92 protein-coding genes and 1 pseudogene (2 of these 93 running past the window's edge) are annotated in these 114,542 nt (G+C 71.9%); 42 read left to right on the top strand and 51 right to left on the bottom strand.

The features are described from left to right. The 3 genes and pseudogenes from AC07DF_RS19855 to AC07DF_RS19845 form a co-directional block, all read right to left on the bottom strand. Positions 1-198, bottom strand: the 5' portion of a protein-coding gene (locus AC07DF_RS19855; RefSeq protein WP_184595591.1) for an SseB family protein. It extends 204 nt beyond the left edge of the window; only the first 198 of its 402 coding nucleotides appear in the window; it begins with the start codon at positions 196-198; its stop codon lies beyond the left edge, outside the window. Positions 199-346: 148 nt separating this feature from the next. Then, positions 347-1,086: pseudogene (locus AC07DF_RS19850) on the bottom strand (Type 1 glutamine amidotransferase-like domain-containing protein). 34 nt (positions 1,087-1,120) lie between these two features. Continuing rightward, the gene (locus AC07DF_RS19845) at positions 1,121-1,780 is read right to left on the bottom strand and encodes a maltokinase N-terminal cap-like domain-containing protein (RefSeq protein ID WP_478972524.1); all 660 of its coding nucleotides are present in this window, start codon (positions 1,778-1,780) and stop codon (positions 1,121-1,123) included. Between the two features lie 108 nt (positions 1,781-1,888). Here AC07DF_RS19845 and AC07DF_RS19840 point away from each other — a divergent pair, with 108 nt between their 5' ends. The 4 genes from AC07DF_RS19840 (at position 1,889) to AC07DF_RS19825 (ending at position 8,426) form a co-directional block, all read left to right on the top strand. Continuing rightward, complete coding sequence (locus AC07DF_RS19840; protein ID WP_478972521.1) at positions 1,889-3,082, top strand: MFS transporter; 1,194 nt, start codon at positions 1,889-1,891, stop codon at positions 3,080-3,082. 38 nt (positions 3,083-3,120) lie between these two features. Beyond that, on the top strand, positions 3,121-4,887 hold the full coding sequence (locus AC07DF_RS19835; protein ID WP_478972518.1) for a glycoside hydrolase family 35 protein: 1,767 nt from the start codon (positions 3,121-3,123) through the stop codon (positions 4,885-4,887). Then, positions 4,884-7,271 carry a beta-galactosidase gene (locus AC07DF_RS19830; protein WP_478972515.1) on the top strand — a complete coding sequence of 796 codons (2,388 nt, stop codon included), beginning with the start codon at positions 4,884-4,886 and terminating at the stop codon, positions 7,269-7,271. The genes AC07DF_RS19835 and AC07DF_RS19830 overlap by 4 nt, the downstream gene beginning before the upstream one ends. Positions 7,272-7,358: 87 nt before the next feature. Then, entirely contained in the window at positions 7,359-8,426 is a 1,068-nt protein-coding gene (locus AC07DF_RS19825; RefSeq protein WP_478972512.1) for a LacI family DNA-binding transcriptional regulator, read from the top strand. A 5-nt stretch (positions 8,427-8,431) separates the two neighbouring features. On the opposite strand, the gene AC07DF_RS19820 is transcribed toward AC07DF_RS19825, so the two are convergent. From AC07DF_RS19820 to AC07DF_RS19805, 4 genes are all read right to left on the bottom strand, one after another. After that, a complete protein-coding gene (locus tag AC07DF_RS19820) occupies positions 8,432-10,399 on the bottom strand; it encodes a heavy metal translocating P-type ATPase (protein WP_478972509.1) in 1,968 nt (655 codons plus the stop codon). A 98-nt stretch (positions 10,400-10,497) separates the two neighbouring features. After that, positions 10,498-11,937: an NAD-dependent succinate-semialdehyde dehydrogenase gene (locus tag AC07DF_RS19815; protein WP_478972506.1), complete on the bottom strand. Its 1,440-nt coding sequence runs from the start codon at positions 11,935-11,937 to the stop codon at positions 10,498-10,500. After that, positions 11,934-14,801: an FAD-binding and (Fe-S)-binding domain-containing protein gene (locus tag AC07DF_RS19810; RefSeq protein WP_478972503.1), complete on the bottom strand. Its 2,868-nt coding sequence runs from the start codon at positions 14,799-14,801 to the stop codon at positions 11,934-11,936. Before AC07DF_RS19810 ends, AC07DF_RS19815 begins: the two co-directional genes overlap by 4 nt. After that, positions 14,798-16,066, bottom strand: a complete 1,269-nt coding sequence (locus AC07DF_RS19805) for an aspartate aminotransferase family protein (protein WP_478972500.1) — start codon at positions 16,064-16,066, stop codon at positions 14,798-14,800. The genes AC07DF_RS19810 and AC07DF_RS19805 overlap by 4 nt, the downstream gene beginning before the upstream one ends. A gap of 222 nt (positions 16,067-16,288) precedes the next feature. Here AC07DF_RS19805 and AC07DF_RS19800 point away from each other — a divergent pair, with 222 nt between their 5' ends. Both AC07DF_RS19800 and AC07DF_RS19795 read left to right on the top strand, forming a co-directional pair. Next, complete coding sequence (locus tag AC07DF_RS19800; protein WP_478972498.1) at positions 16,289-17,902, top strand: PucR family transcriptional regulator; 1,614 nt, start codon at positions 16,289-16,291, stop codon at positions 17,900-17,902. An 80-nt stretch (positions 17,903-17,982) separates the two neighbouring features. Next, positions 17,983-18,279, top strand: coding sequence for a hypothetical protein (locus AC07DF_RS19795; protein ID WP_478972496.1), 297 nt, complete (start codon positions 17,983-17,985; stop codon positions 18,277-18,279). A 33-nt stretch (positions 18,280-18,312) separates the two neighbouring features. Here the strand turns inward: AC07DF_RS19795 and paaE are convergent, their stop codons facing one another. The 5 genes from paaE to paaA are packed head-to-tail and all read right to left on the bottom strand — an operon-like array spanning position 18,313 to position 22,048. Further along, positions 18,313-19,428, bottom strand: coding sequence for a 1,2-phenylacetyl-CoA epoxidase subunit PaaE (paaE, locus tag AC07DF_RS19790; protein ID WP_478972493.1), 1,116 nt, complete (start codon positions 19,426-19,428; stop codon positions 18,313-18,315). Beyond that, a complete protein-coding gene (paaD, locus tag AC07DF_RS19785) occupies positions 19,428-19,943 on the bottom strand; it encodes a 1,2-phenylacetyl-CoA epoxidase subunit PaaD (RefSeq protein WP_478972490.1) in 516 nt (171 codons plus the stop codon). Before paaD ends, paaE begins: the two co-directional genes overlap by 1 nt. Further along, positions 19,937-20,764 carry a 1,2-phenylacetyl-CoA epoxidase subunit PaaC gene (paaC, locus tag AC07DF_RS19780; RefSeq protein ID WP_478972487.1) on the bottom strand — a complete coding sequence of 276 codons (828 nt, stop codon included), beginning with the start codon at positions 20,762-20,764 and terminating at the stop codon, positions 19,937-19,939. Before paaC ends, paaD begins: the two co-directional genes overlap by 7 nt. 10 nt (positions 20,765-20,774) lie before the next feature. Further along, positions 20,775-21,068, bottom strand: a complete 294-nt coding sequence (gene paaB / locus AC07DF_RS19775) for a 1,2-phenylacetyl-CoA epoxidase subunit PaaB (protein WP_147996091.1) — start codon at positions 21,066-21,068, stop codon at positions 20,775-20,777. After that, on the bottom strand, positions 21,065-22,048 hold the full coding sequence (gene paaA, locus AC07DF_RS19770; protein WP_478972483.1) for a 1,2-phenylacetyl-CoA epoxidase subunit PaaA: 984 nt from the start codon (positions 22,046-22,048) through the stop codon (positions 21,065-21,067). The genes paaB and paaA overlap by 4 nt, the downstream gene beginning before the upstream one ends. A gap of 198 nt (positions 22,049-22,246) precedes the next feature. Between paaA and paaI the strand changes: the two genes are divergently transcribed. Together paaI and paaK are read left to right on the top strand one after the other, a co-directional pair. Continuing rightward, complete coding sequence (gene paaI / locus AC07DF_RS19765; RefSeq protein WP_478972757.1) at positions 22,247-22,648, top strand: hydroxyphenylacetyl-CoA thioesterase PaaI; 402 nt, start codon at positions 22,247-22,249, stop codon at positions 22,646-22,648. Continuing rightward, the gene (gene paaK, locus AC07DF_RS19760; protein ID WP_478972480.1) at positions 22,645-23,946 is read left to right on the top strand and encodes a phenylacetate--CoA ligase PaaK; all 1,302 of its coding nucleotides are present in this window, start codon (positions 22,645-22,647) and stop codon (positions 23,944-23,946) included. The genes paaI and paaK overlap by 4 nt, the downstream gene beginning before the upstream one ends. Before the next feature lie 4 nt (positions 23,947-23,950). Here the strand turns inward: paaK and AC07DF_RS19755 are convergent, their stop codons facing one another. Next, complete coding sequence (locus AC07DF_RS19755) at positions 23,951-27,670, bottom strand: nSTAND1 domain-containing NTPase (protein ID WP_478972477.1); 3,720 nt, start codon at positions 27,668-27,670, stop codon at positions 23,951-23,953. Positions 27,671-27,753: 83 nt separating this feature from the next. Here AC07DF_RS19755 and AC07DF_RS19750 point away from each other — a divergent pair, with 83 nt between their 5' ends. Further along, complete coding sequence (locus AC07DF_RS19750) at positions 27,754-29,016, top strand: acyltransferase family protein (protein WP_478972474.1); 1,263 nt, start codon at positions 27,754-27,756, stop codon at positions 29,014-29,016. Here the strand turns inward: AC07DF_RS19750 and AC07DF_RS19745 are convergent. Both AC07DF_RS19745 and AC07DF_RS19740 read right to left on the bottom strand, forming a co-directional pair. Further along, positions 28,983-30,197 (bottom strand): PP2C family protein-serine/threonine phosphatase, encoded by a 1,215-nt coding sequence (locus AC07DF_RS19745; RefSeq protein ID WP_478972471.1) that lies wholly within the window; start codon positions 30,195-30,197, stop codon positions 28,983-28,985. The genes AC07DF_RS19750 and AC07DF_RS19745 overlap by 34 nt on opposite strands. Positions 30,198-30,312: 115 nt before the next feature. Beyond that, the gene (locus AC07DF_RS19740) at positions 30,313-31,071 is read right to left on the bottom strand and encodes an IclR family transcriptional regulator (RefSeq protein WP_478972468.1); all 759 of its coding nucleotides are present in this window, start codon (positions 31,069-31,071) and stop codon (positions 30,313-30,315) included. 204 nt (positions 31,072-31,275) lie between these two features. Between AC07DF_RS19740 and AC07DF_RS19735 the strand changes: the two genes are divergently transcribed. From AC07DF_RS19735 to AC07DF_RS19710, 6 genes are read left to right on the top strand one after another with little or no spacing between them, the layout of a single operon-like run. Then, a complete protein-coding gene (locus AC07DF_RS19735) occupies positions 31,276-32,859 on the top strand; it encodes an ABC transporter substrate-binding protein (protein ID WP_478972465.1) in 1,584 nt (527 codons plus the stop codon). 2 nt (positions 32,860-32,861) lie between these two features. After that, positions 32,862-33,818, top strand: a complete 957-nt coding sequence (locus AC07DF_RS19730; RefSeq protein WP_478972462.1) for an ABC transporter permease — start codon at positions 32,862-32,864, stop codon at positions 33,816-33,818. Further along, positions 33,815-34,699, top strand: a complete 885-nt coding sequence (locus AC07DF_RS19725) for an ABC transporter permease (RefSeq protein ID WP_478972459.1) — start codon at positions 33,815-33,817, stop codon at positions 34,697-34,699. The genes AC07DF_RS19730 and AC07DF_RS19725 overlap by 4 nt, the downstream gene beginning before the upstream one ends. Then, complete coding sequence (locus tag AC07DF_RS19720) at positions 34,699-36,447, top strand: dipeptide ABC transporter ATP-binding protein (RefSeq protein ID WP_478972456.1); 1,749 nt, start codon at positions 34,699-34,701, stop codon at positions 36,445-36,447. Before AC07DF_RS19725 ends, AC07DF_RS19720 begins: the two co-directional genes overlap by 1 nt. Further along, positions 36,444-38,450 carry a CocE/NonD family hydrolase gene (locus tag AC07DF_RS19715; protein ID WP_478972453.1) on the top strand — a complete coding sequence of 669 codons (2,007 nt, stop codon included), beginning with the start codon at positions 36,444-36,446 and terminating at the stop codon, positions 38,448-38,450. The genes AC07DF_RS19720 and AC07DF_RS19715 overlap by 4 nt, the downstream gene beginning before the upstream one ends. Continuing rightward, on the top strand, positions 38,417-39,115 hold the full coding sequence (locus tag AC07DF_RS19710; protein ID WP_478972450.1) for a TetR/AcrR family transcriptional regulator: 699 nt from the start codon (positions 38,417-38,419) through the stop codon (positions 39,113-39,115). The genes AC07DF_RS19715 and AC07DF_RS19710 overlap by 34 nt, the downstream gene beginning before the upstream one ends. Here AC07DF_RS19710 and AC07DF_RS19705 read toward each other — a convergent pair. Then, positions 39,078-40,703 (bottom strand): glycoside hydrolase family 43 protein, encoded by a 1,626-nt coding sequence (locus AC07DF_RS19705; RefSeq protein WP_478972447.1) that lies wholly within the window; start codon positions 40,701-40,703, stop codon positions 39,078-39,080. The genes AC07DF_RS19710 and AC07DF_RS19705 overlap by 38 nt on opposite strands. Before the next feature lie 209 nt (positions 40,704-40,912). Between AC07DF_RS19705 and AC07DF_RS19700 the strand changes: the two genes are divergently transcribed. From AC07DF_RS19700 to hypE, 9 genes are all read left to right on the top strand, one after another. Continuing rightward, on the top strand, positions 40,913-44,173 hold the full coding sequence (locus AC07DF_RS19700; protein WP_478972444.1) for an MGH1-like glycoside hydrolase domain-containing protein: 3,261 nt from the start codon (positions 40,913-40,915) through the stop codon (positions 44,171-44,173). Beyond that, positions 44,170-45,660, top strand: coding sequence for a family 43 glycosylhydrolase (locus AC07DF_RS19695; RefSeq protein WP_478972442.1), 1,491 nt, complete (start codon positions 44,170-44,172; stop codon positions 45,658-45,660). Before AC07DF_RS19700 ends, AC07DF_RS19695 begins: the two co-directional genes overlap by 4 nt. 77 nt (positions 45,661-45,737) lie before the next feature. After that, a complete protein-coding gene (locus AC07DF_RS19690) occupies positions 45,738-47,480 on the top strand; it encodes a hydrogenase maturation protein (RefSeq protein WP_478972439.1) in 1,743 nt (580 codons plus the stop codon). Then, positions 47,477-48,064, top strand: a complete 588-nt coding sequence (locus tag AC07DF_RS19685) for a hydrogenase maturation protease (protein WP_478972436.1) — start codon at positions 47,477-47,479, stop codon at positions 48,062-48,064. The genes AC07DF_RS19690 and AC07DF_RS19685 overlap by 4 nt, the downstream gene beginning before the upstream one ends. Positions 48,065-48,113: 49 nt before the next feature. Beyond that, the gene (hypB, locus tag AC07DF_RS19680; protein WP_478972433.1) at positions 48,114-48,857 is read left to right on the top strand and encodes a hydrogenase nickel incorporation protein HypB; all 744 of its coding nucleotides are present in this window, start codon (positions 48,114-48,116) and stop codon (positions 48,855-48,857) included. Beyond that, complete coding sequence (hypF, locus tag AC07DF_RS19675) at positions 48,854-51,178, top strand: carbamoyltransferase HypF (protein WP_478972430.1); 2,325 nt, start codon at positions 48,854-48,856, stop codon at positions 51,176-51,178. Before hypB ends, hypF begins: the two co-directional genes overlap by 4 nt. Before the next feature lie 3 nt (positions 51,179-51,181). Beyond that, a complete protein-coding gene (locus AC07DF_RS19670; protein WP_454361614.1) occupies positions 51,182-51,463 on the top strand; it encodes a HypC/HybG/HupF family hydrogenase formation chaperone in 282 nt (93 codons plus the stop codon). Beyond that, on the top strand, positions 51,460-52,602 hold the full coding sequence (hypD, locus tag AC07DF_RS19665) for a hydrogenase formation protein HypD (protein ID WP_478972426.1): 1,143 nt from the start codon (positions 51,460-51,462) through the stop codon (positions 52,600-52,602). The genes AC07DF_RS19670 and hypD overlap by 4 nt, the downstream gene beginning before the upstream one ends. After that, positions 52,595-53,665, top strand: coding sequence for a hydrogenase expression/formation protein HypE (hypE, locus tag AC07DF_RS19660; RefSeq protein ID WP_478972423.1), 1,071 nt, complete (start codon positions 52,595-52,597; stop codon positions 53,663-53,665). Before hypD ends, hypE begins: the two co-directional genes overlap by 8 nt. A 50-nt stretch (positions 53,666-53,715) precedes the next feature. Here hypE and hypA read toward each other — a convergent pair whose 3' ends face one another. The 9 genes from hypA to AC07DF_RS19615 all read right to left on the bottom strand — a co-directional run bounded on the left by hypA (position 53,716) and on the right by AC07DF_RS19615 (position 60,872). Further along, entirely contained in the window at positions 53,716-54,072 is a 357-nt protein-coding gene (gene hypA, locus AC07DF_RS19655; protein WP_478972420.1) for a hydrogenase maturation nickel metallochaperone HypA, read from the bottom strand. 7 nt (positions 54,073-54,079) lie between these two features. Next, positions 54,080-54,277 (bottom strand): hypothetical protein, encoded by a 198-nt coding sequence (locus tag AC07DF_RS19650; RefSeq protein WP_478972417.1) that lies wholly within the window; start codon positions 54,275-54,277, stop codon positions 54,080-54,082. A gap of 34 nt (positions 54,278-54,311) precedes the next feature. Next, positions 54,312-54,518 (bottom strand): hypothetical protein, encoded by a 207-nt coding sequence (locus AC07DF_RS19645; RefSeq protein ID WP_478972414.1) that lies wholly within the window; start codon positions 54,516-54,518, stop codon positions 54,312-54,314. A gap of 42 nt (positions 54,519-54,560) precedes the next feature. Further along, positions 54,561-55,157: a DUF5947 family protein gene (locus AC07DF_RS19640; RefSeq protein ID WP_478972411.1), complete on the bottom strand. Its 597-nt coding sequence runs from the start codon at positions 55,155-55,157 to the stop codon at positions 54,561-54,563. Then, positions 55,154-55,705, bottom strand: a complete 552-nt coding sequence (locus AC07DF_RS19635) for a NifU family protein (RefSeq protein WP_478972408.1) — start codon at positions 55,703-55,705, stop codon at positions 55,154-55,156. The genes AC07DF_RS19640 and AC07DF_RS19635 overlap by 4 nt, the downstream gene beginning before the upstream one ends. Further along, positions 55,698-57,491 (bottom strand): nickel-dependent hydrogenase large subunit, encoded by a 1,794-nt coding sequence (locus AC07DF_RS19630; protein WP_478972405.1) that lies wholly within the window; start codon positions 57,489-57,491, stop codon positions 55,698-55,700. Before AC07DF_RS19630 ends, AC07DF_RS19635 begins: the two co-directional genes overlap by 8 nt. Positions 57,492-57,561: 70 nt before the next feature. Next, on the bottom strand, positions 57,562-58,653 hold the full coding sequence (locus AC07DF_RS19625) for an NADH-quinone oxidoreductase subunit B family protein (protein WP_478972402.1): 1,092 nt from the start codon (positions 58,651-58,653) through the stop codon (positions 57,562-57,564). Between the two features lies 1 nt (position 58,654). Continuing rightward, on the bottom strand, positions 58,655-60,220 hold the full coding sequence (locus AC07DF_RS19620; protein WP_478972399.1) for a hypothetical protein: 1,566 nt from the start codon (positions 60,218-60,220) through the stop codon (positions 58,655-58,657). 181 nt (positions 60,221-60,401) lie between these two features. Next, positions 60,402-60,872 carry a DUF6069 family protein gene (locus AC07DF_RS19615; RefSeq protein ID WP_478972396.1) on the bottom strand — a complete coding sequence of 157 codons (471 nt, stop codon included), beginning with the start codon at positions 60,870-60,872 and terminating at the stop codon, positions 60,402-60,404. Positions 60,873-61,019: 147 nt separating this feature from the next. Between AC07DF_RS19615 and AC07DF_RS19610 the strand changes: the two genes are divergently transcribed. Together AC07DF_RS19610 and AC07DF_RS19605 are read left to right on the top strand one after the other, a co-directional pair. Continuing rightward, positions 61,020-62,699 (top strand): NAD-dependent malic enzyme, encoded by a 1,680-nt coding sequence (locus tag AC07DF_RS19610; RefSeq protein ID WP_478972393.1) that lies wholly within the window; start codon positions 61,020-61,022, stop codon positions 62,697-62,699. A 70-nt stretch (positions 62,700-62,769) separates the two neighbouring features. Then, positions 62,770-63,684, top strand: coding sequence for an RNA polymerase sigma-70 factor (locus AC07DF_RS19605; protein WP_478972390.1), 915 nt, complete (start codon positions 62,770-62,772; stop codon positions 63,682-63,684). 10 nt (positions 63,685-63,694) lie between these two features. Here the strand turns inward: AC07DF_RS19605 and AC07DF_RS19600 are convergent, their stop codons facing one another. The 12 genes from AC07DF_RS19600 to AC07DF_RS19545 all read right to left on the bottom strand — a co-directional run bounded on the left by AC07DF_RS19600 (position 63,695) and on the right by AC07DF_RS19545 (position 77,088). Continuing rightward, on the bottom strand, positions 63,695-64,432 hold the full coding sequence (locus AC07DF_RS19600; protein ID WP_478972386.1) for an SDR family oxidoreductase: 738 nt from the start codon (positions 64,430-64,432) through the stop codon (positions 63,695-63,697). A 77-nt stretch (positions 64,433-64,509) separates the two neighbouring features. Continuing rightward, on the bottom strand, positions 64,510-65,121 hold the full coding sequence (locus AC07DF_RS19595) for a TetR/AcrR family transcriptional regulator (protein WP_478972383.1): 612 nt from the start codon (positions 65,119-65,121) through the stop codon (positions 64,510-64,512). 303 nt (positions 65,122-65,424) lie between these two features. Then, on the bottom strand, positions 65,425-66,660 hold the full coding sequence (locus tag AC07DF_RS19590) for a glycoside hydrolase family 88 protein (protein WP_478972381.1): 1,236 nt from the start codon (positions 66,658-66,660) through the stop codon (positions 65,425-65,427). A 19-nt stretch (positions 66,661-66,679) separates the two neighbouring features. Then, on the bottom strand, positions 66,680-68,569 hold the full coding sequence (locus AC07DF_RS19585; protein WP_478972378.1) for a glycoside hydrolase family 97 protein: 1,890 nt from the start codon (positions 68,567-68,569) through the stop codon (positions 66,680-66,682). Positions 68,570-68,593: 24 nt separating this feature from the next. Next, positions 68,594-70,915 carry a glycosyl hydrolase family 95 catalytic domain-containing protein gene (locus AC07DF_RS19580; protein WP_478972375.1) on the bottom strand — a complete coding sequence of 774 codons (2,322 nt, stop codon included), beginning with the start codon at positions 70,913-70,915 and terminating at the stop codon, positions 68,594-68,596. A 146-nt stretch (positions 70,916-71,061) separates the two neighbouring features. Further along, complete coding sequence (locus AC07DF_RS19575; protein WP_478972754.1) at positions 71,062-71,775, bottom strand: SDR family NAD(P)-dependent oxidoreductase; 714 nt, start codon at positions 71,773-71,775, stop codon at positions 71,062-71,064. 44 nt (positions 71,776-71,819) lie between these two features. After that, complete coding sequence (locus AC07DF_RS19570; protein ID WP_478972372.1) at positions 71,820-72,518, bottom strand: TetR/AcrR family transcriptional regulator; 699 nt, start codon at positions 72,516-72,518, stop codon at positions 71,820-71,822. Between the two features lie 226 nt (positions 72,519-72,744). Then, a complete protein-coding gene (locus AC07DF_RS19565; RefSeq protein WP_478972751.1) occupies positions 72,745-73,665 on the bottom strand; it encodes a sugar kinase in 921 nt (306 codons plus the stop codon). Positions 73,666-73,706: 41 nt separating this feature from the next. Continuing rightward, a complete protein-coding gene (locus tag AC07DF_RS19560) occupies positions 73,707-74,327 on the bottom strand; it encodes a bifunctional 4-hydroxy-2-oxoglutarate aldolase/2-dehydro-3-deoxy-phosphogluconate aldolase (protein ID WP_478972369.1) in 621 nt (206 codons plus the stop codon). A gap of 55 nt (positions 74,328-74,382) precedes the next feature. Continuing rightward, a complete protein-coding gene (gene dgoD / locus AC07DF_RS19555) occupies positions 74,383-75,528 on the bottom strand; it encodes a galactonate dehydratase (RefSeq protein ID WP_478972366.1) in 1,146 nt (381 codons plus the stop codon). Next, positions 75,525-76,271 carry a FadR/GntR family transcriptional regulator gene (locus tag AC07DF_RS19550; protein WP_478972363.1) on the bottom strand — a complete coding sequence of 249 codons (747 nt, stop codon included), beginning with the start codon at positions 76,269-76,271 and terminating at the stop codon, positions 75,525-75,527. Before AC07DF_RS19550 ends, dgoD begins: the two co-directional genes overlap by 4 nt. A 55-nt stretch (positions 76,272-76,326) precedes the next feature. Then, positions 76,327-77,088 (bottom strand): SDR family NAD(P)-dependent oxidoreductase, encoded by a 762-nt coding sequence (locus AC07DF_RS19545; RefSeq protein ID WP_478972360.1) that lies wholly within the window; start codon positions 77,086-77,088, stop codon positions 76,327-76,329. 116 nt (positions 77,089-77,204) lie between these two features. Between AC07DF_RS19545 and AC07DF_RS19540 the strand changes: the two genes are divergently transcribed. From AC07DF_RS19540 to AC07DF_RS19525, 4 genes are read left to right on the top strand one after another with little or no spacing between them, the layout of a single operon-like run. After that, entirely contained in the window at positions 77,205-79,244 is a 2,040-nt protein-coding gene (locus tag AC07DF_RS19540; RefSeq protein ID WP_478972357.1) for a beta-galactosidase, read from the top strand. A gap of 28 nt (positions 79,245-79,272) precedes the next feature. Beyond that, entirely contained in the window at positions 79,273-80,613 is a 1,341-nt protein-coding gene (locus AC07DF_RS19535) for an ABC transporter substrate-binding protein (RefSeq protein ID WP_478972354.1), read from the top strand. Further along, positions 80,613-81,584 (top strand): carbohydrate ABC transporter permease, encoded by a 972-nt coding sequence (locus AC07DF_RS19530; RefSeq protein ID WP_478972351.1) that lies wholly within the window; start codon positions 80,613-80,615, stop codon positions 81,582-81,584. Before AC07DF_RS19535 ends, AC07DF_RS19530 begins: the two co-directional genes overlap by 1 nt. Before the next feature lie 2 nt (positions 81,585-81,586). After that, entirely contained in the window at positions 81,587-82,444 is an 858-nt protein-coding gene (locus AC07DF_RS19525) for a carbohydrate ABC transporter permease (protein ID WP_478972348.1), read from the top strand. 2 nt (positions 82,445-82,446) lie between these two features. On the opposite strand, the gene AC07DF_RS19520 is transcribed toward AC07DF_RS19525, so the two are convergent. Further along, positions 82,447-84,480, bottom strand: a complete 2,034-nt coding sequence (locus tag AC07DF_RS19520) for a glycoside hydrolase family 2 protein (RefSeq protein WP_478972345.1) — start codon at positions 84,478-84,480, stop codon at positions 82,447-82,449. A gap of 98 nt (positions 84,481-84,578) precedes the next feature. Between AC07DF_RS19520 and AC07DF_RS19515 the strand changes: the two genes are divergently transcribed. Next, entirely contained in the window at positions 84,579-84,782 is a 204-nt protein-coding gene (locus AC07DF_RS19515) for an endonuclease (RefSeq protein ID WP_478972342.1), read from the top strand. Positions 84,783-84,818: 36 nt separating this feature from the next. On the opposite strand, the gene AC07DF_RS19510 is transcribed toward AC07DF_RS19515, so the two are convergent. Together AC07DF_RS19510 and AC07DF_RS19505 are read right to left on the bottom strand one after the other, a co-directional pair. Next, on the bottom strand, positions 84,819-85,232 hold the full coding sequence (locus AC07DF_RS19510) for a cytidine deaminase family protein (protein WP_478972339.1): 414 nt from the start codon (positions 85,230-85,232) through the stop codon (positions 84,819-84,821). Between the two features lie 28 nt (positions 85,233-85,260). After that, positions 85,261-86,418: a nuclear transport factor 2 family protein gene (locus tag AC07DF_RS19505; protein ID WP_478972336.1), complete on the bottom strand. Its 1,158-nt coding sequence runs from the start codon at positions 86,416-86,418 to the stop codon at positions 85,261-85,263. A gap of 96 nt (positions 86,419-86,514) precedes the next feature. On the opposite strand from AC07DF_RS19505, the gene AC07DF_RS19500 reads away from it, so the two are divergent. Then, positions 86,515-87,474, top strand: a complete 960-nt coding sequence (locus tag AC07DF_RS19500; RefSeq protein WP_478972333.1) for a LysR family transcriptional regulator — start codon at positions 86,515-86,517, stop codon at positions 87,472-87,474. On the opposite strand, the gene AC07DF_RS19495 is transcribed toward AC07DF_RS19500, so the two are convergent. Continuing rightward, positions 87,428-87,961, bottom strand: a complete 534-nt coding sequence (locus AC07DF_RS19495) for an AAA family ATPase (RefSeq protein ID WP_478972748.1) — start codon at positions 87,959-87,961, stop codon at positions 87,428-87,430. The genes AC07DF_RS19500 and AC07DF_RS19495 overlap by 47 nt on opposite strands. Before the next feature lie 42 nt (positions 87,962-88,003). Next, positions 88,004-88,603, bottom strand: a complete 600-nt coding sequence (locus AC07DF_RS19490) for a TetR/AcrR family transcriptional regulator (protein WP_478972330.1) — start codon at positions 88,601-88,603, stop codon at positions 88,004-88,006. A 335-nt stretch (positions 88,604-88,938) separates the two neighbouring features. Here AC07DF_RS19490 and AC07DF_RS19485 point away from each other — a divergent pair, with 335 nt between their 5' ends. Further along, positions 88,939-90,447, top strand: coding sequence for an MFS transporter (locus AC07DF_RS19485; RefSeq protein ID WP_478972327.1), 1,509 nt, complete (start codon positions 88,939-88,941; stop codon positions 90,445-90,447). Between the two features lie 88 nt (positions 90,448-90,535). On the opposite strand, the gene AC07DF_RS19480 is transcribed toward AC07DF_RS19485, so the two are convergent. The 3 genes from AC07DF_RS19480 to AC07DF_RS19470 form a co-directional block, all read right to left on the bottom strand. Next, on the bottom strand, positions 90,536-90,961 hold the full coding sequence (locus AC07DF_RS19480; RefSeq protein WP_478972325.1) for a hypothetical protein: 426 nt from the start codon (positions 90,959-90,961) through the stop codon (positions 90,536-90,538). Between the two features lie 196 nt (positions 90,962-91,157). Continuing rightward, a complete protein-coding gene (locus tag AC07DF_RS19475; protein WP_478972322.1) occupies positions 91,158-92,051 on the bottom strand; it encodes a glutathione S-transferase C-terminal domain-containing protein in 894 nt (297 codons plus the stop codon). Between the two features lie 380 nt (positions 92,052-92,431). Beyond that, positions 92,432-93,349, bottom strand: a complete 918-nt coding sequence (locus tag AC07DF_RS19470) for an LLM class F420-dependent oxidoreductase (protein WP_478972319.1) — start codon at positions 93,347-93,349, stop codon at positions 92,432-92,434. A 105-nt stretch (positions 93,350-93,454) separates the two neighbouring features. Here AC07DF_RS19470 and AC07DF_RS19465 point away from each other — a divergent pair, with 105 nt between their 5' ends. The 5 genes from AC07DF_RS19465 to AC07DF_RS19445 all read left to right on the top strand — a co-directional run bounded on the left by AC07DF_RS19465 (position 93,455) and on the right by AC07DF_RS19445 (position 105,353). After that, positions 93,455-94,063 (top strand): DJ-1/PfpI family protein, encoded by a 609-nt coding sequence (locus AC07DF_RS19465; RefSeq protein WP_478972316.1) that lies wholly within the window; start codon positions 93,455-93,457, stop codon positions 94,061-94,063. A gap of 49 nt (positions 94,064-94,112) precedes the next feature. Then, complete coding sequence (locus AC07DF_RS19460) at positions 94,113-94,634, top strand: DinB family protein (RefSeq protein ID WP_478972313.1); 522 nt, start codon at positions 94,113-94,115, stop codon at positions 94,632-94,634. 82 nt (positions 94,635-94,716) lie between these two features. Then, positions 94,717-102,717, top strand: coding sequence for an SDR family NAD(P)-dependent oxidoreductase (locus AC07DF_RS19455; RefSeq protein WP_478972310.1), 8,001 nt, complete (start codon positions 94,717-94,719; stop codon positions 102,715-102,717). Further along, positions 102,714-104,207: a tryptophan 7-halogenase gene (locus AC07DF_RS19450; protein ID WP_478972307.1), complete on the top strand. Its 1,494-nt coding sequence runs from the start codon at positions 102,714-102,716 to the stop codon at positions 104,205-104,207. The genes AC07DF_RS19455 and AC07DF_RS19450 overlap by 4 nt, the downstream gene beginning before the upstream one ends. A 33-nt stretch (positions 104,208-104,240) precedes the next feature. Beyond that, positions 104,241-105,353 (top strand): ABC transporter substrate-binding protein, encoded by a 1,113-nt coding sequence (locus tag AC07DF_RS19445; protein WP_478972304.1) that lies wholly within the window; start codon positions 104,241-104,243, stop codon positions 105,351-105,353. Positions 105,354-105,361: 8 nt separating this feature from the next. Here AC07DF_RS19445 and AC07DF_RS19440 read toward each other — a convergent pair whose 3' ends face one another. Next, positions 105,362-106,216, bottom strand: a complete 855-nt coding sequence (locus AC07DF_RS19440) for an endonuclease/exonuclease/phosphatase family protein (protein ID WP_478972301.1) — start codon at positions 106,214-106,216, stop codon at positions 105,362-105,364. A gap of 390 nt (positions 106,217-106,606) precedes the next feature. On the opposite strand from AC07DF_RS19440, the gene AC07DF_RS19435 reads away from it, so the two are divergent. The 3 genes from AC07DF_RS19435 (at position 106,607) to AC07DF_RS19425 (ending at position 109,247) form a co-directional block, all read left to right on the top strand. Continuing rightward, on the top strand, positions 106,607-106,750 hold the full coding sequence (locus AC07DF_RS19435; RefSeq protein WP_478972298.1) for a hypothetical protein: 144 nt from the start codon (positions 106,607-106,609) through the stop codon (positions 106,748-106,750). Then, positions 106,750-107,703 carry a phosphoglycerate dehydrogenase gene (locus AC07DF_RS19430; RefSeq protein ID WP_478972295.1) on the top strand — a complete coding sequence of 318 codons (954 nt, stop codon included), beginning with the start codon at positions 106,750-106,752 and terminating at the stop codon, positions 107,701-107,703. Before AC07DF_RS19435 ends, AC07DF_RS19430 begins: the two co-directional genes overlap by 1 nt. A gap of 113 nt (positions 107,704-107,816) precedes the next feature. Beyond that, positions 107,817-109,247, top strand: a complete 1,431-nt coding sequence (locus AC07DF_RS19425; RefSeq protein ID WP_478972292.1) for an Nramp family divalent metal transporter — start codon at positions 107,817-107,819, stop codon at positions 109,245-109,247. 61 nt (positions 109,248-109,308) lie between these two features. Here AC07DF_RS19425 and AC07DF_RS19420 read toward each other — a convergent pair whose 3' ends face one another. From AC07DF_RS19420 to AC07DF_RS19410, 3 genes are all read right to left on the bottom strand, one after another. Continuing rightward, positions 109,309-110,652 (bottom strand): MFS transporter, encoded by a 1,344-nt coding sequence (locus tag AC07DF_RS19420; RefSeq protein WP_478972289.1) that lies wholly within the window; start codon positions 110,650-110,652, stop codon positions 109,309-109,311. A 352-nt stretch (positions 110,653-111,004) separates the two neighbouring features. Beyond that, positions 111,005-111,694, bottom strand: a complete 690-nt coding sequence (locus AC07DF_RS19415; RefSeq protein WP_478972286.1) for a maleylpyruvate isomerase family mycothiol-dependent enzyme — start codon at positions 111,692-111,694, stop codon at positions 111,005-111,007. Between the two features lie 30 nt (positions 111,695-111,724). Next, complete coding sequence (locus AC07DF_RS19410) at positions 111,725-112,234, bottom strand: N-acetyltransferase family protein (protein ID WP_478972283.1); 510 nt, start codon at positions 112,232-112,234, stop codon at positions 111,725-111,727. A gap of 115 nt (positions 112,235-112,349) precedes the next feature. On the opposite strand from AC07DF_RS19410, the gene AC07DF_RS19405 reads away from it, so the two are divergent. Then, the gene (locus tag AC07DF_RS19405) at positions 112,350-113,009 is read left to right on the top strand and encodes a class I SAM-dependent methyltransferase (protein ID WP_478972280.1); all 660 of its coding nucleotides are present in this window, start codon (positions 112,350-112,352) and stop codon (positions 113,007-113,009) included. 101 nt (positions 113,010-113,110) lie between these two features. Here the strand turns inward: AC07DF_RS19405 and AC07DF_RS19400 are convergent, their stop codons facing one another. Both AC07DF_RS19400 and AC07DF_RS19395 read right to left on the bottom strand, forming a co-directional pair. Next, positions 113,111-113,818, bottom strand: a complete 708-nt coding sequence (locus AC07DF_RS19400; protein WP_478972277.1) for a GNAT family N-acetyltransferase — start codon at positions 113,816-113,818, stop codon at positions 113,111-113,113. A gap of 128 nt (positions 113,819-113,946) precedes the next feature. After that, positions 113,947-114,542: the 3' end of an alpha-L-rhamnosidase gene (locus AC07DF_RS19395; RefSeq protein ID WP_478972274.1), read on the bottom strand. The gene runs 2,548 nt beyond the window's last position; the window shows 596 of its 3,144 coding nt (coding positions 2,549-3,144); its start codon lies beyond the right edge, outside the window; it ends in the stop codon at positions 113,947-113,949.

The following is a 114,542-nucleotide window of genomic DNA, read 5'->3' as shown; positions in this document are numbered from 1 at the left end:
GCCCGGCTGCTCCAGCACCGGCAGCGCCACCGCCGAGGGGTTGGCGGCGTCGGCGTCGTTCGCGTCGTCGGGCACGGGGATGAGCACGTCGCTGTCGGCGAGCGCGTTCAGAGCCGCCGCGTCCTCGGTGTTCTCGGCGAGGACGTCCAGAGCCCGCTGGGCGGGCGTGGGCGTGGGGTTGTTTGCGGGTGTCTCCATGGCAGATTCCCTGGTAGCGGCGGTCTTGCGGCCCACCCGGGACATGATCCGCCCCGGGCACGGTCCTGCTCGCGTACCCGATCGGGCCCGCGGCAATCCTGCTGGATCACTGATGTTCAGGGGACCAGTGGGATGCGGCGGGTGCCGATCACTGCCGAGGCAGGGAGCTGGAAGGCGTGAGGGCCCGGCAGGGCAGCCCCTGCTCGCGCACGCCGCCGCTCCCGTCCGGCTCCACCCGGTACACCCCTGCTCCGGGCGCCCGGGTGACGGCTTCCGTGAGCACACCGTCCGTGAAGAGCGCTCCGGCCCCGTCCTCCACCGCCCAGCCCGCGGGCAGGTTCCCCGCCGCCACGGCCGCACGGTACGAGGGCCGCCGGCCCGGTTCACTGTCGTAGTGCGGGCAGACGGAACCGGGCAGCAGTCCCAGACCGTCGGGGAGGTACGTCAGCGGCCCGAAGGAGTCGGTGTGCGAGCCCTCGGCCCAGCAGTTGGCACCGGCGCTGATGCCGCACAGCAGCGTGCCGAGGTCGTAGGCCTCCCGGAGCAGCCGGTCCACGCCGTGGGTGCGCCAACCGCGAGGAGGTTGGCGGTGTTGCCGCCGCCCACGTACACGACGTCCTGGGCGAGCAGGAAGGAGCGCAGGGCGTCGTCGTCCAGCTCCCGGCGGAACAGGTGCAGGACGGAGGGTTCGCAGTCGGGGCGTGACCCGAACGCCATGCGGAACTGTTCGACGTATGCCGGTGCGTCTCCACTGGCCGTGGGCACGAAGCACACCTTGGGGCGGGACACGCGTGCCTGGGCCAGCAGCCAGTCGTCCAGCAGACCGTCGTCGTCGGTGGAGAAGCCGCCGCCGAGGAGGGCGAGACGCTGCGGAGGTTCTCCGGCCACGGCGGTGCCTTTCCGGATGGGGATGGCGCGCACGTCAGGACGTGGGACCGCTGTGCAGGACGGCCAGCACCCCCCGGGCGCGGGTGCCGTCCGGCAGTTGCCAGGAGCCGGTGACGCGGCCGGTCACTCCCTGTGCGGGAGTCAACGGGCCGTCCGGGGCGGGCTGGAGGACCCGGTGCAGGTGGAGGGCCGGGCCGTGGCGCGTGGCCAGTCGGGTGCCGTCCCGGTCGTCGGTGGCGGTGAAGTCCGTGGGCAGGGGCCCTTCGCCCGTGCGGGAGGCGGTGACCTCACGGTCGGGGACGTCGCTGGTGTTCTGGTCCTGGGCCTGCGCCCGGCCCTCGATCAGGGCCGCCAACTGGGCGGGCATCACGGGGTCGTGGCAGCCGTCGTAGGCCCAGCGCCGCCCGAGCACGCCGTGCTCCATCGTGCCGACCAGGGCGTGCTCCGCACCGTCGAGCGGGGCGCCGCGGTAGGTGAGCGGCACCAGGTAGACCGCCGGGCGGGGGCCGGAGGTGTCGGTGACGACGAGGAACTCGATCCCGACCTCGCCGCGCGGATCGTCCAGCCGGAACCCGCCGGCTTTGACCAGCTTCGGCTCGTCCGCGCCACCGCGGTACCAGGGGCGGGTGGGCAGCCAGGAGGTGAGGAGCTCCAGCTTGGTCGGTGTCAGCGTGGTGTGGTGGATGACGGCCATGCCGGTCCCCTCCCCCTCGGGTCGATGCGAGCCGTGAGGACACGCAGCATACGTTCGTGGAGATCCAGGGATGTTGACGCCCGGCATGTTACCGGTAACATCAGCGGGGTGACCGACCAGCCGACCGCGCAGCTCGCCCCTCATCGCTCCGGCACCTCGCCCGCCCCGGTCTTCAGCAGGGCGGCCGTCGTGGCGTCATGCGCCGGATTCGTTCTCATCGGTGCGTTGCAGGCGCTGTACGGGCCCGCGATCCCGGCCTTCCGTGAGGAGTTCGGGCTGTCGCCCTCCGCCGCGGGGCTGGGGCTGAGCGCCCACTTCGTCGGCGGTGTGGCCGGTGTGCTGCTGTTCGACCGGCTCTACGGCCGGGTCGGCAACCGGCAGATCCTCGGCAGTTCCTATCTGCTGATGGCCGTCGGCGCGGCGGGCTTCGCGCTGGCGCCCGGCTGGCCCACCGCCCTCGCGGCGGCCCTGCTCGCGGGGCTCGGTTTCGGTGGCATCGACTACGGCCTCAACCAGCTGTTCGCCGTGGGCTTCGGCCACCGTTCGACCGCGATGCTGAACATCCTCAACGCCCACTTCGGCATCGGCGCCATCCTCGGTCCCGCCCTGATCGGCGTGGTCGGCTCGGAGCACTACCCGGCCGTCTTCCTCTGCTTCGCCCTCGTCAATCTGCCCTTGCTGCTGTGCCTGAGGGGCGTTCGGAACGACGTGCCCCTGCCGGGCGGGGCCGAGGACGGCCGTGGGCGGGTTCTGGGCCGCAGCCTCGGCTCCGTGCTCGCCGTCTTCGTCGCGCTCTACGTCCTGCACGTCGCCGTCGAGGCCGGTGTCGGCGGCTGGGAGCCCACCCATCTGGAGACCGTCGGCTACGGCGCGGGCGTCGCGGCCACCGCCACCTCGGTGTACTGGCTGATGATGACCGTCGGGCGCTTCCTGGTCGCCCCGCTCGCGCTGCGGTTCTCCGCCCAGACCATCATCACCGTTTCGTGCGCGGGCATGACGGTGTGTCTGCTGGCCGCGTCCGTGCCCGCGCTGGCCCCGTACGCGTACGCCGGTGTCGGTCTGTTCATCGCGCCGATCTTCCCCACCGGCCTGCCCTGGCTGAACCGGGCCGCGCCCCAGGCCCGGCGGGCCGGTGCCGTGGTCATCGCGGCTTCCATGGTCGGCGGTGTCGCCGCCGGGCCGGCGCTGGGCAAGGCCATCGAGTGGTCCGGGATTCGCGCGGTGCCGCTTCTGCTGTGCGGGGTCTCCGCGCTGTGCCTGACCGCCACGCTCTGGCTCATCCGCGCCACCCGATCCCGATGACTGCTCCTGCCTCGAACACCTCGAAGGGAAGCCTCCGCATGCCCGCTCTGACGACGACGTCCGACGGATTCCTGCTGCACGGCGAGCCGTTCCGGATCATCTCCGGCGCGCTGCACTACTTCCGCGTCCACCCCGACCTGTGGGCCGACCGGTTGCGCAAGGCCCGGCTGATGGGCCTCAACACGGTGGAGACGTACCTTCCGTGGAACCACCACCAGCCGGATCCCGAGGGGCCCCTCGTGCTCGACGGGTTCCTCGACCTGCCCCGGTTTCTCCGGCTCGCCCAGGACGAGGGGCTGTGCGTGCTCCTGCGTCCCGGTCCGTTCATCTGCGCCGAGTGGGACGGAGGCGGTCTGCCCGACTGGCTCACCTCGGACACCGACATCCGGCTGAGGACCAGCGACCCGCGGTTCACGGGGGCCGTCGACCGCTATCTCGACCTGCTGCTGCCCGCGCTCCTCCCGTACATGGCCGCGGCGGGCGGTCCCGTCATAGCGGTGCAGGTGGAGAACGAGTACGGGGCCTACGGCGACGACAGCGCGTATCTGAAGCACCTGGCCGACGCGTTCCGTTCCCGGGGCGTCGAGGAGCTGCTGTTCACCTGTGACCAGGCCGACCCGGAACATCTGGCCGCCGGAAGCGTGCCGGGCCTCCTGGCGGCGAGCACCTTCGGCAGCCGCGTCGAGCAGTGTCTCGGGCGGCTGCGCGAGCACCGGAGCGAAGGGCCCCTGTTCTGCGCGGAGTTCTGGATCGGCTGGTTCGACCACTGGGGCGGTCCGCACCATGTGCGGGACGCGGCCGACGCCGCAGCGGACCTGGACCGGCTGCTGTCCGCGGGGGCGTCCGTCAACATCTACATGTTCCACGGCGGCACCAACTTCGGCTTCGCCAACGGCGCCAACCACAAGCACGCCTACACCCCGACCATCACCTCGTACGACTACGACGCCGCCCTCACCGAGCACGGCGACCCGGGCCCGAAGTACCACGCCTTCCGCGAGGTCATCGCCCGCCATGCCGGCGTTCCCGACGAGCCCGTTCCGGCGCCGGGGCCCAAACTCCCGCCCACCGATGTCGAGCTGGACGGCCGGGCACCTCTGCTTCCGCTCGCCGGCACGCTCGCCGCCCCCGTGCGCGCCGACGACCCGGTGACCATGGACGAGCTCGGGCAGCGCACCGGCTACGCGCTCTACCGCACCACCCTTCCCGTTGCCGGTGACGGCCTGCTGCACTTCTCCGGCGGTGTCGGCGACCGCGCCCAGGTCTTCGTCGACGGCGCCCCGGTCGGTGTACTGGAGCGCGAACGCCACGACGAGACACTGCCCGTGCGCGTGCCACGCTCCGGCGCGGCGCTGGAGGTCCTCGTCGAGAACATGGGCGGCGTCAACTACGGGCCTCGTATCGGCGCGGCCAAGGGTCTGCTCGGGCCCGTCTCCTTCAACGGCACCGTCCTGCGGGGCTGGGACTGCCGCCCGCTGCCGCTGGACGGCGTGGACGGGCTGCCGTTCGTACCGGCCGACGGGGCGGCGGTCACCGTGCCGGCCTTCCACCGCGGCACCTTCGAGGTGGACACGCCCGCCGACGCCTTCCTCTCCCTGCCCGGCTGGACGAAGGGCCAGGCGTGGGTCAACGGCTTCCACCTGGGCCGCTACTGGAACCGGGGCCCGCAGCACACCCTGTACCTCCCCGCCCCGGTGCTGCGGCCGGGCACCAACGAGCTGGTCCTGCTGGAGCTGCACGGCACCACCGCAACCCGCGCCCAGCTCACCGACACCCCCGACCTCGGCCCGGAGAACACCTGGTGACCCCGTACCGACTGCGCGTTCCCGCGCCCTCCGCTCCCCCGCTCACCGGACACCTGCCCTTCGCCGACGCGCCGGGCGTGCCCGACCCGGTAGAAGTGACCAGCCGCTGGCTCACCAGGGGCGGCCGCCCCTGGTTCCCGGTCTCCGGTGAGTTCCACTACTCCCGCTACCCGAATGAGGAGTGGGAGGAGGAACTGCTGAAGATGAAGGCGGGCGGTGTGACCGCCGTCGCCTCCTACGTCATCTGGATCCACCACGAGGAGAGCGAGGGCCGGGTCCGCTTCGACGGCGACCGCGACCTCCGGCGCTTCGCGGGGCTGTGCGCCCGCCACGGCCTGGACTTCGTACCGCGCATCGGCCCCTGGTCGCACGCGGAGGTGCGGGGCGGCGGCCTGCCCGACTGGCTGCTCGCCCGCGCCTGCACGCCGCGTACCGACGACCCGGCCTATCTGGAGCTGGTAGGCACCTGGTTCTCGGCCGTGGCGGAGCAACTGCGCGGCCTGGACCGGGCGCACGGCGGTCCGATCGTCGCCATCCAGATCGAGAACGAGCTCTACGACCAGCCCGGCCACCTGCGCACGCTCAAGCGCCTCGCCCGGGAGGCCGGGCTGAGCGCGCCGCTGTGGACGTCGACCGCCTGGGGCGGGGTGCGGCTTCCGGGCGAGGAGCTGCTTCCGCTGTACGGCGGCTATCCCGACGCGTTCTGGACGGAGGCCGACGGCGGCTGGCCCGACACCTGCCGCAAGCACTTCTTCTTCACGCACGAGCGCGACGACGAGGGCATCGGCGCCGACCTGCGCCCCACGACCGTGCGCGGCGCCGACCCGGCTCCGACGGACCGGTTCCCCTGGGCGACCTGCGAGTTGGGAGGAGGCATGGCGGTGGCCTATCACCGGCGGCCGCGTGTGGACGCCGCCGACGTGGGCGCGCTCGGCCTGACCAAGATCGGCTGCGGTTCGGTGTGGCAGGGCTACTACATGTTCCACGGCGGCACGAACCCGCCGGGAGAACTGACCACCCTTCAGGAGTCGCACGCCACCGGCTACCCCAACGACCTGCCGGTCCTGAGCTACGACTTCCAGGCCCCGCTCGGCGAGTACGGCCAGGTCCGGCCCTCGTACCACGAACTGCGGCTCCAGCACCTGCTGCTGGCCGCTTTCGGGCACCGCATCGCGCCCATGGAGTCCGTCCTGCCCGAGCGGCTGCCGGCCGGCCAGCACGACCGTGAGACCCTGCGCTGGGCCGTCCGCTCCGACGGCACCTCGGGCTTCCTGTTCGTGACCAACCACCAGCCGCACGAGCCGCTGCCGGACCACCGGGGGACGACGTTCAGGGTCGACTTCCCGAACGCGCCATCGCTGACACTGCCGAGCACTCCCGTCACGGTGCCCTCCGGCGTGTTCTTCTGCTGGCCGTTGCGGCTGGACCTGGCCGGGCTGCGGCTGGAGTGGGCCTCGGCGCAGCCGGTGTGCACGGTCGAGGCGGCGGGACGCACGGTCCTGGTGCTGGCCGCGACCGACGGCATCGCGCCCGAACTCGCCCTGGACGCGGACACGGTGGCATCCGTCGCCGTGCCGGCCGGGGGCGGGGAGGTCACGCCCGTCGACGGCCGGGTCCTGGTCACCGGTCTGCGGCCGGGCACCGACGCCCTGGTCGAGGTGGACGCGGCCGACGGCTCCCGCGTCGGTCTGCTGGTCCTGGACGCGGCGACGGCCCGTACCGCCTACCGGGGTGTCGCCTGGGGCGCCGAGCGGCTGGTGCTCTGCGGGGACGGGATCGTCTTCGACGGTGACGAGGTACGGCTGCACAGCCCGGCCGCCGAGCCGTCGTTCGCGGTGCTGCCCGCGCCCGATGCCGCCCTGGTGGTGGAGGGGGAACGGGTGCGGGAGGAGGCGGACGGCGTGTGCACGCGCTACACGGTCGAGGCCGGGGCCCCAGGTCACACCGACGCGCACGTCACCCTGGTCAGGCCCGCCGGTCCGGCCCCCGAGCCCGTGACCGGCGTGCAGGGCCGGGCGAGCATGCCCGCCGACAAGAACATGGACACCGTGGCCGCCGAGTACCGGGTCGACGTACCGGAGGAACTGCTGCGGGAGCCCGCCGGTGTGCTGCTGCGGCTGCACTGGACCGGTGATCTGGCACGGGCCTACGTGGGGGACGTCCTGGTCGCCGACCAGTTCTACTCGGGGCGGGTCTGGGACATCGGCCTGGACCGGCTGCCCGCGGAGGAGTTACGTGCTCGGGGGCTGCGGCTGCAGGTGCTGCCGCTGGCCGCGGACGCACCGGTGCATGTGGCGGGGCAGGTGGGCGATGCCTGGCGGGCGGCCGGGGTGGGGCAGGCCGAGTGGGTGGTCGGGCGCGTGTGGGCGGTCCGGACGGGCTGAGGCCCTCACGGGCACCGCGCGGCCTATGCTGTGCTCCTGCCGGGCGGGTTCAGGACCGCCGTATCCGACGTCGAGGAATCACCCGCCATGACACCGAGCGCCACCGACGGCCCGGTTCCCAAGGGCCGCAGCAGGCGCAACTTCGCCGGGACACGGCCGGTGATGGCCGACGTGGCCCGGCTGGCCGGCGTCTCCAAGCAGACCGTGTCCCGCGTGCTCAACGACCATCCGGCCGTCCGCCCCGAGACGCGCGAGGCGGTCCTGGAGGCCATGCGCACGCTCGGCTACCGGCCCAGCCGCAGCGCGCGGTCCCTGGCCAGCGGCAGGACCCGGATGCTCGGGGTGATCTCCTTCGACGCCGCGCGGTACGGGCCCGCCTCCATCCTGACCGCGATCAACACCGCCGCCCAGGAAGCCGGTTACCTCGTCAGCTCCATCGCTCTGGACACGGCCGACCACGGGACCGTCGTCGAGGCCGTGAACCGGCTGTCGGCCGAGGGCGCGGACGGTGTGATCGCGATCGCCCCGCAGCAGTGGGTGGGCCGGGCACTGGCGGAGACCGACCTCGGTACTCCGCTGGTGGTGCTGGAGAGTCCCCTCGACGACGACACCCCCCTGGTCACCGGCGATTCCCGCACCGGCGCCCGCAAGGCCACGGAGCATCTCCTCGGCCTGGGGCATGCCACGGTCTGGCACATCGCGGGTCCGACCGGCTGGACCTCCGCCGATCACCGGCTGGCGAGCTGGCAGGCGACGCTCCAGGCCGCCGGCGCCGACGTCCCGGCTCCTCTGGTCGGGGACTGGGGCGCCGGCTCCGGGTACGAACTGGGCCGCCGGCTGGCCCGGCGCCCGGAGGTGACGGCGGTGTTCGCCTCCAACGACCAGATGGCGCTGGGCCTGCTGCACGCCCTGCACGAGTCCGGGCGGTCCGTCCCCGGGGAGGTCAGTGTCGTCGGCTACGACGACATCCCCGAGGCCGCGCATCTGCTGCCCCCGCTGACCACCGTCCGCACCGACTTCGCCGAGATCGGCACCCGGTCCCTGCGTCTGCTCCTGGACCGCATCGACGGCCCGGGCGGGCGGCCCCGCGTGGACAGCCTCGTCCCCGTCGACCTCGTGGTGCGCGCGAGCAGCGGTCCGCCGCCGGTGCGCTGACGGGCTCAGGCACTCCCCTCGGCGGCGGCCTTCTGCCAGGCCGACTCCCTGAGCAGCCGCAGGCCGTTCAGTCCGACGAGGACCGTGGAGCCCTCGTGGCCCGCGACACCCAGGGGCAGCGGCAGGTCGCCCGCCAGGTCCCAGACGACGAGGCCGGCGATGAACACCCCGGCGATGACGAGGTTCTGGGCGACCAGCCGGCGGGCGCGGCGGGAGAGGGCGACGGTGGCGGGGACGGCGGCGAGTTCGTCGCGGACGATCACGGCATCAGCGGTCTCCAGGGCGAGGTCGGAGCCCGCCCGGCCCATGGCGACCCCGGTGTGGGCGGCGGCCAGGGCGGGTGCGTCGTTGACGCCGTCCCCGACGACCAGCACCTTGCGGCCCGCGCCCTCCATCTCCTGGACGGCGGCCAGCTTGTCCTGCGGCAGCAGCCCGGCGCGCACGTCGTCGATGCCGGTCTCGGCGGCGAGGTGCGCGGCGGCCCGGGGGTTGTCGCCGGTGAGGAGTGTGGGGGCGGTGCCGGTGAGCGTGGTGAGGGCGGTGACCGTGGCGGCGGCGTCCGGGCGCGGCCGGTCGGCGACGCCGAGCAGTCCGGCGGGAGCGCCGTCGACGACGACCAGGACGGCGGTACGGCCGGACTCCTCCAGTTCCGCGACACCTTCGAGGGCGTCGTCCGTCAGCCGGGCCGGGGCGCCCACCGCGACCGCACGGCCGTCGACGACGGCGGTCACGCCCACTCCGGGCGCGGAGGCGAAGTCCTCCGCTTCGGGCAGATCGAGGCCGCGCTCACGGGCCGCGTCGACGACCGCCCGGGCCAGCGGATGCTCACTGGGCCGCTCGGCGGCCGCCGCGAGGGTCAGCAACCGGTCCTCGTCCAAGCCGGCTCCCGGCAGCGGCCGGACGTCGGTGACGCGCGGGCTGCCTTCGGTCAGGGTGCCGGTCTTGTCCAGTGCGACCGCGTCCACCTGGCCGATCCGCTCCATCACCACGGCCGACTTCACCAGCACACCGTGCCGCCCGGCGTTGGCGATGGCCGAGAGCAGGGGCGGCATGGTGGCCAGCACGACCGCGCAGGGCGAGGCCACGATCATGAAGGTCATGGCGCGCAGGAGCGAGTCGGTGAGCCGCTCGCCGAAGGCGAGCGGCACCAGGAAGACGGCGAGGGTCGCGGCCACCATGCCGAGCGAATAGCGCTGTTCGACCTTCTCGATGAACAGTTGCGTGGGCGCCTTGGTCTCGGACGCCTCCTGCACCATCCGGACGATACGGGCGATCACCGAGTCGGAGGCGTCGCGCTCGACCCGGACCCGCAGGGCGCCGGTGCCGTTGAGGGTGCCCGCGAAGACCTCGTCGCCCGGCTCCTTCGGCACGGGGAGCGGCTCGCCGGTGATGGTCGCCTGGTCGACCTCGCTCGCCCCGTCCAGCACCCGGCCGTCGGCGCCGACGCGCTCTCCGGGGCGTACGAGGACGGTGTCGCCGACCGCCAACTCCTCCACGGGTACGGCCTGTTCGTTGCCACCGGGTGACAGCCGGGTCGCCGTGGCGGGGGCCAGGTCGAGCAGGCCGCGGACGGAGTCGGCGGTGCGGGCCGTGGCCAGTGCCTCCAGGGCGCCGGAGGTGGCGAAGATGACGATGAGCAGGGCGCCGTCCATGACCTGCCCGATCGCGGCCGCGCCCAGTGCGGCGACCACCATCAGCAGGTCGACGTCGAGGGTGCGGTCCTTGAGCGCCTTCAGCCCCTCCCATCCCGGCTCCCAGCCGCCCGTGGCGTATGCCGCCGCGTACAGCGGGCCCCAGGTCCAGGTGGGGGCGCCGGTCAGCTGGAGCGGCAGCGCGAGCAGGAAGAGGGCGGTGGCCGCCGCGGCCCAGCGAGCCTCGGGGAGCGCGAGGACACGGGTGCGTCGCCGCGGCACGGTCCCGGGGCGTGCGGGCTTCGCCCGTTCGACCGACGGGGGCGTCAGCGTGGAGGTCATCAAGGGTCCTTGGAGCGGGAGCGTGAGGCCCCCACCCTACAGGAACACATGAAGACTGATTCATATCTTCATGGACGACCGGGTATCAGAGCAGCCCGTCACCGGACGGGCACCGCGATGTACTGGTACTCCAGGAACTCGTCGATACCGACCCGGCCGCCCTCGCGGCCGAGACCGGACTGTTTGACCCCGCCGAAGGGCGCGGCGGGGTTGGAGACCAGGCCGGTGTTCAGGCCCACCATGCCCACCTCCAGGCCCTCGCTGACGCGCAGGCCCCGGTCCAGCCCCTGAGTGAAGACGTAGCCGACGAGCCCCCAGGGCGTGTCGTTGGCCCGGCGCAGGACCTCGTCCTCGTCGTCGAAGGTGAGGATCGCGGCGACCGGGCCGAAGATCTCCGTGTCCATGAGACGGCTCTCGGGGGACACGTCCGCGAGCACGGTCGGCGGGTAGAAACAGCCGGGCCCTTCGGGCGTACGGCCGCCGACCAGCACTTGGGCGCCACGCTCCACGGCGTCGGCCACCAGCTCCTCCACCTTGGCGCGTCCGGTGGCGTCGATCAGCGGACCCACGTCGACGCCGTCCCGGGTGCCGGGGCCCACCTCGAGCGCGCCCATCCGCTCGGCGAGCCGCCGCCCGAACTCCTCGGCGACCGGCCGGTGGACGAAGAAGCGGTTCGCGGCGGTGCAGGCCTCACCCATGTTGCGCATCTTGGCGACCATCGCGCCGTCCACGGCCACGTCCAGGTCGGCGTCGTCGAAGACGATGAACGGTGCGTTGCCGCCCAGCTCCATCGACGTCCGTACGACGGTGTCGGCGCACTGCGCGAGCAGCAGCCTGCCGACGGCCGTGGAGCCGGTGAAGGACAGTTTGCGGATCCGGCCGCCGCGCAGCAGCGGTTCGCAGACCTCTCCGGCGCGGGAGGTGGTGACCACGTTCAGCACACCGTCCGGCAGCCCGGCCTCCTTCAGGATCTGGGCGAGGGCGAGGCTGGACAGCGGGGTCTGCGGGGCCGGCTTGAGGATCATCGTGCAGCCCGCCGCGATCGCCGGGCCGATCTTGCGAGTGCCCATGGCCAGCGGGAAGTTCCACGGCGTGATCAGCAGGCAGGGGCCCACCGGGCGGCGGGAGAGCAGCATGCGGTTGCGGCCGTCGGGCAGCGTGCCGCACCCCCCGTCGATCCGCACGGCCTCCTCCGAGAACCAGCGGAAGAACTCGGCGGCGTAGGCCACCTCTCCCCTGGCCTCGGCGAGCGGCTTGCCCATTTCGGACGTCATCAGGCGGGCGAGTTCGTCGGTGCGTTCGAGGATGAGCTCGTGCGCGCGGCGCAGAATCTCGCTGCGCGCGCGGGGTGCCGTACGGGCCCATTCGGCCTGGGCCTGGACGGCCGCCTCCTCCGCGAGCCTGGCGTCCTTGGCACCCGCGTCGGCGACATGGCCGATGATCTCGCCGGTGGCGGGGTCGTCGACGGGCATGATGGCACCGTCCGCGGCGTCCACCCAGGCACCGCCGATGAACAACTGGTTCAGTACCTCGGTCATGATGTCTCTCCTGGTCGGTCGGCGCAGGGGTCGAGGAGTTCCGCGAGGTGCAGGGCGCGGATGCCCCGGTCACCGGCGAGGTGGTCGATCTGGGTGGCGCAGCTGAAGCCGTCGGCGACGACGGGGCGTCCGTCGAGTTCGTCGAGCCGGGGTTTGAGGGCGAGGTCCGCGACGGCGATGGAGGTGTCGTAGTGCTCCGCCTCGAAACCGAAGTTGCCGGCGAGGCCGCAGCAGCCCTCGGCCTCGTCGACCGTGCGGACGCCGAGGCGGCGCAGCAGGTCGGCGGGGCGGCGGCCCGTGAAGGTGGCGTACTCGTGGCAGTGGGTCTGCAGGACGACGTCGCCGGGCAGCGGCGGCGGGCTCCAGTCCTGGTCGGCGAGGTCGGTGAGGGCTCCGGTGAAGGTGCGGACCCGGTCGGCGACGCGCTCTGCGGCCTCGGTGCCGAGCAGTTCGGGCACGTCGCGTTTGAGGGCGGCGGCGCAGCTGGGCTCGGCGACGATGATCGGCCGGTCGTCGCCGTCGTCGAGGGCGACGACCGTACGGGCCATGACCCTGCGGGCCACGGACAGCTGGCCGGTGCTGACCCAGGTGAGTCCGCAGCACAGGCCCTCGCGAGGGGTGCAGGGAACGCCGGCGTCGGCGAGCACGCGGCTCACAGCGCCGGCGACCCGGGGGCGGAAGGCCCGGGTGAAGCTGTCGACGAAGAGCAGGGCTTTCGCCGGCCCCGAGGTCCGCGCCGCACGCAGGGTCTTGCGCAGGGCGCGCCGGGAGGCGAAGGCGGGGATCGCGCGCTTCGTGGTCACCCCGCCGAGACGGGCGAGGAGCCTGCCGAGCGGTCCGCGCAGCAGGAGGTTGACGGGGCGGGCCGCGTATCCGGCGAGGGCGGAGGTCCTGGGCAGCCAGCCGAGCGAGTAGTGGGAACGGGGGCGGAGGCGGTTCTTGTAATGCTGGTGCAGGAACTCCGCCTTGTAGGTCGCCATGTCGACGCCCACCGGACAGTCGATGGAGCAGGCCTTGCAGGACAGGCACAGATCGAGGGCGTCCCTGACCTCGGCCGAGCGCCAGCCGTCCTGGACCGCCTCGCCGCTCACCATCTCCTGGAGCATGCGGGCCCGGCCGCGGGTGGAGTCGTTCTCCTCCCCCGTGGCCCGATAGCTCGGGCACATCACCCCGCCGGAGTCGCTGCGGCAGCGGCCGATGCCGACACAGCGGCGCACCGCGCCCGTGAAGCCGTCCGTGTCGTGCGGGAAGGTGAACGACGTGTCCAGGAGCGGGAGTTCACGTATCGCGAGGTCGGCGTCCAGGGGGGCCGGGGCGACGATCACCCCGGGGTTGAGCAGCCCGTCCGGGTCGAAGATCCGCTTGAACGCGGCAAAGGCGCTGATCATGCGGTGGCTGTACATGACCTCCAGCAGTTCGCTGCGAGCCCGTCCGTCACCGTGCTCGCCCGACAGGGTCCCGCCGTGCGAGACGACCAGCGTGGCCGCCTCGGAGAGGAACCGCCGCATGACGGCCCGGCCGGCGTCCGTGGCCGGGTCGAAGTCGACCCGTACGTGGACACAGCCGGCGCCGAAGTGCCCGTACAGCACGCCCGTCAGCCCGTGCGCGGCCAGCAGCTCGCGGAAGTCGCGCAGATAGGCGGCGAGGTTCTCGGGAGCGACGGCCGCGTCCTCCCAGCCGGGCCAGGACTCCCCGCCGTCCACCAACCGGGCGGCGAGCCCGGCTCCGTCCTCGCGGACCCGCCACAGCGAGCGGCGCTCGGCCGGGCTCTCGACCACCCGTCCGCCGGTCAGCCGGCCCTGTGACTTCAGCACGTCGAGCAGTTCGGCGGCGCGGCCGTCGACCGCGGCCTGGTCCTCGCCTTCGAGTTCGACGTAGAGCCAGGCGCGGCCCTCGGGCAGGCCGGTGACGGAGTCCGGGCCGCGGCGGACGCGCATGGTGGCGACGATCGCCTCGTCCATGCCCTCCACCGCGCTGGGCGAGAAGCGCAGGATCTCCGGCACGTCCTCGGCCGCGTCGACGACGTCGTCGTAGCCGAGCGTCAGCAGCGCGGAGGCCTGTGCGGTCGTCACCAGGCGGACCGTCGCGGCGGTGACGACCGCACAGGTGCCTTCGGTGCCCACGAGCGCGCGGGCCATGTCGAAGCCGTTCTCCGGCAGCAGGCGGTGCAGCTGGTAGCCGGAGACCTGGCGCGGGATCCGGCCCAGTTCGGTACGGATGGGCTCCAGGTTGCCGGCGATCAGCTTCCGGAGGTCGGATTCGAGCCGCGCGATGACTTCGGCGTCGCTCGGCTCGACCGGGTGCAGTCCGCAGCGGTCGGCGACTGCCCGCACTCCGTCGGCCGTGACGATCTCCAGGGCCTCGACATGGCCGCTGGTCCGGCCGTCGCGCACCGACCGGTTGCCGCACGCGTCGTTGCCGATCATGCCGCCGAGGGTGCAGCGGCTGTGCGAGGACGGGTCGGGGCCGAAGTCGAGCCCGTGCGGGGCGGTCGCGGCGCGCAGCGCGTCGAGGACGGCACCGGCCTCGACGCGCGCGGTGCGGGCCTCGGGGTCGATGTCCAGGATCCGGTTCATACAGCGGGAGAAGTCCAGGACGACACCGAGTCCGACGGCGTTGCCCGCCATGCTGGTGCCGCCGCCCCGGGCCGTGACCGGGACGCCCGCCTCCCGGCAGGCCGCCAGCACCGCGACCACGTCGTCGGCGGTGCGCGGGAAGGCCACGGCCCGGGGCAGCACCCGGTAGTTGGAGGCGTCGTAGGCGTAGGGGCCCGTCGCTCCAGGCCCGGTCTCCACCCGCAGGCCGGGCGCGCTCTCGGCGATACGGGCCGTCAGACCCGCCAGGTCGCGGGTGGTGGTGGTCATCGGTCGCCGGCTCCCGACGTGCCGGCCTCGACCGCCTTCGCCCAGGCCCGCAGGCCCTCGTCCACTGCGGCCTCGTCGATGACGAGCGCCGGGATCATGCGGACCACCTGGTTCCAGGCGCCGCACAGCAGCAGGAGCAGCCCCTCGTCGACGGCGGCGCGCTGGACGCGGGCGGCGGTCTCGGGGTCGGGGCTGCCGTCCTCGGTGACGAACTCGCTGGCGAGCATGAGGCCGAGGCCGCGCACGTCGCCGATGCCCGGGGTGCGGTCGGCGACAGCCTCCAGGCCCTGGCGCAGCCGCCGGCCCATCGCCTCGGCGTTCTCGACGAGCTTCTCGTCACGTACGACGTCGAGGGTGGCGCAGGCCGCGGCGCAGGCGACGGCGTTGGCGCCGTAGGTGCCGCCCTGGGAGCCGGGCCACGCCTTGGCCATCAGCTCCTCGGAGGCGGCGATGCCGGAGATCGGGAAGCCGCTGGCCAGGCCCTTGGCGGTGATGAGGATGTCGGGGGTGACGCCGAAGTGGTCGTGGCCCCAGAAGCGTCCGGTGCGGCCGACGCCGGTCTGCACCTCGTCGAGGATCAGCAGGAAGCCGTGCCGGTCCGCCCGCTCCCGCAGCCCTTCGAGGAAGGCGGTGTTGGCGGGCACGTAGCCGCCCTCGCCGAGCACCGGCTCGACGATGATCGCGGCCGTGTCTGCGGGCGAGGAGATCGTCTGGAGGGTGTAGTCGAGCTCCTGGAGGGCGAAACGGGTGGCGGCCTCCTCGTCCCAGCCGTACCGGTAGGCCGTCGGGAACGGCGTGACGACGACTCCGCTCATCAGCGGGGAGAAACCGGACCGGAAGCGGATCCCGGAGGTCGTCATGGAGGCGGCGGCGACGGTGCGGCCGTGGAAACCGCCGTGGCAGACCAGGACGTTGGGCCGGCCGGTGGCCTGGCGGGCCAGCCGCAGCGCCGACTCGACGGCCTCGCTGCCGGAGTTGGTGAAGAACAGGCTGTCCAGGCCGGCCGGCAGCACCTCCCCGAGCTTGTCGACGAGGCGGCGCAGCGGCTGGTGCATGACGGTCGTGTACTGGCCGTGCACCAGTGTGCCCACCTGCTCCTGCGCCGCCGCCACGACCTTGGGGTGGCAGTGCCCGGTGCTGGTGACGCCGATGCCGGCGGTGAAGTCGAGGTAGCGGCGGCCGTCCTCACCGTAGAGATGGACGCCCTCGCCCCGGGCGGCCACCACGGGCGTGGCCTGGCGAAGGTGCGGCGACAGTGCGGTCATGTTCGTCTCCCGGCCGTACGTCGAGGTCTGCTCGCGGTGATCCGCGGTACTGGTCCGACACCCCGAGCATCCGGGCCGCCTCGCGACGCGACAACGCGTGATCTGTCCGGCCGGAACGCGTTGTTCGGACGTTGTGTCAACCACCGGACCCCCCTGGCACCGCCTGCCCCTCCCGTGGACAGCTCTTGCGCAGGTCAGTGCCGCTTGTCAGAGTGACCAGGCATGCAGGGAGCCACTGTGAACCCACATCCGCCGAGCGTCGCCGACGTGCTGGCCCTGCCCGTCCTGGCCGCCGGGCAGCCCCAGGTCGTCACCGGGCCGGCCGGGCTGGACCGGCCGGTGCGCTGGGTGCACATCACCGAGCTGACGGACCCGGCCTCCTTCCTCAAGGGCGGCGAGCTGGTCCTGACCACGGGCATGCCCCTGCCCGACGACGCGGCGGGGGTCCGCCGGTACGTCGACGAACTCACGGAGGTGGGAGCGGCCGCCCTGGTCATCGAGCTGGTACGGCGTTACCACCGGCCGCCCGACGCCCTCGTCCAGGCCTGCCGGGCGCGGGGGCTGCCCCTGGTCACCCTCGCGCGGGACGTCAACTTCCTGGAGGTCACACAGGTCGTCCACGCGCTCATCCTCGGCAGCCAGGCCGACGCGATGCGCCGGACGCAGCGGATCCACGAGGCGTTCACCGCCCTCACGCTGCGCGGCGCGGGACCGGAGGAGGTGGTGCGGGCGGCGGCGGAGATGAGCGGCCGCACGGTCGTCCTGGAGAACCTGGTGCACCAGGCCCTGATCTGCGAGCCGTCGGGGAGCACGGTGGAGGAGGCGCTCGGCGACTGGGAACAGCGCTCCCGGGCCACCGAGCCCGGCGATCACACCGAGGCGGGCGGCCCGGAGGGCTGGCTCACCGCGCCCGTCTCCTACCAGGGCGAACGCTGGGGCCGGCTGGCCATGCTCCGGGCCACCGTCGACGGCCCGCCCTTCGGACCGGAGCACATCACCGTCCTGGAGCGGACGGCGATGGCCCTGACCGTCGCCCGGCTCATCCACTCGACGCCCTGGGAGCACACGGCCCACCGCACCGCCCTGCGGGAGCTGGCGGAGCAGCGCCACCACTCCCCCGAGGACGCCCGCGCCCGCTGTGCCGCGCTGGGCCTGCCCACGGAGGGGGTCCGGTACCTGGCGATCCTCATCGACCCCGGGCCGGGTGCCGAGGGAGGCGAGCTGGAGGCCCGGCTGCACAGCGAGCTACGGTCGGCGGGGGTCCCGGCCCTCGTCGGCGAGCTCGCCCCCGGCCGTCTCGGCATCCTGCCGGCCCTGCGCGCCGACCAGCCCTGGCGCCCCATGGCGGAACGGCTGTGCCGCACCGCGCTGGCTCTGGTCCCGGGGACGATCGTCGGCGTCGGCTCGGAGGTGGCGGACCTCGCCGAAGCGGCACGCTCCTTCCGGGAGGCCGCCCGTGTCATAGAGGCCACCCCGCCCGGCCAGCCCCTCCCCCCGGACCGTTCCTTCCATGAGCTGCCGGACATCGACCTGCGCCGCCTGCTGTACGCCCTGCGCGAGGACACGCGCGTCCAGGACTACACGGAACGCCGCCTCGGCCGGCTCATCGACCACGACACCCGGCACGGCACCGACCTGCTCACCACGCTGGGGCACTACCTCGACGCGGCCGGCAACAAGACCACCGCGGCCCGTCGCGGCGGGCTGTCCAGGGAGACCGTGTACCAGCGCCTGCGCACCATCGAACGCCTCCTCGACTCCGACCTGGAATCCGGGGAGCGGCGCACCGAACTCCACGTGGCGCTCACGGCGTTGCGTGTTCTGCGCGCCGGGTGAAGGATGCCTCGGTGCCGAGGCGTCGGCACCATCTCTCTAGGGGGTTCGATGAAGGTCGAGCACGGTGGAAGGGCCGGCAGTTGAGTACCCGTCGGTGGATCGTCGTCGTCTGGGCGGGGGCGTGCCTGGCCGGGCTCGCCGCCACCTCCATGCTCAACTCCGTTTCGTACACAGCCGATTCTCCACGCCGGGAGGCCACCCCGACGGGCAGGTACGACTGCCAGGAGATTTACGACTCCATCGAGCAGGCCCGGGCCGAGGCGAGGCGCGAGCAGCAGGACATGATCGACGCCTCGCCGGACGCCTCGTACCAGTCGGTCGTCGTCGGGGGCGTGAGTGTGCCGGAGGAGTGTCTGGGCGAAGTGAAGTCCCCCTGAGGGACACCTACTTGCGAAAGGCCGACCGGCGACTCAGGTGTCGAAGTCCACCGTCAGCGCGTCGGAGACCGGGAACGACTGGCAGGTGAGGACGTAGCCCGCGTCGACCTCGGCCGGTTCGAGGGCGAAGTTGCGCCGCATGTCGGCCTTGCCGTCGGTGACCAGGGCGCGGCAGGTGCCGCAGACGCCGCCCTTGCAGGCGAACGGCAGGTCCGGCCGGGTCTGCTGGGCGCCTTCGAGGATGCTCCGCTCCCGGGGCAGCGCGGAGGTGGTGGAGCGGCCGTCCAGGGTGACGGTGACCTGGCTGACCGGGCCGGCCGGGCCGGTCTCGGCGTGATGGACCTCGCGCACGGGCTCGTCGTCGGCGTAGAACAGCTCCTGGTGGACGCGGTCGGCGGGCACGTCGAGGCCGGCCAGGACCTGCTGGGCGGCGCGGACCATGCCGTGTGGGCCGCACAGCCACCAGTGGTCGGCGGAGTCCACGTCCACCAGCGCGTCGACGAGGGCCGACAGCCGGTCGGCGTCGAGGCGCCCGGAGAGCACCTCGGCCTCGCGGGGCTCGCGGGAGAGGACGTGGGCGAGCTGGAACCGCGTCGGGTAGAGGTCCTTCAGGTCGGCCAGTTCGTCGGCGAACATCACGGTGCCGGTGCGGCGGTTGCCGTAGAGGAGGGTGACCGTCGAGCGGGAGTCGGCTGCCAGGACGGACTCGGCGATGGAGACCATGGGCGTGATGCCGGAACCGGCCGCGATCAGGACGTGGTGGCCGGGGGCGGTGAGGTCGGGTGTGAAGGCACCGGTGGGGGCCATCACCTCGACGATGTCGCCGGGGCGTACGTCGCTCACCAGCCAGGAGGAGAACAGGCCGCCCGGTACGACACGTACGCCGATGCGCGGCGCGGTGCCGGCGGGTGAGCAGATCGAGTACGAGCGGCGCTCGTCCCGGCCCTCGATCTCGCGCCGCAGGGTGAGCGACTGGCCCGGCGCGAAGGCGAACTCCTCGGCCAGCTCGGCCGGGACGTCGAAGCTGACGGCCGCCGCGTCCTCGCACAGCGGCTGCACGGCGGCGACCCGCAGGCGGTGGAAGACCGGACGTCGGCGGGCCCGCGCGCGTGCCGCCGGGACGGGGGCCGGCTCCATCAGGTCGTCCATCAGATCTCCTTGACGTACTCGAACGGCTCGCGGCAGGCGAGGCAGCGCCACAGGGACTTGCAGGACGTGGCGGCGAAGCGGGAGGTCTCCTCGGTGTCGTGGAAACCGCAGCGCGGGCAGGGCACCGAGCGGCGGGTCGGCGACAGCACGAGCGGGACCGGGCCGGTGGTGCGCGCGGGCGCGGCCCCGGGCGGGGCGATGCCGTGCTCGGCGAGCTTGCGCCGTCCGTCCGGGGTGATCCAGTCGCTGGTCCACGGCGGGTCGAGGACGGTGCGGATCTCCACGCGCGCGTAGCCCGCGTCCCGGAGCCGGGCGGCCACTCCGGCGCGCATCTCCGCCATCGCCGGACAACCCGAGTAGGTCGGGGTCAGGCTCGCGACCACCGTCCCGTCCGGGGTCAGCGACACCTCGCGCAGCACTCCGAGGTCGGCCAGGGTGAGCATGGGCAGCTCGGGGTCGGGCACCTGCTCGGCGATGCGCCGGGCCCGGCGTGCGTCCAGAAGCGTCGTCACCATGTCGCCTCCGGGTGGGCGCGGGCGATGCCCTGCAACTCGGCCAGCAGCGGGGCGAGATGCTCGGTGTGCTCCCCGGTGCGGCCCGAGCCGGGCAGCGGCCGGTAGACGGGCATGGGCAGTCCGGCCGCCTCGGTGACCTGGCGCAGGACGGCGACGACCTCGTCCCGTACGTCGTACGCCGTGAACAGCTCGCCCAGGTAGGGGGCCACCTGTTCCAGCGCCCTGCGCGTCCGGCGGTGCGACTCCTCGGTGCCGTCGCCGAGGCGCACCACCCACTCGGCCGCGTACTGCCGGTGGTAGGCCAGCTCCTTCACGCCCTTGGCGGCGATCGCCGCGAGCACCGGGTCCGGGTGGGCGGTGAGCCGCTCGAAGTACGCGAGGCGCCAACTGGAGAACACCAGCAGCCGCATGGTCGAGAACGCGAAGTCGCCGTTGGGCAGTTCGGCCAGGCGTACGTTGCGGAAGTCGCCGGCGTCCCGGAAGTAGGCGTAGGCGTCCTCGCCGCGGCCGGTGCCGTCGACCTGGCCGGCGCGGGCGTAGAGCAGACGGGCCTGGCCGAGCAGATCGAGTCCGATGTTGGCCAGGGCCACCTCCTCCTCCAGCTCGGGGGCCCGGGTGGTCCACTCGGCGAGCCGCTGGGCCGAGACCAGGGCGTCGTCGGCCAGGGTGACGCAGAGGGCGGCCAGTTCACCGGCGTCGAGGCCGTCGGGCACGGCCGTGTCCACGCCGTGCAGGGGGTCCTCGAAGCCGGTGCCGTAGGCCCAGCGGGTGTCGTCCTCGTGTCCCTCGGCGAGGGTCATGTAGACGTGGTCGTCGCTCATGCCCTCTCCTTCAGATGTGCGGGACGTCGTCGGGGATGTCGTAGAAGGTCGGGTGTCGGTAGACCTTGTCGGCGCTGGGCGCGAAGAAGGGGTCCTTCTCGTCGCGGGTGGAGGCGGCGATGTGCTCCGAGCGCACCACCCAGATGCTCACGCCCTCGTTGCGCCGGGTGTACAGATCGCGGGCGTGGGTGAGGGCCATGCGGTCGTCGGCGGCGTGCAGCGAGCCCACGTGGACGTGGTTCAGGCCGCGCTTGCCGCGCACGAACACCTCGTACAGCGGCCAGTCCTGCTTCTCGGCGCTCATGCCACCGCTCCCTTCTCCGCACGGGCGGCCTGCTTGGCCGCGTGGGCGGTGGCCGCCTCGCGGACCCAGGCGCCCTCGTCGTGGGCGCTTCTGCGCCGCTCCATCCGCTGGGCGTTGCACGGGCCGTCGCCCTTGATGACCCGCATCAGCTCGTCCCAGTCGGGGGTGCCGAAGTCGTGGCGTCCCCGCTCGTCGTTCCAGCGCAGCTCCGGGTCCGGGAGCGTCACGCCGAGCTTCTCGGCCTGCGGGACGGTCATGTCGACGAAACGCTGTCGCAGTTCGTCGTTGCTGTGCCGCTTGATCTTCCAGGCCATCGACTGCGCGGAGTTGGGCGAGGCGTCGTCGGGCGGGCCGAACATCATCAGGGACGGCCACCACCAGCGGTCCACGGCGTCCTGCACCATCTCCCGCTGCGCCGTGGTGCCGCGCATCATCGTCATCAGCAGTTCGTAGCCCTGGCGCTGGTGGAACGACTCCTCCTTGCAGATCCGCACCATCGCGCGCGCGTACGGCCCGTACGAGGACCTGCACAGCGGCACCTGGTTGCAGATCGCGGCACCGTCCACGAACCAGCCGATCACGCCCACGTCCGCGAAGGACAGCGTCGGGTAGTTGAAGATCGACGAGTACTTCTGGCGGCCCTCGATCAGCCGGTCCGTGAGATCCGCGCGGTCCGCTCCCAGCGTCTCCGCCGCCGAGTACAGATACAGCCCGTGCCCGGCCTCGTCCTGGACCTTCGCGAACAGAATGGCCTTGCGACGCAGCGACGGCGCGCGTGTGATCCACTCGCCCTCCGGCTGCATGCCGATGATCTCCGAGTGCGCGTGCTGTGCGATCTGCCGGATCAGTGTCTTCCGGTAGGCCTCCGGCATCCAGTCGCGCGGCTCGATCCGCTGGTCCCGCGCGATCGTCGCGTCGAAGTGCTGCTGGAGAGGCTCGGCGCCGTCCGCCTCCGCGGGGCTGGAGCGTGTCGTATCCATCCGTCCCACTTCCCAACCGACCATTCGTTCGGTCCATCATAGGACAGGCCCGGGCGCCTTGGTAAGCCCCCGGCTCTTGACATGCGCGGAGCCGATGGGATTACTTGACAACGCCGAAGCTAACCGAATGTTCGGTCGGTAGACAAGGTGGTGCGAGAGGTGACCCATACCGCTGACGCGACGCCGGCCGCGGAGGCGATGTTCGCCGCGGACCAGGCCTCACGCGGGCTCGGTGTCGAGCTGCTCGAGCAGGGCGAGGGAACCGCCGTGCTCCGGATGACCGTGACCCCGGGGATGGTGAACGGGCATGGCATCGCCCACGGGGGCTATGTCTTCCTGCTCGCCGACAGCGCCTTCGCCTGCGCCTGCAACAGCCACGGCCCGGTGACCGTCGCGGCCGGGGCCGACGTCACGTTCGTCGCCCCGGCGTACGAGGGCGACGTGCTCGTGGCGCGGGCCGGGGAACGCACCCGGTTCGGCCGCAGCGGCCTCTACGACGTGAGCGTCCTGCGGGGCGACGAGGTGATCGCGGAGTTCCGGGGCCGCAGCCGCACCATCGGGAGCACGAGCGCGCGGACGACGTCGAAGGAGTCACGATGACCGGCGAGCCCCTCCCCCACGATCTGCTGGACGACGCCGAGCGCCTCACCCGCGAGGAGCTGCGCGAGCTCCAGCTCGGCCGGCTGCGCCGGAGCCTGCGGCACGCCTACGACAACGTGGAGGCGTACCGGAAGAAGTTCGACGCCGCCGGGGTCACACCCGGGGACTGCCGGTCGCTGGAGGACCTGTCCCGGTTCCCCTTCACGACCAAGGCCGATCTGCGCGACACCTACCCGTTCGGCATGTTCGCCGTCCCCATGGACCAGGTCCGCCGTGTCCACGCCTCCAGCGGCACCACGGGCCGCCCCACGGTCGTCGGCTACACGGAGAACGACGTCTCGATGTGGGCGGATCTCGTAGCCCGCTCGATCCGCGCCGCCGGCGGACGCCCCGGCCACAAGGTACACATCTCCTACGGCTACGGCCTGTTCACCGGAGGCCTCGGCGCGCACTACGGCGCGGAGCGCGCCGGCTGTCTGGTGATCCCTGCCTCCGGTGGCATGACCGCCCGCCAGGTGCAGATCATCCAGGACTTCGAGCCCGAGATCATCATGGTCACGCCGTCCTACATGCTGACCCTCCTCGACGAGTTCGAGCGACAGGGCGTCGACCCGCGCTCCACCTCCCTGCGGGTGGGCATCTTCGGCGCCGAGCCCTGGACGGAGGAGATGCGCCGCGAGATCGAGAACCGCATGGACATCCACGCGGTCGACATATACGGCCTGTCCGAGGTGATCGGCCCGGGGGTCGCGCAGGAGTGCGTGGAGACCAAGGACGGGCTGCACGTGTGGGAGGACCATTTCCTTCCCGAGGTCGTCGACCCGATCACGGGTGAGGTGCTGCCCGAGGGCGAGGAGGGCGAGCTGGTCCTCACGTCCCTGACCAAGGAGGCGTTGCCGGTCGTCCGCTACCGCACCCGCGACCTGACCCGGCTGCTGCCCGGCACGGCCCGGCCCGCCTTCCGCCGCATCCAGAAGATCACCGGCCGCTGCGACGACATGATCATCCTGCGCGGGGTGAACGTCTTCCCCAGCCAGATCGAGGAAGTCGTCCTGCGCACACCCGGCGTCGCCCCGCACTTCCAGATCCAGCTGACCCGGCGCGGGCGCATGGACCACATGACCGTCCACGTCGAAAGCCGCCCGGGCACACCCGCCGACTTGCGCGAGACCGCGGCCCGCGCGATCGCGGGCGGCGTCAAGGACGGCATCGGCGTCACGGTCGACGTGGAGATCGTGGAACCGGAGACGCTGGAGCGGTCGGTCGGCAAGCTGCGGCGGGTGAAGGACCTGCGGTGACGTCCTAGCGCTTGGCCGCCGGGCAGCCGGTTTCAGTGGACTGGTCGGGCAGATAGCGGGACTGTTCCAGCGGGGTGAGCGTGGTGTCTATGGCCGCGCAGATGTCGCGGATCGCGCGGGCCGGGTCGGGCAGATCGACGTTCCACAGCTCGACGGAGGGGCCCACGCTGATGGCCAGGGTGTGGCCGTCCGGGCTGAACGCCACCGCCGCCGCCCGCGAGCGGGTCAGCAGGGTTCTTCTGATCTGGCTGGTGGTGAGGTCCCACAGGCGGACTCCTCGTTCGTTGCTCGCGGCCAGGGTGCGTCCATCTGAGCTGAAGGCCATCGACCGCACCTCACCGCTCACGCTGAAGCTGTCCCGGAGCTGACCGGTGCGCACGTTCCACGTCTTCACGGCTCCCTTGGCACTGCTTGCGGTGGCCAGGGTGTGTCCGTCCGGGCCGAAGGCGAGAGACCCCAGGACACCGGCGCCCGGCTTGATGGTGCGCTGGGTACGGCCGCTGGCGGCATTGAGCAGCTTGACCTGTTCGTGGCCCGCCCTGATGTGCGCTACGGCGAGTGTGCGACCGTCCGGGGCGAACGCCAGCGACCTGACGGGTTCGCCGTGGCCTGAGTAGACGGTGCGTAGTGCGTCAGTCGAAACGTGCCAGATCCGAACGGATCCGTCATGGCTTACGAGGGCGAGCCGTGTCCCGTCGGAACTGTAGACCGCCGTGTCGATGTTGCGCAGGGCGCGGCTTTGAAGAAGGCGGCCCGTGGTGACCTCTCGGACTTCGATCACCTCGTTCTTGGTGGCCCGGGCGGCTAGGGCACGTCCGGCCCGGCTGAACCCCACAGCTCCGAAACGGTGAACCATGTCCGGCAGCTGCTCTCCCCGGGGAGCCGGTTCGGTGTCGAGCGTCAGTGTGCCGTCGCGATCTCCGCTCTTGGTATCCCACAGCTCTACCGCCCCACGGCCGGGCGGTGCTTGGCGAACCGTGGCCACCGTATGTCCGTCCGGACTGAATGCGAGGTCGGAGATGAACGCGGCGGCATGGCCTGGCAGCGTGCTTTGCGGGTGATCGGCAGACAGACGGTGGATACGAATGGCGGGGTCCCGGCTGCTACTGGTCACCAGGGTCCTGCCGTCCACACTGAGGGCCACGTTCGTCAGGCCCCGTCCACGATGACCTGCGGTCACGGTGCCCAGCGTCGCGCCGGACGCGATATCCCACAGTCGCACCGTGTCTTCACCGCCCCTGATGGCGACCGTGCGCCCGTCCGGAGCGAAGGCCACCTCGTTCACCCCGATGGGACCGTCATCGATGGTGCGCCGGACTCTGCCGGTGGCTACGTCCCGCAGCTGCACCGACCTGTCGCTGCGGACTACAGCGTAGGTCCGGCCGTCAGGGCTGATAGCCACGGCATATCCATCGATTGGGCTCTCGTGGGCGGTCCGGGTGCGACCGGTGGCCACGTCCCACACCCGCACCTGTCCGCCGTAGCTTGCCGCGGCAACAGTGTGTTCGTCGGGGCCGAACGCGACTGCCCGTGGGGCGTCGCTGGTGAAGCTGTGCCGCGTGCGGCCGGTGGCCACGTCCCACACCTGTACGGCCGACGCTGATGCGGCTGCCACGGTACGCCCGTCAGGGCTGAACGCCGTTGCCCCTACCGCACCGTCGGGGACGGTGAAGGTACGGATTCTCCTGCCGGTGGCCGGATCCCACAGTCCGATCACCGCGCCGGCGTCACCGGAGGTCGCGACTGCGAGGGTGCGTCCCTCGGCGCTGAGCGCCGCGACTTCACCGGAGCCAGGGACGTTGAACGTGTGCCGGAGCTGTCCCCCGGGCAGTTCCCAGATCCGCACCTTGCCGTCTTTGCTGTGGGTGGCGACGGTACGTCCGTCCGTGCTGACAGTAACGGAACGCACGGGTTCCTTCCCACTGACCAGACGCTCGCTCAGCGGCAACGCCGCAGCGTCATACAGCGCGGCGGCGGCCTCCCGCGTCGGACTGGTCCGGTACGCATGCACAGCGAGCAACGACGCCAGATCGGGTTCGCTGTCCAACAGCGCCCCGGACTGCGCGGCCAACTGCCGTGACTGGGCCACGCGCTGGGCACTCACCGCGCTCTGCCACTGCCCCACGGCGAGACCGGCGGCGACGAGCGCGAGGCACAGCGCGGTGGTGACCGCCGTGAGCACCAGCCGGTACCGGCGACGGCCCTTCCGCTCGTGGACACCGCTCGCGTCGAGGAACGCGCGCTCCAGGTCGGTCAGCTCCTCGTGCGGTGCGCCGCCGAAGTGTTCCCGCGCGGCGGCGAGCCGACTTCCCTGGTACAACGCACCCTGTTCACGGCCCAGTTCCTGCCAGGTGTGGGCCGCTTCGGTCAGGGCCCGGTGCACACGCAGGCGTTCACGGTCTTCCTCGATCCATCCGCGCAGCCGGGGCCAGGCCGTGATCAGGGCCTCGTGAGCCATTTCGACCGTGTCACCGTCCAGGGTGAGCAGCCGGGCCCCGGCGAGCGCGTCGACCACCCGGGCGGAGTCGTTGCCGCCGGTGCCGGACAGTTCCGCGCGGTCGACGGGACGGCGGGTGTCAGGGGTGCCGTCACCGGGGGCGACCAGACGCAGCAACACCCGGCGGGCGGCAGCCGCCTGGTCGTCGGTGAATTGGCCGTGGACCTCCTCGGCGGTCCTGGCGATCGCGCCGTGCAGGCATCCGGCCGCCTCGTACCCCGCCAGGGTCAGTGTCTTGCCACGGCGGCGGCGCCAGGTCTCCAGCAACGCGTGGGACAGCAGCGGCAGTCCACCCGGCGCGTCGGCGACCTCCTCGACCAGCCGGGCGGTGAGGGCGCGTTCCACGGTCAGTCCGGCGGCCTTGGCCGGCTTGACGACGGCGGCCCGCAGTTCGGTCGGGCTCATCGCTCCTGCCAGGAGGTTGGCATCGCGCAGTGCGTCGGCCAGCTCGCGGTGCTCGGCGCAGCGGCCGTAGAAGTCGCCGCGTACCGCCAGCAGCACCCGCAGGCGGCTCTCCGGCTGCCGGGCTCTCAGCAACAGGTCGATGAAGCGGGCGCGTTCGGCCGCGTCGTGGCAGAGCGTGAAGACCTCCTCGAACTGGTCGACGATCACGAGCGTGTCCGCTCTGGCGTCGCCGTCGCGAGGAATCGCCGGCGTGAGGAGAGCTGCGTGGCTGCGCGCGGGGCGCTCGCCCGGTGTCAGGATCCGGATCGCGGCCGGACGCAGGTCCGGGTCCTGAGCGTGCCGGAGCACGGGTATGAGTCCGGCCCGTAACAGGGAGGACTTGCCGCTGCCGGAGGGGCCGAAGACGGCGACGAACCGCCGTCGGCGCAACAACTCGACCAGGTCGGTGGTGAGCTGTTCCCGGCCGAAGAACAGACCGCTGTCGCCTGTCTCGAACCGCGCCAGTCCCCGGTACGGCGGGAGGGACACGTCATCGTCCCGGGATCCGTCACCGGCGGACTCCTCCACCGCTTCCTTCCACCGGGCCTCCCATTCGGCCGAGTCCCCGCCGCACGCCTCCGCGTAGGCGAGGGTCACCGGCAGCGTCGGCAGCCGCTCGCCTCCTGCAGCTTGCGCGAGCGTGGTCACCGAGTAGCCCGCCCGCCGGGCCAGCGCCCGGTAGGTGATGCCGTCCGCCTCCGCCCGAAGCTTGCGTAACTCGAACGCGAACCGCTGCACCGGACCCGCCGCCGGATCCACCGGCACCTCATGCCGCCCCGCCACGCCCGCACCCCCTCCGGCCCGCCCATTGTCAGGCTGCCAGAACCGTACTGCCGAACAATGATCAAGCCGCTGAACTCGGCCGCATGGAATCCCCACCCCTCGTCCCCGCCTCCCCGACGCATCTCTCGCGCTTGGGCTGGCTGGACGCGTTGCGCGGCATCGCCGCTCTCGTCGTGGTGTTCGACCACTCGTCGTACACCTTCATGCCGCAGTTACGGCGGGAGCTGATGCCGGAGTTCAACACCAGCCGCTACGGCATCATGGTGTTCTTCCTGGTGAGCGGCTACATCATCCCCGCTTCACTGGAGCGCCGGGGCTGCGTCCGGACCTTCTGGATCGGAAGGGTCCTCCGTGTGTATCCGTTGTGGGCGGCCGTCGTCACCGTGCTTCTCACTCTCAACCTCGTGGGCATCGCGGAGTCGCGTGACTTCGGTGGGCAGAGCGCCGTCACCGTGGCCGTCGCCCACGCCACGATGCTCCAGGAGTTACTGGGGACGCCCAATCTCCTGCTCGTCCTGTGGACGCTCTCGTATGAAATGTCCTTCTACCTGCTGGTCGTCGCTCTGTTCACGGTCCGGTTGCACCAGCGGTCGGCGGCGGTGTCCGTCGTCCTGGCCGGGCTCGCCGCCATCAGCGTGGCGGCAGGAGCCGTACTGCCGGTCTCCGCTCTGTCCGGCCTGGTGGGCACCGGCCCGCTGATCGCGTTCGCCTCGATCGCCATGGTCGTCGCCATCGGCTGCGCGAGTTCCGGCTCACCCGCGCTGCGGGTGTTCGGGGGTGTACTGGGCGGGGTCCTGGCCCTCGTCCTGGTTCCGGTCAACGGCACGGTCCCGCTGTGGGAGGGCCTGGTGATCCTCGCTGTGATGTTTCTCGGCACCGCCGTCTACCGGGCCGAACACGGTCAGATCACCTGGCGCGACACGGCCGGAACTGCTCTCCTGGTCATCGCCTGTGCCGTGGCGAGTGCCTCCTGGTACGGCGACGGTGACCGCTTCACGCAACGCGGCTGGATCGTCGCGTTCCTGCTGGCCGTGCTCACCTTCGGCGCCGGGTTGTGGTGGCGCCGAAGGCCCGTTCCCCGGTTGCTGGCCGGATTGGGAACGATCAGCTATTCGGTCTATCTGGTGCACCCCGTGCTGCTGGCGGTGATCGACAGCACGATCGGCCGACGGCGGCAGGACAGTCTCGCGCTGGAAGTGGCGTTCTTCGGCGTGCTACTGCCGCTGTGCTTGCTGACCTACCGTTGTGTCGAATTGCCCGGCCAGGCCTGGGGCCGCGAGCTCGTCCGCCGCCTGCGGTCACGCGACGAGCGTCAGCGGCACCCCGCCTCGCACACCGGAACGTGAGCCGTGCTGCCCGGATCGACAGCCGCCGCGACGCCTGCTTCGGATGCCGCCGGCTTGCGGATCAGGAGCAGGGCCGCGTCGTCGTGGAGGCGGCCGCCGACGTGGGCCAGTAGTTCGTCGTGGAGCGCGCCGAGGGTGCGGGCCGGCTCGTGGGAGACGTGGCGCTCCAGCCCTTCGGCGAGCGGATAGAAGGTCCGGCCGTGGTCGCGGGCCTCGGTGACGCCGTCGGTGTACAGCAGCAGCTGGTCGCCGTCGGCGAACGGGAGCGACTGGAGGCCGGGCGCGTGGCCGGCCAGGGCGCGCAGTCCGAGGGGCGGGGACGGCAGGTCGGGCTCGACCGGTGTGACACTCCCCGAGGCACTCACCAGCAGCGGGGGCGTGTGCCCGCAGTTCACCACCTCCAGCTGTCCGGACTCCGGGTATCCGGCGACGATGGCGGTGACGAAGTCGTCGTGGCCGAGATTGCGCGCCAGACTGCGCTCGATCCTCTCGACCACGGCGAGCAGGTCGGCCTCGTCATGGGCGGCCTCGCGGAAGACACCCAGCACCAGCGCGGCCGTCCCCACGGCGGGCAGCCCCTTGCCGCGCACATCGCCGACGATCAGCCGCACGCCGTGCCGGGTGGGTATCAGGGCGTAGAGGTCCCCGCCGATGCGGGCCTCGGCCGCCGCGGCGCTGTAGCGGACGGCCACCTGGAAGGGGCCGACGTTCGCCGGTACGGGCCTGAGCAGCGCGTGCTGGGCGGTCTCCGCGACCGAGCGGACGGCCGCGAGCACCCGTTCGCGGCGCCCGCGCAGGACACTGGCCAGGCCGCTCGCGAGCGTGACGGCCATCAGGGCCGACAGCACCGCGGCCAGTTCACGGCTCGGAACGCCGTCCCGGATCCCGAGCAGCGCACCGAGCACCGCGGCGAGCAGACCCACGCAGACGACACCTCGCGGCCCGTTGGTCGTGGCCGCGAGAGCGGGGCCGGCGGCGAGCAGGGGAAGCCAGATCATCCCGGCGCCGTCGGCGAGGTCGGCGAGCAGGACGGCTGTGACGACCAGTACGGGCAGGACGGGCACACCGGCGGCCAGCTGCGCGACGGCGCGCCTGCGGGCCGAATCCCCGGCACCGGCCACTCGGCTTCTGGACGGCCCCGCGGGCCGGTGGTCGGCACCAAGGTCACGCGCATGGCTCATGTTTGTATCCGGGTCCCTCACCTGTGCGCGGGGCGCGGGTCTGGAAGCGCACCCCTGAAATGTCTGTTTCATCCAGAAAAAGGGGTGACCTGGGGCACCGGCAAGAAGCGGGATTTCAGATAGTGAGCGAGAGGCTCCGGGTCACTCGGCTCGCGGTCGGCAGCAGCCGCTCCCGGGCCTCCGACAGCCTGGAGAGCCGGTTCACCGGGAGTGAGACGCCGAGGGAACCGATGGTTTCCCCGCTGTAGACCGGGACGGCGACGCAGACCGTACCGAGGGAGTACTCCTCCAGGTCCGTGACGGCCGGGGCCATGGGAGCGGTTTCCAGCCGCCGGAGCAGCTCCGGCAGGCTGGTGATCGTCCGCGGGGTGAGGTCGGCGAGCTGGTGGCGGGAGAGGTAGTCCTTGCGGGCCTCGACGTCCAGTTCCCGCAGCACGGACTTGCCGAGCGCGGTCGCGTGTCCCGCGTCCTCGAAGCCCACCCAGAGATCGACGCGGGGCGTCCCGGGGCCGTCGACGATCTCGGCGACCCGGATCTCGCCGTCCTCGTAGAAGGTGAGGTAGGCGGCGGACGTGAGCTCGTCCCGCAGCGCGGCGAGTGTGGGCCGGACACGGCTGAGCAGCGCCTGCGCCCGTCCCGTGGTCTGCAGCGACTGCAGCTTGTCGCCGAGGACGAACCCGCCGTCGTCCAGTTTCCGCACGTACCCGTCGTGGACCAGTGTCCGCAGCAGGTGATAGGCGGTGGCCAGGGGCAGGCCCGTCTCCCGCGCCAGTTGCTTCGCCGGCGCGCCGTTCTCGTGCGCGCTGACCGCCTCCAGCAGGCGCATGGCCCGCTGTACGGACGTGATCAGCGTAGGGCCGGCTTGCTCAGCCATAGGACCAGCCTGCGCCAGGCGCACGGAGGGGGCAAGGGAAGCAGCCGGCCGTCCGGCCCGGATCACCCCGGCCGCGGAGCCGCCGTTGCGTTTGTGACGACTTCTTCACAGCCCGAAGGGTTGGCTTGAAACCGCCTGCTCGCTATCGTTCACGGACTTCACTCAATCGTTCAGTGTACGAATAGCGACAGGGAAGGTCCGTTCATGTCCGGCACGCATCACCCAGGGCGCCGCTCGGTGCTCGCCGCGGGCACCGCCTGTGCGGCCTCGCTCGGCGCGTCCTGGCTGCTGACCGGCTGCTCGGGCGCCACCGCCGCACCCGTCCTGCCGGCCGCCGCCCAGCGCGGCGCGCCCGACCGCGGCGGGACCCTGCGGATCGCCCGTCCGCCCGCCTCCGACGCCGAGACCCTCGACCCGGCGAGCTCCCTGTCCGCCTACGAATACCTGGGAGCCCTCTACAACCGGCTGGTCCGCGTCGGCGCGGACGGCGAGGTGGCCCCCGACCTGGCCGAGTCCTGGGAGCCGGACGGCGCGGCGCGCACCTGGACCTTCCGGCTCCGCAAGGGCGTCACCTTCCACGACGGCCGCGCTTTCACCTCCGCCGACGCCGCCTACACGCTGCGGCACATCCTGGACAAGGCGACGGCGTCCCCGCAGGCCGGTGTCCTCGCCCCGCTCGTCGACCCCGGGCGGCTGCGCACACCCGACGCCCACACCCTCGTCGTGCCGCTGAAGGCCCCGAACGCCGAGTTCCCGAGCCTGCTCACGCACTACAACTGCTACGTCGTCCCCGAGGGCAGCGGTAAATCCATCGCCCGCACCGGCATCGGCACCGGCCCCTTCAAGCTGGAGTCCTTCGCACCGGCAGGCCCCGGCCGCGTCACCGCGTACCTGGACCACTGGGCGGGCCGCCCGGTGCTCGACGCGATCGCCTTCTACTCGGTCGCGGACATGTCCGCCCGCTCCAACGCCCTGCTCGCCGGGCAGGTCGACCTGCTGTCCCAGACCAACCTGGACTTCGCGACGGCCCGGGTCGTGGCCGCCTCCGACCGGGCCACCATCGCCCGGGTGAAGAACGCCCAGTGGTACGTGCTGCCGATGCTCACCACCGACAAGCCCTTCACCGACGTCCGGGTCCGCCGGGCCATGAAGCTCGCCTACGACCCCGAGCACATCGTGAAGGCCGCGCTGCAGGGCGCGGGCAGGCCCGGCTGGGACAACCCGGTGCCCCCGGACGACCCGGCGCACATCTCCGCGCACCCCGAGCACGATCCGGAGCGGGCGCGGCACCTGCTGAGGAAGGCGGGCCACGAGGACCTGGCCGTCGACCTGTACACCTCCGCGTACGACCCCCTCTTCACGCCCATGGCGCTGGCCTACCAGGAGTCGGCGAAGCGGGCCGGCATCCGCATCCGCGTCAAGACGGCGTCGGCGGACTCGTACTACACGCAGATCTGGATGAAGCAGCCGCTGATGGCCACCTACTGGTACACCGGCCGGCCCGTCGACCAGCTCTTCAACCAGGTCTTCCGCAGTGGCTCCTCGTACAACGAGACCGCCTGGTCCGACAAGGGCTTCGACGCGCTGCTCGACCGGGCGCGGGCCGAGACCGACGACGCCAGGCGCCGTGACCTCTACGGCGAGGCGCAGTCCTGGGTGATCGACAAGGGCGGCGCGATGACCCCGATGTTCGCCGACCGGCTCGTGGGCGTCTCGCGCAAGGTGCGCGGTTACGCCGAGCACGGCTTCGAGTTCGACTACCTCGGCATCGGCCTGAAGGGGGCCTGACCATGCTCTCCTTCATAGTCCGCCGGATCGCGGCAGCGCTCGGCACGCTCCTGCTCTCCTCGCTGCTGGTCTTCCTCGCCGTCCAGGCCCTGCCCGGGGACGTCGCCACCCAGGTCCTCGGCAAGGACGCGACCCCGCAGGCGGTGGCCGAGCTGCGCGGCAGCCTCGGCCTCGACCGGCCCGCCTTCGAACGCTACGGCGACTGGATGTGGGGCGCCCTGCACGGCGACTTCGGCATGTCCCTGGTCTCCGCGCAGGCGGTCGGCGGCGAGGTCGCCCAGTACCTGGGCAACTCCGCGCTGATCGCCGCCATCACGATCCTGTTCGCGGTGACCGGCTCGCTGCTGCTCGGCATCGTCGCCGGGCTCTACCGCGACCGCTGGCCCGACCACCTCATCTCGACGGTCAGTCTCGTCGGCATGAGCGTCCCCGAGTTCGTCGTGGCCACCGTCCTGGTGCTGTGCTTCTCGGTCGCGCTGCCGTGGTTCCCCGCGGTCGTGCTCTACGGCCCCGACGCCACGGTCGGCCAGCTGCTGCCCGCCGTGTGGCTGCCGGCGCTCGCGCTCGCCGTGGTGATGGCCGCCTATATCGTCCGTATGGCCCGCACCTCGGTGATCGACGTGATGGCGAGCGAGTACGTCACCACCGCACGTCTCAAGGGCCTGTCCACCTTCCGGGTCGTCGCCCGGCACGCCCTGCCCAGCGCTCTGCTGCCCGTCCTGCACGTGATCGCGCTCAACGTGGCCTGGCTGCTGGGCGGCGTCGCCGTCGTCGAGAACGTCTTCAACTACCCGGGCATCGGCAAGCTGATGCTCTCCTCGGTGCAGAACCGGGACCTGCCCGTCATCCAGGCCATCGCCCTGATCAGCGCCGTCGTCTACGTCGTGTGCAACCTCGCCGCCGACCTCGGCGCCATGGCCCTCAATCCCAGGCTCCGCACCCGAGGGAGGACCCGATGACCACGGTCGACACCGTCCGGGCCGACGCCCCGGCCCCGCGCGCCGTCCGTGCGTGGCGCACCCTGCGCTCCTCGCGCGCGGCCGTCGTCGGGCTCACGATCGTCGCCGTCCACGTCGTGATCGCGCTGCTGGCCCCGCTGCTCACCTCCTACGACCCGATCGCGGGCGACGCCTCGCAGGCCCTGCTCGGTCCGGGCGGGGAACACTGGGCGGGCACCGACCAGTACGGCCGCGATGTCCTCGCGCGGGTCCTGTACGGCGGCCGGTACGCGCTCGGCGTGTCCCTCGCCGCCACCGTCGTGAGCGTCGCCCTCGGCACGGTCATCGGCTGCGCCACGGCGCTGCGCGGCGGCTGGTTCGACGACCTGATCGGGCGGGTGCTGGACGCCGTGCTGGCCGTTCCGGCGGTCCTGGCGCTGCTCGTCGTCGTGACCGCGCTCGGCACCGGGCCGGCGGTCATCGTCCTCGCCGTCGCCGTCGTGTTCGTCCCGCAGGTGGTGCGGGTGGTGCGCGGGGCCGCCCTGGCCGTCGTGCCCGCCGACTACGTCACCGCCGCGCGGGCCCGGGGGGAGGGCACCTGGTCGATCCTGCGCCGTGAGGTCCTGCCGAACATCGTGGACGTGGTGTGCGTGGAGTTCGCGATGCGTGCCTCCTGGGTCGTGCTGCTGATCTCCTCGCTGTCCTTCCTGGGCTTCGGCGCCGACCCTCCGACGCCGGACTGGGGCCTGATGGTCGCCGAGAACCGCACCGCCATCACCGTCGTGCCGATGGCGAGCGTCGCGCCGATCATCGCCCTGGCCACGCTGGTGATCGGACTCAACCTCGCAGCCGACGGCCTCTCCAAGGCCTGGGGCGTCGACCGGATCAGGGAGGGCTCCTGATGACCCCACTCGTCTCCGTGAACTCCCTGTCCGTGGCCTACCGCTCCGGGGGCCGTCAGATACCCGTGGTCCACGAGGTGTCCCTGGAGGCCGCCGCCGGGCGGACGCTCGCGCTGGTCGGCGAGTCCGGCAGCGGCAAGTCGACCCTCGCCGCGACCCTGCTCGGGCATCTGCGGCACGGCTCCCACATCACTGGCGGCTCGGTGACGGTGGACGGCCGGGACGTCTTCGCCCTGTCCGCGCCCGAGCTGCGGCGGCTGCGCGGCCGGACGGTCGCCATGGTCGCCCAGAACGCGGGCCAGGCGCTCACCCCGTCCATGCGCGTCGGCCGGCAGATCGCGGAGGCGGGCGGCGACATCCCCGTCACCGACCTGCTCGACCAGGTCCGGCTGCCGCGCCCCGCCGAGCTGGCCCGCCGCTATCCGCACGAGCTGTCCGGCGGCCAGCAGCAGCGCGTCGCCCTCGCCATGGCCATCGCCGCCCGCCCCAAGGTGCTGGTCCTCGACGAGCCGACGACCGGCCTGGACGTCGTCACCCAGCGGGGCGTGCTGGACCTGATCGCCGCCCTGCGCGACGAACTGGGCCTGGCGGCCGTGCTGGTGAGTCACGACCTGGGCGTCGTCGCGCACTTGGCGGACGAGGTGTGTGTGCTGAAGTCGGGCCGGACGGTGGAGTCGGCGCCCACGCGGCAGCTGTTCGCGCTGCCCCGGGAGCCGTACACGAAGCGGCTGCTGGCGAGCGTGCCGCGAGTGGACGACGCCGGTCTCGCGCTCGTACGGGAGACGGGCGAGCGGGAGATCCGCCCCAGGGCCGTCGTGCCCGAGGACTCCCCGGTGGCCGTCTCCGCCCGTGACGTCACCGTCGACTACGGCAGCTCCCGTGCCGTGGACGGCGTCTCCTTCGAGGTCCGGCGCGGTGAGGTCCTGGCCCTCGTCGGCGAGTCGGGCAGCGGCAAGTCCACGCTGGCCTGGACCCTGGCGGGGCTGCGCACACCGTCCGGTGGCGCCATGACCCACGAGTCGGGCGATCTGGCCCGGCCCGCACGGCGGCGGCCGATGTCCCTGCGGCGGCGGGTGCAGCTGGTCTTCCAGAACGCGGACACCTCGCTCAACCCCCGGCGCTCGGTGGGCGACGCCATCCGGCGTCCGCTGCGGTTCTTCGGCACGGCCCGCGGCCGGGGCGAGTCGGCCGAGCGTGCCCGGCGGCTCATCGCCGACGTACGCCTGGACCCGGCCTTCGCCGACCGGCTGCCCGCCCAGCTCTCCGGCGGCCAGCGGCAGCGCATCGGCATCGCACGGGCGCTGGCGGGCGAGCCGGACGTCCTCATCGCCGACGAGATCACCACCGCGCTGGACGTCTCCGTCCAGGCCGAGGTGCTTCACCTGGTGGACGACCTGCGCCGGGAACGCGACCTGGCCTGTCTGTTCATCAGCCATGACCTGGCCGTCGTCCGCGGCATCGCGGACCGCGTGGTCGTCCTGCGCGGCGGGGTCGTGGTCGAGGAGGGCCCGACGGAAGCCGTCTTCTCCGATCCCCGGCACCCGTACACACGGCAGCTGATGGCGGCCGCCCTCGAACCCGACCCCGACGCCCGGCCGCCTGTCGAAACGGCCCCCGACTGGACCGACGCCGCCCGGGAGGGCGAGATGTGGGCCGACCTCGGCGACGGCCACCGCGTGCGCCGCTGGCGGCCCGCCGGCACCCCCGACGACAACCCGACCGCTCCCGTCGCAGAAGGAGTTTCGTGAAGTACCGCGACCGGTTCGAACGCCAGGTCGTCCACGAGGACGTGTGGATCCCCACCCGGGACAGCACGACCCGTCTGCACGCCCGGATCTGGCGCCCGGCCGACGCCGGGTCGGACCCCGTCCCCGCGCTGCTCGAGTACCTGCCGTACCGCAAGAGCGACTGGACCGCCCCGCGCGACGCCCAGCGCCACCCCTGGTACGCCGGTCACGGCTACGCCTCCGTCCGGGTCGACGTCCGCGGCCACGGCGACAGCGAGGGCACGCCCGGCGACGAGTACGACGCCCAGGAACTCGCGGACGGCGTGGACGTCGTCAACTGGCTCGCCGCACAGCCCTGGTGCACCGGCAAGGTCGGCATGTTCGGCATCTCCTGGGGCGGCTTCAACTCCCTCCAGATCGCCGCCCTCGCCCCCGAACCGCTCAAGGCGATCGTGACGGTCTGCTCCACCGACGACCGCTACGACAACGACGTGCACTACACGGGCGGCGCCGTCCTCGGCATCGACATGCTCGCCTGGGCCGGCACCATGCTCGCCTTCACCGCACGCCCGCCGGACCCCGCGAACGTCGGCGCGGACCGCTGGCTGCCGATGTGGCGCGAGCGCCTCGACGCGCTCGAACCCTTCCTGCACACCTGGCTGGAGCACCAGCAGCGGGACGACTACTGGCGGCACGGCAGCGTCTGCGAGGACTACACGGCGATCGACGCGGCCGTCCTCGCGGTCGGCGGCTGGAACGACCCGTACCGGGACACCGTGCTGCGGCTCGTGGAGCACCTTCCCGGCGAACAGGTGCGGGGGATCATCGGCCCCTGGTCGCACCAGTACCCCGACCGCGGGCTGCCGCCCGGCCCGGCCATCGGGTTCCTCCAGGAGACGCTGCGCTGGTGGGACCAGCACCTCAAGGGCGTCGACACGGGCGTCATGGCGGAGCCGCTGCTGCGCGCCTGGCTGAACGACCCCGTACCGCCCGCCCCCTCGCACGAGGAGATGCCCGGCCGCTGGGTGAGCGACGCCGAGTGGCCCAGCCCGGACGTCACCTGGGACGCCCGGCAGCTCGGTGAGAGCCGTGACCCGGTCCTCGTGCGCTCTCCGCAGCACACCGGCCTCGACGCCGGCCGCTTCTTCCCGTTCGGCAACGCCGCCGACCTGCCGCCCGACCAGCGCGAGGAGGACGGGCGGTCCGTCTGCTTCGACTCCGCGCCCCTGGACCGGCGCGTGGAGATCCTCGGCCGCCCGCGGGTCCGGCTCCGCCTCGACAGCGACACCCCGCGGGCCCATGTCATCGCCCGCGTGTGCGACGTCGCTCCTGACGGCTCGTCCACGCTCGTCACCCGGGGCGTGCTCAACCTGCTCAGCAGGAAGGGCCGCGAGCACGCCGTCGAGTGGACCCCGGGGACGTACGAGGACGTCGAGTTCGAACTGGGCGGCATCGGCTACGCCTTCCCGCCCGGCCACCGCGTCCGGGTCGCCGTCTCCGACGCGTACTGGCCGTGGGTGTGGCCGCACGGCGAACGCGGGGCGCTGCACGTCGTCCCGGCCGGCAGCGCGGTCCTGCTGCCCGTGCGCGAGGCCGCCGACGAGGCCGCAGTCCGCTTCGAGGAGCCGGAGCAGGCGGTACCGATGGCGGTCACATACGACACTCCCCCGGACCCCCGCCCCGAGCGGCTGGTCACGCACGACGTGGCCAAGGGCGAGTGGAGCCTGGAGGTCGACCCCGGCTACGGGGGTTCCCGGACGTACCCGGACGGGCTGCGCTACGAGGAGAGCGCCCGCGAGACGTACACCATCCGGACCGACGATCCGCTGTCGGCGCGAGCCGTCTCCGAGTGGCGCGTCCGGCTGCGGCGCGGGGACGACTGGGACGCTGAGATCATGGCCAGGACCGAGCTGCGCGCCACGGCCGCGGAGTTCATCATGGACAGCCGTATCGAGGCACGGGGGAACGGAGAGACAGTGGCCGAGCGCGCATGGCACCGCACCACCCCGAGGACGTCGGGATGACGGGCGCCGAGCAGCCGCGGCAGGGCGCGAAGAGCCCGCGCCGTGCCGTCGCCGCCCGCGACCGGACCCGGCAGCCCACCGAGGTTCGGCGGCGCCTCATCGTCGACGCGGCCGTCCCGCTGATCGCGGAGCGCGGCTACAAGTCGGTCGGCGTGCGCGACGTGGCGGCCGCGGCCGGGGTGTCCGTCGGCACGGTCACCTACCACTTCGACAGTGTGCAGGAGGTCCTCTCCGAGGCCATGGTGCTGCACATCGAGCAGTACTACGCGGCGCTCAGCGAGGCCGCCGAGCACGCGACCAGCGGGGCCGAGGCGCTCAGGCTGCTCGTCGACGCGCTGTTCACCGAGGACACCGACCGGCACTGGCGGATGTGGTTCGACTTCTGGCACGTGGGCGAGCAGAGCACGGACGAGGCCTTCGCGCGCGGGCAGGCCGACCGGTACGCGGCCTGGCACCGGCAGATCCGTGCCCTGGCAGAACGGGGCGTCGCCGACGGCGAGTTCAGCGGTGACGACCTCGACGGATTCACGGCCCGCTTCGCCGCACTGGCCGACGGGCTGGCCCTGCAGCGCCTGCGCCAGGCACCTCCTCTGACCACGCAGGAGGCACGGCATCACCTCAACCGGTTCATCGAACGGGAGCTGGTTCCCCGGCCCGGTACATGACTTCGTCGAAGTCGGCGGGGTGCCCGCCCCCGGTGAGATCCCAGGCCCACAGGCCGGCGAACGCGCCGGTGAAGCCGAGGGCGCGGATCTGGCCGTCCTCGATGTGCTCGGCGTGCTCGTCGGACAGGACCGTCGCGTCCAGGACGGGACCGAAGGGCTCCCAGCCCCGGCCGGTGTCGTACCGGAAGCGCAGATCGGCCCCGTCGAAGTCCAGGCCGAGCCGTAGTCGCGTGGTGTCGCCGAGCGGCGCCTCACCCGCTTCGTCGACGCTGAGCACTCCTCGGTCGCTGCTCGCGACGCGCAGGACGGGCTGCCCCTCGTCGTCCACGGTGACGTGCAGATAGTGCCAGTTGCGGGTGTTGTAGTACGCGGTGATCCCGGCCAGGTGCTGGAACGCGTGGGGCCGGTACTCCATCGTCGCCTCGAACGAGCAGCGCGCCGATGTGACACGTCGGGCGACCAGGCTGGGTTCGACCAGGCTCTGCGGTGACCGGCCGCCGCGAAGCCGCAGGTGGGACGGGCGTTCGGTGAGCGAGACCCAGTCGGGGGTCGCGGGGCGGCGCAGTGTCGACCACTGGGGGCCCAGGGCCGGGCCGTCGAATCCGTCGGTGTCGTCCTCGTCCGCGTGGTCCCTGCCCGCCGTGGAAGTACCGGTCGGCACCTCCAGGGCGGGCAGGCCGGTCTCGACGCGCGGCCAGCCGTCGGAGGTCCAGGTCACGGGCGCCAGTGCCGTCTCCCGGCCCAGGACGCACGGCCCGCGCCGCCCGAGGGGCCGGGCCACGAGGTAGGCCAGGTACCAGTCGCCGTCCCCGGTCTCCACCAGGCTGCCGTGCCCGGCCTTCTGCAGGGGCAGGTCGGGGTGGTAGCGGGCGGTGAGCAGTGGGCCGTCGGGGTCGCGTGCGTAGGGGCCCGTCAGGGTGCGCGAGCGGGAGACGGTGACCTGGTGGTCGTAGCCCGTGCCGCCGTCCGCGGTCAGCAGGTAGTACCAGTCGCCACGGTGGTAGAGGTTCGGGCCCTCGATCCAGCCGGCCTGCGGCGGCAGCTCGATCCGCACGGGGTCGCCGGTCAGTCGGCGCCCGGCACGGTCGTAGCGCCGGGCCTCCAGACCCGCCGAACCGCCGTGGCCGGGGCGCCAGTCATGGACCAGGTTCAGCAGCCGGCTGTCGGGGCCGTCGTGGAAGAGGGAGGCGTCGAAGCCCCGGGCGTGCAGCGGTACCGGATCCGACCAGGGACCCTCAATGGAGGGAGCGGTGATCAGGTGGTTGGGGCAGTCGGTGAAGCCGCCGGCGTAGGTGGACACGTTGCTGTAGACGAGGTGGAACAGGCCGTCGGCGTGGGTGAGGCTGGGTGCCCACACACCGCCCGAGTCCGGGCAGCCGGTCAGGTCGAGGAGACGGGTGTCGTCGAGGGCGCCGCCGAGGGGCCGCCAGTGCACCAAGTCCGTGGAGTGGTGCAGGCGCACGCCCGGGTACCACTCGAACGTCGATGTCGCCACGTAGAAGTCCGGCCCCACGCGGAGGATCGACGGGTCCGGGTGGGATCCCGGCAGCACCGGGTTGCGGATGACGTCTGCCGGCCGGTTTCGCATGCGATGTCCCCTCGTGACGCCCCCTCCGGCGTGCGCCGGGTGATCACCGCAGGACCGTAATGTCGAATACGTTCGCGAGCAACGTCCACCTGAAAGGTTTTCCAACTCAGGGCGCTCACAACACTATTGACACTTCATCAGCTCCCTCCTACGTTGCGAAAACCTTTTAGGTCGTTTCCGTGCTCTGCAGGTCCGGACAGGGAGCTCCGATGAGAAGACCGCAGATCCTCCTGGCCGCACTGGTACTCGCCGTCTGTTGCGTCGTCCCCGCCACCCCGGCCGCGGCGGCGCAGACCATAGGGTTTCCGAGCTTCAGCGGCCCCACGATCCCCGCCCCGCCCGTCGCCCACACCCCGGGCGACATGATGCGGGCGATCTACGACGCGGAGAGTTCGGGGACCGACTTCTGGATGGACCGCCTGCTCGCCCGCTCGGGCAACGACCCGGCCGGACCCTGGCTGATGAGCAGGGGGCGCGCGCTGTTCATGAAGGAGCACGACCCGGCCCGGTTCGGCTTCGGCGGCAAGGTGGCCTACTGGGAGAACATCAACGGCAACAGCGCCTACACCGTCGCTCTCACCCCGGGGACCTTCACCGAACAGGTCGCGCAGCGCCGGCAGACGCCCAGTCACTGGAAGAGCGTGCACACCAGCGGCTCGGTCACGGTCGACCAGACGAAGTTCATCACGGACAACAACGTGGCCGTGACCAACCTGTCGATCAAGAACAACGGCTCATCCTCCACCACGCTCCAGTTGCGGGCGACGTCGCCCTACGCCACGTCGGGCAGCGGCAGCGAGCTGACCGGGCAGGTAAACGCCTACAACAACCTCACGACCCTCCGCCCCCGGCTGACCGGTGACGGGTTCGCCGTCTCCGGCGGCGGTCTCAACCGGTCCGTGACGGTCGCGGCCGGTGCCACGGTGACCGCCAAGGTCGTGATGGGCTTCGTCACCGACGAGATCCCCGAGTCCCGCACGGAGTACGACGCCTACGCGGGCTACTCCCCCGCCACCGCGTTCGCCACCCACGTCAGGGCCTACAACCGGTGGTGGGCGCAGAACGTGCCCTACATCGACGTGCCCGAGCCCGCGATCAAGAAGAACGTCTACTACCGCTGGTGGCTGATGCGCTTCAACCACCTCGACGCCGACATCCCCGGGCAGACCTTCCAGTTCCCGACCTCGACCGAGGGCGTCCTCGGCTACAACAACGCCATCGCCCTCACCCAGCCGATGCACATCGACGACCTGAAATATCTGCGCGACCCGTCCTACGCCTACGGGGACTGGCTGAGCGTCGGCCAGACCTCCAAGGGCGGCCGCTTCCTGGACAACCCGGGGGACCCGGAGAACTGGTCCAACAGCTACACCCAGTACATCGCCGAGGCGGCGTGGAAGAGCTACCAGATCCACGGCGGCCAGCCCGCGATCGCCGCGAGCCTCGCCCGCTACGCGGAGGGCGACGTCAAGGGCCAGCTCGCGCACTACGACCGCGACAACAACAAGCTCATCGAGTACGACTGGGGCGCCCTGACCGGCAACGACGCCGACGCGGTCTCCTTCCACTGGAAGCCCGGGAACATGGACCGCGCCGAGTCCGCCTACCAGTACAGCGGCGCCCTCGCCGCCGCACAGGCCTACGAGGCGACCGGCAACACGGCCAAGGCGAGCGAGATGCGCACCCTCGCCAACCAGATCAAGGACGCCATCGTCAACGTCCTGTGGAACCCAAACCGGCAGCTGTTCGAGCACCGGCTGAAGTCGACCAACGAGTGGGTGCCCTGGAAGGAGATCAACAACTACTACCCGTTCTCGGTCGGCGCCGTCCCCGACACGGCGACGTACAAGCAGGCCCTGCGGTTGTTCGACGACCCGGCGCAGTATCCGGTCTTCCCCTTCTACACGGCCAACCAGGTCGACAAGAAGGCGGCGGCCGAGGCGGGGGAGCCGGGCTCCAACAACTTCTCCACCATCAACTCCACCGTCCAGTTCCGGCTGTACTCCTCGGTGCTGCGCAACTACCCCAACTCCTGGATGAACGCCACCGACTACAAGAAGCTCCTCTACTGGAACACCTGGGCGCAGTACGTCGGCGGCAACACCCAGTGGCCCGACGCGAACGAGTTCTGGGCCGACTGGAACGGCAGCTCCGTCAACTACCGCTCCTGGATCCACCACAACATCCTGGGCAGCAGCAACTGGACGGTGATCGAGGACGTGGCGGGGCTGCGGCCGCGCAGCGACGCGAAGGTGGAGCTCTCCCCCATCGACATCGGCTGGTCCCACTTCACGGTCAACAACCTGCGCTACCGGGGCGCCGACCTGTCCGTCGTCTGGGACGACCCGGCCGACGGTGTGGTGCGCTACCCCGGCATCCCGGAGGGCTACTCGATCTACGTCAACGGCACCCGGGCCGCCACGATCAGCACCCTGGTGCCCTTCACCTGGGACCCGGCCACCGGCGAGGTCACCACGAAGGGCACCGTCACCCACCGCACGGCCGTCTCCGGGCTGAAGTCCCCCAACCAGGTCGTGCAGGACAGTCCCCGCATGGTCGACATGCTAGCCAAGGCCGGTGTCGACCTGACCGGCGACCCGGCCGACCTCGCCTCCGGGGCGGCCGCGTCCGCCTCCCACACCGGGTCGGGCAGCGCCGTCTCGGGCGCGGTCGACGGGCTTCCCACCAACGAGCCGTTCTGGGGAGCCGGCGGCTCCTCGAACAGCCAGGACTGGTACGAGCTCAACTTCGGCACCGCCCGGACGCTCAACGAGGTGCGCCTGTACTTCAAGGACAGCCGCCCCGCCAGTACGACCTACCGGGCGCCGTCCTCGTACTCGATCCAGTACCACAACGGAACTTCCTGGGTGAACGCCGACGGCCAGACCAAGAGCCCGGCCGCGCCCCGTGCCAACTACAACCTGGTGCGGTTCCCGGCGATCAGCGCCCAGCGCATCCGGGCGCTGGCGACCCACGCCTCCGGGGCGAAGACGGGCCTCACCGAGATCAAGGTCCATCACCGGGGCGGCGCCCAGCCACCCGCCAACCTGGCGACGTCGGCCACCGCGTCCGCCTCGTACACCTCCTCCTGGGAGAGCGTCACCGCGATCAATGACGGGGTCGACCCGCCCTCGTCCAACGACACCGTCAACACCCGCTGGGGCACCTGGCCGGAGAGCGGGCAGCAGTGGGCCGAGCTGACCTGGCCGTCGGCGAAGACGGTGAACAAGGCGGAGGTGTACTTCTTCGACGACGACCAGGGCATCGACATGCCCGCCTCGTGGAAGCTCCAGTACTGGAACGGCGGCGCCTACGCCGACGTGCCCGGCGCGAGCGGCTACCCGGTGGCGAAGAACCAGTACAACGCGGTCACGTTCACCGCGACGAACACCACGCGGCTGCGTGTGCAGCTCACCAGCAACGGCGGCAACTCCGTCGGCCTCCTCGAAGCGAAGGTGTACGGCCCGTGACTCGTTTCAGATGTCTGTCCGCGCTCCTCGGCGTCCTCACCATGGTGGTCGCCTTCCTGGCGGCGCCGCAGCCCGCTGCCGCCGCCGTCGCGTTCACGTCGACGGGGGTGAACCAGAACGGCGGCAACTGCCTTGATCTGCCGGGAGGTTCGTCGACGAACGGGACGCAGTTGCGTGCCTTCTCGTGCGGTTCGGGCGCGAACCAGAGTTTCCGCTTCGCGCCGGTCTCCGGTTCGGGTGACACGTACACGATCACCACGCAGTCCGGCCAGTGCGTCGACGTCGCCGGCGCGTCCTCCGCTGACAACGCCACGGTCATCCAGTGGCCCTGCCACGGCGGCACCAACCAGCAGTGGCGGCTGGTGCCGGTGAGCGGCGCCGACAAGGCCTTCAACCTGGTCTCCACGGCCTCGGGCAAATGCGTGACGCCGAGCGGGGGTTCGCCGGCGTCGAACACGGGCCTGGTGCAGCTGCCGTGCTCCGCGGCGAACGGCAGGGTGTGGCGCCTGTCCGGCTTCACCGGCGGCGGCACGAGCCCGAACACCTTCACCAACCCCATCGCCCAGCGCGGCCCCGACCCCTGGCTGACCTACCACGACGGCTACTACTACCTGGCCACCACGACCTGGAACTCGACGGTCACCATGCGCAAGTCCCGCACGCTGGGAGGCCTCGCCACGGCCGCCGAACAGGTGATCTTCAATCTGACCAGGCCCAACGGGGCGGGCACGATGTGGGCCCCGGAGTTCCATCTGCTCGACGGCCCGAACGGCAAGCGGTGGTACTTCTACTACACCGCGGGGCGGGAGCCGTTCGACCTGGGCACCCAGCGGATCCACGTGCTGGAGAGCGCCGGCCAGGACCCGATGGGCCCCTACACCTTCAAGGCCGACCTGCTCGACCCGTCCCAGGACAACACCTGGGAGCTGGACCCGGGCATCCTCCAGCTGAACGGCAAGCTGTATCTGCTCGGCACCTTCTACAACGGCTCGCAGCCGATGTTCATCCGGCCGCTGTCCAACCCGTGGACCGCGAGCGGCACGCGCCGGATCCTGTCCACCCCCACCTACGGCTGGGAGACGGTGGGCGGCGCGGTCAACGAGGGCGCCGAGGTCCTCCAGCGCAACGGGAAGACCTTCATCGTCTACTCCGCGAGCCACTGCTCCACGCCCGACTACAAGCTGGGCATGCTCACGTACAACGGCGGCGACCCGCTCAGCTCCTCCTCCTGGGTCAAGTCACCGAACCCGGTCTTCCAGCGGTCCAACGCCAACGGCGTGTACGGCCCCGGCCACAACGGCTTCTTCAAGTCGCCGGACGGCACGGAGGACTGGATGGTGTACCACGCCAACAGTTCCGCGGGCGGCGGCTGCGACATGAACCGCTCGACCAGGGCACAGAAATTCACCTGGAACGCCGACGGGACGCCGAACTTCGGCACTCCGGTGGGCCTGGGCGTCGCGCTGACGGCACCGTCGGGAGAGTAGCCCGGAAGCGGACGAGGGCCGCGAAACGCCGCGGTGGTCCTTCTCGGCCCTCGTCCGAACGGCGAGCATGCCACGTCATGGACATCTTGCTCGTCGTCAGCGCGTTCAACAGCCTGTCCCAGCGTGTGTACGCGGAACTGTCGGATGAGGGGCACCGGGTCGACGTCGTCCTCGCCTCGCACGGCGCCGACGCGGTCCGGGCCGCCGTACAGGAGGTGCGCCCTGACCTGGTCGTCGCCCCGATGCTGAAGTCGGCCCTGCCGGAGGACGTCTGGCAGGAGCACACCTGCCTGATCGTGCACCCGGGGCCACCGGGCGACCGGGGCCCGTCGTCGCTGGACTGGGCGATCGCCGAGGGGGCGTCCGAGTGGGGCGTGACGGTGCTTCAGGCCGAGGCGGCGATGGACGCGGGCGACGTGTGGGCGGACGCGTCCTTCCCCGTGCCTCCGGTGGGCAAGAGCAACGTGTACCGCAACGAGGTCGCGGACGCCGCGACGGCCGCGGTCCTCCAGGCCGTGCGGCGCTACGCCGACGGCTCGTACAAACCGCGCCCCCAGAGCGAGCCCGGGATCAACGTGGTGTGGCGGGACTTCTTCCGCCAGGAGCAGCGGCGGATCGACTGGGAGCGGGACAGCACGGCCACGGTGCTGCGCAAGCTCCGCGGGGCCGACTCGCAGCCCGGCGTCCGGGACGAGCTCTGCGGCCGGGAGGTGTTCCTGCACGGCGGGCACCCCGAGGACCGGCTGCGAGGCGAGCCCGGGGAGCTGCTCGCGACCCGGTCCGGCGCGGTCTGCCGGGCCACCCGGGACGGCGCGGTGTGGATCCCGGAGCTGCGTCCCCGCAAGAGTTCCGGCGATCCGGCGCCGTTCCGCCGCCCGGCGGCCTCCGTCCTCGCCACTTTCCCGGCCCCGCCCGGATCCCATGGCCTGTCGAGCTCGAACGACCGCCCGTACTGGCTGCCCGAGATCGCCGCCCCGCTCGAACTGCCCCCGGACCGCACCACCTGGACCGACATCCGCTACCGGCAGCACGGTGCGGTCGGCTTCGTGACCTTCTCGTTCCCGGGCGGGGCGATGAGCACCACCCACTGCCGCAGGCTGCTCGCCGCCTACCGGTACGCGCTCAGCCGCCCGACCTCGGTGCTGGTGCTCGGCGGCGCCCGCGACTTCTTCTCCAACGGCATCCATCTCAACGTCATCGAGGCGTCGAGCGACCCGGCGGGCGAGTCCTGGTCCAATCTGAACGCCATGAACGACCTGGTCGAGGCCGTGCTGCGCACCACCGACCGGCTGGTGGTGGCGGCGCTGGGCGGCAACGCGGCGGCCGGCGGTGTCATGCTCGCCCTGGCCGCGGACGAGGTCTGGTGCCGCACGGGCAGCGTCCTCAATCCGCACTACCGCAACATGGGGCTGTACGGCTCGGAGTACTGGACGTACTCGCTGCCGCGCCGCGTGGGAGCCGAGACGGCCGAGCGGCTGACGAGCCAGGCGCTGCCGGTGAGCGCCGCGACGGCTGAGCGGATCGGGCTGGTGGACCGTCTGGTGCCCGCCCAGGCACAGGAGTTCACGGCAGAGGTCGAGCGGCTGGCCGCCGCGGTCGCCGGCGACCCGGACCTCGCGACCCGGATCACCGCCAAGACCACCGCTCGTCACGCGGACGAGCTCCAGCGCCCCCTCGCCGAATACCGGCGGACCGAACTCGCCCGCATGCGCGCCATCCTCTTCGACCGGAAGGCCCCGTACCACGCGTTGCGGTCCGCCTTCGTCCGCAAGCTGCCGACCGGCTCCCCCAGGCCGCTGCTCACCGGAGACGCTCGATGAGCGCGCGGCTGCTGGTGGCGGGCGTCGGCAACATCTTCCTCGCCGACGACGCCTTCGGCCCCGAGGTGATCCGCGCCCTGGAGCGGAACCCGCTGCCGCCCCAGGTGCGGGTGCGGGACTTCGGCATCCGCGGGATGGACCTGGCGTACGAACTGCTCGACGGCTACGACACGGCCGTCCTTGTCGACGCGGCGGTACGGGGACAGGAGCCGGGCACCCTGTCGCTGGTCGAGCCGGACCTGCCGGACGGTGCCTCGGCGGGCGCCCCGCCCGAGGCGCACGGCATGGACCCGGCCAAGGTCCTCGCCCTGGCCGCCCACCTGGGCGACGAGCCGCTGCCGCGTGTCCTCGTCCTCGCCTGCGAGCCCGCGCTGCGGGCACCCGCGGACGAGGACATCGCGCCGGGCGTCAGCGCGACGGTGCGCGAGGCGGTGGGGCGGGCCGTCGAGGCGCTGCACACCATGGTTCCGGTGCTGCTCGCCGACCCGGCGGCCACGCCCCCGTTGAGCCGCCCGGACGAATCAGCCGCCCTGTCGTCGGCCGGGCTGCCGGGCACGGTGCGCGGTGGCGCGGAGGATCGGTAGCGGACCGATTTCCCTACCGAGGTCCTTACCGAGCGCGAGGAGCGGCCCCATGTGCGATTCCGTGGACGAGGTCACCCAGGCCGTCCTGGCGAAGAACGACTCCCTGGCCGCGGGGCTGCGCGAGGAACTGGCCCGCCGGGGCGTGAGCGTGGTCAACCTGCTGTCCAGCCCGGGCAGCGGCAAGACGGAACTGCTCGGGCGGGTGCTGGCCAGGGCGGTGGAGCGGGGCCTCCCGGTGGCCGCGCTCACCGCCGACCTGGCGACGGAGAACGACGCCGACCGGCTCGCCCGTTCGGGCGCCCCGGTGAAGCAGTTGCTGACGGACGGGCTGTGTCATCTGGAGGCCCGGCAGCTGCGCGGCCATGTGGAGGGCTGGCTGCCCGGGGACACCTCGCTGCTGTTCGTGGAGAACGTCGGCAACCTCGTCTGCCCGGCCTCCTACGACCTCGGCGAGACCCTGCGGATCGTGCTCATGGCGGTGACGGAGGGCGAGGACAAGCCGCTGAAGTACCCGACGGCCTTCGGGTCCGCCCATCTGGTGGTGCTCACCAAGATCGATCTGGCCGGGCCCGCCGGGTTCGACCAGGCCGCCTTCGCCGCCAACGTCCAGCGGGTCAACCCCGGGGTGGAGCTGCTGTTCTCCTGCGCCCGGACCGACGACGGTGTCGACACCCTCCTGGAGCGGGTGCTCGCCGTGCGGGACGGGGCCCCCGTGCACCGGCCTCCGCTGGCCCCCCGGCCGCACTCCCATTCCCACTCCCACCAGGGCACCGAAGCCGGCCTCGTCTCGTGACGGCGCCCGCCACTCAGGCGGTGCGACGCCGCGTCACCGTGCGCGGCACGGTGCAGGGCGTGGGGTTCCGCCCCTTCGTGCACCGCCTGGCCACCGATCTCGCGCTCGCGGGGTTCGTGAGCAACACCGCGAGCGGTGTCCTCATCGAGGTGGAGGGACCGCCGCAGGGCATCGCCGACTTCTGCGACCGGCTGGCCCAGGAGCCGCCGCCGCTGGCCACGGTCACCGGCGTCGGGTTCGAGGACCTGCCCGTCAGCGGCGCCGACGACACCTTCCGCATCCGTTCCACCGACCGCTCCCCCGGCCGCACTCTCCTCCCGCCCGACACGGCGACCTGCCCCGACTGTCTGCGGGAGCTGGCCGATCCGGCCGACCGCCGCCACCGGCACCCGTTCGTCACGTGCACCCACTGCGGGCCACGCTTCACCATCGCCACGGGCATGCCGTACGACCGGGCGGTCACGACCATGGCCGGCTTCCCGATGTGTGCCGACTGCGCCCGGGAGTACGGCGATCCCGGCGACCGGCGCTTCCACGCCCAGCCGGTGGCCTGCCCCGACTGCGGCCCCCGGTTGCGCCTGGTGCCCGCCTCGGGGAGCGATGTGCGCCCGGCGCGGGACGCCGGCGCCCTGGCCTCCGCGCGAGCGCTGCTGGCCGCCGGGGGGATCGTCGCGGTGAAGGGCCTCGGCGGCTACCACCTGGCGTGTGACGCCACTGACGCCCGGGCCGTGGAGACGCTGCGCGCCCGTAAGGCGCGCGGCGGCAAGCCGTTCGCGGTGATGTGCGCGGACCTCGACGCCGTACGGCGGATCGCCGCCCCCTCCACGGCTGAGGTGGCCGCCCTCACCAGCGCGCGGCGCCCCATCGTCCTGCTGCGGCGGCGAGCGGAGCAGGCGGGCCTCGCGCCCGGCGTCTGTCCCGGCAGCCCGCACCTCGGCGTCATGCTGCCCTACACGCCCGTGCACACCCTGCTATTCGGCCTGCCCGGTGATCCGCCGGGCCCGCGTGTGCTGGTCATGACGAGCGGCAACCGTTCCGGCGAACCGATCGTCACGGACGACGACGAGGCACTGACCCGGCTGGCCGGTCTGGCCGACGCCTGGCTCGCCCACGACCGGCCCATCTCCTCGCCCTGCGACGACTCGCTGCTGCGGGTACGCCCCGACGGCACCGAGCAGGTGCTGCGCCGGTCCCGGGGGTACGTGCCCCGCCCGCTGCGGCTGCCCGTCGCGGTGCGGCCGACGCTCGCCGTTGGCGGGGACCTGAAGAACGCCCTGTGCCTCGGCGAGGGCGACCACGCCTGGTTCGGCCCGCACATCGGCGACATGGGCGATCTGACCACCCTGGAGGCGGCCCGGCGGGCCGAGGCGCACATGCGGTCGCTGACCGGCGTCACCCCCGAGCTCGTCGCCGCCGACCGGCATCCGGGATACCAGTCCGCGCGGTGGGCCCGTCGGCGGGCCCACCGGCTCGCGCCCGTCTTCGTCCAGCACCACCACGCGCACATCGCCTCGGCGATGGCCCAGCACGGCCTCGACGGCACCGCGCCCGTGATCGGCGTCGCCTTCGACGGCACCGGATACGGCGACGACGGCACCGTCTGGGGCGGCGAGATCCTCCTCGCCGACTACACCGGCTACCGGCGCTTCGCCCGCCTGGCCCCCGCCCCGTTGCCCGGCGGGGACGCGGGAGTGGCCAACCCGTGCCGGCTTGCCCTGGCTTGGCTGTGGGCGGCGGGCCTGGCATGGGACGCGGATCTGCCCAGTGTGACCGCCTGCGTTGACGGCGAACTGGCTGTTCTGCGGCGTCAGTTGACGCGCGGAGTGGCCTGTGTCGCGACCTCCAGCATGGGCCGGCTCTTCGACGCCGTGTCGTCCCTGGTGGGCGTGTGCCATCGCGCGGGGTACGAGGCCCAGGCCGCCCTGGAGCTGGAGGCCGCCGCCGCTTCGGCCTGGGGCGAGGGCACCTCCGCCTACGACTTCGGCTTCACCGCCGGTACGTACGACCCGGCGCCCGTGCTGAGCGCGCTCGTCGCCGATCTGCGGCGCGGCACCCCGGCCCCAGTGCTCGCAGCCCGCTTCCACCGCGCGGTGGCGAGGGCCGTCGCGGACATCTGCCGGCGTGCGCGCCAGGACACCGGCCTGGCCACCGTCGCCCTGAGCGGCGGGGTGTTCGCCAACGCGCTGCTGGAGGAGGAGTGCGCGCGGCTGCTGTCCGAGGACGGCTTCGCGGTGCTCCGCCACGGCGAAGTCCCGCCGAACGACGGCGGGCTGGCCCTCGGCCAGCTGGTGGTCGCGGCGCACCTACGACAGGAGGAGTGACCCATGTGTTTGGCAGTGCCCGGCAAGGTCGTGGCCATCGACGACGGCGCGGAACCGCTCACCGGGCTGATCGATTTCGGCGGTGTGCAGAAGCAGGCGTGCCTGGAGTACGTGTCCGATGTGCGGGTGGGTGAGTACGTCATCGTGCACGTCGGCTTCGCGCTCCAGCGTCTGGACGAGGAGTCGGCCCTGGCCTCGCTGAAGCTGTTCGAGGAACTGGGGCTGCTGGAGGAGGAGTTCGGGGACGCCTGGGAGCAGGCGGCGAAGGAGGCGGGAACGGCGTGAAGTACATCGACGAGTTCAACGACCCCGATCTGGCCCGGCGGCTGCTGGACGAGATCCGCGCTACGGCCACCCGGCCGTGGGCCCTGATGGAGGTGTGCGGCGGACAGACCCACTCGATCATCCGGCACGGCATCGACCAACTGCTGCCCGAGCAGGTGGAGCTGATCCACGGGCCCGGCTGCCCCGTCTGTGTCACGCCGCTGGAGGTCATCGACAAGGCACTCGAGATCGCCTCGCGGCCCGGCGTGATCTTCTGCTCCTTCGGCGACATGCTCCGCGTGCCGGGCACCGACCGCGACCTGTTCCGGGTCAAGGGCGAGGGCGGCGACGTACGCGTGGTCTACTCGCCGCTCGACGCCCTGGAACTGGCCCGCCGCCACCCGGACCGGGAGGTGGTGTTCTTCGCGATCGGCTTCGAGACCACGGCCCCCGCCAACGCGATGGCCGTGCACCAGGCGAGGCGCCTCGGGCTGACCAACTTCAGCCTGCTGGTGTCCCATGTGCGGGTCCCCCCGGCCGTCGAGGCGATCATGACGGCGCCCGCCTGCCGAGTGCAGGGCTTCCTGGCCGCCGGGCATGTCTGCAGCGTGATGGGCATGGCGGAGTACCCGGAGCTGGCCGAGCGGTTCCGGGTGCCGATGGTGGTGACCGGCTTCGAGCCGCTGGACATCCTGGAGGGCATCCGCCTGGCGGTCCGGCAGCTGGAGCGCGGTGAGCACCGGGTGGAGAACGCGTACCCGCGTGCCGTGCGCGAGGAGGGCAATCCGGCCGCGGTGCGCATGATCGAGGAGGTGTTCGAGGTCACCGACCGGAACTGGCGCGGCATCGGGCCGATCCCGCTGAGCGGCTGGCGGCTGACCGACGCGTTCCGCTCGTACGACGCGGAGCACCGCTTCGACGTCACCGGGATCCGTACCGAGGAGCCCGCCGAGTGCCGCAGCGGCGAGGTGCTCCAGGGGCTGATCAAGCCGACCGAGTGCGAGGCGTTCGGCACCACCTGCACCCCGCGCACCCCGCTCGGCGCCACCATGGTCTCCAGCGAGGGCGCCTGCGCGGCCTACTACCTGTACCGCCGGATGAACGCCGCGACACCGCAGGCCGAGCGGGCCGCGCGGGAGGAGATGAACCCCGTTGCCTGAACAACTCGCCGACACTGTCGACCCGGCGAACTGGACCTGCCCCGCTCCCCTGCGCGACCAGCCGGTCGTGGTGATGGGCCACGGCGGCGGGGGCGCGCTGTCGGCGGAGCTGATGGAGCAGGTCTTCGTCCCCGCCTACGGCAACTCCACCCTGGCCGCTCTCGCCGACTCCGCCGTCCTCGACCTGGGCGGCGCGCGGCTGGCGTTCTCCACCGACTCGTACGTGGTGAGGCCGCTGTTCTTCCCCGGCGGCAGCCTGGGCGACCTCGCGGTCAACGGAACGGTCAACGATCTCGCGATGAGCGGCGCCCGGCCGGCCTACCTCTCCGCCGCCTTCGTACTGGAGGAGGGCGTGGAGCTGACCGTCGTCGGACGGATCGCGCGCGCCATGGGTGCGGCGGCGGAGGCCGCCGGGGTCACGATCGCCACGGGTGACACCAAGGTCGTGGAGTCCGGGCACGGCGACGGGGTGTACGTCACCACCGCCGGTGTGGGGCTCGTGCCCGACGGCGTGGACATCCGGCCTCAGCGCGCGCGGCCCGGTGACGCCGTGATCGTCAGCGGGCCGATCGGTCTGCACGGGGTGGCGATCATGAGTGTGCGGGAGGGGCTGGAGTTCGGGGTCGAGGTCGCCAGCGACACCGCGCCGCTGGCGGAACTGGTGGCGGCGATGCTGGCCGTCACGCCGGACATCCATGCACTGCGCGACCCCACCCGGGGTGGCCTGGCGGCGTCCCTCCACGAGATCGCCCGCGCTTCCGGGACCGGGGTCCGGCTCCAGGAGCGGGCGATTCCGGTGCCGGACGCCGTGGCGAACGCCTGCGGCTTCCTCGGGCTCGATCCCCTGTACGTCGCCAACGAGGGCCGGCTGGTCGCCTTCGTGCCCCCGCCGGCGGCGGACGAGGTGCTCGCGGCGATGCGTGCGCATCCTCAGGGCGCCGGGGCCACGCTGATCGGCGAGTGCGTCGCCGAGCACCCCGGGATGGTGGTGGTCGCCACCGGTCTCGGCGGGACGCGGGTGGTGGATCTGCCGCTCGGTGAGCAGTTGCCGCGCATCTGCTGACCGGGCACGCGCGTGGGCCCCGCCGGACGTACCGGCGGGGCCCACGCGCGCTATGCGGAGACCGGTGACGGCTCGATGCCCGTGATCTCCAGCTCCCGGCCGCTGCGCAGGTCGCTGGAGGGCTGGTCGCAGCGCGGGCACCAGAAGAACGGGGGCATGCCCACCGGGAACTCCTCGGCGCACGGGCCGCACCAGGCCTGGCCGGGGACCTGCTCGACCACGAGCCGGGCCCCGGCGAGGGCGGTGCCGTCGCGGGCCACTTCGAAGGCGAAGCCGAGGGCGTCGGGAACGACGCCCGCCAGTTCGCCGACCCGGACGGTCACGGTCGAGACGGCGTCCGTCCCGTCCGCCCGGGCCAGCTCGTCGGCCCGCTCGATGATCGCGGTCGCGATCGACAGTTCGTGCACGGCCGGATCACGGATACCGGTTGCCCGCGCGGAAACCGCCGGCCATCCGCCAGATCCGCGCCTCGCGCCTCAGGCTGGGCCACTCCCAGCACACCAGTGCCAGGGCCAGACCGCCCGCGAGGACGGCCTCGGCCTTCAGCACCCGCTGTCCGCTCATCCCGCCACGCCTGCGCGCGACGGGTCTGCGTACTCTTTTGACCTTCATTGCGGCGACTCCCTGCTCCGTCCGGGAACGGCTCTCATCCCGGCGAGATGTTCGGCATGCCCTCCACGAGGGCGTCATGCCGCTTCCAGTGGATCCCCGTGGAGCGGCGCGCGTCGGCGGTGCCGTCCTCGTGGTGCCCCTTCTGCTCCGCGTACCGGCCCTTGTTGCCCTGGTGCATGCCGGCGACGTGCCGGGGGGTGTCGGGCTTCGCCTGGGGCCGGCCCACTCTGATGTTGCCCATGGGGTGCTCTCCTTCCTCGCCTCCGACCTGCGGAGTGCGTGCTCATGGCCGCTCGGTGAGGTCCTCGAAGAACCGCTCGACGGCCGGCCAGACCCGGCCGCCGCCGGACAGGCCGCGCCACTCGCGGCGTACGACGGCGACCATCCGGTAGCAGTCGTCGACCGGCACGATCCAGTGGTGGTCGAGACCGTGGACGGTGTTGACCAGCAGGGCCTCCACCTCGGGTTCCACGGTGGCGAGCTGTGGAACCGTGCCGGCCAGTTCCCGCCAGGCCGCCGCGTCCACCTCCCACCGCATGGCCCCCGCCGGGCTCGGGCCCTGGGCGGTGACGGTGCCGTCCGCCCGGGGCACGAAGAAGACCAGACCGACCGGTACGCCCAGCACCGCCGTGTCGATGTGCGGCAGCCGGACCCGGCGCCGGGGCACGAGGCGGTACTGGCCGTCCCCCGCCCCGGCCTCGGCGAACAGCACCGAGCAGGGCCGGCAGGCGCAGCGCACCTCCTCCTGCCCGGCGTCGTGGAGGTGGGCGTGCTCCTCGGCGAGGGGCGCGGCGCACAGGTCGCACACCTCCTCCGCGGCCGCCGCCGTGCGGTCGGCCGAGGAGCGGATGAGGCGGGCCAGTGCCCCGTCGGTGGTCACCGTGCGTCCCGGTGGGTCAGGGTCGTCAGCGGTACGAACGTGGGTGCCGGCGTGCTCGGCAGTGGCTCCACCGCCGTCAGCTCGGGGGCCACGGCGAGGACCGCTGCGCGGACCGCGTCGGTGACCTCGGATCCTCCGCCGCCGCAGCCGGAGCCGCACCCGCCGCCCGTTGTCAGGCGCACCCGGGCGATCTGCCCCTCCACCCCGGCCCACTCCACGTCGCCGCCGCGCTCCTGGACGGCGGGCCGCAGCCGTTCCACGGCGCGGGCCGCCCGGCGCTCGGCGGGCTCGGGGTGGATGTCGTGCAGGACCAGCAGATGGCCCAGCAACTCGTCGCCTGCCAGGTCTTCGGCCAGCGGGCCGTCCGCGTGGTCCATGACGCGGGCCAGTGCCTCGCCGTAGACCTCGGTCAGGAGCGCGATCGCCTCGGTGGCGGAGCGGGTGGTGGGGCCAGGGGCGGACTCGAGGCCTTCCAGCAGGTCGTCGAGGCGGGCGAGCCGGGCCTCGACGTCCGGGTCGGCCAGCCGCGCTCCGGCGGCCTCAGCCATGGTTCGCCCCGTAGGTCGGCGAGTGCAGGGTGGTCAGCGTCTTGCCCTTGCCGACGTACATGTGCACACCGCACGGCAGACAGGGGTCGAAGCTGCGGACGGTGCGCATGATGTCGACGCCCTTGAAGTCGTCCGGCCCGTTCTCCTCGAAGATGGGCTGGCCCTGGACGGCGTCCTCGTAGGGGCCGGGGGTGCCGTAGATGTCGCGGGGGCTGGCGTTCCACGGGGTGGGCGGGTACGGGTGGTAGTTGGCGATCTTCTTGTCCTTGATCACCAGGTGGTGGGAGAGGACGCCGCGCACCGCCTCGTGGAAGCCGCAGCCGATCGCCTCGTCGGGTACCTCGTAGTTCTCGAACACCTTGGTCTCGCCCGCTCGGATGAGTCCCATGGCCTCTTCGACGAACTGCAGGGCCATGGCGGCTGCGTAGGCGACGAAGTAGGGCCGGGCGCGGTCGCGTTCGATGGTGTTGCTCCACTGCGGGATGCGCCATTCCAGGGTCGTCTCCGGCAGGGATTCGCCCTTCGGCAGCGAGATGCGCACGCTGTGGCCGGTGGACTTGACGTACGGGGTGTCGACGATGCCGCTCAGCGCGGTCGACCACAGGCGGGCGAGTGGGCCGCCGCCGGTGTCGAGGGCGAGGTGCTGGTCGGTCCGCTTGTCGTACCAGCGCGGGCTCATCACCCAGCTGTACTTGTCGTCGAAGTCGCGCTTCTGCGGTACCGGGACGGTGGTCTGGTTCCACGGGTGGCGCATGTCGACGGGGTTGCCGAGCGGGTCGTGCGTGACGAAGGGCGATTCGTTGACCCAGTCCTCGTAGTACGAGCTGCCGAGCATGATGCGCAGGCCTAGGTTGATGTCGACGAGGTTGTTGGTGACCAGCTCGCCGTCGACGACGATGCCGGGGGTGACGTACATGTCCTTGCCCCAGGAGTTCATCGTCTCGTAGCGGTAGTCGACGGTCTTGGGGTCCTGGAAGGCTCCCCAGCAGCCCAGCAGGACACGGCGGCGGCCGACCTCCTCGTAGCCGGGCAGCGCCTCGTAGAAGAAGTCGAAGACGTCGTCGTTCATGGCGACGGCCTTCTTCACGAAGTCGATGACCCGCATGAGCCGGCTGAGGTAGTCGGTGAAGGTGTTCGGCTGCGGCATCGTGCCGACACCGCCCGGGTACAGGGTGGACGGGTGGACGTGCCGCCCCTCCATGAGGCAGAACATCTCGCGGGTGATCCGGCTGACCTTGAGGGCCTCTTTGTAGACCTCGCCCTCGAAGGGGTTGAAGGCCTTCATGATGTCGGCGATGGTGCGGTAGCCGTGGATGTCGCCGTGGGGTGCCTCGGTGCGTTCGGCGCGGGCCAGCACACCGGGGTTGGTGGCCTTGACCATCGCCTCGCAGAAGTCCACGAACACCAGGTTGTCCTGGAAGATCGTGTGGTCGAACAGGTACTCGGCCGCTTCACCGAGGTTGACGATGTAGTCGGCCAGCGGGGGCGGCTTGACGCCGTAGGCCATCTGCTGGGCGTAGTCGGAGCAGGTGGTGTGGTTGTCGCCGCAGATGCCGCAGATCCGGGACGTGATGAAGCCTGCGTCGCGCGGGTCCTTGCCCTTCATGAACACCGAGTAGCCGCGGAAGAGCGACGAGGTGCTGTGGCATTCCACGACTTCCCGGTTGGCGAAGTCGATCTTCGTGTAGATGCCCAGGTTGCCGATGATCCGGGTGATCGGATCCCAGGACATGTCCACGAGTTGTGGCGGCTTGCGCTCCGTGGGCCGGGCCTCGGTGGTGGTCATCTGTGGTACTGCCCCTCGCTGTCGGTGTTCCGGTGGGTGGTGGGGTGCGCGCCGGTGCGCGCGGCGGGCGTCACGAGGACCGCCAGTGCGGGTCGTAGCCGCTGGTCAGCTTGCGCTTGTTGTGGCGCCACCTGGGCTCGTGGTTGACGAGCTCGTTGGTCACACCGCGCAGGCGGCGGATGACCGCCCCGTAGGGCTTGATGGCCAGGGACGACAGGGTTCCGCCCGGGGGCTCGTCCATGAACGGCATGAACGCGTCGGGGAAGCCGGGCATCGTGCACCCGATGCAGATGCCGCCGACGTTCGGGCAGCCGCCGATGCCGGCCATCCAGCCGCGCTTGGGCACGTTGCAGTTGACGACCGGACCCCAGCAGCCCGTCTTGACCAGGCACTTGGGCGAGTTGTAGTCCTTGGCGAAGCTGGCCTGCTCGTAGTACGAGCCGCGGTCGCAGCCCTCGTGGACCGTCTTCCCGAACAGCCACTGCGGGCGCAGCATGTGGTCCAGCGGCGGCGGGGGTGCGGAGCCGGCCGCGTGGTAGAGGACCCAGACCAGGGTCTCCATGAAGTTCTCGGGCTGGATCGGGCAGCCGGGCACGTTGACGACGGGCAGCCCGCCCTGCGAGGTGTAGTCCCAGCCGAGGTAGTCGGCGAGGCCCATGCAGCCGGTGGGGTTGCCGGCCATGGCGTGGATGCCGCCGAAGGTGGCGCAGGTGCCGGCGGCCACCACCGCCCAGGCCTTGGGGGCCAGTTGATCGATCCACCAGTTGAGGGTCTGCGGCTCGCCCGTCTCCGGGTCGTTGCCGAAGGACGTCCAGTAGCCGTCGCCCTCGATGATGTTCTGGTTGGGGATGGAGCCCTCGATGACGAGGATGAACGGCTTCAGTTCGCCGCGTACGGCGGCCCGGTAGGGAGCGAGGAAGTCCTCGCCGCCCAAGCTCGGGGAGAGCACCTTGTTGACCAGGTTCACCTTCGGCAGGCCCGGGATCAGGCCGAGCACCAGGTCCTCGATGGAGGGCTGGTCGGCGGCGGTCAGCGAGACGGTGTCGCCGTCGCAGCTCATGCCTTCGGAGATCCAGAGAATGGTGATCTCGTCGAAGCCCTGACGGACTTCGGCGCGACTGGGTTCCTTGCTGACCTCGGCGGTACTGCTGTCTGTTGTCATGTCACTCGGCCTCCGCTGCGGGGGTCTCGGAGTAGGTCGTATGCAGCGCCTTGGCTGCTGCGGGAGCCGGTGCCGACGGCTCGTCCGGGTCTCCGGCGGGCTCGAGCGGTTCGAGCTCGTCGGGCCGGAAGTAGTGGAAGCGGCCGTACCAGGTGTGCAGTTCGGACGCGGGGTCGTCGTCGAGGGTGACGGCGAGGTGCACACTGCCCTCCACGTCGTGGAAGACGGCGGCGACCTCGGCGGTCCGGCCGGCCAGGAACATGTCCTGGGCGTCGGCGCCTCGTCCGCGGGGACGGAGCCGGACGCGGCTGCCGCCGCCGAGGGGCACGCCGTCGACGAGCACGGTGTCGGTGGTCGGGGAGAGCCCGTCGTCGGCGCCCTCCTGCCACCAGGCGGGGCGTTCCGCCGGTGCCGGAGCGGTATCCGGAGCGGTAGCAGGGGCGACCGGTGCCAGGGAGCGGACGGCGCCGTGCAGCCGTTCGAAGACCTCCTGCGGCATGGTGTCGACCCGGTCGAGGATCGCGGCCGCCCTGGGGTCCGTGGCCCGCGCCTCACGCTTCTCCTCGTCGGTCAGCAGCATGGTGCGCAGGGTGAGGATCTCGTCGATCTCGGCGGCGTCGTGCAGGTCGCCCGGGCTCTCGGGGGCGACCTGGGGGTGGTCGGGCAGGATGATCGGCGCGGACAGCAGGATGCGTCCGGCGTCCTCGGCGTCGCCGCCGAGAACGGGGAAGGTGAACTCGTTCCGGCAGTCGCGCGCGGGTGCCGCCAGGTCCGACGGCGGATCGGTCAGCGAGACGAACTCCACCCCGTCGCCGCCGATGAGGGTGTGGGTGGCGACGAGGGCCCGGCGCAGTGCCTCGTCACGCGCGGTCCGTGCTGCCGGTGCGGGGCCGATGTTCTCGGTCCGGACCCGAAGCCGGCAGAGGTCGTCGGTGAGGCGCTCGGCGGTGACGGTGGTCTCGGCCCGTACCTCCTCGCGGTGCCGTACCACCCGCCCGGCGCCCGGCGGCAGCGGCTCGACGTCCACGCCGGCCGCCGCGCCCACGGGGACGGTGCGCCCCGTGCCGAGGAGTTCGTCGAGGGGGATCACAAGCTCGTATTCGCGCGGCAGGGCCTCGTCGAAGGTCAGGTGCACGGTGCCGTCGGCGGTGCGCAGCGACGCGACGGGACGGTGGCCGGAGTCCTCGGGGCCCGCGGACTCCTCCACCTGCTTGCGCTGCGTCTGGAGGTAGCGGATCCGGACGCGGACGGAGGGGGCGCCGGGCCGCCGGATCCGCAGGAGGCACTCGGTCTGCTGGTACCAGGAGTCGGCGGAGCCCGACACACCGGGGACGACGGGGCCGTCCGACTCCACCCAGTCCCGGGGGAACAGCACCCCGAACTGCCATCGGACGCGGTTCTTGGCCGAAGACCGGCGATAGGGGTAGAGGAGGTATCCCTCGTAGAGGACGGCGTCGGCGACGGCGCTCAGCTGCTCGAAGACGTCCCGGGACCGTTCCGGCGGCCGTACCGCCGCGCCCGTGGTGGCAGCGCACGCCCTGCCGCCCTCGACCAGTCCCTCCGCCATCGCGCCTCCTCGTCCGTGTGTGCACGCGCATCCCTTCCACCACGGTCACACCGCTCATCCACCCCCGCCTCCTCCGGCCCATTGGGTTGGGCCGTTCGGGGCTGTCAGGGGGTGGGGCGGGGCGTCGCGGGGTGGGGCGGGGCTGCTGCGAGGCGCGGAGGCTCAGCGCAAGCCCGGGCGTTCAGGGCCGCCGGTGGGACAGGCGCCGTGCCAGCAGGGGGATGATCACCGCGGCGGCGACGACGTGGGACAGGGCCAGGACGATCCGGGTGGACGTGGCCGTGTGCGGGGCGACGGCCGGGCCGGCGAGGGAGAGGGCGGTGAGCGCGAGAGTGATCACCGTGAAGGTGCGGGCGGGCCGCTCGGCCCAGCGGGCGAGCACCACCGCGAGGACGATCCCGGCGACCGACCAGAACACCACCCCGCCGGCGAACCCGCCCACCGGGATGGCCGCGGCCTCCTTCGCTCCCGGACTGGCCGCCTCCATCGGAACACCGGCGGCCCGTGCGGCGAGCCCGAACGCCTCGGTCACGGCGGCGCCCGCGAGGGTCGCCAGAACACCGACCAGCCAAACGGGGCGGGTGGAGAGAAGACCATCGACGGTCCGGGACTCGGCTCGTCCGGCCTGGCTCTGCGGCGTCGTCACACTCATGTCACTGTCTCCTGCTCGGCGTTGAGGGTCTGTGTGCCTTTCGGGGAGGTAGACCGGCCGGGGCGGCAGAACTCATCGGCGACACGCTTCATCCGGACGGCGCAGGGCACCTGCACGAATCGGCGAGTCGAGGGAAGGCGTCACATCATGGACCAGCCGAAGAACCACCACCCCAGCACGACCACGAGCGCCGCCGTCACGACCCTGGCCGACCCGCTGGTCAACAAGGGCACCGCCTTCAGCCGGCGGGAGCGCGCGGAGCTCGGGCTCGACGGGCTGCTGCCGCCCGCCGTGGAGACCCTGGACGAGCAGGTCGCCCGCGCTTACGAGGCGTTCCGCGGCTACGACAAGCCCCTCAACCGGCACATCTATCTGCGGCAGTTGCAGGACACCAACGAGGTGCTCTTCTACCGTCTGGTCACCGAGTACCTGGAGGAGCTGCTGCCCGTCGTCTACACGCCGACGGTGGGCGAGGCCTGTCAGCGTTTCAGCGAGATCTACCGGCGTCCGCGAGGGCTGTTCCTGAGCTGGGAGGACCGGCACCGCTTCCGGGACATCCTGCGCAACCGCCCGTACCCGGACCACGACGTGGACGTCATCGTGGTCACCGACGGACAGCGCATCCTGGGGCTGGGCGACCAGGGCGTCGGCGGCATGGGCATCCCGATCGGCAAGCTCAGCCTCTACACGGCCATCGGCGGTATCCACCCGGCGCGCACGCTGCCGATCTTCCTGGACGTCGGCACGGACAACGAGGCCCTGCTGGACAACCCGCGCTATCTGGGCCGGCGTGACCGCAGGCTGACCGGTGCCGAGTACGACGAGATGATCGAGGCCTTCGTGTCGGCGGTCGAGGCGGAGCTGCCCGGCACACTGCTCCAGTGGGAGGACTTCGCCACCGCCCACGCCCACCCGATCCTCGCCCGCTACCGCGACCGGCTGCTCACGTTCAACGACGACATCCAGGGCACCGCGGCCGTCGCGCTCGGCGCCCTGTCCACCGCGGCGGACGTGGCGGGCACCCCGCTGCCCGGCCAGCGGCTGGTGATCCTGGGCGCGGGGTCGGCGGCCATCGGCGTCGCCGACATGATCCGTACCGCCATGGTCGACGAGGGGCTGCCGGAGGACGAGGCCACGGCACGGTTCTGGATCCTCGACGTCGACGGCCTGCTGGTGCGCTCCCGCGGTGAACTGACCCCGCAGCAACGGAGGTTCGCCCGCGACGACAGCGAGGTGGCCGACTGGGACGGGACGGGCCTCGCCGAGGTGGTGCGCCGCGTCGAGCCGACGGCGCTGATCGGACTGTCGACGGCGCACGGCGCGTTCACCGAGGAGGTCGTGCGGCAGATGGCCTCGACCTGCGAGCGGCCCGTCGTCTTCCCGCTGTCCAACCCCACCTCCCACTCCGAGGCGGAGCCCGCCGACCTCACCCGCTGGACCGACGGCCGGGCCCTGATCGCCACCGGCTCGCCCTTCCCGCCGCTGACGGTGGACGGGCACGAGGTGCCGGTGGCGCAGTCCAACAACGTGTACGTCTTCCCGGCCATGGGGCTCGCGGTGACCGCGAGCCGCGCCACGCGCGTCACCGACCGCATGCTCGTGGCCGCGGCCCGTGCCGTCGCCGAGTGCGCGGTGCGTGCGGCGGACGGCGAGGACGGGCCCGTGCCGCTGCTGCCGCCCCTGAGCGGGATGCGGGACTCCGCCCGCGAGATCGCCCTGGCCGCGGCCCTCGCCGCCGTCGAGGACGGCGTGGCCCCGCGGGCGACGGAGGAGGAGCTCCGCAAGGCGGTCGCGCAGGCACAGTGGACACCCCGTTACGAGGGCTAGGTACCTGTCCGGGCGCTCCGGCGGACGTACTGTCGAAGACACGACGGCCGACCCCGGAGGCGTCCACGCCATGGAGCAGCGAGAGTCCCCCGCCGACGACGCGCTGAACGCGGCGGCGGACGCGTTCGAGCGGCTGCGGCCAAGGCTGTTCGGTATCGCCTACCGGGTCCTGGGCAGCGTGTCCGAGGCCGAGGACGTGGTGCAGGACGTGTGGCTGCGCTGGCAGGCCGCCGACCGGGGCGCGGTGCTGGATCACGGGGCGTTCCTGGCGAAGATCACCACCCGGCTGGCGATCAACGTGGCGCAGTCGGCGCGGGTGCGCCGCGAGGCCTACGTCGGGCCGTGGCTGCCCGAGCCCGTGGACACGAGCGTCGATCCGCAGGTCGGCGCGGAGCGCGGCGAGGCGCTGGAGCTGGCCGTGCTGCTCGTCCTGGAGCGGCTGAATCCGGTGGAGCGGGCGGCTTACGTGCTGCGCGAGGCGTTCGACTACGCGTACGACGAGATCGCGGGCATGCTGGAGCTGAGCCAGGCCAACACGCGGCAGATCGTCAGCCGGGCCCGCAAGCGTCTGTCCGCCGAGCGCCGGGAACCGGTCGACACGGCTCAGCACCGGCGTCTGCTCGACGCCTTCGTGGCCGCCGCGCGGCACGGTGACGTGGCCGCGCTGGAGACCGTGCTGTCGGCCGACGTCGTCGCCTACGCGGACGGCAACGGCATGCGCGGCGTGGCGCGGCTGGCGATCGTGGGGGCCGGGCGCGTGGCCAAGGTGACGGCCTTCGCCCAGAAGTTCTTCCCCGGCGCGGAGTACGGCATCGTCGAGGCCAACGGGCAGCCCAGTGTGCTGCTCGCGAAGGACGGGGCCGCCGTGGCGCTGGTGAGCGCGACCGTGGGTCCTGACGGCATCGACGGGCTCTACTGGGTCCTGACGCCGGACAAGCTGAGGGCGTACGAGCGGTCGGCACGCAGGCTCACCGGCCGCCCGTAGCCTCCCGGCCTCAGTGCTGCTTGAGCCACTCCTCGTAACGGGTGGCCGCGAGGTGCGCGCTCTCGTCGCCGGTGAGTACGTCGGGCATGCCCGCGAACAGGCCGGCGGTGTCATCGGTGACGACGGTCCGGCCGTCCGGCTTCGCCGCCAGGGTGAGCTCACCGAGGCGGTCCAGGCCGTACGTCTCGGGGCCGGCGATGTCACGGACGCCGTTCGACGGCTCGCCCTGCGCCGCCTCGGCGACGGCGGCGGCGACCTCGGCGGAGGCGATCGGACGCAGTCGCGTGGACGGCAGGCGCACCTCCCCGCCCTCGGTGGACATGTCCATCACCGGAGCGATGAACTCGAAGAACTGGGTGGCGCGCACGATGCTGTAGGGCACGCCGCTGCCGCGCACGGCGTTCTCCTGGGCGACCTTGGCCTCGTAGTAGCCGTAGCCGGGCACCCGGTCGACGCCGACGATGGACAGTCCGACATGGTGCCGGACGCCCGCCTCCTGCTCGGCGGCGAACAGGTTCCGCGCCGAGCGGGTGAAGAAGTCCAGGGCCGGCCCGGTGTCGAAGGACGGCGAGTTCGACACGTCCACGACCACGTCCGTCCCCTTGAGGACCTCGGCAAGTCCCTCACCGGTGAGGGTGTCGACGCCCGTGGAGGGGGCGGCGGCGACGGTCACGTGACCCCTGTCGCGCAGCAGCGCGACCACCTGCGCGCCGATGAGGCCCGTACCGCCGACGACCACGATCTTCATCACTGTCTCCGTTCGCTGGTTGACTGACTCACCAGAGAGACAGGGCGGCGTCCGGGTCTGTGACAGCGGGCGGGGATTCACTCCGTCGGGACGGTGTCCGGCAGGCCGAGTGCGGTGGAGACATGGCGCCACACGGAGGTCAGCGCGGTGTCGAGGGTGACCGTCGGGTCGCGCAGCATGAGGCGGATACCGTAGCCGTCGCTCAGGGACAGTACGAGCGTGCTGAGGTCGTCGACATCGGTCGGCGTGAACTCGCCGCTGTCGATGCCGCGCCGTACCGCGTCCCCCACCCAGGCGTGCAGCTGCGCGTACAGGTCCACGGCGAAGACCCGGGTGGCCTCGTCGCGCAGCGCCCTGACCCACAGTTCCTGCCAGAGCCGCCAGTCCTGGTGGAGCTGGGGATCGGTCGGCAGCAGACCGCGCAGGATGCGGGCCAGGATGACCGCGGCCGGTGCCGTTTCCGCGTCACGTTCGAGGTCGACGGCGGTGTGGGCGAAGGAGTGGGTCATCGCCTCGGTGAACAGCTTCTCGCGTGTGTCGAAGTGGTAGTGGAGCAGCGCCGTCGACACTCCGGCACGCTCGGCGACCATCCTCATGCGGATCTTCTCGAAGCCGATGTCGGCGATGACCTCGCACGCCGCGGTCAGGATGCGCTCGCGCGTGTCTGCCGTGCGCACCTTGGTGGACACCCTGCGGCTCCCCTCGTTCGGTGGTCGTGGCCATGACCATCTTCCCTCACGCCCGCCTCTCCGGTACCAGGGCCTCACGCCGCGGCTCCTCGTCGTACGTGTGAAAGCCCCACCCGCACTTCCGCCCCGGCAGACCGGCCTCCACCAAGGATCCTGGTCGCGGCCGTGCGGTCCTGCCCGTGACGGCCACCAGCCGCACATCGCGAGCCCCAGTACTCCCCGCGCCCTTTGCTGTCCCGCATTGCGGCCCGGAGCTCCGGACGACGAGCGGGCCGCGTTCGGCCCGCTCGCCAATGCCGCAGGTCAAGCACGTGATGCTGTGACCGAGGAGAGGTCGATCGCCCGGTCGACGTCCTGCGGCCGCAAGACCCGCAGGATGCCCTCCAGCAGGTAGTAGTCGGCGTACGGGAGGGAGATCTCGATGCCGTCCTCGTTCGGGCGGTGGCGGGTGCAGCGGGCCACCACCGCTTCCGCGCGGGCCGAGTCACGCGTCAGGCACGTCTCCGAGAGGGCGGTGAGCTGCCGTAACGCCACCTCGCGATAGGCCTTTCGGCCGGTGGCGGCGGACAGGTCGAGGAGGCCGCAGGCCGTGATCGCCCCGGCCGACGCGTCCTTGATGTCGTGGGGCTGCTGGGGAGCCCGGTAGTCCCACACCGGGACGTGGTCCGGGGTCAGGGCTCCGATCGCGAAGTCCGCGAGCTTTCGGGCCGTGGCCAGGAAGTCCCGGTTCCCGGTCCTCCGGTACATCGTGGTGAATCCGTACAGGCCCCACGCCTGCCCGCGCGACCAGCACGACGTGGGGCTGTACCCCTGCACCGTGTTCGGGCCGAGCGGGGCGCCGCTCCTTGGGTCGAAGTCGTAGACGTGCGGGGTCGATCCGTCCGGGCGCGGGAAGACCCGCCGGGTCGTCTTCGCATGTTCCACGGCGATGTCCAGGTACTTCGCATCGCCGGTCTGGCGGCTCGCGAACGCCAGCAGATCGAGGTTCATCATCGTGTCGACGATGACCCGGCCGGCGTTCTTCTCGTCGTTCAGCGCGCCCCACGCTCTGATGAAGCGGCCCTGCGGGTTGTACCGCTGGATCAGGGAGTCGGCCGCCCGTAAGGCACCCGTCCGCCAGGCTTCGTCGCCCGTCAGCCGCCAGGCGGTGACCCAGGACGGGTAGAAGAGGAAGCCGAGGTCGTGGGTGCCGGTGTCGTACTGGCGCGGGGCCAGCTTCCGGGCCGAGGCCGATGCCAGTGTGCGGAAGGCCTCGTCCTTGCTGTAGAGCCATGCCATCCACAGCGTGCCCGGCCAGAACCCGCCGACCCAGTCGCCGCTCTGCGAGTAGGTCCACTTCTCGAACTTCGTGCCGACGGGGAAGGCGGTCACGGTCGGTGCGACGGCGTGAAGCTTCTCGATGGCGTAGTCGGCGGCCGTGCGGAGCTTGCGCAGGGTCGGTGCCGGGGTAGTGCCGGCGGCCGCGGCCGGTGCCGGGGACGCGCCTGCCGCCACGGCACCGGCCGCCGTGGCCAGCACCGTACGTCGGGAAACACTCATCTTGGTCCTCCAGGAAAGCTCAGCGGTGACAGCTGGTCAGGCCCGGGCGCCAGGCGCAGGCGATGCCGGCGAAGCCCCCGTTGGCCACGACATCCACGGCGAGCGTGCCGCCGCCGCGCAGTACCTGACGCTTCTGGACGAGACCGCCGGTACCGTCCTCGATCGTCTCGACCAGCCAGCGTCCCGGGCCGATGGTCAGCGGCACCTCGGCCCTGCGGGCGGCGCCGGCGTACACCCCGCCCAGGAACCAGCGGTCGCCGTCGCGGCGGGCGAGCACCGCTTCCTGTCCTGGACTCCCGGCGAGCAGCCGGGTGTCGTCCCAGGCCGCGGGGACCTGGTCGAAGTAGTCCCGGGCGAGCGGCCGGGCGTCGTACGACTCGGGGGTGCCGGCGAACATCTGCAGGCCCGACTCGTAGGCGACGGTGAGGCCGACCTCGGCGGCGTCGGAGTTGGGGCGCAGGCCGACGCGCTGGAACGCGCCGGGGGTGAAGTCCATGGAGCCGATGACGTTGCGGGTGAAGGGCAGGGTGGTGAGGTGGGCGGCGGTGTTGGTGCGCTTCTCCTCGCCGGCGACGCCCTCCAGGGTCATGACGTGCGGCCAGGTGCGCTGGATGCCCTTGGGGATCGTGGAGCCGTGGAAGTTGACCAGGAGGTGGTGGGCGGCGGTCTCCGGGAGGATCGCGTCGTACCACCGGAGCGTGGACTGTGCCTCCGAGTCCATGAAGTCGATCTTGACACCCTTCACGCCCCAGCGTTCCAGGGTGGGCAGCCACCGGGCGCGTTCCTCGGCCGTGTCGAGGTCGCGCTGGTGGATCCAGACGATGATGCCGACGCCCTTGGCGCGCGCGTAGTCGACGAGTTCGGGCATCCAGCTGTTGGTCTGCCAGTCCGGGTCGGTGGTGTCCCAGGCGTCGGCCTTGAAGTACCAGCCGGCGTCGACGGCCTCGTAGGGCCAGCCGCGTTCGGCGGCGTAGTCGACGTAGGCCTTCTGCGCGGCGAGGCTCTGCCCGGCGGGGCGGCCGCCGGCGAGCCAGGTCCACAGGGCGGTGCCGGGTTTGATCCAGGAGGTGTCGCCGGCCTTGGAGGCGGGGGCGAGGTCGTCGGTGAAGGTGGAGCGGGTGACGGTGGCGAGGTCGCCGGTGACCATGGCCCGCCAGGGGGTGGCGAGGGGGCCGTCGGTGCGGACCCGGTCGTCGGCGAGCTTGACGCGGTAGGTGCCGGTGCCCTGGTCGTGGGCGAGCCGGGCGCCGGAGTAGGCGCCGGTGAGGTCGGACTCGGCGAGCAGGGTGTAGCCGCCGTCGGTCGCGAACAGCGCCTGGTCCGAGTACTCGCCGGTGGGTGCCGTGGCGGCCGTGTACTGGACGAACTGGCCCTCGTTGTCGGCCCGGTAGGTGCCCAGCCACGCGTTCGCGTCCGGCGGCAGGTGGAAGGCGGAGGTCTCGCCGAGTACGTCGCCGGACGCGGCGGGCAGGACGTACCGGTAGGCGACACCGTCGGCGGAGGCCCGGACGACGAGGTCGAGCCGGGCGCCCCTCGGGCCGGCGAACGACAGGCGGGTCTCGTTCATGCGGACCCGGCGGTCCAGACGTTTGCCGGACTTGGCGCGGTATCGCTCGTCGATCGTCCGGCTCTTGCGGTGCAGGAAGCGCAAGTCCCGGGAGAGGTCGGCCTGTTCGGTGACGATGCCGACGGGTGACGGCTCGATGACCGTACGCCCGGCACGGGTCACGGACAGGCTCAGTGTGCCGGTGCTGTCGTCCAGGGATATCCGTGCGCGGGGCGTGTGTGCGGAGGCGGACACCGCCCAGGTGTGCTCCTGCTTCTCGGCCCGGGCGGGAACGGTCGTGAGGAGTGTCGCCGCGAGGCCGGTACACAGCGCGGCGACCGCGGTTCTGATCGGAACAGCCATGGAACCCTCCGAGGTGTGTGGGCTTTACGGCAGTCCCCAGGCGGGGCCCGGTTCGCTCACGGTGACCGGCGCGATGACGAGGTCGGGGCGGGAGCCGGAGTGCACGAGCACCTCGCGGCCCTTGGGCAGGTCGATGGAGAGCACCCCGTCGCCGAGGTCGCGGGTGCGGGCGGGGCGGCCGTCGTCGAGGAGCACGGTGAGCCGGCCGCCGAGCCCGTGCTTCAGCTTGAGCGGCTCGCCCGCCAGGCTCTTGATCCGGATGAACCGGGTCCTGCCCGCCTTGCGGACGGCGCTGACCAGGAAGGCGCCCTGCGTGCGGAAGTCGTGCAGGGTGAGGTCCGCCCACGCCGTGGGGACGGCGGGGAAGACGCGGATCACGCCGCCCCAGCTCTGGCAGAACATGTCGTGCAGGGACTGTGAGGCGGACAGCGGTGTCTCGATGACCGGTCCGGCTTCGGTGTAGTGGGTGTTGGCCTGGCAGGGGTAGCGGGTGGAGGTGTCGAAGAACTTCCGGAGATAGGTGATCGCGGTGTCGCCGTCGCCGGTCATCGCGTACATCGAGGCGGCGCCGGTGTAGCTGTAGCCGCGGTGGGCGCCGGTCAGCGCGTGCCAGTGCTCGATCGACCTGGTGATCAGGTCGCGGTTCTCGGGCTGGTCCCAGTTGACGAGGTACAGCGGGTACACCATCAGCAGGTGCGAGTAGTGACGGTGGGACCGGGCGTACGGGGTGTCGGCGCCGATCATGAAGCCGTTGCCGTCGACCGGGTAGGGCGTGAGCTTGGCCAGCACCTCGTGCCAGCGCGGGGCCGACGCGTCGTCGATGCCGAGGAGTTCGGCGGACTCGATGAGGGTTTGGCAGGCCCAGCGGATCAGGGCCAGGTCGTAGGTGGTGTCCTGCGGCGGTACGACGGGGTACTCGGGCGAGAGCGTGCTGGGCAGGTGGAGCTTGCCGTCGCTGCCCGGGGTGAGGAAGTGCAGGTAGTAGGCGACGGTCCGGCGGAGCAACGGGAAGACGGTGTCGCGCAGGAGCGCCTCGTCCATGGAGTGCCGGTAGGACAGCCAGACGTTGTGCAGCGCCCAGGTGAGGTTGCCGACCTCGGAGCCGGAGCCGGGCCTGCCGACCTCCCGGTTGGCGAACATGTCGGAGCTGCGTCCGACGCCGGAGCTGTCGGCGCGGTAGGCGGCGGGCACATTGGCGATGAGCTGTTCCTGGTTGCGGCGCAGGGTGGTGGCGAGCGCGTCGAGTTCCAGGTGGTTGGAGCCGTGGACGAGCCAGTACTCGAGCTGGATGTTGAGGTTCCACCAGACCGCGGGCCAGGGGGTGGGCTCCAGCCACGGCCCGCAGGTGGCCATGACGGGGCCGTCCGCGCGGCTGGCGGAGGCGACCTTGTAGAGCTGGATCCAGTGGAAGCTCTGCAGCCGCTGGTCGGGGAACGACACGAAGCTCTTCTTGTAGAAGGCGTGCCACCAGCGGGTGTGCCTCCGCCTGAGGGCGGCGTACGAGGTCACTCGCCGGAGGTTGCGTAGCGACTGGGCCTCGGCGGCGGTGGTGGAGGGGGCGCTGTGCCCGACGCTGAGCAGCAGTTCGTCGCCGTCACGCCGGTAGGCGGTGGCGGTCTGGCCACTGGTGAGGGGCTGGAGGACCTGCTCGGTGCCGTCGGCGGCGGTCCGCGTGGTCCAGGGCGGGTTGGGGGTGTAGTCGGCGGGCGGGGCCTCCTGGATCTTCCGGGGGCTGATGGCCTCCTCGGGGTGGAAGGTCCAGACGGTGCGCTCGCCGCCGGAGGCCCGGACCCGGACGGCGAGCACCTCGTCGTGGACGAGGGCGGAGAGGGTGAGGGTGCCGACGGTGGTGGTGACGGTGCCGGTGAGTTCGGCGTTCCACAGGCTCAGCCGCCAGTCGACGGCGGTGATGGTGCCGACGGGGTCGAGCGTCAGGTGCCCCACCGGCAGCCGGCAGGTGCCCCAGCCGCTTCCGAACTCGGGGCGGTGGTCCTGGACCCGGCCGTGCTGGACGGTGAAGCGGACACGGTTGGCGTCCGGCTCCCGGTAGATCATGCTGCCGAGCAGCCCGTCGCCGAGGAACGGGCCCTCGTACCAGCGGGTGGGCAGCCTGGTCCACAGCAGGTCCTGGCCGCGCAGGAACGTCGCCCAGGCGCCGTCGGTGGTCATGGTGTCGCGGAGTCTCCAGGGGCGTCCGGCACCCCCGCGGGCGGCGGACGGCAGCGTCGGTTCGGGCTCCTCCGCGTGGGCTGTTCCGGGCAGGGCGGCCGCTGCCGCGCCGGAGAGGGCGGTGCCGAGTACGGCTCTGCGGGCCACCTTCGAATGGTGCTCCGGCTGTGAGGTCATGCGTCCTCCAGAGCTGACGGCTCATCAATACATCGGGTGTATCGCGGAACCTAGCAGCACTCGTGCACCTGTCAAAGACCCCAGTAGCACCACTCATCCGATGTATGTTCACGGGACGGCGGAGGATGGTCGGCCATGAGCCCCTGTCAGTCGAGCGGGACGCCCGTGTGGTGCTCCAGGGTTTCGATGAGGCGGGCCTGGAACTCTTCGTCCTGCGCGGCGGGGTGCGGTGTCTGTACCCGCCGGTGGTACCAGTAGCCACCGGTGCTCGGCGTCACGTCGGGGTGGGTGGCGAGCCAGACCTGGGTCTGATGCCCGGCGGTCAGGTCGTCCGGTGCGTGGCGACCGCCCATGCGGGTGGGGACCCACCCCGGGTCGACCGCGTGGCTGGACGTTCCCTCCCAGCGGGACGAGAAGGCGAGCGCGAGTGCGGTCACCCACAGCTTGGTGTCGTCGTAGGAGGCGGTGCCGGAGGTCAGCCGTCGCAGGTCGGTGGAGCCGGTCCGGTGCATGGAGCTGCTGAGGTAGACGAGCCTGCCCGGCTTCTCCATCAGGGCCGTCAGCAGGTAGGGCGCGACGGTGTTGACGGTGACGTCCTCCGGGCGGTTCATGACGCCGGCGTTGTGGATGACGGCGTCGAAACGGCCGAACCCGGTGGCCTGCCGGGCGACCTCGCGGATCTCGTCCGGCTCGGCGAGATCCCCGGTGACGGTGCCCTTCCACCGGGCCGTGTCACCCGCTTCGGTGAGACGGGCCGGGTTGCGGGCGTGGATCACCACCTCGTGCCCGTCGTCGGACAGCGCGTTCGCCGTGTCGCGCCCGAGTCCGTCGGCCGCGCCGGTCACGAGGACCAGTGCCATGTCGGTCAACTCCGTTTCCTGTGTGGGCCGGTCCGGTCCGGAGATCAGCCGCTCTCGTCGGGGGCCACAGCGGCGGGCCCCCGGGGGCCGGCCCGGAGCATGGCCTGGTAGAGGGCGTCGTGCTCGGGCGAGTCGGGCAGCGGGCCGCGGGCGGGGGCCTCCAGGGACTGGATCAGCAGGGCGACGACACGGCGCCAGGCGTCGGGCGCCGCCTCGCCGGTGGCGTTGACGACACCGGCGTTGGCCATGTGGATCAGCACCAGGTCCGAGGGGTCGAAGTCCTCGCGCAGCCGCCCGGTGGCCTTGGCACGGCCGATGAGCTCGACCATGGACGCGTACGCCTCGTCGCGGCGCCGCTCCAGCGCCTTGGCGGTGGGGAAGGTCATGGTCAGGACGTCGGCGAAGCCGAAGTCGGCGGCCTGCATCGCGCAGGCCTTCTCGATGTAGCCGACGAACCCGTGCCAGGGGTCGGGGTCCTCCAGGGCGACCGCGACCGCGTCGGCATAAGCGTCCATGCGGTCGGAGAAGACGGCGGCGACCAGCTCCTCCTTCGTCGGGAAACGCCGGAACATCGTCGCGATCCCCACCCCCGCCTCACGGGCCACGGACGCCATGGAGGCGTTCAGGCCGTCACGCGCGAACACCAGGCGCGCGGCGGCGATGATCCGCTCCCGGTTGCGCTCGGCGTCGCTGCGCAGCGGCTGCGCGACGGGGCCATCGGATTGCTGGTCGCGACGGGTCATACCGGCCAGTCTAGCTACCGGTATGCCCTATCCATTTCCAGACCCGCGGCACGGCTTCCAGACCCGCGGCACGGCTCGGCCGCAACACCATCGAGCACCACGACCAGCTGATCGACGTGTGCGCCGGCGGTGACGCCCGCGCCGCCGCCGAGCTCTCCGGACAGCACTGGTTCGCCCGCCTGACAGAGCGGCTGCCGTCGCGGATGTCGGTGTTCAGCCTCCTGGGTCAGCGGATGGTCGTGCCGTCGGGCCGGTCGAGCAGGCCGAGTTCGTCCTGGGTCGGCAGTCCTTCCCAGTCGCCCCGGGTGGCGACGGCGAAGGCCGCGGTGGTGACGGCCCGGTGCAGCCGGGCGGGGAGGTCCGCGCCGTCGAGGAGTCCGGACAGGTATCCGGCCACGAAGGCGTCGCCCGCGCCGACCAGATCGACGGCGTCGACCCGGCGAGCGGCGCGGTCGGTCGCCCCTTCGGCGGTGAATCCGGTCGCGCCGCGTGCGCCCCGCTTGACGATGACCTCGCCGACACCTGCGGACAGAAGGCTTCGCACGGCCTCCGACTCGGCCGCGGCGGGCCGTTCCAGCACCAGCGGCAGCTCGTCCTCGGAGGCTATGAGCAGGTCGGTGTGGGCCAGCAGCGGCCTGAGGGCGGCGCGGGCCAGGTCGTGGGACCACAGCCGGGAGCGGTAGTTGACGTCGAGGCAGACGGTGATGCCGGCGTCCCGGGCGGCCGCGGCGGCGGCCTGGACCGCCTCGGCCGCCGACGGGCCGAGCGCCGGGGTGATGCCGGTCAGATGCAGGACCCGGGATCCGGCGGCCAGCGCGGGCAGGACATCGGCCGGTGAGACGGCCGATCCCGCCGAACCGGCGCGGTAGTAACTCACCCGTGTGAGCGTGCCCAGGCGGGGCTCGGTCAGCAGCAGTCCGGTGGGCCGGCCGGTGTCGTCGACGGCCGCGTGGTCGGTGTCGATGCCCTCGGCGCGGAGCGTACGCAGCACCAGCGCGCCGAGTTCGTCCGCCCCTACCCGGCCGGCCCAGCGCACCCGGTGGCCGAGCCGGGCGAGGCCGATGGCGACGTTCGATTCGGCACCCGCCACGGACAGTCCGAGGCTGCCGCCCAGCCGCAGCGCGCCCTGGGCCCGCAGCGCCGCCATCGTCTCGCCGAAGGTCACCACGTCCGGTGCGGCCGATGCCGTCACAGCCCCTCCCCCGCGACCACCTTGCGGAACTCGGCCGCGCGGGCGCGGAGTTGTCCGACGTCGCCGCCGTCGGCCGCGTCCCCGACGAGCGGTGAGCCGACGCCGACGGCGAGGGCGCCCCGGTCCAGGTACGCCCGGGCGGCCGACGCGTCCACTCCCCCGACAGGGACGAGGGGCACCTCGGGGAACGGGTCGCGCAGGGCCCGCAGATAGCCCGGTCCGCCGAGGGAGGCGGGGAAGAGCTTGATCGCGTCGGCCCCCCGTGCGAGGGCGGCCTCGATCTCGCTCGGGGTCACGGCGCCCATCAGCACGGGCACGCCGTAGGCCTCCAGCCCGTCGACCAGTGCCGGGGTGACGAGGTAGGAGGCCCCGGCGTCGACGGCGCGGGCGGCGTCCGCGGCCGAGCGCACGGTGCCCGCGCCGAGCAGGGCGTCGGGGCCAAGGTCGGTGCGCGCCCGCCTGATCACGGTCAGGGCGTCGGCGGTGGTCAGTGAGACCTCGACGGCGGCGACGCCTTCCTCGGCGAGGGTGCGTACGGTACGCAGGGCCGCGGCGGGATCCTTGCCGCGGACGATCGCCAGCAGGCGGTGGGCTCGGAGCGATTCCACCAGGTTCATGGGCGCGGGCTCTCCTTGTGCATGGGGTGCGTGCGGCGCGACGGACACGACGGTGTCACCACTCGGTGAACGCCCCGTCGGCGCCCCGCCATACGGGGTTGCGCCAGCGGTGCCCGGTCTCGGCGGCGCGGCGTACGGCCTTCTCGTCGATCTCAACACCGAGACCCGGGCGGGATCCACGGACGGCGTAGCCGTTCTCGAAGCGGAAGGGCTCTGGGTCCATCACGTACTCCAGCAGGTCGCACTGCTGGTTGTAGTGGATGCCCATGCTCTGTTCCTGGATGAGGAAGTTCGGCACGGAGAAGGCGATCTGGAGGCTGGCGGCCAGGGCGATCGGCCCGAGGGGGCAGTGGGGCGCCATGGCGACGTCGTGCGTCTCGGCCATGGCCGCGATGCGGCGGACCTCGGAGATGCCTCCGGCGTGCGACAGGTCGGGCTGGGCGACGGCGATGCCGCTGGCCAGTACCTCGCGGAAGTCCCACCGGGAGTAGAGGCGTTCGCCGGTCGCGAGCGGGATGTTCGTCGACTCGACCAGGCTGCGCAGGTGGCCCGAGTGTTCGGGCAGGACGGGTTCCTCGACGAACAGGGGGTGCAGTGGTTCGAGGAGGGGCAGCAGGCGGCGCGACATGGCGGTGGAGACGCGGCCGTGGAAGTCGACGGCGATGTCCCGCTCGTCGCCGAGCACCTCGCGGACGGCTGCGACGCGTTCGACGACCTCGGCGGTGCGTGCCGGGGTGTCGATCGGGGCGAGTTCGGCCGAGGCGTTCATCTTCACGGCGGTGAAGCCCGCCTTCATCTGCTCCTCGGCGAGCTGCGCCACATCGCTGGGGCGGTCGCCGCCGATCCAGGCGTACATCCGGACGCGGTCCCGCACCGGGCCGCCGAGGAGGCGGTGTACGGGTGCCCCGTAGGTCTTGCCGGCGATGTCCCACAGCGCCTGGTCGATTCCGGCGACGGCGCTGGAGAGGATCGGGCCGCCGCGGTAGAAGCCGCCTTTGGTGAGGACCTGCCAGTGGTCCTCGATGCGCAGCGGGTCGCGGCCGACGAGGTGGTCGGCCAGTTCGTGGACGGCGGCGCGCACGGTGTCGGCGCGCCCCTCGACCACGGGCTCGCCCCAGCCGGTGATGCCCTCGTCGGTGGCGATGCGCAGGAACAGCCAGCGCGGGGCCACCAGGAACGTCTCAAGTCCGGTTATCTTCACGGGGTTTCCTTCGGCGGCGTGTCGGTCGCGACGGCGTCGTGGTCTTCGGCCGCCCGTACGGCCGCCAGGTCGTCGGAAGCCTGGGCCAGGAGGGACGCGACGGCGGCCACGGCGGCGTCCGGGTCGCCCGCTTCGACCGCGTCCAGCAGTTCCTGGTGCACGGGTATGGAGTCGGAGAAGTGCCGGGCGCCGTGCACGATCCGGTCGCGGACGCGCAGACCGGCCTCGATGACGACCTCCATGCGGCTCAGCAGTTCGTTGTGGGCGGCGTCCAGCAGGGCGCGGTGGAAGGCCAGGTCCGCCTCGACCATGGCCTCCGCGTCCGTCCCCGCTGCCGCCATGGCCTCGATCGCCTGGCGCATCGCGTCCAGGTCGGACGGCGTGCGGCGGGTCGCGGCGAGCCGGGCTCCGGCGGGCTCGACTATCGCGCGCACCTCGGCGAGGTCCTCCAGGAAGCCGTCGGTCGGGGCGCTGCTGCCCTGCCAGCGCAGCAGGTCGCTGTCGAGCAGGTTCCAGTCGGCCCGGGGCCGGATGGTCGTCCCGCGCTTCTGCTTCGACTCGAGCAGGCCCTTGGACGCCAGCACGCGCATCGCCTCGCGGACCACGGTCTTGCTGACCCCGAGCTCCGTCTCGAACCTGACCGGGTCCACCACGGAGCCCGGGGGGTAGTCGCCGCGGATGATGCGCCGGCCCAGCTCCTCCACGGCCTGGCCGTGCAGCCCCTTACCGGGATGGGTCACCACGTTCTCCGTTTCCGCTCCGGTCCTTGCCGCTGATGCCGCACTCGGCGGGCGCCGCTCACGAGGACTCCTTCATGACGCTCCATCCTCCATCGACCACGAGGCTCGCACCGGTCACATAGGAGGCGTCCGCCGACGCCAGGAAGGCGACCGCGGCGGCCACCTCCTCCGGCTGCCCGAACCGTTTGGCCGCCGTGGCCGCCACGCTGCGCGCCCGGTCGGGCTGCGGGATCCCCTCCCAGGCGGAGGTGAGGATGGGGCCGGGCAGCACGGTGTTGACCCGGATCTCCGGCCCGTACTCCACGGCCAGTTGACGCCCCAGCGAGCACAGGGCTCCCTTCGCCGCGGCGTAGGCGGCGTGGCCCGGCAGGCCGATGACCGCGTGCACCGAGGAGGTGAGGACGACCGACCCCGCAGCCTCCCGGAGCAGCGCCGCGAAGGTCTTGATCCCCCGCCAGGCCGGTTTGAGCAGCACGGCCATCTGGCCGTCCCACTCGGCCTCGCTCAGTTCGTGCGCCGGCTTGTTCAGCTGGGCGTAGGCGTTGCTGTGCAGCACGTCGAGGCGTTCATGGCGCTCTTGGACATGGCGGCCCAGGTGCTCCCAGTCGGCGGCCGAGGTCACGTCGCAGCGCAGGTACTCCGCGCGGCCCCCGCCGGCCTCGATGTCCGCCACGACCGTCTTGCCGGCGGTGTCGTCCACGTCCGTGACCATGACCGTCGCGCCTTCGGCCGCGAGTCTGCGCGCCGTGGCCGCGCCGATCCCGTGCGCCGCGCCGGTGATCACCGCGACGCGCCCCGCCAGCCTGTGGCATTCCGTCATCGTGCACCCTTCCCCTCCGCTGCCCGCACCCATGTGGCCTACGTTCATCCTAGCTGTTTCAATTAATAATGAATATATCTTGACGGGGTGGTGAGGCCGCTCCGAGACTGACCGCCATGCGACAGCCCGACTCAGTACCGACCGACGCCCGGCGGCACCTGCGCCCGGCCGGAATCGCCTTCGGCGGCGACTACAACCCCGAGCAGTGGCCCGAGGAGGTGTGGGCCGAGGACATGGCGCTGATGAAGGAGGCAGGCGTCTCCCTGGTGACGGCCGGGATCTTCTCCTGGGCCAAGGTGGAGCCGAGGCCCGGTGCGTACGACTTCGACTGGTTCGACCGGGTGATGGACAACCTCGCCGGGGCGGGTGTGGCGGTGTGTCTGGCCACCATGACGGCGTCCCCGCCGCCGTGGCTGTCCCGGCTGCACCCCGGGATCCTCCCCGAGACCGCCGACGGCCGGCGCCTGTGGCCCGGCGGACGCCAGCACTACTGTCCCTCCAGCCGCGTCTACCGCGAGCACGCCGTGCGCCTGGTAGAGCAACTCGCCACCCGCTACGCCGACCACCCCGCGCTGGAGCTGTGGCACATCGGCAACGAGTACGGCTGCCACACCCCGATGTGCTGGTGCGACGAATCGGCGGCCGACTTCCGGCGCTGGCTGTCCGAACGGTACGGCGACCTCGAGGCGCTCAACGACGCCTGGTCGACGGCCTTCTGGGCACAGCGCTACGACAGCTTCGACGAGGTGCTGCCGCCCCGGCTGGCGCCGACCTTCCCCAACCCCGCCCAGCAGCTGGACTTCGCCCGGTTCTCCGACGACGCGCTGCTGCGGTGCTACCTGGCGGAGAAGGACGTCCTGCGGCGGATCACCCCGGACGTGCCCGTCACGACGAACTTCATCGGCGTGCACAAGCCCGTCGACGCCTACCGGTGGGCCGCCCACGAGGACGTCGTCTCGGTCGACGTCTACCAGGACCCGCACGACGAGGACACGCATGTCTCGGCGGGTTTCATCTTCGACGTCACCCGGTCCGCCCGCGCCGGTCAGCCGTGGATGCTGCTGGAGCAGGCCCCCGGTGCGGTGAACTGGCGGGACCGTAACGGGCCCAAGCCGCCGGGGCGGATGCGGCTGTGGAGCTGGCAGGCGGTCGCCCAGGGCGCGGACGCGGTCCTGTACTTCCAGTGGCGGCAGTCCCGGGGCGGTGCCGAGAAGTACCACTCGGCGATGGTCCCGCACGGCGGCACCGGCACCCGCACTTTCCGTGAGGTGAGCGAGCTGGGCCGTGAGCTGGCCTCCGTGCCACGGATCGCCGGCACCCGGTCCACCGCCGACGTCGCCCTCGTGCTGGACTGGAACAGCTGGTGGGCGCTGGAACTGGACTCGCACCCGTCCACAGCGCTGGACCAGATGGAGATCGCGCTCGCCCACTACCGGCCGCTGTTCGAAGCCGGCATCGCCTGCGATGTCGTACCCCCCGACCGGGACCTGTCCGGCTACCGCCTCATCGTCGTGCCCAACCTGTACCTGCTGAAGCAGCCGGACGCCGAGCGCCTCACGGAGTTCGTGCGTGCCGGCGGCCATCTGCTGGTGTCGTTCTTCTCCGGCATCGTCGACGACTGCGACCGCGTGCACCTGGGGGGGTATCCCGCACCGCTGCGCGAGGTGCTGGGCCTGCGCGTCGAGGAGTTCTGGCCGCTGGCGGAGCGGGAGACGGTCGACGTCCGGCACTCGGACGGCACCGTCAGCCGCGCCGACCTGTGGTCCGAGGCCGTCGTGCCCGAAGGGGCAAGGACGGTCGCCGACTTCGGCTCCGGGCCGCTGTCCGGGCAGCCGGCCGTCACCCGTCACTCCTTCGGCGAGGGAGACGCCTGGTACGTCGCGACCCGACTCGCGCCGGAGGCCATGCGGACCCTGGTGGAGGAGGTGTGCCGGACGGCGTCCGTCGGCCCCGTGCTTCCCGGGCTTCCCGAGCACGTCCAGGCGACCGTGCGTGAAGGCGAGGGTGGACGGTTCGTCTTCCTGCTGAACCACGGCCCGGAAGAGGTGGAGATCACGCTCCCGGAGCCGATGACCGATGCCCTGGGCCAAGGGACCGCTCCCGCCGACCGCGTCACGCTGCCGGCAGCCGGAGTGGCCGTGCTGGTCGAGCCGTAGACAACCGAGCTCCGGACAAGGGACGCACATGAACAGCTCACCACCCTCGCGGAGGTCCCTGCTCGGATGGGGTGCCGGGGCACTCGCCGGGCTCCCGGCCCTCACCGCCTGCGGCCAGACCGTCGGAGCCGCCCGCACGACCCGGCAGGAACCCGCCCGGCCCGGTCGGCCGGTGAAGCTGGTCTTCTGGACGTGGGTGCCGATGCAAAAGACGGTCGACCTGTGGAACCGGACGCACCCCGGCATCCAGGTCGAGTTGCAGAGCATCCCCGCCAACACCCAGGGCGGCTACCAGAAGATGCACTCCTCGCTGACCGCGGGCAACCCGCCGGACCTGGCACAGGTCGAGTATCACGAGCTGCCCGGTTTCATGCTGGTCAACGGCCTGACGGACCTGAGCGCGTACGGTGCCGACGAGCTGCGCGACAGCTATGTGCCGTGGCAGTGGAACCAGGGTGTCTTCGGGGGGCGGGTCCGTACGATCCCGCAGGCCTCGGGCCCGATGGGGCTCTTCTACCGCAAGGATCTCTTCGATCAGTGGGGCATCGAGACGCCCGGCACCTGGGCCGAGTTCGAGCGGGCCGCCCGCGTGGTCAAGGAACGCGGCGGCGGTGCGCGGCTGTGCACGTTCGCGCCCAACCAGCCCACCTGGTTCGCCGCGATGTGCTGGCAGCGGGGTGCGCGGTGGGTGCGCACCCAGGGCGACACGTGGGTCGTCGACATGGACGGCGGCCTGTCGCGCGAGGTCGCCGACTACTGGGAGAGGCTGGTCCGCGACGACCTCGTCTTCGTCGGACCCGATATGTCCAGCGCCTGGTACCGGCAGGTCCAGACCGGACGGATCGCCGCCTGGGTCGGGCCGCAGTGGGGCGACGCCCTGTTGCGCGGCAACGCCCCGGGCACCAAGGGGAAGTGGCGGGTCGCCCCGCTCCCCCAGTGGACGGCGGGCGGCAACGCCTCCGCGAACTGGGGCGGATCCTCCACCGCCGTCCTCCAGGGCAGCCGCCACCCGCGTGAGGCGCTGCGGTTCGCGCACTGGCTCAACACCGACCCCCGGGCCGTCGATCTGAACATCTCGGTGGGCTACGGCTGGCCCGCGGCCACCGGCGTCTTCCGCGGATCGGCGCTCGACAAGCCCGACCCGTTCTTCGGCGGCCAGCGGTACAACGACGTGTTCACCGCCTCCGACCGGGCCATCGACACCTCCTGGAAGTGGTCCCCCACCACGGACGCCGACTTCTCCCGGCTCGGGGACGCCTTCGGCGCCGCCATGGCGTCGGACGGCACGCTCGCCTCGTCGCTCGCCGACGCGCAGCGGAGCTCCGTGGACAACCTGCGAGCCAAGGGCCTGAAGGCGAGGAGCGCGTGATGAGCACCGCGACCACCAGGACGCGGACGTCCGCGCCGCTCAGCCCCGCGGAGGAGTCCGCACCGCGCGGCCGGCGGTCCGCCCGCCCGGACCGGGCGGCATGGGGGTTCGTCCTCCCCTTCGTCGCCCTCTTCCTGTTCTCCTTCGTCCTTCCGCTCGGCTACGCCGTCTACCAGAGCCTGCTCAAGCCGGTCCGCTCCGGCCCGCTGGGCCTCGGCCCGGCCACCGTCGGCTTCGCCGGGCTGGACAACTACGCCCTCGCGTTGCAGCAGTCTGCCTTCCTGGAGAGCTTCGCGCGGGTGCTGCTCTTCGGCCTCGTGCAGATCCCCGTGATGCTGCTGCTGTCCACCGCGCTGGCGTTGGCCCTCGACACCCTCTCCCACCGCTGGGCGGGGGTCCTGCGTGCCGCCTACTTCCTGCCGTACGGCGTGCCCGGTGTCATCGCCTCGATCCTGTGGGGGTTCCTGTACGTACCGGGCGTGAGCCCGGTCGTCGACCTGCTCGGCAGGATCGGCCTCGCGCCCGACTTCCTCGGCCACGACAACGTGCTGTGGTCCATCGCCAACATCGTGATCTGGGAGTTCGCCGGCTACAACATGCTGGTGATCGTCGCCCAGCTCAAGGCGATCCCGCAGGAGCTCTACGAGGCCGCGCGCATCGACGGGGCCGGTGCCTGGCAGACGGCGATCCGGATCAAGCTGCCGCTGGCCCGGCCCGCCCTCGTCCTCACCGGCGTCTTCTCCATCATCGGCACGCTGCAGCTCTTCGCCGAGCCGCTCGTCATCAAGCCGCTGACCTCGACGGTCACCAGCTCGTACACGCCGAACCTGAGCGCCTACAACGAGGCGTTCGCCAACAACAACATCTACCTCGCCGCGGCCGAGTCGGTGATCCTCGCCCTCGTCGCGAGCGTGCTGTCCTTCGGCTTCCTCAGCCTGGTGAACCGCGGGAAGGGAAGGGATGCACGGTGAGCGTGTCCACACCGCACGTCAAGAAGCCGGCGGCCTCGCGCATCCTGCTGGTCGCGCTGCTGTCCGTCGCGGCGCTCTACTTCCTGCTGCCCGTCTACTGGCTGCTGGTGGCCTCCACCAAGAGCAGTGCCGACCTCTTCGGCACCTTCGGTCTGTGGTTCTCCGATCCGCGGTGGCCGCAGAACATGGCGAACGTCTTCTCCTACGGCGACGGCATGTTCTGGAGCTGGACCGCGAACAGCCTCCTGTACGCCGGAGTCGGCGGTGCGCTGGCCACCCTGCTCGCGTGTGCCGCCGGCTACGCCCTCGCCGTCTACCGCTTCCGCGGCCGGGAGACGGTCTTCAAGGGCGTACTCGCCGGTGTGCTGCTTCCCAGCACGGCGCTCGCCCTGCCGATGTACCTGCTGTTCAGCAAGGTGGGCCTGGCCGACTCCTACTGGGCCGTGCTGATTCCCAGCATGGTCAGTCCGTTCGGGGTGTATCTGTGCCGCATCTACGCGGAGGCGGCGGTGCCCGCCGAGATGCTGGAGGCGGCGCGGGTCGACGGCGCCGGCGAGTGGCGGATCTTCGGCACCCTCGTCCTGCGCACGATGACCCCGGCGCTGGTGACCGTCTTCCTCTTCCAGTTCGTCGGGATCTGGAACAACTACTTCCTGCCGCTGGTGATGCTCTCCGACGACCGGAAGTACCCCATCACCCTGGGCCTGACGACCTGGCAGTCGGCGGCCGAGCGCGATCCCGCGCTCTATCAGCTCACGGTGGGCGGCGCGTTCCTCTCGATCCTCCCGCTGGCCGCCGCGATGCTCGTCCTGCAGCGCTACTGGAGGTCGGGGCTGACCCAGGGCAGCGTCAAGGGCTGAGTTCACCTGGTCCGCGGGCCGGTAGCCTCACGGAACGTCTCGTACACGAGCTTGGGCCGCTCCTCGCCGAAGGTGAGCAGGCCCATGACGGAGATGCCGTTGTGGGCCTGGTTGTACCCGGCCCGCTGCTTGTAGTCCTTGAGGACCCAGTAGGTGAAACCGGTGACGAACTCGCTGCGTGCGACCACCTGCGCCCAGTGGGCGGTGAAGCTTGCCGCCTGCCACTCCTCCGTGCCCTCAGTGGTGCTGGGGCCGTGGGTGCCGGCCAGGGACCAGGTGCCGTTCTCGGTGATCAGGATCGGCTTGTCGGGATACTTCGCGTGCACCGCGTCCAGCGTGGGGCCGAGGTCGGCGTCCTTGCCGTAGAAGTAGCCGAAGTACTCGTTGAAGCCGATGACGTCGGCGAGGTCGAAGGCCGGGTCGTTGCTGGTGCTGGACGCCCAGGTCACGGGCCGGGCGGTGAGGTCGACCGCCTTCACGGCCGCCTTGAGGTCGGCGAGCCAGGCCCGGTAGACGGGAGCGCCGTCGGCGTCGATCTCCGACTCGTTCTGCAGTCCCCACAGGATCACCGAGGGGTGGTTGTGCTGGTTCCACGCCATGGTCAGGGCCAGGGCCCGGGCGAGACCGTAACGCTCGGTCTGCAGCTTCTCCTGGGCGGTGTTGAGCCACATGGTGTCGATGTCGTCCATCACCAGCACGCCGTGCGCGTCCGCCCAGTCGTAGACGTACGGGTGGCGGTTGTAGACGCAGTTGCGGATGAAGTCGGCGCCCAGTGCCGTGATGTGGCCCAGTTCCCGGTCGTACTCGGCGGGCGTCATGGCCCTGCCGTGTGCGGCCGTCTCCTCGTGCCAGTTGAGGCCCTTGAGGAAGAGGGGCTTGCCGTTCAACCGCAACTCGGCGTCGGCGACGGTCAGTTCCCGTATGCCGTAGACGGTGGACAGGGTGTCCACCCGCGGGCCCGAGGGCCGCTCGGCGGTCAGGGTGGCGCGGGCGGTGAGCGTGTGCGGAGCGGCCGGGCTCCATCGTGGGGCGTGGGGCAGGCGGAGCGACGCGCGTATGACGCCGGCCGATCGGGGGGCGATCCGGGCCGGGATCACGACGGGACGGCCGCCGCTCTCGCGACCGGGGTCCAGGGTGAGCCAGCCGTCGAACGCGGAGGTCCCGTGGTTCTCGACGACCGCACGCGCCTCGAGGTGTCCGTTCGCGCCGACCGCGAGCAGTTTGGCGATGGTGACCCGCGGAACCGCCTCGATCCAGGCCGAGCGGGTCAGACCCGCGTAGGGCCAGTAGTCGACGGGCTTGTACGGCAGCTCGTGGTCGTCGGTGACCGGCTGGGGCGGCGTGGCCGTGTAGTCGGTGTAGCTCGCCCGGCGGAAGACCCGCACGGCGATCGTCTGGCGCTCGCCCGGCCGGAGCGCCCCCGACAGCGGAAGCGCGAAGGGCGAGTTGGCCCCTTCGTGCTTGCCAAGACGCACGCCGTCGAGCCAGACCTCGGCGCTGTAGCCGACCGCGAGGAAGGCGACGCGGACGTGGCGGGCACGCCAGGAACCGGGCACGTCGACGGTGGTGCGGTACCAGGCGTAGCCGTCGGCGAACGCCGTGCCCTTCCCGAAGGGGGCGGTCTCCGAGCCGAATCCGGGCGTGTCCAGCAGATCCCACGCCGACGGCACGTCGATGAGGCCCCAGGCCCGGTCGTCGAGGTCCGCGGACTGCCAGCCTTCGCCGAGTCCCTGGTTGCCGGGGTCGAAGCGGAAGCGCCACCGCCGGTCCAGGGACAGGTAGTCACGGGTCGGCTCACGGGTGCGCCAGCCGTCGAAGGCGGGGAGCACGGCGCCGTATTGGAAGACGACGTTGGTGCCGCCGACCTCGCGCACGTGGGTGCCGGAGGGCTCGGTGGCCGGGTGGGTGTCGAGCACCGGGCCGCCGTCCGCGGCACGGGCCGTCTGCGGCCAGGCCGGCAGAGCGACGAGGCCGGCCGCGCCGAGTGCCGTGACGACGGTACGGCGGGTGGGGAGTCCGTGGCTGGGTGCGGTCATGGCAGAAGCCTGGGGAGCCACCCCAACCCTGTCAAGGATTATTCATAAATAATGAATTGAGCTGAGGCAACCTCCCATCGAGCCGCACGCGAGCGCCTTTGCGCTGTCCGGGCCAGGTCGGCGGCGCCGCGCAGGAGTTCCCCGAAGACCGGCTGCCCGTCCTGCTGCGGTGGCACGAGGGCGAGGCGGTCACCGAGTACGAACGGCACCGCAACGCGGCCATCGCGGAGATACAGGGCAACCGGAACCCGCTGATAGACCATCCCGAGTGGGCCCGCGAGATCGACTTCTCCGGGGTCTGACCCTGAGCCCCGGGCCGACTCGCTCCGAACGGCGACCTACTCGGCGTCGACCTGGTGGTCGGCCCAGACATAGCTCTCGGGGAGCAGGTCGGTGATGGGGACGGCCCGGACGCGGTCGCCCTCGCCGACGATGACCTCGAGGGCGGGAAAGTAGTCGAGAAGGACCTGACGGCACCGGCCGCACGGAGGGACGACTCCCCGGTCACGGTCGCCCACGGCGACGATCGTGTCCAGCTCGTGGACTCCCTGTGCCGCTGCCGCGCCGATGAGGGCCAGCTCGGCGCAGGGGCCTCCGGTGAAGTGGTAGACGTTCACCGCCGTGACGATCCGCCCGTCCTGAGCGCGGGCCGCGGCCGCCATGGTGTGGTTGTCGCCACGGCAACGGGTGCGGGCCAGGTCAGCCGCTGCCTCGACGAGTTCGTGGTCGACATGGTGCGTCTGCGTGGTCATGGTCTCCGCCTTCGTCAGGAAATGATCCTCACGAGTGTCGGTGATAGGCCTTGTTGGCGATGCGCCAGCCCTCGTCGGCGCGGACCAGCAGGAAGATGTCGGTGAAGGTGTCAGCGCCGTGCCGCAGCGTCATGGTGGCGGTCGCGACCGTGCCGTGGACGTCGACGGCGTCGACGCGACGGGAGCGGGTCGCTTCGTCCGGGGCCGGCCGGCCGGGGAAGAGAGCGCAGTACTCGTCCAGGCGCCAGGAGACGAACGCCCCGTCGCGGAGCCCCTCGATGTGCGCGGTGGGCAGGAACGCCTCGCGGAAATGGGCGGGGTCGCCGGTGGCGTGTCCGCGCAGGTAGGCGCGGAGCGGTTCGAGCACGGCGTCCCCCACCGCCGGGGCCGTGGCGGCGACGGCGATATCGGCCTCGGGGTCGGCGGGAGGGTCGGCCAAGCCTGCCGCGCCGCCCAGCGGAGTGTTCGACGCCTCGGCCAGCAGAGCCATGTCCTTGGCCAGCGCACCGATGGTGAACTCGGCCGTGACAGCGGCCGATTCTCCGGCGAGGAAGGGTCTCTTGACGGTCACGAGTCCGCCGAGCGGGCCGAGTTCGAGGACGTCCAGCACCTGGGTGCGGGGCAGGCCGAGGGCGTCGGCCTGCCGCAGCGAGTCTCGCAGCGCGAGGACGGCGCCGGCGAGGCTGTTGTTGGCGATCAGCTTGAGCGCCGCGGCCGTGGAGGCGTCGGCCACGCGCCGCACGGTGCCCAGCGTTTCCAGAACCGGCCAGGCCCGGTCGACCGCGTCGTGGTCGCCGGCGACGAGTATCCGCAGGGCCCCCGCGGCGGCGGCCGGCACGGACCCGAGCACGGGCGCGTGGACGTAGGACGGGCCCGAGCGCCCGGCCAGCTCGGACGCTTCGGCGGGGGCGACGGTGCTGGTGTTCAGCACGATCGTGTCCGTGCGCAGCACGTCACGGACCTCCTCGAGGACCTGCCGGCAGGCCGGGCCGTCGAACAACGCCAGAAGCACGAGGTCGGCCTTCGCCACGGCCTCGTCCGGATCGGCGGTCGTCTCGACGGTGCCTGCCGTGCGCCCCGAGCGGGTCCAGCCGACGACGTGCCGGCCCTGGCCCGCCAGGCGGGTCGCCATCGCGTTGCCCATGCGTCCCAGGCCGAGGACGGCGATCGTGTGTGGTGTGGTCATGCGCGCCAGACTCATGCACCGCGTCGACTGCGACAAGCGCAGATTTCGCAGCCCTGCCCTGCGGAACTCGCATACCCGCTGGGCATACTGGCGCCCATGGAGCTGACAGTGTGGCGAACGTTCGTGACCGTGTGCCGCCTGGGGTCGCTGTCGGCGGCGGCCGCCGAGCTCCATCACACGCAGTCGGCCGTCTCGCGGCAGATCGCCGGTCTGGAGCGGGAGCTCGGCGTGCCCCTGATGGAACGCCATGCGCGCGGCGTCCGTCCGACGCCCGCCGGCGAGGTGTTCCGGCGTCACGCCCAGACCACGCTGAACGAGGCCGACCGCGCCGTTCGCGCCGCGCGGGACGCTCGCGACGGGGCGTTCAACCGGCCGCTGGCCGTCGGCGCGACGCCTTCTCTGGCCACGGGGATCGTGCCCGAAGCCGTCCGGGCGTTGTTGCGGCAGACCGGATCCGTCCGGTGGAGTCTGCTCCCCGCCCTGAGCCCGGAGCTGCACCGCCGCGTGCTCGACGGCGATCTCGACGTCGCCGTCGTCACCGACGCCCCGCCCGGGCTGCCGCAGGACTCGCGGGTCGAGCGAGGCTTCCTCGGGCTGGACGACATGGTCGTCGCACTGCCCGTCGACCATCCGCTGGCCGGGCGCGGCCCGGTGCACATCCACGCCCTGGCCGACCAGACCTGGGCCGAGGACAACGACGGCTCGGCGGCGCTGCTGCGCCAGCACGCCGCCCGCGCCGGAGTCAGCGCCCGCATCGACCTCGTCGCGGCCGATCTGCCCGGCAAGCTGGCCCTGGTCGCGACCGGTCACGCCATCGCGCTCATACCCGGCGTGCTGACACGCGCCCTGCGGACCGACGTCACCACCGTGGACCTCGTCGACCCCCCGGCCCGCGGCATCTACACGATCACCCCTCGCCGCGACCCGCACCCCTCCGCCGCGCCCCTGCTCGACCACCTCGCCACGGCGTTCGCCTCGATCCGCCCGGCGGCGGCCCACGCCGCGCCGGTCAGCGGTCCACTGCGGGAAGGCGGTCCAGACCCGTCTCGAGCATGATGCGGTCGACGGTCTCGTGCAGGGCGCTGCCGGCTCCGATGACGGTCTCGATCCCGCCCGGCAGCAGATCGAGCGGCCGGTGCCAGTCGCGCAGTTGTGCCTCACTGACCTCGTCGGCGATCGCTTTGGTGGCGTGCCGGGCAAGGGTTTCGGCGAACGGTACGTCCAGGTAGTAGCTGTGGCTCGGGCCGCGGTGGTCGGCGCGCAGCCGGGCAAGCATGTCGCCGTAGCGGTCGGCGTAGAGGATGCCCTCGACCACGACGTGGAATCCGGCGTCCAGCGCGTAGCGGGCCGTCAGGTCGATCAGGCCGATGTTCGCGGCACCGGGCCGGTCACGCTCGCGCAGGACGATGCGGCGGAGGTTGTCCTGGCCGACCAGGGCCAGGCCGCGGCCGAACTTCTCGCGGAGCGCGGCCGCGACGGACGACTTGCCCGAGGCGCTGTTCCCTCGCAGGACGACCAGCCGGGTTTCTTCGGTGCCCACCATCACGGCGGTCAGGTTACCGACGGAGAGAGTCCTGACGTCCGGTCACGTCGCTGGTCCCGACGCCAGCAGGCCGTTGACCACCAGCGTCGCCAGTGCCTCCGCCGTGGCCGTGAGCTGTTCCGGTGAGGCGGCGTCGGGCCGGCCGAGGCGGCGCGCCAGAGGGACCTCCACCATGCCCGAGACGGGCGGGATGACCGCGAAGAACAGCACGTGCATCGGGACGGGCGCCATACGCCCCGCGGCAACGAGTCGCTCGATGCCGGGCTCCAGGAGCCGCAGGGTCGGCGCGATGTAGTGCTCGTACAGGTAGTCCAGCCGTTCGGAGTCCTGGGCGAACTCGCTGACGAAGAGCCGTCCGATCAACGGCTCGTCCACGGCGGTCCGGTAGAAGCCGGTGATGATCCGCCGCAGGGCCTCGACGTCGTCGACCTCGTCGTCCACCTGCGGCAGGCGCGCCAGCTGCGCTCCCAGCGCGTGGTCCACCACCGCACGCCAGAAGGCCGCCTTGGAGCCGTACCGGTCGTTGATGAAGTTGTGGCTGACGCCCAGGCGGCGGGCCAGCTCGCGCGCGGAGGCGTGGTCGTAGCCCAGTTCGGCGAAGGCCTCCAGTCCGCGCCGCAGGATGCTCTCCTCGGCGGGCACCGCGGGAGTGTCCGCGCCGGGGCGCCCCGGCCGTCGGGCCGATTCGGGTTTTGCTCCCACGACTGCCTCCATGCGTGCGTCCTGCGCTGCTCGTGCTCCGGGCCATCCTAGGGTCCCTTCAGCACCTTACTTGACACCTGTCAGATTACAGGTAATCTGACAGGTGTCAGGCGGTCCGGTCAGTCATTACCGGTCAGGCAGTCCGCGAGTCACTCGGCCGGATCACCGGCCATCGCACCGGCCGCCCCACGTGACGAGCTCCGTCGACGCAGCCGTCCCGCACCGCATCACCACCGGACATCCGATCCCTGCCCCGCTTCCTCTGGAGTCCCGTCATGCCCAAGACCTCCACCGACACGGCCGGCGCGGCCCCCGTGTCCTCACTTCCGTCCGCCGGCACACCATCGCCTCACCGCTGGTGGATCCTGGCCGTCATCGGACTGGCCCAGCTCATGGTGGTGCTGGACGGGACGATCGTGAATATCGCGCTCCCCTCGGCCCAGAAGGATCTGGGCTTCTCCGACGGGGACCGGCAGTGGGTCGTCACCGCCTACGCGCTCGCCTTCGGCAGCCTGCTGCTGCTCGGCGGACGCATAGCCGACCTGTTCGGCCGGAAGATGACCTTCCTGGTCGGCTTGGTCGGCTTCGCCGGGGCCTCCGCGCTGGGAGGTGCCGCCGGCAGCTTCGAGGTGCTCATCGTCGCGCGTGCCGCGCAGGGTCTGTTCGGCGCCCTGCTCGCCCCGGCCGCCCTGTCCCTGCTGACCACGACCTTCACCGACGTCAAGGAACGGGCCAGGGCCTTCGGCGTGTACGGCGCCATCGCCGGCGCGGGCGGCGCCATCGGCCTGCTCCTCGGCGGCTTCCTGACAGAGCACCTCGACTGGCGGTGGACCCTCTACGTCAACCTGGTCTTCGCCGCTGCCGCAGCCGTCGGCGGCATCCTCCTGCTCCAGCGCACCACCCGCGACAAGAGCGCCACCATCGACATCCCCGGCGCGGTCCTCGTCTCCGGCGGCCTGTTCTGCCTGGTCTACGGCTTCGCCAACGCCGAGAGCCACGACTGGGGCTCCGTGCGGACCTGGGGCTTCCTGGTCGCCGGCGCCGTCCTGCTCGCCGCGTTCACCTGGTGGCAGACCCGCTCCACCCACCCCCTGCTTCCCCTGCGCGTCCTGCTCGACCGCAACCGCGGCGCCTCCTTCGTCTCCATCCTGATCACCGGCGCCGGCATGTTCGGTGTCTTCCTCTTCCTCACCTACTACCTGCAGCAGAGCCTGGGCTACACCCCCATCAAGACCGGCCTGGCCTTCCTGCCGATGGTCGGCGGGCTCATGCTTTCCTCGACGCTCGCCTCCACCGTGCTGATCCCCCGCATCGGGCCGAAGGCGGTCGTGCCGCTGGGCATGGGCCTCGCCGCGGCCGGCATGGTGGGGCTGACCGGTCTCGGCCTCAGCAGCGGTTACGCCACCGGCATCCTGCCCCCGCTGATCGTGGCGGGACTCGGTCTCGGCCTGGTGATGGCCCCGGCCATGAGCCTGGCCACGGCCGGGGTGAAGGCCGAGGACGCCGGGGTCGCCTCCGCCGCCGTGAACACCATGCAGCAGGTCGGCGGCTCCCTCGGTACGGCCCTGCTCAACACCCTGTCCACCAGCGCCGTCACCGACTACCTGGCCGGCCGGAACCCCAAGGACCCCGCCGTTCTCGCGCGGGCCGGGCTGGAGGGCTACTCCACCGCCTACTGGTGGTCGGCCGCCTTCTTCGCCGCCGGCCTGGTCATCAGCGTCGTCCTCTACCGGCGGGGCGCACCGACGACCGACCCCGACGCGGCGCCCGTGGTGCACATGTGAGGTCCGGCCGGGGCGTCCGGCCCTGGCCGACTGTTGAGGGCGTTTCGTCTACTGCTTCAGGTCCCTCCCGGGCGGCCCCGGCCCGAGGTCAGGAGCCGTAGTAGGGGTTCGCGGCGATGTACCCGGTCTCGCACTCGTCGGGTGTTCCGGGGGCGCTGCGGCACAGGGTCATGGTGAGGCTCTTGATGCCGGTCGGGTCGGTGGCGGTGATGTTCTGGAAGTCGATGGTCGTGTCGCAGCCGTCGGCGTTGCGATAGTCGCTCAGAGGGCGGGCGGCGCCGGATCCGGTCTGGAGGGTGAGGGTCGCGTGGACGGGCCGGTCGTCGCAGGTCTGGTCGGTGACGGCCAGCGCGCCGTTGTGGAAGGAGTCCCGGTCGACCCAGGTCAGCTGGATGCGGGTCCGGTCTCCCCAACTGGTGGTGATGTCGCCACTGGTTGTCTCCGCCCAGCCCTGGCCGGCGGTCCCCAGCGTGAGCGCGGTCGTGGCGGCGACGACGAAACCTGCACGGCGCATAGAGATGCCTCCTTGGGCGTAGCGGCCAGCTGCTCCGCCGCGTATGTCGTGTCAATCCTCGACCGCTCCGGGCACACACTTCTCGCGCAGGGCCGCCAAACGCGTGAGCGGCTCGGGAGGCCGCTTTCCACGCCCACGAGCCGTCGCCCGTCCACGAGCAGTTCCAGGACCACCGCCTCAGGTCGGCCGTGCGGGATCAACCGCCCTGCCGAGCAGGCGCTTCCGCGATGTGAACGGCCCAGTCGAGGATCTGTACCGCCGCCCCCGCGGCCTCCAGCCCTTGGCAGTGGGCGTGGTGCCTGCGGGCGATGCCGTTCAGGTCGAGATGGCGGCCGAAGGCGGGGTGGGCGGCGAGCCGTCGGGCGTAGGTCCACAGGTGCGGATGGTCGGCGACGCGGTGGACCGCTGCGGCGTCCAGGTGCAGTCGGTGCACGGTGTCGAGCTGGACCAGGGCCACCCACAACCGCACGTCGGCGGCGGTCAGTTCATCACCGAGGACGAACTCCTGGTCGGCGAGGCGCCACTCCAGCGACCCCAGGACCCGGAGGAGGGAGCCGAGGGCGGTGTGGCGTGCCGTGGCGTCGGTGTCGGCCTGTCCGGCGCGCTGTGCGGCCTCGTTGACGCTGTGCTCGCAGAGGCGTTCGACGGCAGCTGTCTCCTCCTCCGCGCCGGGCGGGTAGAGGACGGGACGGTCGGTGCCGTCGTCGCCGAAGAACCGGGCCAGGTCCCGGAGGATGTGCGAGGAGTGCGTGGTGACGATCCGCCCGGTCCAGGTGTCGCTCAGCACCGGTGCGAGGGCCGGCCCGGGATGCCGGTGGGAGCTGGCCTCGTACAAGGGGCTCAGCGCGGAGTGTCCGCCGTCGGGCCGGTCGGGGAGGGCCGGCAGCAGCACGACCGGGAGGGTGTCCTCCAGGCCGAGCAGGCTGTGGGTGATGGCGATCCGCAGACAGTGGGGGCAGGACAGCGACAGATGGAGGCGGTAGCGGCGCGGCGCGGCGTAGTAGCCGCTGTTGGCGTCACAGCCGATCCTGCCCCGGAACGGCGGTGGTGAGGGGAGGGACGGGACGGTGGTCAGGGGTGCGGCGGGCATGTGTCTCCCTGGGTCCGGGTCCGGCTTCTGGTTCTGGTTCTGGGAGGTGCGGCGGGAGGGCGGCGCACGGGGGGGGACGGGTGCGCGGCGGCGCCGGCGTGCACCCGTGCGCGGCGGGTCGCGGCGCCGGGGCGCCGCCGAATCAGCGGAGGGGGTTCGCCGCGCTGCAGACGCGCAGGAGATCGATGTGCCGGCGGGAGGTGAGGAGCAGAGACCACCGGCCCGCGCGCGACGCGCGGTCGGCGTACGGCTCCAGTCGCTCCATCATTTCCTACCGATGCACTAGGAATCTCTGCTCTGGAGTGTCAGGCGGCTTTCCCGCCACGTCAAGAGGGCCTGCACCCGCCCGGGCTCCGCCACCTCCCCCCCTGGCCGGTGCCTCAGCCGTTCGCCAGTTCTCCGAGCAGCTTCCAGGTGCGGCGCCGGTCGGCCTCGGTTCCCAGGTCCGTCGTCGTGAAGACCACCTCCGTCGCCCCGGCTTCCCGGTATCGGGCAACCTCGGCGGCGATGGTCTCCTCGTCCCCGATCACGGCCTGGTCGACGGCCCGGGTGCCGCCGGACAGTCCGATGACGCGCTGGTAGGAAGGAAACCGCTCGTAGAACGCGAGCGTCTCGGTCGCCTTCTCGCGCACGCTCTCGACGTCAGCGGTGACCACCCCGGGAACGAACGCCACGATGCGGGGCGCGGGCCGGCCGGCCGCCTCGGCCGCGGCGGTGACGGCCGGGACGATGTGGTCGGCGAGGGCGCGTGGGCCGGCCAGGTACGGGAGGATGCCGTCTGCGAGTTCGCCGGAGACCCGCAGCGCCTGCGGCGCCATGGCCGCGACCAGCAGCGGCACGGGCGGTTCGGCGCCCGGCACGGCGCCCGGCAAGGGAGTGGTGGCGGTCAGCAGCTCTCCGTGGAAGTCGGCGCTGCCCGTTTCGACGAGTTGGCGCAGGGCGGTGAGGAATTCCCTGAGCAGGCGGATGGGGCGTTCGTGCGGGATTCCGAAGCCGGTCTCCGTCAGGTGCTTGGTGCCGAGCGCGAGTCCGAGGTGGTAGTGGCCGCGGGTGGCCGCCTGGGCGGTCTGGGCCTGGCTGGAGACGAGGAGCGGATGGCGGCCGAAGACGGGGATCGCGGAGGTCCCGACATGCAGTCCGGGTACCTCGCGGCCGACGATCGCGGCCAGCGTGGGTGAGTCGTAGGCGAAGGTCTGCCCGAACCAGACGGAAGGCAATCCGGCTTCGTGGGCTTCCCGCGCCAGCCGCACCGTGCCGTCGATCTCGTGGTGCAGGGGAAGCGCTAATCCGATGGTCATACCCAGGCAACCGGCCCGCTCACGACCGACATTCCTGCTCGCTTGTGACAGGCTCGTGAACGCCTGGCGTGCCGCGCCGCGCTCAAAGGGGTTGAAGGAGTTGTGATGCAGGTAGCCGTGGTCACCTTCGACGGGTTCAACGAGCTCGACAGTTTCATCGCTTCCGCGCTGATCAACCGGTGCCGCAAGGACGGCTTGGAGGCCTTCGTCACGACGCCCGCGCCGGTGGTCACGTCGATGAACGGCGTGGAGGTGACCGGGCAGCGCCCGATGGAGTTCGTGACCGAAGCCGATGTCGTGCTGATCGGCAGCGGGGTGAAGGCACGCGAGGTGGTCGCCGACGACCGGCTGGTCTCGCGGCTGCGGCTCGATCCTTCGCGGCAGCTGATCGGTGCGCAGTGCTCAGGCGCGCTGGTGCTGGCCCGGCTCGGGCTGCTGGAGGGCATGCCGGCGTGCACGGACATCAAGAGCCGCCCCTTCGTCGAAGCCTCGGGCGTCACGGTGCTGGACACTCCGTTCCACGCCGAGGGGAACATCGCCACGGCGGGCGGGTGCCTGGCGTCTCAGTACCTCGCGACGTGGGTGATCACCCGCACGCTCGGGCAGGACGCCGCTCACGGCGTCCTCGACTACGTGGCTCCGGTCGGCGAGAACCAGGAGACGGTCGAGCGCGCCCTGCGGGCCGTCCAGGCGGGCGAGGCCGCGCTGCGCTGATCGCTCGACGCCCGTACGGCACACGTCTGACCCGCTTATCGTTGCGCTCATGGTCTTCGAGTCAACGACAGAACCCGCCGTCTTCCACGCGGCGTTCCGCGATCAGTTCGAGGTCTTCCTGGATGAGCATCGATCCGCGCTGCACGACAGTCTCAACGGGCTGACCGAGGAGCAGGCACGGCGGCCGCTGGTCCCGTCCAAGACCACCCTGCTCGGCCTGGTCAAGCACGCGACGTTCGTCGAGAAGGTCTGGTTCGACGAGGCGATCACCTGCCGGTCCCGTAGCGAGATCGGCATTCCCGACTCGCCCGACGAGTCGTTCGACCTCCACGACGACGACACGATCGCCTCGATCCAGGATGCCCATCAGCAGGCGTGCGCGGCGTCCCGCCGAGCCACAAAGAAGCTGACGCTGGACGACCTCCTGCAAGGCAACCGCCGGGGCCCGCTGCCGCTGCGCTGGGTCTACCTGCACACCTTGCGCGAGCTGGCCCAGCACTGCGGCCACGCCGAGATCCTTCGCGAGCAGATCCTCGGCGACGTCCCCGGCGACCCGCTGCGCCCCAGCTGATCCGGGGCGCCGGCCAGGGCACCGCCCCCAGGTCCCGTAAGGTCAACATCGTTGCACCGCGAGGGACTTGGGAGGCGGAGACATGAGGCGTGACGAGCTGATCCGGCCGGTGCCGGAGCTGTTGCGGCAGCACGCCGAGGCGGCCCCGCGGCGGGTCGCCTACTCCGACTCCGCGCGCAGCGTCACCTACGGCGAGCTGGAGCGACGCACCCGCTCGCTGGCCTCCTACCTGAAAACCCGGACAGCACTGCGCGACGGCGACCGTGTCGCGATCTGTCTCGGCAACTGCGTGGAGATGGTGGAGAGTTGTCTCGCCGTGCTGCGCGCGGGCATGGTCGGCATGCCGCTCAATCCGCGGTCCTCCGACGCCGAACTGGCCCACTTCCTCCAGGACAGCGGCGCCGCGTTCGTCATTACCGATGCCGCGCATGTCGCACAACTGCGGCGCCTGGGACCGCCGTACGACGGGCTGGGCGTCCTGGTCACCGGGGCCGGGCCGGTCCCGGACGGCGCCGAGCTGTTCCTCAGCGCGGTCGAGAGCGACGCGTCCGCGGAGATCGACCTGCTCGGGCTCGACGCTCCGGCCTGGATGCTCTACACCTCGGGCACCACGCACCGGCCCAAGGGCGTGCTGTCCACGCAGCGGGCCGCGTTGTGGTCCGTGGCCGCCTGCTACGCCCCGATCTTCGGCCTCTCGCGCGAGGACCGGCTGCTCTGGCCGCTTCCGCTGTTCCACAGCTTCAGCCACTCGCTGGCGATCCTGGGCGTGACCGCTGTGGGCGCGAGCGCCCGGATCGCGGGTGAGCCGCTGCCGCCGGGCGGGCTGCGGCAGGAGCTGCTCACGGCGTACGAGGGGCTCGGCGGGCCCTTCACCATGCTGGCCGGCGTGCCGACGACGTATCACCGACTGGTCGACTCGGCGGGCGGACTCCCGCGGGCGCTGCGGATGTGCGTGGTGGCCGGTGCGCCGAGCGGTCCGGCTCTGCGCGCGGCCGTGGAGGAGACGCTCGGGGCGCCGCTGCTCGACGCGTACGGCAGTACGGAGACCTGCGGCATGATCGCGGTGAACCGCCCCGACGGGCCCAGAGCCGAAGGCTCCTGCGGGGCGCCCGTCCCGGGCATGGAGGTACGCCTCGTCGACCCGCGCGGCGTCGAGGACGTCCCGGACGGGGCCGAGGGCGAGGTCTGGGTGCGAGGGCCGAGCCTGATGACCGGGTACCACGGGCAGCCCGAGGCGACGGCCGCCGCGCTGCGGGACGGCTGGTACCGCACCGGCGACCTGGGCCGCCGCGTCGAGCACGGCCGGCTCCGGCTCACCGGCCGGGTCAGCGAGTTGATCATCCGCGGGGGCGAGAACATCCACCCGACGGAGATCGAACAGGCCTTGGCGCAGTGTCCGGGCGTGTCCGAGGCCGTCGTCGTGGGTGTGCCGCACGATGTGCTCGGCGAGGTGCCGGTCGCCTTCGTCGTTCCAGGACCGGACGGGATCGACGTGCGGCAGGTGCTCGCCGAGTGCCGCACCCGATTGGCCGACTACAAGGTGCCGGTCGAGATCCACGAGATCGCCGCCGTCCCGCGCACCGCGTCCGGCAAGATCGCCCGGCACGCGCTGGCCGTCCCGGCTCCGGCCACGGCCGGCACCGCACGTACCGCCCTGCGCGAGCGGCTCCTGCCCCTCTCGCCCGAGGACCGGAAACGCGCGCTCCGCGAGACGGTGCTCACCACCACGGCCGAGGTCTGCCGGCCCGTGCCCGGTGATCTGCCCGACGCGGACAGCCCCTTCGCCGATCTCGGCATGACGTCCGTCGGCCTCGTCGAGCTGGTGGACAGGCTCGGCGAGCTGACCGGCCTGGACCTGCCGTCGGCACTGGTCTTCGACCACCCGACACCGGCCGAGGTCGCCCGGCACCTGCACGTGGCGCTCTTCGAGGACGAGTCCGACGACCACCCGCATGCGCCGCGTGCACGGAACCGGCCCCCCGGCGACGACCCCATCGTGATCGTCGCCATGGGCTGTCGGTATCCCGGTGACGTCAACTCCCCCGAGGACCTGTGGGAGTTGGTCAAGCACGGGCGGGACGCCATCTCGGAGTTCCCGGCCGACCGCGGCTGGGACCTGGACGCCCTGTACGACCCCGATCCCGACCGGATCGGCACGTCGTACACGCGACACGGCGGATTCCTGCACCGGGCGGCGGAGTTCGACGCCGGGCTGTTCGGCATCTCGCCGCGCGAGGCGCTCGCGATGGATCCGCAGCAGCGGCTGCTCCTGGAGACGTCCTGGGAGGTGTGGGAGAGGGCCGGAATCGATCCGGCCTCGGTGCGCGGGAGCGACACCGGTGTGTTCGTGGGCGTGATGTACGGCGACTACTCCGCCCGGTTCACCCGCTCCCACGAGCTGGAGGCGCACCTGGGGCTGGGTTCGGCGGGCAGCGTGGCCTCGGGGCGGATCTCGTACGTCTACGGTCTGCGCGGTCCGGCGATCACGGTCGACACCGCGTGCTCGTCCTCGCTGGTGGCGCTGCACCAGGCGGCGCGGGCGCTGCGCTCGGGCGAATGCTCGCTGGCGCTGGCCGGCGGGGTCACCGTGATGGCGACACCCAAGCCGTTCCTCGCGTTCAGCCGGCAGCGCGGGCTGTCGCCGGACGGGCGCTGCAAGTCGTTCTCGGCGGCGGCCGACGGTACGGCCTGGGGCGAGGGCGTGGGCCTCGTCCTGCTGGAGCGGTTGTCCGACGCGCGGCGGGGCGGCCATCCGGTCCTGGCCGTGCTGCGCGGCTCCGCGGTGAACTCCGACGGCGCGTCCAACGGACTCGCCGCGCCCCACGGGCCGGCACAGCGAGCGCTGATCACACGGGCGCTGGCGGACGCGGGGCTGCGCGCCGGTGACGTGGACGCGGTGGAGGCCCACGGCACCGGAACCAGGCTGGGCGACCCCATCGAGGCGGGGGCCCTGCTGGCCACGTACGGACAGGGCCGCGAGCAGCCGCTGTGGCTCGGGTCGGTCAAGTCCAACCTCGGGCACACACAGGCGGCGGCCGGAGTCGCCGGCGTCATCAAGATGGTCCAGGCCCTGCGGCACGGCGAACTGCCCCGGACTCTGCACGCCGACTCGCCCTCACCTCATGTCGACTGGTCCTCCGGCCGCGTGGAGCTGCTGACCGACGCCCGGCCCTGGCCGGCCTCGGACCGGCCGCGGCGCGCCGGCGTCTCGGCTTTCGGGATCGGCGGGACCAACGCGCATGTGATTCTGGAGGAGGCTCCCGAGAGGGAGACGGCGGTCTCTCCGCAGACGGTGGCCTCGCCACCCGCGCCGTGGCTGCTCTCCGCCACCGTTCCATGCGTGCTCTCCGCCGCCGACGAACCCGCCCTGCGCACTCAGGCCCGCCGGCTCGCGGCCGACTTGACGAACCGGCCCGGACTGTCGCTCTCCGACGTCGCCCACTCGCTGGCGGTATCGCGCTCCGCGCTCCCCCATCGCGCGCTCGTGCCGGCCGGTGACCGGACCCGGATGCAGGACGCGCTGACCGCGTTGGCGGAAGGTCGCGACGCACCAGGAGTCGTACGAGGGCTGGCGGACCCGGAGATCCGTACGGCCTTCCTGTTCACCGGGCAGGGTGCCCAGCGCCCCGGGATGGGCGGCGAACTGCGCGCCGCGTTCCCCGTGTTCGCCGACGCCTTCGACGAGGTCTGCCGATACCTGGACGACCGCCTCCCCCAGCCGCTCAGCGCGGTGCTGTCCGCCGAGCCGGGCTCACCGGAGGCGGCTCTGGTGGACCGTACGGACTTCACCCAGGCCGGACTGTTCGCCTTCGAGGTGGCGCTGTTCCGGCTGCTCGAGTCGTGGGGTGTGCGAGCCGATCGACTGGTGGGCCACTCCGTCGGTGAGCTGGCGGCCGCGCATGTCGCCGGGGTGCTCGATCTGCCCGATGCCGCGACGCTCGTGGCCGCGCGAGGCCGCCTGATGCAGGCACTGCCCGACGGCGGTGCGATGGTGGCGCTGGACGGTACGGAGGAGGAAGCCCGCACTGCACTGGCGGAGTTCGGGGCGCAGGCGGCGATCGCTTCCGTCAACGGGCCTCGTTCCGTGGTGATCTCGGGCGCGCGGGACGCGGTTCTCGCCGTCGCGGCCGACTTCGAGTCGTGGGGCCGCAGGGCCGTACGGCTGCGGGTGAGTCACGCCTTCCACTCGCCCCTGGTCGAGCCGATGCTCGACGAGTTCCTGGCCGTGGCAAGGGAGTTGACTTTCCGGCCGCCGCGCATCCCGATCGTCTCCACCGTGACGGGCCGACCCGCCGAGCCCGCCGAACTGTGCTCGCCCGAGTACTGGGCGCGGCACGCCCGGCTTCCCGTGCGCTTCGCCGACGCCGTGGGCCGACTCGCGGACGACGGGATCGCCGCCTACCTCGAACTCGGCCCCGGCCCCGTCCTCACCGCGGCGGCCACCGACTGCCTGCCGGACGCACCCACGACCGGAGCCGTTCTCGCCGTGGCGACACGAAGCGGTGCGTACGAACCGGAGACGCTGCTGTCGGCCGTGGCGCGGCTGCATGTGGCCGGGGCCGCTGTCGACTGGGCGGCGGTGTACACGGGTTCCGGCGCGCGCCGCGTGGATCTGCCGACGTACGCCTTCCAGCGGCAGCGGTACTGGCTGGACGCGCCACGCCCGGCAGCGGCCGACGGCCGGGCCCTGCTGAGCCCGGCGTTCCCGGTGCCGGACACCGGGCGGACGGTGCTGACCGGGCTGTTGTCCCTCGGGACCCACCCGTGGCTCGCGGATCATGTCGTCGCGGGGAGGGTCATCGTGCCGGCGACGGTGTTCGTCGAGATGGCCGTGCGGGCGGGAGACGAGGTGGGCTGCGGCACGGTCGACGAACTCGTGCTGCTGTCGCCGCTCGCTCTGCCCGGTTCCGCTGGCGTGCGGATCCAGGTCGTGGTGGGCGCCCGGGACGACTCGGGCCGGCGGACGGTCGACATCCACTCCCGGCCGGAGGAGTCCGGCGAGGACGCCTCATGGACGAGGAATGTCACGGGACAGCTGGGCCCGGGGCGCACCGCGCGGGACGAGCTGACCCAGTGGCCGCCCCAGGACGCCGAGGCGGTGGACCTCACGGGCGCGTACGCCGCCCTCGCCGAGGCCGGGCTCGCCTACGGGCCCGCCTTCCAGGGGGTCCGCGCGGCCTGGCGGCGCGGTGCCGATGTCTTCGCGGAGGTCGGGCTGCCCCCGTCGCACGCGTCGGAAGCGGGCCGCTTCGGACTGCACCCCGCGCTGTTCGACGCCGCGTTGCACGCCCCGCTGCTGGCCCGGTCCGCCGACACTGGCTCGGTCCGCGTGCCGTTCGCCTGGAGCGGTGTGAGCCTGCACGCCTCGGGAGCCACGGAGCTGCGGGTCAGGGTGACGCCGACGAGCCCGGACACCGTCTCGCTGGCCCTGGCCGACCCGTCGGGCCGACTGGTGGCGCACGCGGACTCGCTGGCCACCAGGGAACTCCAGGTCGACCGGGCCGACATGGCGGGTGACATGACGGATGACACAGCTGACGACCTCGTACGAAGGGCTCTGCTACGCCCGGAGTGGTCCGCCCTCGACGTCTCCGGCGACACCGATGAGCGCGCCTGGGTGGTACGCGGGCCCGACGAGCTGAACCTCGCCGGGTTCATGCCCGGCGCGGTGGACCCCGAGATCGTCGCCGTCACCGCCATCGCCCCTGCCACCGGCGCCGATCCACTCTCCGCCGTACACGAGCTGACCGGCCGCGTGCTCGAGGCACTCCAGGACTGGCAGGGCGACCCGGGTACGGCGGGCTCACGGCTGGTGGTGGTGACGCGGGATGCCACCGGGCCGGTGCCGGACCTGGCGGGTGCGGCGGTCTGGGGGCTGGTGCGCGCGGCGCAGTCGGAGCTGCCCGGTCGGGTGGTCCTGGTCGATGTGGACGGCCGGCCCGAATCGCTGCGGATGCTGCCGTCGGCGATCGCCGGCGGTGAGACGCAACTCCGAGTGCGGCAGGGGCAGGTGACGGTCCCGCGGCTGGCTGCCGCCGGTGACACCTCAGCCTCCGCGGCTCCCTTCGACACGGACGGCACGGTGCTGATCACCGGAGGCACCGGCGCGCTCGGCGCGGAGCTGGCACGCCACCTGGTCGCCGAGCACGGCGTACGGCATCTGCTGCTGACCGGACGCCGTGGGCCGCAGGCGCCCGGCGCCCGGGAACTGCGCCGCGAGCTGGAGGAGTCGGGAGCGCGGGTCGCCGTCGTCGCCTGTGACGCGGCCGACCGTGCCGCCCTGGGCGAGGTGGTCAAACGCTGCGAACCGCCGCTGACCGCGGTGGTGCACGCCGCCGGGGTCCTCGACGACGGCGTGCTGGACTCGCTGACCCCTGGGCGGATGGCGGCCGTGCTGCGGCCGAAGGCCGAGGCGGCCTGGCATCTGCACGAACTGACCCGGGACATGGACCTCTCGGCGTTCGTCGTGTTCTCCTCCGTCTCCGGTCTGCTGGGCCGGGCAGGCCAAGGCAACTACGCGGCCGCGAACTCGTTCCTCGACGCCCTCGCCCGGCACCGTGCCGCCGAGGGACTCCCGGCGGTGTCGCTGGCGTGGGGCCCGTGGCAGCACACCGACGGCATGGCGGCGGGGCAGCGGCCCTCGCAGGGCTCACAGCCAGGCGACGTGCTCGTGCCGTTGTCGACGCAGCAGGGCTTGGCCCTGTTCGACGCCGCGCTGCGCTCGACGGAGCCGGTTGTGGCGCCGATCCTGCTGGACCGGGCAGCACTTCGGTTCGGTGCGGGGCACCTGCCGCCGCCGTTGCGCGGGCTCGTCCGTCAGAACCGGCCGACCGTCACCGCGTCGTCCTCCGGTTCCACCGGGTCTTCCGGTCAGATGCTGGAGGCGGGAGCCTGGCGGAAGCGGCTGGCCACCGTACCCGCGGGTGAGCGGGAGGCGGCGCTCGTGGAGCTGCTGCGGGCCGATGTCGCCGCGGTGCTCGGTTACCCGGACGCCGGGGCGCTCCCGGCCGGCAAAACCCTGGCCGACCTGGGGTTCGACTCCCTCACCGCCGTGCAGGTCCGCAACCGGCTCAGCATCGCGCTGAAGCTCCGGCTGTCGGCCGCGGTGGTGTTCGAGCACCGTACGGCCGAGGAACTGGCACGCCATCTGCTCGGCCTGCTGGACGGCGAACCGGCCGCGGCGGCGGCCACCGGAACCACAGGGCCCGAGCCACAGGCGTACACCCTCTCCGCCCTGTTCCGGACGGTCAGTGCGGCCGGCCGGCCGGTGGCGGCGATGCACCTGCTCGTCACCGCGTCCTGGGCAGTGCCCACCTTCCCGGCCGCCCAGGGACGCGAGCACACGCTGCCCCCGATCCGCCGCTCCCAGGCCCGCTCCGGCTCCGTCAGACCGACGGTCGTCTACTTCCCTGCCTACCATCCCTCACTCGCCTCGGACGGCGGGGACTTCCCCCGCTTCCACCGCGCGTTCCAGGGCGACCTGAGCGTGCTGGAGTTCCCGCACCCCGGGATCGGCGCCGGTGCCGCCGTACCGGAGGACCGTGCCGCGCTGGCGCGTACGCAGGCCGAGAACGTGCTGCGGCACGTCGGGGACGGGCCCTTCGTGGTCGTAGGACGCTCGGCGGGCGGCAATGTGGCGCACGTGGTGGCCCATCAGCTGGAGACCATGGGCCGGGCAGCGACCGGTCTGGTGCTGCTGGACACCTACCACATCACGCCGGAGAACAGCGGCAAGGACTGGCTCCTGTACCTGGGCGCCCCACCGCCGCAGGACACCGGAGAGCCCCTGCCCACCGGGGACGACGACAGCGCCCTGGCCGCGATCGGTGCCTACAACCGGATCTTCCTCGGCTGGGACCCGGAACCGGTCGCCACGCCCACGCTCCTTGTGCGCGCGACACGGCCCACACCCGCCATGGCGGCCTCCGCCGACGCGGACCACTGGCGGACGTCCTGGCCCACGGCACACGAGACCGCGGACGTTCCCGGCGATCATCTGACGATGATGCGGGAGCACGCGGAGACCACCGCGTCGGCGATCCGCACCTGGATCGAAGCGCGCACGACGAAGGGAGACCAGTGAGTCCAGCCCATCCCCCGCAGGACTTCGACGTCGTCGTGGTCGGTGGCGGCCCGGCCGGGTCGACCGTCTCGGCGGCCGTCGCCCTGCACGGCCATCGCGTCCTCCTCGTCGAGAGGGAGACCTTCCCGCGGTACCAGATCGGCGAGTCCCTGCTCCCCTCCACCGTGCACGGCGTGTGCCGGATCCTCGGGGTCGAGGACGAGGTGGCGCGGGCGGGCTTCAAGCCGAAGCGCGGCGGCACGTTCCGCTGGGGCCGCAACCGGGATCCCTGGCAGTTCTCCTTCGCGCTGTCGCCCCGGCTGGCCGACCCGACCTCGTTCGCCTACCAGGTCGAGCGCTCCCGGTTCGACGCGATCCTCCTGGACAACGCCCGCCGGGTCGGGGTCGACGTACGGGAGGGCTGCCGTGTGACCGGCGTACTCGCCGACGAGGAGCGGGTCCGTGGGGTGCGCTGGACGGGCCCCGACGGCGAGGTCCGCGAGGCCCGTGCCCGGTTCGTCGTGGACGCCTCCGGCAATGGCAGCAGGATCCACCCGCACGTCGGCGGAAAGCGGATCTACTCCGACTTCTTCCGCAACATCGCGGTGTTCGGCTACTTCGCCGGCGGCGCAAGGCTCCCGGCACCGAACGAGGGCAACATCTTCTGCGCCGCCTTCGACGAGGGCTGGATCTGGTACATCCCGCTTCGGGACGATCTGACCAGCGTCGGAGCCGTGGTCGCCCGTGAGAACGCCGAGGCCGTCCAGGGGGACCCGGCGGCCGCCTGGCGCCGGCTGATCGACGCCTGCCCGGAGATACGCGACCTCCTCGACGGCGTCCCGCAGGCCACGGAGGCGCCCTACGACCAGGTTCGTGTCCGCAAGGACTGGTCTTACTGGAAGTCGCGGCTGTGGCGGCCCGGCATGGCACTCGTCGGAGACGCGGCGTGCTTCGTCGACCCGGTGCTGTCCAGCGGGGTCCATCTGGCGACCTACGGCGGACTGCTCGCCGCCCGGTCACTCAACGGCTGCCTCGCCGGAAACCTGGACGAGGAGCGGCTGTTCACCGAGTTCGAGGCCCGCTACCGGCACGAGTACCGCCTGTTCCACGAGTTCCTGGTCTCCTTCTACGACATGCACCAGGACGAACGGTCGTACTTCTGGAAGGCGCGCAAGGTCACCCACATCGGCACGACGGAACTGGAGGCGTTCGTCGAGCTGGTGGGCGGTCTGGCGTCCGGCGACGCGTCACTCGCCGGGGCCGGACCGGCGGGCGAACGGCTGACCGCGGTCGCCGACGACTTCGAGCGAGCGGTGCGTCGTCTTCCCGACGCCGACGACCTGCGCAATCCGCTCTACGAGTCCGAGACCTTCCGGAAGGTGTTCCAGGAAGGGACCGTCCTGCAAGAACGCGGAATGTTCGGCGGCCCGCTGGAGGACGAGGCACCGCTGCGGCCGGGCGGTCTGGTGGCGTCGCAGGACGGGCTGTCCTGGGTCGCCCCCGCTCCGTAGGAATCCTGTTCACCGACATTGGAGGGCCAACACATGAGTACGCCACCATCGCCGTCCGCAGCGGAGCGAACCGGCGGAGCACCTGTCCGGATCGGCGCTCTCGTTCCGCTGACCCGGCCCGGCTGGGCCGAGGCGGGCCGGCACCTGCTCGCCGGACTCGAGCTGGCCGTGTCCGAAGTCAATGACGCCGGCGGGATCGTCGGGAGAGCACTCGAACTGGTCGTCCGGGACACCGCCGCCGATCCGCGGAAGGCCGCCGCGGCCGTGGACGACTTGGCCGGCCTGGGCGTGGCTGCGGTGGCAGGCGAGTATCACAGCGTCGTCGCGCGCGCGGCCGCCGCCAGGGCCGACGCCCTCGGCGTGCCGTACCTCTGCTCGTCGGCGGTTCTCGACGCGCTCACCGAACAGCCGACGGAATGGGTCGCGCGCCTTTCGCCGCCGCAGTCCCGCGGCTGGCGGGTCTACGCGGACTTCCTCCTCGGCGCGGGCCATACCCGTGTCGCCGTGGCGACCCAGCCGAGCGTCTACTGGGCGTCCGGGATCCGCATACTGCGGGACAACCTCGCTCCGCGCGGCGGCACCGTCATCGAACTCGACATGAGCGCCCTTACCCCCACGGCCGTGTGCGAGGCACTCGTCGACCATCGCGCGACAGCGCTCCTGCTGCTGGTCGGCCACCCGGAGCCGGCCGTGCCGATCGTCCGGTCCGTCCGCGGCGACCAGCGCCTCGCCGAGATCACGATCGGGGCTCCGGCCGGACAACCGGAGTTCGCCGCATGGTCGGCACTGCTGGGCGGCGACGGCGCCGGGATCCCGTTCCTGCGCTACCTGCCCGAGCGCCTCACCCCATTCGGCGCACGAGTCGGGACGACCCTCCGCGAGCGGCTGGCCGAAGCGCCCTCCTTCGTCGCCTTCGAGGGCTACGACACGGTCGCGGTCCTCGCCGGCATCCTGCGTTCGCACGGCACGGACCCGCGACACATCGCCGAAGCCTGGCCGCGTGTCGCGGTCGAAGGCACCCGCGGGCAGATCCGGTTCACCCGCACTCCAGGCATCAGCGTCTGGCAGTGGGCCGGACCGCCCATCCAGGTGGTCGACCGGGATCCCGTGGAACTCGATCGCTTTCGGATCCTTCACACCGGCTGAGACGCCGGTCAGGGCCCCTCGCTGAAGGCCGGATCCACGTCGGAGTACAGCAGGTCGTGGTCCGAGTACGGGGTGGTTCGCACTCGGTGCTTGAGCGGGGCGATGCCTCGCAGGAAGACGTAGTCGAACTTGCTGCGCCAGTCGGTGGTCGGCTTGCAGGTGCCGGCGGACGAGGGACGGCACGCGGGATCCGTGTCCGCGGCCAGAGCCCAGATCGGGGCGAGTTCGGAAGCGTCCGGCACGGCGTTGAAGTCGCCGAGGACGATCGCACGGTCGTGTCGGGCGACGTCCGTGGCGAGTACGCGGGCCTGGTCCGCCCGGACTGCTTCCTGACGTCGTTGGGCGAGGTGGGTGTTGAAGACCCGGACGGGCTGGCCGCCCACCATGGTGGTGACGGCCATGTACCCGCGGTCCTCTGATCCTCCGTCGGGGTACTCGACCTCGACGGGGTCTGTCATCGGTGCCGCGGAGAGGACCGCCTGGCCGAAGGCTCCCGGATTCCACGGCGCTCCCCCGCAGCGGCCCCAGTCCTGAAGGACCGTCCCGTACTCGACGTGGTACTCCAGCCCGTGAAGGCTCTTCAGATACTCCCGGATCCTCTCGACGTCCCGCACGCACGCCTCTTGCATGCCGATGACCTGAGGCGCGTGCGTGGCGATCTCCGCCGCCCGGCCGACGTTGCTCGCATCGCAGGGGTTGCAGATGTTCCACGTCATGACCCGGTTCGGTACGACATCCCTGACGGCGTCGACGGGCACGGACCTGCCGAAGAGGGCACCGCTGGGTGCGCTGGGTCCGACCAGCACCATGCAGGCCGCGACCACGGCACCCGCGAGCAACCGCGTACCCCTGACGAGCACCATCGCCTCCTCCGTGTGGACACGTGTGCGTCCGACGTCTCCACGCACGAGGTTATGGGACGGAGCTGTGAGCGACACACACTTCTGATCCATCGACAGGTGCGCGATCCGAGCGACCGCGGCGGGCTACGCGACTCCGCTCGGCCGATACCCCGCAGTGCGCGAAGCGCGCGAGAACCCTTGCGTGATTCGCGCAGTCATGCGAGCGTTCCCCTGGCATCGACGCCTGTCACCCCAGGTCGGCGACGCCACCTGCGCATTCCGCGCAGCCAGCGCACTGCAGACGCACATCCGGCGTCCGACAGCCGCGCGCTTTTCACGAGGCATCACCCGCCCACGCCCCGTCCCGGCACCGCTCGCACCGCCCGCCCGCCCGCCCAGGAAGGACACGCCGTGACCGTCGGCATCCAACTCCCGCAAGTCCCCGTACCGCTGTGCCGTCGCGCCCTGGGCACCATGGCCGTCTCCATGCTGCACGCGCTCGCTGCGTGCGTGGACGCCGCCAACGGCCGCGCGGCGCGCGGCGGAGCGCGCTGATGCCGACCACGCTCATCACGACGCCCACCTTCGCGCGGCATTCGGCACTCCCCTGGCAGATCCTCGAAGAGAACGGGGCGGGGCCGCTCCGCCCGTGTGCCGACGCGGCCCTGCCCGCCGCCGAACTGTTCTCCCACGCCGCCGAGGCGGATGCCCTGATCGTCGGCATGGACCCCGTCACCGCCGAGGTACTGGACGCCGCACCCCGCCTCAAGGTGATCGCCAAACACGGCGTCGGCGTGGACACCATCGACCTGGCCGCCGCCCGGGCCCGCGGCATACCGGTGGTGTGCGCGCCGGGCAGCAACTCCCGTGCGGTGGCCGAGTACAGCTTCGGACTGCTCCTGTCGGCGACGCGCTCCCTCACCGCCTCGCACACCGCGGTGGAGTCGGGCGGCTGGCCGAAGCTGTTCGGCCCCGAACTGCACGGCAAGACGCTCGGCATCGTCGGCTTCGGCCGCATCGGGCGTCTGCTCGCCGGCTACGCCCGTGCCTTCGGGATGCGCGTGCTCGCCCACGACCCGTACCTCCCGGGCGACGACGTCCGCGCGCACGGTGCCGAACCGGCCGCTCTCGACGACCTGCTGGCCCGCGCCGACGCCGTCAGCCTGCACACCCCGCCCGATCCGTCCGGCACTCCGCTGCTGGACAGTGCCCGTCTCGCGGCGATGCGGCCGGGCGCGGTCCTGGTCAACGCGGCGCGCGGGGGCCTCGTCGACGAGAGCGCGCTCGCCGCCCTGCTGCGTTCCGGGCACCTCGGGGCCGCGGCCCTCGACGCCTTCAGTACCGAGCCCCTGCCCGCCGACCACCCCCTGCGCGAGGCCCCCCGCACCCTCCTCACCTCGCACATGGCCGCCTGCACCCCGGAGGCCAACCAGGCCATGGGCGCGATGGTGGCCGAGGACATCGTCCGCGTACTGGCAGGCGAGGCACCGCTCCACCGGGCCCGCTGAGCCCCGCCCTTGATGGCCCGGCCGACCCCGATCACCCGCTCCCCCACCAGGACACACCTCTGTCCCCGTTCCGGATACCGGCGACGACGCCGGAAGATCCCCTAGGACCTGACATGGCCATCACGTCCCCCGACGGCGCCGCCGCGGCGCCGCCCCCCGCGCAGCCCGACCCGTACGCGCTGCGCGCCGAAGACGCCCGCCCGGCCCCCGACCGCTTCCGCGGCCGCCTGCGCCACCTCGGTCCCGGGCTCATCCTGTCCGCCGCGGTCGTCGGCTCCGGTGAACTGATCACCACCACCTCGCTCGGCGCGAAGGCGGGCTTCGCCCTGCTGTGGCTGGTGATCATCTCCACCGCGGTCAAGGTCTGGGTACAGATGGAGCTGGCCCGCTGGACCATCCTCAACGGCCGCCCCGCCCTGGACGGCTTCCGCGACGTCGGACCCCGCATCGGCCGCCTCAGCTGGATCAACTGGCTGTGGATCGGCATGGACTTCGCCAAGATGTTCCAGCGCGGCGGCATCATCGGCGGCACCGCGGCCGCCTGTTCCATCCTCTTCCCGATCCACGGCGGGTCGCTGAGCGGCACGTCCCTCACGATCTGGGCCGTGATCGTCACCGCCGCGGCCATCCTCATCCTCCAGACGGGCAAGTACCACGTCGTCGAGCGGGTCGAGGTCATCGGCATCACGCTCAAGACGGTGATCACCGTCGGCCTGGCGCTCGCCCTGCCGCTCACCGCGTACGGCTACGGCACCGAACAGCTCGCCGACGGGCTCAGCTTCCAGATCCCGGCCGGCACGGTCGGCATCGCCCTCGCGATGTTCGGCATCACCGGTGTCGGCGCCGACGAGATGACGACCTACACCTACTGGTGCCTGGAGAAGGGCTACGCCCGCTGGACCGGCCCCGACGACGGGACCGAGCAGCGCGCCCGGCGCGCTGAGGGCTGGCTCAAGGTCATGCGCCTCGATGTGGGTGTCTCCTGGTTCGTGTGCACCATCTGCACCCTGTCCTTCTACGTGATCGGCGCCTCCGTGCTGCATCCGCAGGGCCTGGTGCCCGAGGGCAACGACATGATCACCACGCTGTCGCACAGCTACACCGACACGCTCGGTCCCTGGGCCGAGTACCTCTTCCTGGGCGGCGCGATCTCCGTGCTCTTCTCGGTCACCGTCGCCTCGTCGGCCAGCGTCCCGCGGCTGTGGACCAACACCCTCGGTCTGCTCGGCGCGATCGACTGGAACGACATGCGCGTCCGCACCCGCACCATCCGAATCCTCACCTGCTGCCTGCCTCCGGTGTGGATGTCCTTCTTCCTGTGGGTCCAGTCCCCGGTCCTGATGGTGCAGATCGGCGGAATCGGCGGCGGCATCTTCCTCCTCGCCGTGGTCATCGCTGTCTGGCGCCTGCGCTACACCGGCGTCCCGCCGCGCTTCCGCACCAATCCCTGGATGACCGCCGCCCTCGTCCTCAGCAGCGCGGCGATTCTCTTCCTCGGGGTGTACGGCGTGCTCGAGACGCTGGGCTTCATGCCGGGCGACTGAACCGGCATGGATCTCCTCTCGGTTGACCGGGACGGAGGGCGACCAAGGAGCGACTGACGAGTCACCCGAGCTCGTCCTTCACCACCGCGGAGGGCATGGAGATCCGCCAGGTGACGCCCCCGGCCACGGCGAGCCCGGCGATGGCCAGGAAGCAGCTGGCGAGGAACGGGTCGGTGCCGTTCAGGGCAGGGGCGAACCCGATGCCGACGTAGAGCGTGACACCGGTGGAACCGCCCAGTTGATCGGCGGCTCGCTGGACGCCGGAGGCGATGCCCGCGTCGTCCTCGGTCACGCCGGTCACCGCGACGTACTGCAGCCCGACGAGTCCGAACCCCATCCCGGCAGCGATGAGCATCATGGCCGGGACCATCGCCGGACCGGTGGCCCCGAGGCACGAGACCAGCGCGATGGCGGCCATCGCCAGCACGGTGAAGCCGATCCCGGCCAGGACACAGGCCCGGGCGCCCCACCGTCGGAGCAGGCCAGGAACCAGCACCGAAGCCGCGATCAGGGACACCGCCAGAGGCAGCATCGTCACCCCGGCCTGGAGCGGTCCGGCGCCCGACCGGTCCTGCAGGTAGTAGGTGAACAGCAGGAACGACGTGGACAGTGCCGCACTCAACAGAGCCGTGGCGAGGTTGGCCAGGACACGCGGCCGATTGCGGAAGAACCGCTGCGGCACGAGCGGCTTCCGAGAACGGCGCTCGACCCGGACGAACAGGACCCCCGCTACTACAGCGCCGACGAGCGCCACCGGCGGCAGCCATGGCAACGCGCTGTCCGCCTCTCCCGCCTCGACGACGCCCAGCGTGAACAGCAGCGGAGCGGCGATCAGCAGGAGCGAACCGGGGAGGTCCAAAGGCGCGGGCTCATCAGGCCGTTCGTCCGGCACGAGAACGGCGGCCGCGGCGAGTACGACCAGGATGAAGGGAACGGACACCAGGAAGATCCACCGCCAGCCGAGCAGCTCGGTGATGATCCCGGAGACCACGAACCCTAGGACGAGGCCACAACTCGCGACGGCCGCCCACACGCTGAGCGCCCGTGACCTGCGCGGCCCCTCGGGGAACATGAGCACGATCACCGCCATCGCCGCCGGAAGCGCGATCGCTTCACCGGCACCCTGCAGCAGCCGCGCTGCCACCAGCACGGCGAAGGAGGGCGCGAGCCCGGCCAGCAAGGACGCGGCACCGAAGAGGGTGGTGCCGAGCAGGAGGATGCGACGCCTGCCGAGCACGTCGCCCAGCCGGCCGCCGAGCATCAGCAGCCCGCCCCCGGTGATCGTGTACCCGACGACGACCCAGGTCAGTGCGTGCCCGTCCACGCCGAAGCCGGCGCCGATCGAGGGCAGGGCGACATTGACCACGGTCACGTCCACCGCGATGAAGAACTGCAGCATGGCCATGCAGCACAACACCAGCCATGCACGCACCGTGGACGATCCGTCCCGGCGCGAAGAGAGAACGCCTGAAAACACCGAGTGCTCCGTTGCCCAGAAGAAGGTCCGAGCAGCACGAGCGTGCCGCTCCGGTTCAACCACGGAGCGACAGAACGTTCAACAAAGATGTGGTGAACGCCCCGCCGCTAGCGGAGCGTCCTCGTCACCGCGGCGCAAGCCGCGCACGAAGCACCGGACATACCGCCGATGCTACCGGAGCCGATGGGGCGGCGCCGGTCGGGCCGGTCGGGCCGGTCGGGCCGGTCGGGCCGTGGGAACCTGGACAACAGCACGGCTCCCCGCTGCCCCGGCGAAGACGTCATCCACGGTCCGTTCGCTGTGGCGGGTGAGGCGGCCAGGGCCCGAGTGCGGGCAGCCCCTCCGCCGCCACCGGGGCCATCGCAGGGGTACGCCCGGCGAGCCAGGCCGCCAGGTCGCGCACGCGTCCGGTGATCACCGTGCCCGGCTCTGCGTCGCCGACGGACCATTGGTGACACACGTCCTCGGCCCGCAGGCGCGTTCCCGCCGGAAGGCGGCCGAGCAGGAAGGCGATGGCATGGGCGGCCAGGTCCTCGGGCCAGTCGTCCGGCCGCACACCGCATTCCAGGTCGACCATGTGAATCCATGCCTCGCGCCAGCGCGCGAAGACCGTGGCGGCAAGGTCCGCGTTGCGGAAGGTGACGGGCCGGGCCCAGTCCACGTCGCCGGCGCGCGCCCAGGCCGCCTCCAGCCCGGCCGTGTGCGCGGCGAGTTCGGCACGGTGCTCGGCGGCGCTGCGGCCCGCTGTGGCCTCGATGATCGCGTTGCGCTCGTCCACCCCGCCGTCGTATCCCGCCACGAGCTCACCGCGCAGGGCGTGCTCCGCGAGACGGGCGAACATTCTCGCGTTGTCGGTGAGATGCGCCAGAACGTGGCCGCGTGACCAGCCCGGAAGGGCGGATGCCTCGGCCACCTGCTGGTCGTCCAGCCCGGCCACGAGCCTTTGCAGCACCCCGTGGGCTTCGATCACCGCTGCGACTGGAGGTTGCATGCCCCCGCCCTACAGAGCCTGGATCGGGTCGAGGCCGTCCGGGACTTGGGCAGCGAGTTCCCTGAGGGGCTCACCGCTCAGCCGGCAGACCCTCCACTCGTCGAGGAAGTCCACGCCGAGCGACTTGTAGAAGTCGATCGTCGGCTCGTTCCAGGCCAGAACCCACCACTCGAAGCGCTCGTAGCCCCTCCGCTCGCAGATCGCGGCCAGAGAGGCGAGCAGAGCCTTGCCGTGTCCCCCGCCCCGGGCCTGCGGCCGCACGAAGAGGTCCTCCAGGTGCATACCGCGCGTGCCGGTCCAGGACGAGAAACGGGGGACCCACAGCGCGAAGCCCACTGCCTCACCCGTCTCGTCGTCCTCGGCGATCAGCGCGAAGGCAGCGGGATGCTCCCCGAACATCGCCTCCCGGAGCTGCTCCTCGGTCGCCCGGGCCTGATCACCAGACCTTTCGTACTCGGCGAGTTCACGGATCATCGCGCGGATCTCCGCGACGTCGTTCACAGTGGCGGCACGGATCATGCCGGAGATCATCGGTCACGGAACCATGGCGTGTCCATCCAATTCCGCTTACGTGCCTGGAGGTTGTCCAGTGGTGGTTGACCTTGCCTCAGGGGCAGGGCTGATCCTTCTGGTCATGAGCAGCGATGACGATGCCCTCCTGGCGGAGCAGATGGCCTACTACCGCGCGGCGGCGGCCGAGTACGACCGGCCGTATGCGGAGCTGGAGGAACTGCGACGGCTGCTGAGCGTGGTCGATGACCTTCCGATCAGCGGAGATGTGCTGGAGCTCGCCTGTGGAACAGGTCAGTGGACCCCGAAGCTCGCGGGCCGGGCCAGGTCCGTGACAGCCGTGGACGCGGCTACCGAGGTGCTCGCCATCGCTCGTGCGCGCACGCCCTTCCCCAACGTTCGGTTCCTTCAGGCCGACTTGTTCGAGTGGCAGCCGTCGCGGCGCTACGACACGGTGTTCTTCGCCTTCTGGCTCTCCCATGTTCCGCCGACACGGTTGCCCGGCTTCTGGAGCACCATCGCCGCCCTGCTCGCACCCGGAGGCAAGATGATCTTCATCGACGACGGGCCTCCCGCCGCCGCTAGCGAGGAAGGCGTCATGGACGGGCCCGTTCCCACGGTGTTGCGCCGACTCGACGACGGCAGCCGGTGCCGCATCGTGAAGGTGTTCCATGACGCCCGGCAACTCGCGGGCGACCTCACAGCGCTGGGATGGGCTGTCCACGTCCGGGCCCTGGACGGCAACATCATCGGCATCGCGGAACCACCGACCTGCCCCGCCTGACTGCCTCGTCTCAGTGGCGCTACGACTGGAGCCGATCGACCGGGGTGTCGGCCCAGCGGGTCAGGACGCGGCTCTCCTCGGCGGCCGTCAGGCCGTGTGTCTCACGGAGTGCGGAACCCGCGGAACGTCACATGCTTCCGGGTCTCGAATCCGAGCCGCTCGTAGAGCGCGATCGCGCCGGTGTTCGCCTCGGCCACGTGCAGGAAGGGACGTTCGCCCCGGCCCACGATGCGCGCGACGAGCGCGCGCACCAGACGGGCGGCGTGGCCTTGCCCGCGTGCCTCGGGAGCGGTGCAGACAGCGCTGATCTCGGTCCACCCGGGAGGCCGGAGCCGCTCCCCCACCATCGCCACCAATGTGTCGCCGTCGCGGATGCCGAGATAGGTGCCGAGTTCATGGGTGCGCGGCCAGAACGGCCCCGGCCGGGTCCGCTCGACGAGGCCGAGCATCCCGGGCACGCTCTCATCGCCCAGCTGGACCACGGCGGGGTTGAGTTCGGTACGAGACGCATCCGTACGGCTGTCGCCGGTCCAGATCATCTGGCGGCCCTCGAGGACGAAGACCGGCTCCCAGTCCGGCGGCGGCGTCGCCGGGCAGCTGAACATGTCAGCGAACTCGCCCCGCCCCAGCAGCCTGGCGAGCTCACCCCACTCCTCGGAGTCCGCCTCTGCGGACACCGCGGAAAAGGTCGCGACTCCCGGCAGGTAGGTGACCGCCCGGCCCAGTCGGCGAGCGAGATGCCCGTGGTGGCCCCGGAGCGATTCCCCCACCGGGTCGTCCAGTGCGACGACGTCGCGGAAACCTGTCATCGTGCTGCGCTGCTCCTGCTCATGGTCGAAGTCGGCCGCCCCCGACCGACACGGTGGAATCGAACACCGGCGGACCATCGTAATCAGCCCCGGTTTTCAAGAAGGCGGGGCATGCGCCGGCAGCGACATCAGCGCAGCGCCGCGGTCAGTCGGTACCGCCCGGACGGCAGACGGTACGCGCACACCCCGTCGGCGAATCCGAGGAAACGCACTCCGGACACCTGCGCCAGCGGGGTGCGTCCCTCGCGGACGGCATCGGCGGAGGTGGCGGGAAGGCGCAGGGTCGCCTCGCTGTTGGCGGGCACCGCGGCCTCGTACTCCAGGGCCCGTCCCGCCTCGACGACCTCCCACGCGCTTCGGATCTCGCCGTACGGCGACTCGTACGAGCCCGCCACCCGCGTGATCCTGCCCGTGGGATCGAGGTGGGGCCGCAGCAGGAAGTGCTTGAAGCCGGGGCTGTCCGGGTCGCGGGCGATGCCGGCCATGTGCGTGTACATCCACTCCATGATCGCGCCGTAGGCGTAGTGGTTGAAGGAGTTCATGCTGACCGGGCCGAAGCCCGCGTCCTCGGAGTAGGAGTTCCAGCGCTCCCAGACGGTGGTGGCGCCGTTCTTCACCGAGTACAGCCAGGACGGCAGGGCGTCCTGGTGGAGCAGTTCGTACGCCAGGTCGGTGCGGCCCTCGTCGGAGAGGACGGGGGCCAGGACGTTGACGCCCAGGAAGC

Source organism: Streptomyces sp. NPDC044719, assembly GCF_056433405.1.
Note: the sequence above shows the minus strand (reverse complement) of the source record. Positions and strands in the feature narration are given on the sequence as shown.

Excerpts from the sequence above, each read along its gene's own strand:
- AC07DF_RS19845 (WP_478972524.1), bottom strand. The coding sequence starts at position 1,780 with ATGGCCGTCATCCACCACACCACGCTGACACCGACCAAGCTGGAGCTC.
- AC07DF_RS19835 (WP_478972518.1), top strand. The coding sequence starts at position 3,121 with ATGCCCGCTCTGACGACGACGTCCGACGGATTCCTGCTGCACGGCGAG.
- AC07DF_RS19825 (WP_478972512.1), top strand. The coding sequence starts at position 7,359 with ATGACACCGAGCGCCACCGACGGCCCGGTTCCCAAGGGCCGCAGCAGG.
- AC07DF_RS19820 (WP_478972509.1), bottom strand. The coding sequence starts at position 10,399 with ATGACCTCCACGCTGACGCCCCCGTCGGTCGAACGGGCGAAGCCCGCA.
- AC07DF_RS19815 (WP_478972506.1), bottom strand. The coding sequence starts at position 11,937 with ATGACCGAGGTACTGAACCAGTTGTTCATCGGCGGTGCCTGGGTGGAC.
- AC07DF_RS19810 (WP_478972503.1), bottom strand. The coding sequence starts at position 14,801 with ATGACCACCACCACCCGCGACCTGGCGGGTCTGACGGCCCGTATCGCC.
- AC07DF_RS19805 (WP_478972500.1), bottom strand. The coding sequence starts at position 16,066 with ATGACCGCACTGTCGCCGCACCTTCGCCAGGCCACGCCCGTGGTGGCC.
- AC07DF_RS19800 (WP_478972498.1), top strand. The coding sequence starts at position 16,289 with ATGCAGGGAGCCACTGTGAACCCACATCCGCCGAGCGTCGCCGACGTG.
- paaE (WP_478972493.1), bottom strand. The coding sequence starts at position 19,428 with ATGGACGACCTGATGGAGCCGGCCCCCGTCCCGGCGGCACGCGCGCGG.
- paaD (WP_478972490.1), bottom strand. The coding sequence starts at position 19,943 with ATGGTGACGACGCTTCTGGACGCACGCCGGGCCCGGCGCATCGCCGAG.
- paaC (WP_478972487.1), bottom strand. The coding sequence starts at position 20,764 with ATGAGCGACGACCACGTCTACATGACCCTCGCCGAGGGACACGAGGAC.
- paaB (WP_147996091.1), bottom strand. The coding sequence starts at position 21,068 with ATGAGCGCCGAGAAGCAGGACTGGCCGCTGTACGAGGTGTTCGTGCGC.
- paaA (WP_478972483.1), bottom strand. The coding sequence starts at position 22,048 with ATGGATACGACACGCTCCAGCCCCGCGGAGGCGGACGGCGCCGAGCCT.
- paaI (WP_478972757.1), top strand. The coding sequence starts at position 22,247 with ATGTTCGCCGCGGACCAGGCCTCACGCGGGCTCGGTGTCGAGCTGCTC.
- paaK (WP_478972480.1), top strand. The coding sequence starts at position 22,645 with ATGACCGGCGAGCCCCTCCCCCACGATCTGCTGGACGACGCCGAGCGC.
- AC07DF_RS19750 (WP_478972474.1), top strand. The coding sequence starts at position 27,754 with ATGGAATCCCCACCCCTCGTCCCCGCCTCCCCGACGCATCTCTCGCGC.
- AC07DF_RS19745 (WP_478972471.1), bottom strand. The coding sequence starts at position 30,197 with ATGAGCCATGCGCGTGACCTTGGTGCCGACCACCGGCCCGCGGGGCCG.
- AC07DF_RS19740 (WP_478972468.1), bottom strand. The coding sequence starts at position 31,071 with ATGGCTGAGCAAGCCGGCCCTACGCTGATCACGTCCGTACAGCGGGCC.
- AC07DF_RS19735 (WP_478972465.1), top strand. The coding sequence starts at position 31,276 with ATGTCCGGCACGCATCACCCAGGGCGCCGCTCGGTGCTCGCCGCGGGC.
- AC07DF_RS19730 (WP_478972462.1), top strand. The coding sequence starts at position 32,862 with ATGCTCTCCTTCATAGTCCGCCGGATCGCGGCAGCGCTCGGCACGCTC.
- AC07DF_RS19725 (WP_478972459.1), top strand. The coding sequence starts at position 33,815 with ATGACCACGGTCGACACCGTCCGGGCCGACGCCCCGGCCCCGCGCGCC.
- AC07DF_RS19720 (WP_478972456.1), top strand. The coding sequence starts at position 34,699 with ATGACCCCACTCGTCTCCGTGAACTCCCTGTCCGTGGCCTACCGCTCC.
- AC07DF_RS19710 (WP_478972450.1), top strand. The coding sequence starts at position 38,417 with ATGGCACCGCACCACCCCGAGGACGTCGGGATGACGGGCGCCGAGCAG.
- AC07DF_RS19705 (WP_478972447.1), bottom strand. The coding sequence starts at position 40,703 with ATGCGAAACCGGCCGGCAGACGTCATCCGCAACCCGGTGCTGCCGGGA.
- AC07DF_RS19700 (WP_478972444.1), top strand. The coding sequence starts at position 40,913 with ATGAGAAGACCGCAGATCCTCCTGGCCGCACTGGTACTCGCCGTCTGT.
- AC07DF_RS19690 (WP_478972439.1), top strand. The coding sequence starts at position 45,738 with ATGGACATCTTGCTCGTCGTCAGCGCGTTCAACAGCCTGTCCCAGCGT.
- AC07DF_RS19685 (WP_478972436.1), top strand. The coding sequence starts at position 47,477 with ATGAGCGCGCGGCTGCTGGTGGCGGGCGTCGGCAACATCTTCCTCGCC.
- hypB (WP_478972433.1), top strand. The coding sequence starts at position 48,114 with ATGTGCGATTCCGTGGACGAGGTCACCCAGGCCGTCCTGGCGAAGAAC.
- AC07DF_RS19670 (WP_454361614.1), top strand. The coding sequence starts at position 51,182 with ATGTGTTTGGCAGTGCCCGGCAAGGTCGTGGCCATCGACGACGGCGCG.
- AC07DF_RS19650 (WP_478972417.1), bottom strand. The coding sequence starts at position 54,277 with ATGAAGGTCAAAAGAGTACGCAGACCCGTCGCGCGCAGGCGTGGCGGG.
- AC07DF_RS19645 (WP_478972414.1), bottom strand. The coding sequence starts at position 54,518 with ATGGGCAACATCAGAGTGGGCCGGCCCCAGGCGAAGCCCGACACCCCC.
- AC07DF_RS19635 (WP_478972408.1), bottom strand. The coding sequence starts at position 55,705 with ATGGCTGAGGCCGCCGGAGCGCGGCTGGCCGACCCGGACGTCGAGGCC.
- AC07DF_RS19630 (WP_478972405.1), bottom strand. The coding sequence starts at position 57,491 with ATGACCACCACCGAGGCCCGGCCCACGGAGCGCAAGCCGCCACAACTC.
- AC07DF_RS19625 (WP_478972402.1), bottom strand. The coding sequence starts at position 58,653 with ATGACAACAGACAGCAGTACCGCCGAGGTCAGCAAGGAACCCAGTCGC.
- AC07DF_RS19620 (WP_478972399.1), bottom strand. The coding sequence starts at position 60,220 with ATGGCGGAGGGACTGGTCGAGGGCGGCAGGGCGTGCGCTGCCACCACG.
- AC07DF_RS19615 (WP_478972396.1), bottom strand. The coding sequence starts at position 60,872 with ATGAGTGTGACGACGCCGCAGAGCCAGGCCGGACGAGCCGAGTCCCGG.
- AC07DF_RS19610 (WP_478972393.1), top strand. The coding sequence starts at position 61,020 with ATGGACCAGCCGAAGAACCACCACCCCAGCACGACCACGAGCGCCGCC.
- AC07DF_RS19605 (WP_478972390.1), top strand. The coding sequence starts at position 62,770 with ATGGAGCAGCGAGAGTCCCCCGCCGACGACGCGCTGAACGCGGCGGCG.
- AC07DF_RS19600 (WP_478972386.1), bottom strand. The coding sequence starts at position 64,432 with ATGAAGATCGTGGTCGTCGGCGGTACGGGCCTCATCGGCGCGCAGGTG.
- AC07DF_RS19590 (WP_478972381.1), bottom strand. The coding sequence starts at position 66,660 with ATGAGTGTTTCCCGACGTACGGTGCTGGCCACGGCGGCCGGTGCCGTG.
- AC07DF_RS19585 (WP_478972378.1), bottom strand. The coding sequence starts at position 68,569 with ATGGCTGTTCCGATCAGAACCGCGGTCGCCGCGCTGTGTACCGGCCTC.
- AC07DF_RS19580 (WP_478972375.1), bottom strand. The coding sequence starts at position 70,915 with ATGACCTCACAGCCGGAGCACCATTCGAAGGTGGCCCGCAGAGCCGTA.
- AC07DF_RS19575 (WP_478972754.1), bottom strand. The coding sequence starts at position 71,775 with ATGGCACTGGTCCTCGTGACCGGCGCGGCCGACGGACTCGGGCGCGAC.
- AC07DF_RS19570 (WP_478972372.1), bottom strand. The coding sequence starts at position 72,518 with ATGACCCGTCGCGACCAGCAATCCGATGGCCCCGTCGCGCAGCCGCTG.
- AC07DF_RS19565 (WP_478972751.1), bottom strand. The coding sequence starts at position 73,665 with ATGGCGGCGCTGCGGGCCCAGGGCGCGCTGCGGCTGGGCGGCAGCCTC.
- AC07DF_RS19560 (WP_478972369.1), bottom strand. The coding sequence starts at position 74,327 with ATGAACCTGGTGGAATCGCTCCGAGCCCACCGCCTGCTGGCGATCGTC.
- AC07DF_RS19545 (WP_478972360.1), bottom strand. The coding sequence starts at position 77,088 with ATGACGGAATGCCACAGGCTGGCGGGGCGCGTCGCGGTGATCACCGGC.
- AC07DF_RS19540 (WP_478972357.1), top strand. The coding sequence starts at position 77,205 with ATGCGACAGCCCGACTCAGTACCGACCGACGCCCGGCGGCACCTGCGC.
- AC07DF_RS19535 (WP_478972354.1), top strand. The coding sequence starts at position 79,273 with ATGAACAGCTCACCACCCTCGCGGAGGTCCCTGCTCGGATGGGGTGCC.
- AC07DF_RS19530 (WP_478972351.1), top strand. The coding sequence starts at position 80,613 with ATGAGCACCGCGACCACCAGGACGCGGACGTCCGCGCCGCTCAGCCCC.
- AC07DF_RS19520 (WP_478972345.1), bottom strand. The coding sequence starts at position 84,480 with ATGACCGCACCCAGCCACGGACTCCCCACCCGCCGTACCGTCGTCACG.
- AC07DF_RS19510 (WP_478972339.1), bottom strand. The coding sequence starts at position 85,232 with ATGACCACGCAGACGCACCATGTCGACCACGAACTCGTCGAGGCAGCG.
- AC07DF_RS19505 (WP_478972336.1), bottom strand. The coding sequence starts at position 86,418 with ATGACCACACCACACACGATCGCCGTCCTCGGCCTGGGACGCATGGGC.
- AC07DF_RS19500 (WP_478972333.1), top strand. The coding sequence starts at position 86,515 with ATGGAGCTGACAGTGTGGCGAACGTTCGTGACCGTGTGCCGCCTGGGG.
- AC07DF_RS19495 (WP_478972748.1), bottom strand. The coding sequence starts at position 87,961 with ATGGTGGGCACCGAAGAAACCCGGCTGGTCGTCCTGCGAGGGAACAGC.
- AC07DF_RS19485 (WP_478972327.1), top strand. The coding sequence starts at position 88,939 with ATGCCCAAGACCTCCACCGACACGGCCGGCGCGGCCCCCGTGTCCTCA.
- AC07DF_RS19480 (WP_478972325.1), bottom strand. The coding sequence starts at position 90,961 with ATGCGCCGTGCAGGTTTCGTCGTCGCCGCCACGACCGCGCTCACGCTG.
- AC07DF_RS19475 (WP_478972322.1), bottom strand. The coding sequence starts at position 92,051 with ATGCCCGCCGCACCCCTGACCACCGTCCCGTCCCTCCCCTCACCACCG.
- AC07DF_RS19470 (WP_478972319.1), bottom strand. The coding sequence starts at position 93,349 with ATGACCATCGGATTAGCGCTTCCCCTGCACCACGAGATCGACGGCACG.
- AC07DF_RS19465 (WP_478972316.1), top strand. The coding sequence starts at position 93,455 with ATGCAGGTAGCCGTGGTCACCTTCGACGGGTTCAACGAGCTCGACAGT.
- AC07DF_RS19460 (WP_478972313.1), top strand. The coding sequence starts at position 94,113 with ATGGTCTTCGAGTCAACGACAGAACCCGCCGTCTTCCACGCGGCGTTC.
- AC07DF_RS19455 (WP_478972310.1), top strand. The coding sequence starts at position 94,717 with ATGAGGCGTGACGAGCTGATCCGGCCGGTGCCGGAGCTGTTGCGGCAG.
- AC07DF_RS19445 (WP_478972304.1), top strand. The coding sequence starts at position 104,241 with ATGAGTACGCCACCATCGCCGTCCGCAGCGGAGCGAACCGGCGGAGCA.
- AC07DF_RS19440 (WP_478972301.1), bottom strand. The coding sequence starts at position 106,216 with ATGGTGCTCGTCAGGGGTACGCGGTTGCTCGCGGGTGCCGTGGTCGCG.
- AC07DF_RS19430 (WP_478972295.1), top strand. The coding sequence starts at position 106,750 with ATGCCGACCACGCTCATCACGACGCCCACCTTCGCGCGGCATTCGGCA.
- AC07DF_RS19425 (WP_478972292.1), top strand. The coding sequence starts at position 107,817 with ATGGCCATCACGTCCCCCGACGGCGCCGCCGCGGCGCCGCCCCCCGCG.
- AC07DF_RS19420 (WP_478972289.1), bottom strand. The coding sequence starts at position 110,652 with ATGGCCATGCTGCAGTTCTTCATCGCGGTGGACGTGACCGTGGTCAAT.
- AC07DF_RS19410 (WP_478972283.1), bottom strand. The coding sequence starts at position 112,234 with ATGATCCGTGCCGCCACTGTGAACGACGTCGCGGAGATCCGCGCGATG.
- AC07DF_RS19405 (WP_478972280.1), top strand. The coding sequence starts at position 112,350 with ATGAGCAGCGATGACGATGCCCTCCTGGCGGAGCAGATGGCCTACTAC.
- AC07DF_RS19400 (WP_478972277.1), bottom strand. The coding sequence starts at position 113,818 with ATGACAGGTTTCCGCGACGTCGTCGCACTGGACGACCCGGTGGGGGAA.